The organism is Comamonas brasiliensis (assembly GCF_018292285.1).
Taxonomy (GTDB): domain Bacteria; phylum Pseudomonadota; class Gammaproteobacteria; order Burkholderiales; family Burkholderiaceae_C; genus Comamonas; species Comamonas brasiliensis.
The window spans coordinates 1-114,631 of the sequence record NZ_JAANES010000002.1; the positions used below are offsets into that span (position 1 = coordinate 1).

Annotated in this window: 94 protein-coding genes, 4 tRNA genes and 2 pseudogenes (1 of these 100 cut by a window edge); 49 read left to right on the forward strand and 51 right to left on the reverse strand. The window is 64.4% G+C overall.

Annotated features, from left to right (window positions below):
• The 12 genes and pseudogenes from DJFAAGMI_RS08285 to DJFAAGMI_RS08335 form a co-directional block, all read right to left on the reverse strand.
• The coding region (locus tag DJFAAGMI_RS08285) for an electron transfer flavoprotein subunit alpha/FixB family protein (RefSeq protein ID WP_211456791.1) at nt 1-890 on the reverse strand (890 nt) is incomplete at its 3' end.
• A gap of 160 nt (nt 891-1,050) precedes the next feature.
• The gene (locus DJFAAGMI_RS08290; RefSeq protein ID WP_283245765.1) at nt 1,051-1,767 is read right to left on the reverse strand and encodes an electron transfer flavoprotein subunit beta/FixA family protein; all 717 of its coding nucleotides are present in this window, start codon (nt 1,765-1,767) and stop codon (nt 1,051-1,053) included.
• Nucleotides 1,750-2,100 (reverse strand): annotated as a pseudogene (locus DJFAAGMI_RS25150) (electron transfer flavoprotein subunit beta/FixA family protein); the annotation flags it as partial. The pseudogene DJFAAGMI_RS25150 and the gene DJFAAGMI_RS08290, both read right to left, overlap by 18 nt.
• Nucleotides 2,101-2,136: 36 nt before the next feature.
• On the reverse strand, nt 2,137-3,111 hold the full coding sequence (locus DJFAAGMI_RS08295; RefSeq protein WP_211456793.1) for an NAD(P)H-dependent flavin oxidoreductase: 975 nt from the start codon (nt 3,109-3,111) through the stop codon (nt 2,137-2,139).
• A 7-nt stretch (nt 3,112-3,118) separates the two neighbouring features.
• Nucleotides 3,119-4,132, reverse strand: coding sequence for a Bug family tripartite tricarboxylate transporter substrate binding protein (locus tag DJFAAGMI_RS08300; protein WP_043009269.1), 1,014 nt, complete (start codon nt 4,130-4,132; stop codon nt 3,119-3,121).
• Between the two features lie 255 nt (nt 4,133-4,387).
• Nucleotides 4,388-5,404 (reverse strand): Bug family tripartite tricarboxylate transporter substrate binding protein, encoded by a 1,017-nt coding sequence (locus tag DJFAAGMI_RS08305; RefSeq protein WP_211456794.1) that lies wholly within the window; start codon nt 5,402-5,404, stop codon nt 4,388-4,390.
• Nucleotides 5,405-5,482: 78 nt separating this feature from the next.
• The gene (locus DJFAAGMI_RS08310) at nt 5,483-6,736 is read right to left on the reverse strand and encodes a CaiB/BaiF CoA transferase family protein (RefSeq protein ID WP_211456795.1); all 1,254 of its coding nucleotides are present in this window, start codon (nt 6,734-6,736) and stop codon (nt 5,483-5,485) included.
• A 39-nt stretch (nt 6,737-6,775) separates the two neighbouring features.
• On the reverse strand, nt 6,776-7,567 hold the full coding sequence (locus tag DJFAAGMI_RS08315; RefSeq protein ID WP_211456796.1) for an oxepin-CoA hydrolase, alternative type: 792 nt from the start codon (nt 7,565-7,567) through the stop codon (nt 6,776-6,778).
• 47 nt (nt 7,568-7,614) lie between these two features.
• On the reverse strand, nt 7,615-8,748 hold the full coding sequence (locus DJFAAGMI_RS08320) for an acyl-CoA dehydrogenase family protein (RefSeq protein WP_211456797.1): 1,134 nt from the start codon (nt 8,746-8,748) through the stop codon (nt 7,615-7,617).
• Between the two features lie 139 nt (nt 8,749-8,887).
• The gene (locus tag DJFAAGMI_RS08325) at nt 8,888-10,087 is read right to left on the reverse strand and encodes an acyl-CoA dehydrogenase family protein (protein WP_211456798.1); all 1,200 of its coding nucleotides are present in this window, start codon (nt 10,085-10,087) and stop codon (nt 8,888-8,890) included.
• A gap of 158 nt (nt 10,088-10,245) precedes the next feature.
• On the reverse strand, nt 10,246-11,442 hold the full coding sequence (locus tag DJFAAGMI_RS08330; RefSeq protein WP_211456799.1) for an acetyl-CoA C-acyltransferase: 1,197 nt from the start codon (nt 11,440-11,442) through the stop codon (nt 10,246-10,248).
• Between the two features lie 261 nt (nt 11,443-11,703).
• On the reverse strand, nt 11,704-13,821 hold the full coding sequence (locus DJFAAGMI_RS08335) for a 3-hydroxyacyl-CoA dehydrogenase NAD-binding domain-containing protein (protein WP_211456800.1): 2,118 nt from the start codon (nt 13,819-13,821) through the stop codon (nt 11,704-11,706).
• A 112-nt stretch (nt 13,822-13,933) separates the two neighbouring features.
• Here DJFAAGMI_RS08335 and DJFAAGMI_RS08340 point away from each other — a divergent pair, with 112 nt between their 5' ends.
• On the forward strand, nt 13,934-14,851 hold the full coding sequence (locus tag DJFAAGMI_RS08340; protein ID WP_167005125.1) for a LysR family transcriptional regulator: 918 nt from the start codon (nt 13,934-13,936) through the stop codon (nt 14,849-14,851).
• Between the two features lie 73 nt (nt 14,852-14,924).
• On the opposite strand, the gene DJFAAGMI_RS08345 is transcribed toward DJFAAGMI_RS08340, so the two are convergent.
• The gene (locus DJFAAGMI_RS08345; RefSeq protein ID WP_211456801.1) at nt 14,925-15,941 is read right to left on the reverse strand and encodes an AraC family transcriptional regulator; all 1,017 of its coding nucleotides are present in this window, start codon (nt 15,939-15,941) and stop codon (nt 14,925-14,927) included.
• 349 nt (nt 15,942-16,290) lie between these two features.
• Here DJFAAGMI_RS08345 and DJFAAGMI_RS08350 point away from each other — a divergent pair, with 349 nt between their 5' ends.
• Complete coding sequence (locus DJFAAGMI_RS08350; protein ID WP_003052153.1) at nt 16,291-17,133, forward strand: TauD/TfdA dioxygenase family protein; 843 nt, start codon at nt 16,291-16,293, stop codon at nt 17,131-17,133.
• 446 nt (nt 17,134-17,579) lie between these two features.
• Here DJFAAGMI_RS08350 and DJFAAGMI_RS08355 read toward each other — a convergent pair whose 3' ends face one another.
• Both DJFAAGMI_RS08355 and DJFAAGMI_RS08360 read right to left on the reverse strand, forming a co-directional pair.
• Entirely contained in the window at nt 17,580-18,638 is a 1,059-nt protein-coding gene (locus DJFAAGMI_RS08355; RefSeq protein ID WP_211456802.1) for a beta-keto acid cleavage family enzyme, read from the reverse strand.
• 291 nt (nt 18,639-18,929) lie between these two features.
• A complete protein-coding gene (locus tag DJFAAGMI_RS08360; RefSeq protein ID WP_148748131.1) occupies nt 18,930-19,409 on the reverse strand; it encodes a VOC family protein in 480 nt (159 codons plus the stop codon).
• 435 nt (nt 19,410-19,844) lie between these two features.
• Between DJFAAGMI_RS08360 and DJFAAGMI_RS08365 the strand changes: the two genes are divergently transcribed.
• The 4 genes from DJFAAGMI_RS08365 (at nt 19,845) to DJFAAGMI_RS08380 (ending at nt 25,311) form a co-directional block, all read left to right on the forward strand.
• Nucleotides 19,845-20,453, forward strand: coding sequence for a (2Fe-2S)-binding protein (locus DJFAAGMI_RS08365; protein ID WP_211456803.1), 609 nt, complete (start codon nt 19,845-19,847; stop codon nt 20,451-20,453).
• 2 nt (nt 20,454-20,455) lie between these two features.
• Nucleotides 20,456-22,750 (forward strand): xanthine dehydrogenase family protein molybdopterin-binding subunit, encoded by a 2,295-nt coding sequence (locus DJFAAGMI_RS08370; protein ID WP_211456804.1) that lies wholly within the window; start codon nt 20,456-20,458, stop codon nt 22,748-22,750.
• Between the two features lie 23 nt (nt 22,751-22,773).
• Entirely contained in the window at nt 22,774-24,069 is a 1,296-nt protein-coding gene (locus DJFAAGMI_RS08375) for a c-type cytochrome (protein ID WP_211456805.1), read from the forward strand.
• A gap of 168 nt (nt 24,070-24,237) precedes the next feature.
• Nucleotides 24,238-25,311: an XdhC family protein gene (locus tag DJFAAGMI_RS08380; protein WP_211456806.1), complete on the forward strand. Its 1,074-nt coding sequence runs from the start codon at nt 24,238-24,240 to the stop codon at nt 25,309-25,311.
• Between the two features lie 11 nt (nt 25,312-25,322).
• Here DJFAAGMI_RS08380 and DJFAAGMI_RS08385 read toward each other — a convergent pair whose 3' ends face one another.
• Nucleotides 25,323-26,051, reverse strand: a complete 729-nt coding sequence (locus DJFAAGMI_RS08385) for an aspartate/glutamate racemase family protein (RefSeq protein WP_211456807.1) — start codon at nt 26,049-26,051, stop codon at nt 25,323-25,325.
• 57 nt (nt 26,052-26,108) lie between these two features.
• On the opposite strand from DJFAAGMI_RS08385, the gene DJFAAGMI_RS08390 reads away from it, so the two are divergent.
• Together DJFAAGMI_RS08390 and DJFAAGMI_RS08395 are read left to right on the forward strand one after the other, a co-directional pair.
• Nucleotides 26,109-26,909, forward strand: a complete 801-nt coding sequence (locus DJFAAGMI_RS08390; RefSeq protein ID WP_211457392.1) for an AraC family transcriptional regulator — start codon at nt 26,109-26,111, stop codon at nt 26,907-26,909.
• 118 nt (nt 26,910-27,027) lie between these two features.
• On the forward strand, nt 27,028-28,065 hold the full coding sequence (locus tag DJFAAGMI_RS08395) for a DNA/RNA non-specific endonuclease (RefSeq protein ID WP_211456808.1): 1,038 nt from the start codon (nt 27,028-27,030) through the stop codon (nt 28,063-28,065).
• A gap of 125 nt (nt 28,066-28,190) precedes the next feature.
• On the opposite strand, the gene DJFAAGMI_RS08400 is transcribed toward DJFAAGMI_RS08395, so the two are convergent.
• The gene (locus tag DJFAAGMI_RS08400) at nt 28,191-28,490 is read right to left on the reverse strand and encodes a hypothetical protein (protein WP_211456809.1); all 300 of its coding nucleotides are present in this window, start codon (nt 28,488-28,490) and stop codon (nt 28,191-28,193) included.
• Between the two features lie 199 nt (nt 28,491-28,689).
• Nucleotides 28,690-30,921, reverse strand: coding sequence for a hypothetical protein (locus DJFAAGMI_RS08405; protein WP_211456810.1), 2,232 nt, complete (start codon nt 30,919-30,921; stop codon nt 28,690-28,692).
• 270 nt (nt 30,922-31,191) lie between these two features.
• Here DJFAAGMI_RS08405 and DJFAAGMI_RS08410 point away from each other — a divergent pair, with 270 nt between their 5' ends.
• From DJFAAGMI_RS08410 to DJFAAGMI_RS08430, 5 genes are all read left to right on the forward strand, one after another.
• Nucleotides 31,192-31,926 (forward strand): GntR family transcriptional regulator, encoded by a 735-nt coding sequence (locus DJFAAGMI_RS08410; RefSeq protein WP_211456811.1) that lies wholly within the window; start codon nt 31,192-31,194, stop codon nt 31,924-31,926.
• Complete coding sequence (locus tag DJFAAGMI_RS08415; protein WP_211456812.1) at nt 31,923-32,744, forward strand: 3-hydroxybutyrate dehydrogenase; 822 nt, start codon at nt 31,923-31,925, stop codon at nt 32,742-32,744. Before DJFAAGMI_RS08410 ends, DJFAAGMI_RS08415 begins: the two co-directional genes overlap by 4 nt.
• 108 nt (nt 32,745-32,852) lie before the next feature.
• Nucleotides 32,853-34,166, forward strand: coding sequence for a fumarylacetoacetase (gene fahA / locus DJFAAGMI_RS08420; RefSeq protein WP_211456813.1), 1,314 nt, complete (start codon nt 32,853-32,855; stop codon nt 34,164-34,166).
• A 97-nt stretch (nt 34,167-34,263) separates the two neighbouring features.
• Nucleotides 34,264-35,601, forward strand: a complete 1,338-nt coding sequence (locus tag DJFAAGMI_RS08425; RefSeq protein WP_211456814.1) for an SPOR domain-containing protein — start codon at nt 34,264-34,266, stop codon at nt 35,599-35,601.
• Nucleotides 35,602-35,763: 162 nt separating this feature from the next.
• A complete protein-coding gene (locus DJFAAGMI_RS08430; protein ID WP_249334097.1) occupies nt 35,764-36,111 on the forward strand; it encodes an I78 family peptidase inhibitor in 348 nt (115 codons plus the stop codon).
• Nucleotides 36,112-36,126: 15 nt separating this feature from the next.
• On the opposite strand, the gene hemW is transcribed toward DJFAAGMI_RS08430, so the two are convergent.
• The 4 genes from hemW to DJFAAGMI_RS08450 all read right to left on the reverse strand — a co-directional run bounded on the left by hemW (nt 36,127) and on the right by DJFAAGMI_RS08450 (nt 40,159).
• Entirely contained in the window at nt 36,127-37,356 is a 1,230-nt protein-coding gene (gene hemW, locus DJFAAGMI_RS08435) for a radical SAM family heme chaperone HemW (protein WP_211456815.1), read from the reverse strand.
• A 176-nt stretch (nt 37,357-37,532) separates the two neighbouring features.
• Nucleotides 37,533-38,135 (reverse strand): non-canonical purine NTP pyrophosphatase, encoded by a 603-nt coding sequence (locus DJFAAGMI_RS08440; protein ID WP_043009205.1) that lies wholly within the window; start codon nt 38,133-38,135, stop codon nt 37,533-37,535.
• 90 nt (nt 38,136-38,225) lie between these two features.
• Nucleotides 38,226-39,131 carry a PP2C family protein-serine/threonine phosphatase gene (locus DJFAAGMI_RS08445; protein ID WP_211456816.1) on the reverse strand — a complete coding sequence of 302 codons (906 nt, stop codon included), beginning with the start codon at nt 39,129-39,131 and terminating at the stop codon, nt 38,226-38,228.
• Nucleotides 39,128-40,159: a serine/threonine protein kinase gene (locus tag DJFAAGMI_RS08450; RefSeq protein WP_043009200.1), complete on the reverse strand. Its 1,032-nt coding sequence runs from the start codon at nt 40,157-40,159 to the stop codon at nt 39,128-39,130. The genes DJFAAGMI_RS08445 and DJFAAGMI_RS08450 overlap by 4 nt, the downstream gene beginning before the upstream one ends.
• A gap of 89 nt (nt 40,160-40,248) precedes the next feature.
• Between DJFAAGMI_RS08450 and DJFAAGMI_RS08455 the strand changes: the two genes are divergently transcribed.
• The 5 genes from DJFAAGMI_RS08455 to DJFAAGMI_RS08475 all read left to right on the forward strand — a co-directional run bounded on the left by DJFAAGMI_RS08455 (nt 40,249) and on the right by DJFAAGMI_RS08475 (nt 45,888).
• Nucleotides 40,249-41,142: a YicC/YloC family endoribonuclease gene (locus DJFAAGMI_RS08455; RefSeq protein WP_283245766.1), complete on the forward strand. Its 894-nt coding sequence runs from the start codon at nt 40,249-40,251 to the stop codon at nt 41,140-41,142.
• Between the two features lie 61 nt (nt 41,143-41,203).
• Nucleotides 41,204-41,833 (forward strand): guanylate kinase, encoded by a 630-nt coding sequence (gene gmk / locus DJFAAGMI_RS08460; protein WP_043009299.1) that lies wholly within the window; start codon nt 41,204-41,206, stop codon nt 41,831-41,833.
• An 18-nt stretch (nt 41,834-41,851) separates the two neighbouring features.
• Complete coding sequence (gene rpoZ / locus DJFAAGMI_RS08465) at nt 41,852-42,055, forward strand: DNA-directed RNA polymerase subunit omega (RefSeq protein WP_003052081.1); 204 nt, start codon at nt 41,852-41,854, stop codon at nt 42,053-42,055.
• Nucleotides 42,056-42,159: 104 nt separating this feature from the next.
• Nucleotides 42,160-44,415: a RelA/SpoT family protein gene (locus DJFAAGMI_RS08470; RefSeq protein ID WP_211456818.1), complete on the forward strand. Its 2,256-nt coding sequence runs from the start codon at nt 42,160-42,162 to the stop codon at nt 44,413-44,415.
• Between the two features lie 135 nt (nt 44,416-44,550).
• Nucleotides 44,551-45,888 carry a lytic murein transglycosylase gene (locus DJFAAGMI_RS08475; RefSeq protein ID WP_211457394.1) on the forward strand — a complete coding sequence of 446 codons (1,338 nt, stop codon included), beginning with the start codon at nt 44,551-44,553 and terminating at the stop codon, nt 45,886-45,888.
• Nucleotides 45,889-46,020: 132 nt separating this feature from the next.
• Here DJFAAGMI_RS08475 and greB read toward each other — a convergent pair whose 3' ends face one another.
• From greB to DJFAAGMI_RS08490, 3 genes are all read right to left on the reverse strand, one after another.
• Nucleotides 46,021-46,587, reverse strand: a complete 567-nt coding sequence (gene greB / locus DJFAAGMI_RS08480) for a transcription elongation factor GreB (protein ID WP_003052072.1) — start codon at nt 46,585-46,587, stop codon at nt 46,021-46,023.
• Nucleotides 46,588-46,688: 101 nt separating this feature from the next.
• A tRNA-Arg gene (locus tag DJFAAGMI_RS08485) sits at nt 46,689-46,765 on the reverse strand.
• Nucleotides 46,766-46,912: 147 nt separating this feature from the next.
• Nucleotides 46,913-46,989: transfer RNA gene (locus DJFAAGMI_RS08490), tRNA-Arg, on the reverse strand.
• Nucleotides 46,990-47,253: 264 nt separating this feature from the next.
• Here DJFAAGMI_RS08490 and pdxR point away from each other — a divergent pair.
• Nucleotides 47,254-48,777 (forward strand): MocR-like pyridoxine biosynthesis transcription factor PdxR, encoded by a 1,524-nt coding sequence (pdxR, locus tag DJFAAGMI_RS08495; RefSeq protein WP_211456819.1) that lies wholly within the window; start codon nt 47,254-47,256, stop codon nt 48,775-48,777.
• A 51-nt stretch (nt 48,778-48,828) separates the two neighbouring features.
• Here pdxR and DJFAAGMI_RS08500 read toward each other — a convergent pair whose 3' ends face one another.
• Both DJFAAGMI_RS08500 and DJFAAGMI_RS08505 read right to left on the reverse strand, forming a co-directional pair.
• Nucleotides 48,829-50,265: an amino acid permease gene (locus DJFAAGMI_RS08500; protein ID WP_211456820.1), complete on the reverse strand. Its 1,437-nt coding sequence runs from the start codon at nt 50,263-50,265 to the stop codon at nt 48,829-48,831.
• A 191-nt stretch (nt 50,266-50,456) separates the two neighbouring features.
• Entirely contained in the window at nt 50,457-50,855 is a 399-nt protein-coding gene (locus DJFAAGMI_RS08505) for a nuclear transport factor 2 family protein (RefSeq protein ID WP_043009186.1), read from the reverse strand.
• 621 nt (nt 50,856-51,476) lie between these two features.
• Here DJFAAGMI_RS08505 and DJFAAGMI_RS08510 point away from each other — a divergent pair.
• The 4 genes from DJFAAGMI_RS08510 to DJFAAGMI_RS08525 all read left to right on the forward strand — a co-directional run bounded on the left by DJFAAGMI_RS08510 (nt 51,477) and on the right by DJFAAGMI_RS08525 (nt 56,199).
• Nucleotides 51,477-52,898, forward strand: coding sequence for an NAD(P)/FAD-dependent oxidoreductase (locus DJFAAGMI_RS08510; protein WP_211456821.1), 1,422 nt, complete (start codon nt 51,477-51,479; stop codon nt 52,896-52,898).
• A 564-nt stretch (nt 52,899-53,462) separates the two neighbouring features.
• Nucleotides 53,463-54,470 carry a taurine ABC transporter substrate-binding protein gene (gene tauA, locus DJFAAGMI_RS08515; RefSeq protein ID WP_211456822.1) on the forward strand — a complete coding sequence of 336 codons (1,008 nt, stop codon included), beginning with the start codon at nt 53,463-53,465 and terminating at the stop codon, nt 54,468-54,470.
• Between the two features lie 66 nt (nt 54,471-54,536).
• Entirely contained in the window at nt 54,537-55,325 is a 789-nt protein-coding gene (locus DJFAAGMI_RS08520) for a taurine ABC transporter ATP-binding protein (RefSeq protein WP_167005052.1), read from the forward strand.
• Nucleotides 55,318-56,199 carry an ABC transporter permease subunit gene (locus DJFAAGMI_RS08525; RefSeq protein WP_211456823.1) on the forward strand — a complete coding sequence of 294 codons (882 nt, stop codon included), beginning with the start codon at nt 55,318-55,320 and terminating at the stop codon, nt 56,197-56,199. Before DJFAAGMI_RS08520 ends, DJFAAGMI_RS08525 begins: the two co-directional genes overlap by 8 nt.
• Before the next feature lie 148 nt (nt 56,200-56,347).
• On the opposite strand, the gene DJFAAGMI_RS08530 is transcribed toward DJFAAGMI_RS08525, so the two are convergent.
• From DJFAAGMI_RS08530 to DJFAAGMI_RS08540, 3 genes are read right to left on the reverse strand one after another with little or no spacing between them, the layout of a single operon-like run.
• Nucleotides 56,348-58,048, reverse strand: coding sequence for a cobaltochelatase CobT-related protein (locus DJFAAGMI_RS08530; RefSeq protein WP_211456824.1), 1,701 nt, complete (start codon nt 58,046-58,048; stop codon nt 56,348-56,350).
• On the reverse strand, nt 58,045-59,028 hold the full coding sequence (locus tag DJFAAGMI_RS08535; RefSeq protein WP_211456825.1) for an AAA family ATPase: 984 nt from the start codon (nt 59,026-59,028) through the stop codon (nt 58,045-58,047). The genes DJFAAGMI_RS08530 and DJFAAGMI_RS08535 overlap by 4 nt, the downstream gene beginning before the upstream one ends.
• Nucleotides 59,021-59,845 carry an IclR family transcriptional regulator gene (locus tag DJFAAGMI_RS08540; protein WP_043009178.1) on the reverse strand — a complete coding sequence of 275 codons (825 nt, stop codon included), beginning with the start codon at nt 59,843-59,845 and terminating at the stop codon, nt 59,021-59,023. Before DJFAAGMI_RS08540 ends, DJFAAGMI_RS08535 begins: the two co-directional genes overlap by 8 nt.
• Before the next feature lie 134 nt (nt 59,846-59,979).
• Here DJFAAGMI_RS08540 and xsc point away from each other — a divergent pair, with 134 nt between their 5' ends.
• Both xsc and DJFAAGMI_RS08550 read left to right on the forward strand, forming a co-directional pair.
• Entirely contained in the window at nt 59,980-61,791 is a 1,812-nt protein-coding gene (xsc, locus tag DJFAAGMI_RS08545; protein WP_003052049.1) for a sulfoacetaldehyde acetyltransferase, read from the forward strand.
• Nucleotides 61,792-62,029: 238 nt separating this feature from the next.
• Nucleotides 62,030-62,995, forward strand: coding sequence for a bifunctional enoyl-CoA hydratase/phosphate acetyltransferase (locus tag DJFAAGMI_RS08550; RefSeq protein WP_211456826.1), 966 nt, complete (start codon nt 62,030-62,032; stop codon nt 62,993-62,995).
• Nucleotides 62,996-63,119: 124 nt separating this feature from the next.
• Here DJFAAGMI_RS08550 and DJFAAGMI_RS08555 read toward each other — a convergent pair.
• From DJFAAGMI_RS08555 to DJFAAGMI_RS08575, 5 genes are all read right to left on the reverse strand, one after another.
• A tRNA-Arg gene (locus tag DJFAAGMI_RS08555) sits at nt 63,120-63,196 on the reverse strand.
• A gap of 2 nt (nt 63,197-63,198) precedes the next feature.
• Nucleotides 63,199-63,288 (reverse strand) — tRNA-Ser (locus DJFAAGMI_RS08560).
• 31 nt (nt 63,289-63,319) lie between these two features.
• Nucleotides 63,320-64,636 carry a serine--tRNA ligase gene (gene serS / locus DJFAAGMI_RS08565; RefSeq protein WP_211456827.1) on the reverse strand — a complete coding sequence of 439 codons (1,317 nt, stop codon included), beginning with the start codon at nt 64,634-64,636 and terminating at the stop codon, nt 63,320-63,322.
• A gap of 182 nt (nt 64,637-64,818) precedes the next feature.
• Nucleotides 64,819-65,808 (reverse strand): 4-hydroxy-3-methylbut-2-enyl diphosphate reductase, encoded by a 990-nt coding sequence (gene ispH, locus DJFAAGMI_RS08570; protein WP_043006119.1) that lies wholly within the window; start codon nt 65,806-65,808, stop codon nt 64,819-64,821.
• Nucleotide 65,809: 1 nt separating this feature from the next.
• Nucleotides 65,810-66,280: an FKBP-type peptidyl-prolyl cis-trans isomerase gene (locus DJFAAGMI_RS08575; protein WP_003052041.1), complete on the reverse strand. Its 471-nt coding sequence runs from the start codon at nt 66,278-66,280 to the stop codon at nt 65,810-65,812.
• Nucleotides 66,281-66,399: 119 nt separating this feature from the next.
• Here DJFAAGMI_RS08575 and radC point away from each other — a divergent pair, with 119 nt between their 5' ends.
• Entirely contained in the window at nt 66,400-67,092 is a 693-nt protein-coding gene (gene radC, locus DJFAAGMI_RS08580) for a RadC family protein (RefSeq protein ID WP_211456828.1), read from the forward strand.
• Entirely contained in the window at nt 67,089-67,745 is a 657-nt protein-coding gene (locus DJFAAGMI_RS08585; protein WP_003052037.1) for a Smr/MutS family protein, read from the forward strand. Before radC ends, DJFAAGMI_RS08585 begins: the two co-directional genes overlap by 4 nt.
• Nucleotides 67,746-67,809: 64 nt before the next feature.
• Here DJFAAGMI_RS08585 and DJFAAGMI_RS08590 read toward each other — a convergent pair whose 3' ends face one another.
• The 5 genes from DJFAAGMI_RS08590 to DJFAAGMI_RS08610 form a co-directional block, all read right to left on the reverse strand.
• Nucleotides 67,810-68,838, reverse strand: coding sequence for a M48 family metalloprotease (locus tag DJFAAGMI_RS08590; protein ID WP_211456829.1), 1,029 nt, complete (start codon nt 68,836-68,838; stop codon nt 67,810-67,812).
• Nucleotides 68,839-68,842: 4 nt separating this feature from the next.
• Nucleotides 68,843-69,430 (reverse strand): LemA family protein, encoded by a 588-nt coding sequence (locus tag DJFAAGMI_RS08595; RefSeq protein ID WP_003052034.1) that lies wholly within the window; start codon nt 69,428-69,430, stop codon nt 68,843-68,845.
• A gap of 104 nt (nt 69,431-69,534) precedes the next feature.
• Complete coding sequence (locus DJFAAGMI_RS08600) at nt 69,535-71,625, reverse strand: bifunctional 2',3'-cyclic-nucleotide 2'-phosphodiesterase/3'-nucleotidase (RefSeq protein ID WP_211456830.1); 2,091 nt, start codon at nt 71,623-71,625, stop codon at nt 69,535-69,537.
• A 94-nt stretch (nt 71,626-71,719) separates the two neighbouring features.
• Complete coding sequence (locus DJFAAGMI_RS08605; protein ID WP_003052030.1) at nt 71,720-72,124, reverse strand: group II truncated hemoglobin; 405 nt, start codon at nt 72,122-72,124, stop codon at nt 71,720-71,722.
• A complete protein-coding gene (locus DJFAAGMI_RS08610) occupies nt 72,114-73,598 on the reverse strand; it encodes an MFS transporter (RefSeq protein ID WP_249334194.1) in 1,485 nt (494 codons plus the stop codon). The genes DJFAAGMI_RS08605 and DJFAAGMI_RS08610 overlap by 11 nt, the downstream gene beginning before the upstream one ends.
• Before the next feature lie 216 nt (nt 73,599-73,814).
• Between DJFAAGMI_RS08610 and DJFAAGMI_RS08615 the strand changes: the two genes are divergently transcribed.
• Nucleotides 73,815-74,690, forward strand: coding sequence for a LysR family transcriptional regulator (locus DJFAAGMI_RS08615; RefSeq protein ID WP_211456831.1), 876 nt, complete (start codon nt 73,815-73,817; stop codon nt 74,688-74,690).
• A 13-nt stretch (nt 74,691-74,703) separates the two neighbouring features.
• On the opposite strand, the gene DJFAAGMI_RS08620 is transcribed toward DJFAAGMI_RS08615, so the two are convergent.
• Complete coding sequence (locus DJFAAGMI_RS08620; protein ID WP_211456832.1) at nt 74,704-77,274, reverse strand: ABC transporter permease; 2,571 nt, start codon at nt 77,272-77,274, stop codon at nt 74,704-74,706.
• 45 nt (nt 77,275-77,319) lie between these two features.
• Here DJFAAGMI_RS08620 and DJFAAGMI_RS08625 point away from each other — a divergent pair, with 45 nt between their 5' ends.
• From DJFAAGMI_RS08625 to DJFAAGMI_RS08650, 6 genes are all read left to right on the forward strand, one after another.
• Nucleotides 77,320-78,105, forward strand: a complete 786-nt coding sequence (locus DJFAAGMI_RS08625) for a sulfite exporter TauE/SafE family protein (RefSeq protein WP_211456833.1) — start codon at nt 77,320-77,322, stop codon at nt 78,103-78,105.
• Between the two features lie 50 nt (nt 78,106-78,155).
• On the forward strand, nt 78,156-79,226 hold the full coding sequence (locus DJFAAGMI_RS08630) for an adenosine deaminase family protein (protein WP_211456834.1): 1,071 nt from the start codon (nt 78,156-78,158) through the stop codon (nt 79,224-79,226).
• A gap of 101 nt (nt 79,227-79,327) precedes the next feature.
• Complete coding sequence (locus DJFAAGMI_RS08635; protein WP_211456835.1) at nt 79,328-79,696, forward strand: hypothetical protein; 369 nt, start codon at nt 79,328-79,330, stop codon at nt 79,694-79,696.
• Nucleotides 79,693-80,184, forward strand: coding sequence for a low molecular weight protein-tyrosine-phosphatase (locus DJFAAGMI_RS08640; protein ID WP_211456836.1), 492 nt, complete (start codon nt 79,693-79,695; stop codon nt 80,182-80,184). Before DJFAAGMI_RS08635 ends, DJFAAGMI_RS08640 begins: the two co-directional genes overlap by 4 nt.
• Before the next feature lie 12 nt (nt 80,185-80,196).
• Nucleotides 80,197-80,736 (forward strand): CbrC family protein, encoded by a 540-nt coding sequence (locus DJFAAGMI_RS08645; protein ID WP_211456837.1) that lies wholly within the window; start codon nt 80,197-80,199, stop codon nt 80,734-80,736.
• A 3-nt stretch (nt 80,737-80,739) separates the two neighbouring features.
• Nucleotides 80,740-81,063, forward strand: a complete 324-nt coding sequence (locus tag DJFAAGMI_RS08650; protein ID WP_211456838.1) for a hypothetical protein — start codon at nt 80,740-80,742, stop codon at nt 81,061-81,063.
• Nucleotides 81,064-81,080: 17 nt separating this feature from the next.
• Here DJFAAGMI_RS08650 and DJFAAGMI_RS08655 read toward each other — a convergent pair whose 3' ends face one another.
• The 4 genes from DJFAAGMI_RS08655 to DJFAAGMI_RS08670 form a co-directional block, all read right to left on the reverse strand.
• Nucleotides 81,081-81,980: a DMT family transporter gene (locus DJFAAGMI_RS08655; RefSeq protein ID WP_249334101.1), complete on the reverse strand. Its 900-nt coding sequence runs from the start codon at nt 81,978-81,980 to the stop codon at nt 81,081-81,083.
• 468 nt (nt 81,981-82,448) lie between these two features.
• Nucleotides 82,449-82,688 (reverse strand): formate dehydrogenase subunit delta, encoded by a 240-nt coding sequence (locus DJFAAGMI_RS08660; RefSeq protein WP_211456840.1) that lies wholly within the window; start codon nt 82,686-82,688, stop codon nt 82,449-82,451.
• Complete coding sequence (fdhF, locus tag DJFAAGMI_RS08665; RefSeq protein WP_211456841.1) at nt 82,688-85,603, reverse strand: formate dehydrogenase subunit alpha; 2,916 nt, start codon at nt 85,601-85,603, stop codon at nt 82,688-82,690. The genes DJFAAGMI_RS08660 and fdhF overlap by 1 nt, the downstream gene beginning before the upstream one ends.
• 10 nt (nt 85,604-85,613) lie before the next feature.
• Entirely contained in the window at nt 85,614-87,767 is a 2,154-nt protein-coding gene (locus DJFAAGMI_RS08670; protein ID WP_211456842.1) for a formate dehydrogenase subunit gamma, read from the reverse strand.
• A 310-nt stretch (nt 87,768-88,077) separates the two neighbouring features.
• Here DJFAAGMI_RS08670 and DJFAAGMI_RS08675 point away from each other — a divergent pair, with 310 nt between their 5' ends.
• Nucleotides 88,078-88,521: a MarR family winged helix-turn-helix transcriptional regulator gene (locus DJFAAGMI_RS08675; protein WP_043006241.1), complete on the forward strand. Its 444-nt coding sequence runs from the start codon at nt 88,078-88,080 to the stop codon at nt 88,519-88,521.
• Nucleotides 88,522-88,603: 82 nt separating this feature from the next.
• Here DJFAAGMI_RS08675 and DJFAAGMI_RS08680 read toward each other — a convergent pair whose 3' ends face one another.
• The 4 genes from DJFAAGMI_RS08680 to DJFAAGMI_RS08695 form a co-directional block, all read right to left on the reverse strand.
• Nucleotides 88,604-89,920 carry an MFS transporter gene (locus DJFAAGMI_RS08680; protein ID WP_054074930.1) on the reverse strand — a complete coding sequence of 439 codons (1,317 nt, stop codon included), beginning with the start codon at nt 89,918-89,920 and terminating at the stop codon, nt 88,604-88,606.
• Between the two features lie 340 nt (nt 89,921-90,260).
• A complete protein-coding gene (locus DJFAAGMI_RS08685) occupies nt 90,261-93,236 on the reverse strand; it encodes a c-type cytochrome (RefSeq protein WP_211456843.1) in 2,976 nt (991 codons plus the stop codon).
• The gene (locus tag DJFAAGMI_RS08690; RefSeq protein WP_249334103.1) at nt 93,233-93,790 is read right to left on the reverse strand and encodes a (2Fe-2S)-binding protein; all 558 of its coding nucleotides are present in this window, start codon (nt 93,788-93,790) and stop codon (nt 93,233-93,235) included. The genes DJFAAGMI_RS08685 and DJFAAGMI_RS08690 overlap by 4 nt, the downstream gene beginning before the upstream one ends.
• Nucleotides 93,791-93,885: 95 nt before the next feature.
• Complete coding sequence (locus DJFAAGMI_RS08695; protein WP_003051996.1) at nt 93,886-95,043, reverse strand: FAD-dependent monooxygenase; 1,158 nt, start codon at nt 95,041-95,043, stop codon at nt 93,886-93,888.
• 322 nt (nt 95,044-95,365) lie between these two features.
• Between DJFAAGMI_RS08695 and DJFAAGMI_RS08700 the strand changes: the two genes are divergently transcribed.
• The 5 genes from DJFAAGMI_RS08700 (at nt 95,366) to DJFAAGMI_RS08720 (ending at nt 101,291) form a co-directional block, all read left to right on the forward strand.
• Entirely contained in the window at nt 95,366-96,145 is a 780-nt protein-coding gene (locus tag DJFAAGMI_RS08700) for a maleate cis-trans isomerase family protein (RefSeq protein WP_283245739.1), read from the forward strand.
• Nucleotides 96,146-96,156: 11 nt separating this feature from the next.
• Entirely contained in the window at nt 96,157-96,984 is an 828-nt protein-coding gene (locus DJFAAGMI_RS08705) for an alpha/beta fold hydrolase (protein WP_211456844.1), read from the forward strand.
• Nucleotides 96,985-97,034: 50 nt separating this feature from the next.
• On the forward strand, nt 97,035-98,120 hold the full coding sequence (locus tag DJFAAGMI_RS08710) for a 2,5-dihydroxypyridine 5,6-dioxygenase NicX family protein (RefSeq protein WP_211456845.1): 1,086 nt from the start codon (nt 97,035-97,037) through the stop codon (nt 98,118-98,120).
• Entirely contained in the window at nt 98,117-98,803 is a 687-nt protein-coding gene (locus DJFAAGMI_RS08715) for an N-carbamoylsarcosine amidohydrolase (RefSeq protein WP_211456846.1), read from the forward strand. Before DJFAAGMI_RS08710 ends, DJFAAGMI_RS08715 begins: the two co-directional genes overlap by 4 nt.
• A gap of 205 nt (nt 98,804-99,008) precedes the next feature.
• Complete coding sequence (locus DJFAAGMI_RS08720) at nt 99,009-101,291, forward strand: xanthine dehydrogenase family protein molybdopterin-binding subunit (protein ID WP_211456847.1); 2,283 nt, start codon at nt 99,009-99,011, stop codon at nt 101,289-101,291.
• 30 nt (nt 101,292-101,321) lie between these two features.
• Here the strand turns inward: DJFAAGMI_RS08720 and DJFAAGMI_RS08725 are convergent, their stop codons facing one another.
• Both DJFAAGMI_RS08725 and apbC read right to left on the reverse strand, forming a co-directional pair.
• A complete protein-coding gene (locus tag DJFAAGMI_RS08725; protein WP_211456848.1) occupies nt 101,322-102,284 on the reverse strand; it encodes a LysR family transcriptional regulator in 963 nt (320 codons plus the stop codon).
• Nucleotides 102,284-103,375 carry an iron-sulfur cluster carrier protein ApbC gene (gene apbC / locus DJFAAGMI_RS08730; RefSeq protein WP_211456849.1) on the reverse strand — a complete coding sequence of 364 codons (1,092 nt, stop codon included), beginning with the start codon at nt 103,373-103,375 and terminating at the stop codon, nt 102,284-102,286. The genes DJFAAGMI_RS08725 and apbC overlap by 1 nt, the downstream gene beginning before the upstream one ends.
• Nucleotides 103,376-103,498: 123 nt before the next feature.
• Here apbC and DJFAAGMI_RS08735 point away from each other — a divergent pair, with 123 nt between their 5' ends.
• The 9 genes and pseudogenes from DJFAAGMI_RS08735 to DJFAAGMI_RS08775 form a co-directional block, all read left to right on the forward strand.
• Nucleotides 103,499-104,068 (forward strand): restriction endonuclease, encoded by a 570-nt coding sequence (locus tag DJFAAGMI_RS08735; RefSeq protein WP_211456850.1) that lies wholly within the window; start codon nt 103,499-103,501, stop codon nt 104,066-104,068.
• An 80-nt stretch (nt 104,069-104,148) separates the two neighbouring features.
• Entirely contained in the window at nt 104,149-105,420 is a 1,272-nt protein-coding gene (locus tag DJFAAGMI_RS08740; protein WP_043006143.1) for a patatin-like phospholipase family protein, read from the forward strand.
• Between the two features lie 549 nt (nt 105,421-105,969).
• Nucleotides 105,970-107,255, forward strand: a pseudogene (locus DJFAAGMI_RS08745) (diguanylate cyclase domain-containing protein).
• A gap of 230 nt (nt 107,256-107,485) precedes the next feature.
• Entirely contained in the window at nt 107,486-109,633 is a 2,148-nt protein-coding gene (metG, locus tag DJFAAGMI_RS08750; protein WP_211456851.1) for a methionine--tRNA ligase, read from the forward strand.
• A 184-nt stretch (nt 109,634-109,817) separates the two neighbouring features.
• Complete coding sequence (locus DJFAAGMI_RS08755) at nt 109,818-110,087, forward strand: hypothetical protein (RefSeq protein WP_349305228.1); 270 nt, start codon at nt 109,818-109,820, stop codon at nt 110,085-110,087.
• A 324-nt stretch (nt 110,088-110,411) separates the two neighbouring features.
• Nucleotides 110,412-110,756 (forward strand): c-type cytochrome, encoded by a 345-nt coding sequence (locus DJFAAGMI_RS08760; RefSeq protein WP_249334105.1) that lies wholly within the window; start codon nt 110,412-110,414, stop codon nt 110,754-110,756.
• A complete protein-coding gene (locus tag DJFAAGMI_RS08765; RefSeq protein ID WP_211456852.1) occupies nt 110,757-112,034 on the forward strand; it encodes an NAD(P)/FAD-dependent oxidoreductase in 1,278 nt (425 codons plus the stop codon).
• A 188-nt stretch (nt 112,035-112,222) separates the two neighbouring features.
• Nucleotides 112,223-113,245 (forward strand): YeeE/YedE family protein, encoded by a 1,023-nt coding sequence (locus tag DJFAAGMI_RS08770; protein ID WP_211456853.1) that lies wholly within the window; start codon nt 112,223-112,225, stop codon nt 113,243-113,245.
• Nucleotides 113,246-113,432: 187 nt separating this feature from the next.
• Nucleotides 113,433-114,631 carry the 5' portion of an FAD-dependent oxidoreductase gene (locus tag DJFAAGMI_RS08775; RefSeq protein WP_211456854.1) on the forward strand. Its footprint extends 133 nt past the window's final position, so 1,199 of the gene's 1,332 nt are visible here — the first part of the coding sequence; it begins with the start codon at nt 113,433-113,435; its stop codon lies off the right edge, out of view.

The following is a 114,631-nucleotide window of genomic DNA, read 5'->3' on the forward strand; positions in this document are numbered from 1 at the left end:
GCTTCCAGACCGTAATCAGCCACCGAGAAGATCGGTGCCTCGGGGTCCTTGTTGATCGCCACGATCACCTTGGAGTCCTTCATGCCCGCCAGATGCTGGATCGCTCCCGAGATGCCGCAGGCAATGTACAGCTGCGGCGCCACGATCTTGCCGGTCTGGCCCACTTGCAGGTCGTTGGGGGCGTAGCCCGCGTCGACAGCAGCGCGGCTGGCACCGATGGCGGCACCCAGCTTGTCGGCCAGCGGCGACATGACTTCCTGGAACTTCTCGGCCGAGCCCAGCGCGCGACCGCCGGAGACGATGATCTTGGCGGCCGTCAGCTCGGGACGCTCGCTCTTGGTCACTTCGCGGCCCACAAAGCTGCTCTTGCCGCCGTCGGCCACGGCCGCTGCGCTTTCCACGGCAGCAGAGCCGCCAGTGGCAGCTGCTGCGTCAAAGCCCGTGGTACGCACGGTGATGACCTTGACGGCATCGGCGGACTGCACGGTGGCAATGGCATTGCCCGCGTAGATGGGGCGCTCGAAGGTGTCGGCGGAGTCGACCTTGGTGATGTCGCTGATCTGGGCCACGTCCAGCTTGGCGGCCACGCGGGGTGCCACGTTCTTGCCCGAGGCGGTCGAGGGGAACAGGATGTGGCTGTAGTTGCCGGCAATCGCCAGCACCTGCGCGGCGACGTTCTCGGCCAGACCGTCCTTGAGGCTGGCGCCTTCGGCGTGGATGACCTTGGAGACACCGGCGATCTGGGCGGCAGCGGCTGCTGCAGCGGCTGCACCTTCGCCGGCCACCAGCACATGCACATCACCGCCGCAGGCCTTGGCAGCCGTCACGGTGTTCAGGGTCGCGGTCTTGATCGAAGCGTTGTCGTGTTCTGCAATAACGAGAGAAGTCATATTCAACCTCTAAATTTCTTTACGTTCTGGCGAAGTCCTAGAGAGGACATCAGCCCTTGGCAGCAGCGCAGCCTGGCGAGGGACGGCCAGCAAGGGCCGCCCCGCAGCCAAGGCCGTCGTCCCCCTTTGGGGGAAGGCGCCGCAGGCGACTCAGGGGGAGTCAGATGACCTTCGCTTCGTTTTTCAGCTTGTCGACCAGAGCGGCCACATCGGCCACCTTGACGCCAGCGCCGCGCTTGGCAGGCTCGGAGACCTTCACGGTCTTCAGGCGAGGCGTCACGTCCACGCCCAGATCTTCGGGCTTGAAGGTGTCCAGCTGCTTTTTCTTGGCCTTCATGATGTTGGGCAAGGTGACGTAGCGGGGCTCGTTCAGGCGCAGGTCGGTGGTGATGACGGCAGGCGTGGACAGGGCCACGGTTTCCAGGCCGCCGTCGACTTCACGGGTCACATTCACTTTGTCGCCAGCGACTTCAACCTTGGAAGCGAAGGTGGCCTGGGGCAGGTCGGCCAGGGCCGCCAGCATCTGGCCGGTCTGGTTGGCATCGTCGTCGATGGCCTGCTTGCCGCAGATGACCAGACCGGGTTGTTCCTTGTCCACCAGTGCCTTGAGCAGCTTGGCCACGGCCAGGGGCTGCAGCTCGACATCGGTCTCGACCAGAATGCCGCGATCGGCACCGATGGCCATGGCCGTGCGCAGGGTTTCCTGGCACTGGGCCACGCCGCAGGAGACGGCGATGACTTCGGTGACCACGCCTTTTTCCTTCAGGCGCACGGCTTCTTCGACGGCGATTTCGTCAAAGGGGTTCATGCTCATCTTGACGTTGGCGATGTCCACACCCGTGCCGTCCGACTTCACNTGCTTGCCGCAGATGACCAGACCGGGTTGTTCCTTGTCCACCAGTGCCTTGAGCAGCTTGGCCACGGCCAGGGGCTGCAGCTCGACATCGGTCTCGACCAGAATGCCGCGATCGGCACCGATGGCCATGGCCGTGCGCAGGGTTTCCTGGCACTGGGCCACGCCGCAGGAGACGGCGATGACTTCGGTGACCACGCCTTTTTCCTTCAGGCGCACGGCTTCTTCGACGGCGATTTCGTCAAAGGGGTTCATGCTCATCTTGACGTTGGCGATGTCCACACCCGTGCCGTCCGACTTCACACGGACCTTGACGTTGTAGTCCACGACACGTTTGACGGGTACAAGGATTTTCATGAGAAAGCTCTTTCCTGGTTTTGAAGAGTGAAAGGCTCAGCGGGCCAGGCCCGCGAGCCGCTCGTTGATCAGTGCATGGGCCTGGTCCATGATGCCGGTGATCAGCTGCGCCACCGTCGGCACATCGTGGATCAGGCCTGCAACCATGCCGCAGGACCAGACGCCTGCGTCCATGTCGCCGTCGTGCATGATGCGCGGATAGACGCCGGCCACTTCGGGCGCGATGTCGGCAAAGGTGATGGCCGCGCCCAGCTCGCGCTCCTTTTGCAGCAGGCGTTCGGTGGCGGAGTTGGTCAGCACGCGCTCGGTGTTGCGCAACGGGCGCATGACCAGACGGGTGTCGAGCTCGCTAGCCGCCACGATGGCCTGCTTGACCTTGGCGTGCACGGGCGCCTCCTGCGTGGCAATGAAGCGCGTGCCCATATTGATGCCTTCGGCGCCCAGCGCCAGCGCGGCCACCAGCGACCGGCCGTCGGCCATGCCGCCCGAGGCGACAAAGGGAATCTTCAGTTCTTCGGCAGCGCGCGGCAGCAGAATGAAGTTGGGGATGTCGTCCTCGCCCGGATGGCCGCCGCATTCGAAGCCGTCCACGCTGATGGCATCGCAGCCGATAGCCTCGGCCTTGAGTGCGTGACGCACCGAGGTGCACTTGTGGATCACCTTGATGCCAGCCTCCTTGAGCGCGGGCAGCCATTTCTGCGGGTTGTTGCCGGCCGTCTCGACCACCTTGACGCCGCCTTCGATGATGGCCTTGACATAGCCCGGGTAGTCGGGCGGGTTGACCGAGGGGAGAAACGTCAGGTTGACGCCAAAGGGCTTGTCCGTCATCTCGCGGCAGCGCGCGATCTCGCGTGCCAGCAGCTCGGGTGTGCGCTGGGTCAGGCCCGTGATGATGCCCAGCCCCCCGGCGTTGGAGACGGCGGCGGCCAGCTCGGCCAGGCCCACATGGTGCATGCCACCCTGGATGATGGGATGCTCTATGCCAAAGAGTTCGGTAATGCGTGTCTTCATGTCGTTGTCACTCCACTGCAATGCCCTTGTCGCGGATCAACTGGCCCCAGCGCGTGTAGTCCTGCTGGATGCGCTGACCCAGCTGGGCGGGATTCTGGAAGGTGGCGATGGCGCCCGCGTGGAGCAGCTTGCTCTGGACATCCTTGTCAGCCAGTATCTGCTGGACTTCAGAGGCGATGCGCTCGACCACAGCCTTGGGAGTGCCCTTGGGCGCGAGCAGACCGCCCCAGGAAACGGCGTCATAACCCTTGATGCCCTGCTCGGCAATGGTCTTGATGTCGGGCAGCATGCTCACGCGCTGGGGCGAGCCCACGGCGATGGCACGCAGCTTGCCGGCCTGGATATGAGGCAGCGCAGCCACAAGGTCGGCATACATGATGGGCACCTGTCCGCCGATGGTGTCGGTGATGGCGGGCACGCCGCCCTTGTAGGGCACATGCTGCATGTCGAAGCCGGCCATCTGCTTGAGCAGCTCCATGCTCAGATGACCGAAGCTGCCGGCCCCCGAACTGGTGTAGTTGAGTGCTGATTTCTGGGCCTTGGCGTGGGCGATCAGGCTCTTGAGGTCGGTGACATCAGGCAGCAGCGCAGGGTTGACCACGATGACGATGGGCAGGTCATAGACCGTGGCCACGGGCGCGAAATCCTTGACGGTGTCGTAGCCGGCCTTCTTGTACAGATGGGGCGCCAGCAGCGTGGGCGTAGCCAGCATCATCAGCGTGTAGCCGTCGGCCGGGCTCTTGGCGACCTGCACGGCCGCGATGGAGCCCGAGGCACCGGGACGGTTTTCCACGACCACGGTCTGCTTGAGGCGCTCGCCCAGCTTCTGGCCCACGATGCGCGATGCCGTATCGGTGGGACCGCCCGCTGGGAACGGCACGACCAGGCGCAGCATCTTGGTGGGCCAGTCGGTCTCGGCCAGAGCACCTCCGGCCAGGCCGGCCAGCAACGGCGCGGCGGCCAGGGCCAGAACGCTGCGCCGGCTGGTGCAGGCCTGGAGTGCGGGATTGCGCTTGTGCATGAAGTCTCCTGTCAAAGCTGTCTCAGCAGTCGTCGGTGGTGGCCCACTGCCGCAGGCCGTAAAAATCAGTCACTCAGTGATCCATGGCGCTGCGCGCCACCCACAACCTATGAAACTGTCGCGGCGCAAGCGCGGGACACCGAGCAAGAGCCTGGGCCGGCCGCGCCGCCTCGCTGCGAGGGTGTCGCCGGCCGCCCGTATGCCCCCTTCAAGAAGGAAGGCGCGGGGCCGCCCAGGCAAAGCGTCTCAGGGGGTTCAATCCAGTTTCGCGCCGGCTTGCTCCACCAGCGCCTTCCAGATCGGCATATCGCGCTGGTAGTTGTCGCGGAAGGCCTGGGGGCTGTTCATCATGGGGATGAAGCCGGCGCCCGTGATGCGCTCCAGCACCTTGGGGTCCTTGATGATCTCGCGCAGGTGGCCATAGAGCTGGTCCACGACCTCCTTGGGCGTTCCCGCCGGCGCGCCCATGGCCACCCAGCCGTAGATCGAATAGGCATCGTCGGTCACTCCCTGCTCGAAGATGGTCGGCAGCTTGGGCAGGATTTCCATGCGTTCCTTGCCGGTCACGCCGATGGCCTTGAGACGGCCGGAATCGATGAAAGGCTTGGTGTTGAGTGCGCTGGAAAAGCACAGCTGCAGCTGGCCGCCGATCAGCTCCTGGATCATGGGCGCCTCGCCCTTGTAGGCGGCGTGGTTCATGTCGGCATCCATGGTCTTGCTCATATAGGCACCGGCCAGATGGGCGTACGAGCCCACGCCCCAGGAGCCATAGGACAGCTTGCCCTTGTGTGCTTTCACATAGGCCAGCAGCTCCTTCATATTGTTGGCAGGCACCGAAGGATGGACCACCAGCGTGACGGGCGCCGCTGCGACCTGGGTGATCAGCGCGATGTCCTTTTGCGGGTTGTAGGGCAGCTTGGTATAGAGGAACTGGTTGATCAGCATGGAGGTGCTGAGCGACAGCAGCAGCGTATGGCCGTCGGGCGCTGCCTTGGCCACGGCATCGGTGCCGAGGATGCCGGCCGCACCGGCCTTGTTGTCCACCACCACGGGCTGGCCCAGGCGCTTGGCCAGCACCTCGCCGATGGTGCGCGCCATGATGTCGGTGGCGCCCCCTGCGTTGAAGGGTACGACCACGCGGATGGGCTTGCTGGGCCATGCCGGCTTGCCGGCCTGTGCGAAGGCGCTGCTGGCGCCCGTGGCCAGCAGACTGCCGCCGCCGATGGCGGCCAGTCCTTGCAGAAGATCGCGGCGTGTGACTGGGATGCTCATGGTTTGTCTCCTATGAAGTCGCTGTCTTTGTTTGCCGTCTTGTGCGGCTTGATGTGGTCCGGTGCCCGGCCTAAAAAATCAACTCGATGCAGGCTCCTGGGGCAGCGTGAGAACGCCCTTGGCCTGCAGGTCCTGCAATTGCGCATCATCGAGCGTCAGCAGGCGCTGCAGCACTTCGCGCGTGCCCTCGCCCAGCGTTGGAGGCGCATGGCGGATGGGCAGACGCTGGCCGTCCAGACGGTAGGGCGGCGCGAACACGGGCGTGGTGCCGGCCACGGGATGGGGCATGTCGCGCAGCAGGCCGCTGCGGCGCGTGCGCTCGCTGGTCAGGGCTTCGTGCAGGCCGGCCACGCGGCCGCAGGGAATGCCGGCGGCCGTCAGGCGCTCCAGCAGCAGATCGCGTGGGAAGCTGCCAATCAGCTCCTTGAGCATGGGCAGCAGCTCCAGACGGTTTCTGGCACGGTTGACGTTGGTGGAAAAGCGCTGATCCTCGACGATGTCGGGACGCAGCACGACCTGGCGGCAGAATTTGTCGAACTGGCTGTTATTGCCCACGGCGATGATCAACGGCCCGTCGGCGGCCTCGTACATGCCGTAGGGCACGATGGAGGGGTGGGCATTGCCGTAGCGCTCGGGATCGTGGCCCAGCTGCAGGGCATCCAGGCCGTAGTAGCCGGTGACCGTGATGCCGCTGTCGTACAGCGCCATCTCGATGAGCCGGCCCTTGCCCGTGCGGTCGCGGCGGAACAAGGCTGCCAGCACGGCCTGGGCTGCATACATGCCGGTGACGAGATCCACCACGGCCACGCCGAACTTGAGCGGCGGCATGTTGGCATCGCCGTTGAGCGCCATCAGGCCCGCCTCGCCCTGGATCACCAGGTCGTAGCCGGGACGCTTGGCCTCGGGGCCGCTGCTGTCGTAGCCGGCCACGGCGCAATAGATCAGATCGGGCTTGATCGCCTTGAGCTGTTCATAGCCCAGGCCCAACTTCTCGGCGCCGCCGGTCTTGAAGTTGTGGATCACCACGTCGAACTGGGGCAGCAGCTCGTGGACGATCTTCACGCCCTCGGGTGTCTGCAGATCCAGCGTGATGGACCGCTTGTTGCGGTTCATGCTGTTGTAGTAGGTGGTCTCGGTCTTGCCGATGCGCATGCCCCAGTCGCGCGTATCGTCGCCACGGCCCGGGTGCTCGACCTTGACCACCTCGGCGCCGAAGTCGGCCAGCACCATGCCGCACAGCGGCCCGGCGAAGACGCGCGACAGATCGAGTACCTTCACTCCTTCCAGCGGGAAGTCGATGTCCTGGTTCTGTTCGGTATTGCTGTCGGCCATGAGCCTTGTCTCCTTGAAAATCTTGGTTTTGTCGAGCACTCAAGCACGCAATCTGTTGAAATCGGCGCTGCGCTTTTCGAGAAAGGCGGCAATGCCTTCACGGGATTCCTCGCTGCCCTGGGAGCGCACCATGTGCTGCGCCTCCAGCTCCAGCTGCTGCTCCAGCGTGTTGCGCGGTGCCTGGCGGCACAGATCCTTGATCAGGGCCATGGCCTGGTCCGGTCCGGTCGCGATCTGCGCGGCCAGCGCGACGGCATCGGCCAGAGCCTGGCCGGGCTCGGCCAGCCGGTTGACGGGGCCCAGGGCGTGCAGGCGTTCACCGCTGATGCGCTCTCCGGTCAGGCACAGCTCGGTCAGCACCTGGCGCGAGATGAACTCGGCCAGAAAGGCCGTGGCGCCGCCGTCGGGCGTCAACCCCACCTTCACATAGGCCACGGAGAACAGGCTGTTGCGGGCGGCCACCAGCATATCGCAGGCCAGGGCCAGCGACAGGCCAGCGCCCGCCGCCGCGCCTTCGACGGCAGCGATGACAGGCTTGGGACAGTCGCGCACGGCGCGAATCAGGTCATGCAGGCCTTCAAGCTTTTCTCTGCGCTGCTCCACGGGCAGATCCCGGCGTCCGGCCAATTGACGCAGATCGCCACCGGCGCAGAAATGCCCGCCCTCGCCCGTGAGCACGACCGCGCCCACACTGGCGTCAGCCGCAGCATCCGCCAGCGCGGTCGTGACGGCCGCGTAGAACGCGGGCGACAACGCATTGCGCGCAGCCGGGTTGTTATTGCTCAGCACCAGCACGGCACCTTCGCGGCGAATCAGCAAAGCGTCACTCATTGATGTTCTCCATGTCTAGCGAAACCGCAGCAACTTAGCCCCGAAGCTCAGGCCTGCGCCAAGGCCATGAAACGCGCCAGGTGATGGTCCTCGTCGCCAAACTGGTGGTCGATCATGATCAGTCGCTTGGCGTAATGCGCCAGCGGCAGCTCCCAGGTCATGCCGATGCCGCCATGCATCTGTATGCTTTCCTCGGCCACCAGGGTCCCCACGGAGCCCACGGTGTACTTGGCCGCAGACAGCATCTTCTCGCGCTGCGTGCCCTGGGCGTTGTCGATGGCATCGGCCGCATTGATGACGGTGGAACGCACCTGCTCCACCTCCAGCAGCAGATCGGCCATGCGGTGCTGCAGCGCCTGGAAGCTGCCGATGGCCACGCCGAACTGCTTGCGCGTCTGCAGATACTCCAGTGTGTTCTGCTTGGCCACATCCATGGCGCCCAGCGCCTCGGCAGCCAGCGCCAGCAAGGCAAAGCCCTGAACATGCTCGAGCACGCCATGGCCCTGCCCCTCGGCACCCAGCAGCGCATCCTCGGCCAGCTGCACATTCTCGAAAGTCAGCTCGGCGGCGCGGCCGCCTTCCATGCGGCTATAGCCGCGCTTGGCGATACCTGCGGCCTTGCCGTCGACCAGGAACAGGCTGATGCCGGCAGTATCGAACATGCCGCCTGCGGTGCGCGCGGACACCAGCAGCAGATCGGCTTTTTCGCCAAAGGCAACCACGCTCTTGGCGCCGTTGAGCACCCAGCCCGTGGCGGTCCTGGCCGCCGTGGCCGTGACCTTGTTGAGCTCGTAGTGGCTGCCTGGTTCGTCGTGCGCCAGAGCGGCGATCGCGCTGCCCGCGATGATGTCATCCAGCTGGCGCTTCTGCGCTTCGGTGCCGGCCGCAATCAACGCCTGGCCCACGACCAGCGCGCCCAGCAACGGCTCGGCCACCAGGCCGCGGCCCAGTGCCTCGAACACCACGCTGATGTCAAAGCCCGAGCCGCCAAAGCCGCCCACCGCTTCGGGAAACAGCGCGCCGATCGCACCCAGCTCGGCAAATTGCGCATACAGCGCGGGGCTGTGACCTTCTGCGCCATAGGCCAGATGGTTGCGCTGCTCGATACCGTACTGCTCAGAAACAAAGCGGTTCAGGCTGTCCGCCAGCATGCGGCGGTCTTCGGTGTGTGTGAAGTTCATGACAAATTCTCTCTACCCAATCGAACGAATCGGTGTCGCATGCCACCGCCCGGTTCGCCAGGGACGCCCAGCAAGGGCCGCCCCTCAGCGAGGGCGTCGTCCCCCCGGGGGGAAGGCGCGCAGCGACTCAGGGGGGATTTCACAAGCCCAGAATCATCTTGGAGATGATGTTCTTCTGGATTTCGTTGGAGCCACCGAAGATCGACAGCTTGCGGTAGTTGAAGTAGTTGGCCGAGGCCGTGGCGGCTTCGTCGATACCGCCCAGGGGCGCCTCGTCATAGCCTTCGTACTGGGCCTCGTCGATATAGGGCACGGCATACACGCCCATGGCGCGGCGGATCAGCGACAGGATCTCCTGGCGGATCTCGGTGCCACGGATTTTCAGCATGGAGCTTTCCGCACCGGGCACGCCACCACCGGCAACGGCAGCGATCACGCGCAGATTGGTGGTCTTCATGTTCTCCAGGTCGATCTCGACACGCGCCATGCGGGCGGCGAACAGCGGGTCCCGGTTCAGCGGCTGGCCGTTCTTGTGCACCTTGGCGGCGATGACCTTGAGCTTGGCCAGGGCCGAGATGCAAAAGCCCACGCCCGCAATGCCGGTGCGCTCGTAGGTCAGCAGATACTTGGCATAGGTCCAGCCCCGGTTTTCCTCGCCCACCAGATTCTCGACCGGCACCTTCACATCGGTGAAGAAGACTTCGTTGACTTCCTTGTCATCGTCCAGCGTGCGGATGGGACGCAGCTCCACACCGGGGCTGTTCATGTCCACCAGCAAAAAGCTGATGCCGGCCTGGGCCTTGGCCTCGCGGTTGGTGCGCACCAGGCAGAAGATCATGTTGGCGTGCTGGCCCTGGGTGGTCCAGGTCTTCTGGCCGTTGACGATGTAGAAGTCTCCATCGCGCACGGCCGTGGTCTTCACCGAAGCCAGATCGGAGCCCGCGCCGGGCTCGGAATAGCCCTGGCACCACCAGTCCTGCCCGCTCAGAATGCGCGGCAGCCAGTGCTTCTTTTGCTGCTCGTTGCCGTACTTGATCAGCACCGGCCCCAGCATGTTCACGCCGAAGGGCACGATGCGCGGACCGCCGGCCAGCGCGCATTCGGTGTCGAAGATGAACTTCTCGACCGCTCCCCAGCCCGGGCCGCCATGCTCCTGGGGCCAGTGATTCGCATACCAGCCGCGCTCGTTGAGGATGGCATGCCACTCGTCCTGATCGGCCTTGCTCAGACGCTGGCCGGCCTTGATCTTGAGCGAAATATGCTTGGGCAGCTTCTCCTTGAGAAAAGCCTGCACCTCGGCGCGAAACGCCTCTTCCTGGGGGGTGAATTGCAAATCCATTGCTATTTCCTGGTAATCCATGGCGCAGCGCGCCTTTGCAGCCTCTGACACCGGCACGCTCTGAACCAGAGGCGCCGAGCAAGAGCCGTCTCGCAGCAAAGGCGTCGTCCCCCTCCCGAAGAGAGAGGGGGAAACGGCGCCAGCCGCTCAGGGGGTGTTTAGAAAATCTCGAACAGGCCCGCAGCACCCATGCCGCCGGCAATGCACATGGTCACCACGCCGTACTTGACCTTGGGGTTGCGGGCCTTGCGGCGCTGGCCTTCGAGCAGGATGTGGCCGGTCAGGCGTGCACCCGTCATGCCGAAGGGGTGGCCGATGGAAATCGCGCCGCCGTTGACATTCAGGCGCTCGTTGGGAATGCCCAGCTGACGCTGGCAATACAGGGCCTGCGAGGCAAAGGCTTCGTTCAGCTCCCAGAGGTCGATGTCATCCACCGTGAGGCCGTGGCGCTTGAGCAGCTTGGGCACGGCAAACACGGGGCCAATGCCCATCTCGTCAGGCTCGCAGCCGGCCACGGCAAAGCCGCGGAAAGCGCCCAGGGGCTTGAGGCCCAGCCGCTCTGCCAGCCTGGCTTCCATCACCACGCAGGCGCTGGAGCCGTCAGACAGCTGCGAGGCATTGCCGGCCGTGATGAAGTTGCCAGGGCCCTTCACAGGCTCCAGCTTGGCCAGCCCCTCCAGCGTGGTGCTGGCGCGGTTGCAGTTGTCCTGCGTGGCGACCACGTCGCGGTAGGTGACTTCGCCGGTTTCCTTGTTCTTCTCCATCATGCGTGTGGAGCAGGCAATGATCTCGTCCTTGAACAGATCGGCGGCCTGGGCCGCTGCCGTGCGCTGCTGACTTTGCAGCGAGAACGCATCCTGGTCTTCACGCGTGATGCCGTAGCGCTTGGCGACCACATCGGCGGTGTCGATCATGGCCATGTACAGCTCGGGCTTGTGCTCCACCAGCCAGGGGTCCATGTCGGTGGGCAGGTTGTTGCCGGCCCGGATGCCGGAGATGGTTTCGATACCGCCGGCCAGCATCACGTCCACACCCTCGGCCACGACGCGACCCGCCGCGATGGCGATGGATTGCAGACCCGAGGCGCAAAAACGCGTGATGGTGGTGCCGGCGATCGACAGCGGCAGCCCGGCGCGCAACACGGTCTGGCGACCCAGATTGCGGCCCTGGAAACCGTCGGGGTTGCCGCAGCCCAGAATCAGATCCTCGATCATTTCGGGATCGACACCCGAGCGCTCCACCGCCGCCTTGACGGAGAAAGCAGCCAGCTGGGCGGCGGGAGTGACGTTGAACTCGCCGCGATGCGACTTGGTCAGCGGTGTGCGGGCGGTGGAAACGATAACGGCTTCACGCATGGTGCTTGTCTCTGTGAATGTTGAAAACTATTTTTGATAGCTGTCTTCGCTTTTCATTCATAGCTTTCAGATACTTTTCATACTGAAATCAATACAAATAAAGCGATAGCAGCTACTTTTTTTTAATTAACTGGGCGATAAAAACTGGCGCACTCCAAGCGCGAGACGCCGAGCAAGAGCCGCCTCGCGGCGGGGCCGCCCAGGCGATGGCGTCGTCCCCTCCCGAAGAGAGAGGGGAAGCCGCGCAGCGGCTCAGGGGTGTTACTTGTTCAAGCTTTCGAAGTCCTTGCCCTCGGCCACCAGCTTCTGCAGCAGCGGCGCAGGCTTCCAGAACAGCGCGTCTTCCTTGGCAAAGGCCTCGATATCGGCCAGCACCTTGGGAAGGCCCTGCATATCGGCCCATTTCATGGGGCCGCCGCGGTGGCGCGGAAAGCCGTAGCCGGAGATAAAGGTCACGTCCACATCCAGCGGGCGCAGCGCAATGCCCTCGCCCACCACCTTGGCACCTTCGTTGACCATGGCGGCCATGTAGCGGCGCATGATTTCCTCGGCCGTGAACGGGCGTGGTGTCACGCCCTTCCTGGCGCGCTCGGCATCCACAATCGCCAGCACTTCGGGGTCGGGCTGACCGATGCGCGCGCCTTGCGGGTAGAGATAAAAGCCGCGTCCCGTCTTCTGGCCGAACCAGCCGTTTTCACAGATGCGGTCGGCAATCTCCACATAACGGGCCTTGGGGTCGCGCGTGGCGGCGCGGCGCTTGCGCGTGGCCCAGCCGATATCGCCACCGGCCAGGTCGGTGACCTGGAAGGGCCCCATGGCGAAGCCGAAGCCGCGCACGGCTTCGTCGATCTCGTAGGGGCTGGCACCGTCTTCCATCAGATAGTCGGCGGCCTGCTTGTAGGTGGCCAGAATGCGGTTGCCGATAAAGCCGTCGCAGACGCCGGCGCGCACCGGCACCTTCTTCATCTTCTTGGCCAGCTCGAAAGCCGTGGTCACCACATCGGGCGCCACCTTCGCGGGCACGACGATCTCCAGCAGCTTCATGATGTTGGCCGGGCTGAAGAAGTGCAGACCGATCACATCCTGCGGGCGGCTGGTGACGGCGGCAATCGCATCGATGTCCAGATACGAGGTGTTGGTGGCCAGCACGGCGCCGCTCTTGCAGACGCGGTCCAGTTCCTTGAACACGGCCTTCTTGACCTCCAGGTCTTCGAAGACCGCCTCGATCACCAGATCCACGTCGGCAATGTCGTCATAGCGGGTCGAGGGCGTATAGCGCGCCATGATGGCGGCCTTGGCCTCCTCGCTCATGCGGCCCTTGGCGATCAGGCCGTTGTAGACCTTCTCCACATTGGCCTGGCCGCGTGCGATGGATTCGGCGTCGCGCTCGATCATGGTCACGACCAGGCCGGCATCCAGCGCAGAGACGGTGATGCCCGCGCCCATGGTGCCGCCGCCGATGATGGCAATCTTGCTGAAGGCGCGCGGCTGGGCGGCACGGGCTTCGGGAATCTTGGCCGTCTCGCGCTCGGCAAAGAAGGCATGGATCAGGCCAGCGCGCTGCGGGCTGTCGATACAGGCCAGAAACTGGGCCCGCTCGAACTTCAGGCCTTCGGCAAAAGGCAGATCCAGAGCGGCTTGCACGCAATCAATGATCTTCAGCGGCGAGAACAGGCCGCGCGACTTCTTGGCGGTGTCGGCACGCAGCGCATCGAGTTCCGCCTGGGCTGCGGCCTTGTCGGCCAGACGACCCGGCGTGGCGCTGACGGGACGCAGCGGCGCGCCCTGGGCCAGCAACTCACGCGCATAGGCCAGGCCCGCGGCGACGGGATCCGCGCCATCGTCCAGCTTGTCCACCAGGCCGGCTGCCAGTCCGGCCTTGGCGCCGATCTGCTGGCCGCTGAGCATCAGCTCGGTCGCGGCCTTCACGCCCATCAGGCGCGGTGCACGCTGGGTGCCGCCGGCGCCGGGAACCAGACCCAGAGAGACTTCGGGCAGACCCAGCTTCGCGCCAGGCAGCGCCAGGCGGTAATGCGCCGACATGGCGATCTCCAGACCGCCACCCAGTGCCGCGCCATGAATCACGGCCACCACGGGCTTGCTGCAGGCCTCGATACGGTTGCAGACGTCGGGCAGGAAAGGCTGGACCGGTGGCTTGCCGAATTCGCGGATATCGGCACCGGCGATGAACGCCTTGCCCTGACCCACGATCACCACGGCCTTGACCGCGGCACTGGCATCGGCCTGCTCCATGGCCGCCATCAGACCCTGGCGCACGGCAGCGCCCAGCGCATTGACGGGCGGATTGTTGACGCTGACGAGCAGGACGTCACCGTCTTGCTTGTGTTCAACGACAGAAGTGCTGGCTTCGGCGGTCATGCGAGTCTCCTGAATCTCTTTATGGAATGGGCTTTATTTTTACGACGACAATGTTTTCTAACAATCCCATGAATCATTGACAGACTGTCAAAGAAAATTAGACAAACACGCCATGGACTCGCAATCGCTGACCCTGCTGGTCGAAATCATTGATAGCGGCAATCTCAGCCAGGCCGCGCGCAAGCTCAAGATGACGCGTGCCAATGTGAGCTATCACCTGACCCAGCTGGAAAAGGCAGCGGGCGTGCAACTGGTCAAGCGCACCACGCGCCGCGTGGAGCCCACGGAGATCGGCATGCGCTTGTACGAGCACGGGCGCAACATCCACAACGAAATGCTGGCCGCACGCGAGGCCATCACGGCGCTGGGCCAGAGCCTGCAGGGTCGCGTGGGTATCAGCGTGCCCAGCGGCTACGGCCAGATCGTGATGAGCGAATGGTTGATCGAGTTCAAGCGCCTGTACCCGGGCATCGTGCTCGACGTGCTGTTCGAGAACCGGGCCGACAATCTGCGCGACGATGTGGACATCATCGTGCGCGTGATCCAGGAGCCGCCCCTGTCCCTGGTGGCGCGCAGCATGGGCACGGTGCGCTACCTGGCCTGTGCCTCGCGCGAATACGCCCAGACCCACGGCCTGCCCAGAACCCTGCATGCGCTGCGCGCCAGCCCGCTGATCACCGCCGGTGTCACGGGGCGGCAATTGCGGCTGGCCGCCTACCTGGGTGCCGAGCGCCACGAGGTGATGCTGGAGCCCACCATGATCTCCGAGCATTTCCCTTTTCTGCGCGACGGCATCCTGGCCGGTCTGGGCGTGGGCCTGGTGCCCGACTATGTGGTGCAGGACAAGCTGGCCACGGGCGAGGTGCTGAGCACGCTGGACGAGTACCGGCTCAGCATCTTCGGCACCCATATGTATCTGCTCTACCTGCCCAACCGGCACCAGACCAAGGCCGTGCGCACCTGTATCGATTTTCTGCTGGCCAAGGCCCAGCCCGAAGCCAGCCGGCTGGCCGTGACGCCCCAGCCCTGAGCCGCAACGCAAAACGCCAGCGCGCAGGCTGGCGTCTTCATCCGGAAAGAAGTCTTGGAACTGGCTTGCGTTCTCAGGACAGCCTGCGGCTCAGATTCTGCTGGCGCCAGCTGCTGGGGCTTTGCTGAAAATGCTTGCTGAACCAGCGCGTGAACGAGCTGTTCTCGGCAAAGCCGGTCTGGGCTGCCGCTTCGCTCACCGACAGCTGCGGATTCTGCAGCGCACGCAGCGCGGCCTGACTGCGCACGGCGTCCAGAGTTTCCTGAAAGCTGGTGTTCTGGGTTTCGAGGTGCCGCTGCAGCGAGCGGGCCGTGTAGCCAAGCGCACCAGCCACATGGGCGATGCTGTGGCGCCCGTGGGGCAGCAGCGACTGCAAGGTGCTGCGCACCTGCTGCTCCAGCGACCGGGCCATCGGCCGCGGTGCATGGTTCTCCATCAGGCTGCGGGCGTGGCTCTCCATGAGGCTGTCGTGATCGGCATCGACGGCCTCCAGATCCTCGTTGCTCACCACGATGCCATCGAAGTCCGAGCCGAACACGATCTCGCTGCCCAGCACGCGGCGATGGTTCAGGGTGCTGCCCGGTGCGCTGTGCGAGAAGTGGATGCTGGCCGGACTCCAGTGCTTGCCCAGCTGATAGCGACACAGGCTCATCAGCGCCGTGATGCCCAGCTCCACCGGGTGGCGTCCCGGGTTCTCGCGCTCGGTATCCAGGTTCAGCTGAATGATGGAATAACGCCCCTGGGTCACCACCTCGGTGCCCACGGTGGTGCTGATCATGTGGTCATAGTCCTTGAAGGTCTTGAGCATGCTGGAGAGGCTGGCCTGGTGCTGCAGCAGCAGGCTGATCGGCCCGAAGTCGGACAGACGCCAATGCGAGCCCATGAGCAGACCCAGCGACGCCTGGCCGGCCTGGGCGGACGACGCCTCGAGCAACTGCGCAAACGCAGCTTCGGGAACCATGAGATCGGGAGAGCTCAGACAGCTGTGATCCAGCCCCACCTGGCGGAACATGCGCAGCGGGTCGATGCCGAGCTCGTTCGCCACCTTGGCGTATTTGCACAGGCTGACACTTCGGATACGGGGCTTCATCGTGACCTGGAAAACGGTTGACCCGGGTCCTGCGCGACAGTCCCGGATTTCATGGAGGGAAACAGGACCTGGGGCAACCTGCAATTTCGAACATTGATGTTTATCAATATCGGAATGACTGGTCAATCGATGGATACCAGTAGATCGCGACCGCTGGAAGCGCCCGGCATGCCGATGCCCCCAACTCATGACGCTCTCTGTCGCTGCCTAGGGTTTTCCTTTGACCCACCCAAGAGGGCAACAAGCTGACGCGATCGGTCAAGCCCCGGTGCTGTGGCTGCGCCGAGAATTTTTCCATCAGACGGCGGCGCCCTGCATCAAGGCCTTGCCGGGAACTTAGGAGAAGACCATGAAAGTCGAACAACTGACCTGCAGCATCGGTGCTGAGGTTTCCGACATCCACCTCGGCGACGCGTCCCGCGACAAGGGCCTGGCCGAGGAGATTCGCGCCCTGCTGCTGCAGCACAAGGTGCTGTTCTTCCGCGATCAGGACATCACGCGGGCCGAGCATGTGGGCTTTGCCCGCCACTTCGGCGATCTGGAAGACCACCCCGTGGCCGGCAGCGACCCCGAGCACCCCGGCCTGGTGCAGATCTACCGCAGCGAAAAGCGCGAAAACTACGAGAACACCTATCACAGCGACGGCCAGTGGCGCGAGAACCCGACCATGGGCTGCGTGCTGCGCTGCATCGAAGGCCCGGCCGTCGGCGGCGACACCATCTGGGTCAATATGGCCGAGGCTTACCGCAACCTGCCCGAAGACATCAAGCAGAAGATCGACGGCCTCAAGGCCAAGTCCAGCATCGAGCATGGTTTCGGTGCCGTCATGCCCGAAGACAAGCGCCTGGAGCTGGGCCGCCAGCATCCTCCGGTCGAGCATCCCGTGGTGCGTACCCACCCCGAAACCGGCGAGAAGGTTCTCTACGTCTGCAGCTTCACCACCCACTTTGCCAACTACCACACGCCCGAGAACGTGCGCTATGGCCAGGACAAGACGCCCGGCGCCAGCATGCTGCTGAACTATCTGATCAGCCAGGCGGCCATCCCCGAGTACCAGGTGCGCTTTCGCTGGAAGCCCGGCAGCGTCGCCATGTGGGACAACCGCTGCACCCAGCATTACGCCGTGCAGGACTACTGGCCCGCGGCGCGCAAGATGGAGCGTGCAGCCATCATCGGCGACAAGCCTTTCTGAGCGCGCTATCCGAGCCGCTTTGCTGACCTGCCATGCCAGCCATAGGCGCCGTCGCACAGCGGTGCTGCACAAAAACAATAGCTGGCATCGCTTGCTTACCCTCGAAAGCAACTCCATAGCTGCCTGAAACGCTTTGAAAAAAAAGCGCAGGCAGCTATTATTTTTTCTTCATCTCCGACAGCCTGAATGCCCGGCTCGCCAGACCCTGAGCGGCGCTGTCTTGCGTCGACCGCACCGTGGCGCCTGGCGCGCATGCCGCGCCCCTTTCCGATTGACAGGGCCTGACCCGGCCCAGGCGCTTTCGGGCTGCGGCATCAGGCCCTGCCCCGACCTTGCCGCAGTCATTCTTGCGGGCCTGCCCACCATCATCCGGACATGAAAAAGGCCTCCGGATGGAGGCCTCTTGCGCATGTCGGTTCAGATTCGGCAAAGCCGGCTCCGGAGGATCAGGAGGTCTTCCTGAGGAACCCCTGGTTGGCGCCGGGCCGGTTGGGTGCAAAGCCGTTGGCGGCCAGGCTTTCCTCCACGCTGTCGTAGAACACGCCGATCTTGCTGATCTCGCGCGCCTCCTTGGCGGTGGCGACAGGACGACCGAATTCGCGCGAGATGCGCACCAGCTGCTCGATCTGCGAGACCGTGCTGGCCTTCTCGGTGCGGGCCTGGTTCCACAGGCAGTCCTCGGTGCCGCAGCGCACATGCAGACCGGCGGCAATGCCCCACATGTTCACGGGCAGCACATTGCGCACATTGCTTTCCACGGTCAGCACGGCGCCATCGGGCACGGCACGCACAAAGTTGGCCAGGCTGTACAGGCTGGGCGTGTCCATGCCGCCGGCAATCGCCACCCAGTTCATGACCAGCGGGCCCATGTAGAAGCCGCGGCGCATCAGGCGCTCTACCGACTCGAAGCTGTTCAGGTTGTAGCACTGGAAGGCGCTCTGGATGCCGGCCTTGGTCAGGCGGCGCACATGCTCCTCCACCCAGCCCGGCTGGGCGGGCACGGTCATTTCCTTGTAGGCATTGAACAGCGTGGGATTGGCGCGCGAGGTGCCCGCAAAGTCAGCGTCTTCGGCCTGATCGGTCACGTTCATCTGCGAGGTGTTCACCGTCACGGTCACCTGATCGGGCACCGGGTCCAGATCGGCCAACATGTGGCGGGTGTCGTCGGAGAGCCATTTGGCCGCCTGACCTTCGTCCTCGGGTGCAAAGCTGATGGAGCCGCCGACCTGGATGATCATCTCGGGCACGGCCTTGCGCACGCCGGAGATCAGCTCATTGAACTTGGACAGGCGCTTGCTGCCCTTGCCGTCCAGCTCGCGCACATGCAGGTGCAGCACCGTGGCGCCCGCGTTATAGCAGTCCACGGCTTTCTGGATCTGCGCCTCCATGCTGACGGGAATGTCTTCAGGGAAGTCCGAAGGCAGCCAGCCCGGGGCATAGGGCGCCGCCGTGATGATCAGGGGCTGCTGGTTTTCAGGGAATAGATGGCCGTCGAGAAAGTTCATGACATGTCTCCAAGTGAATGCAGGCTTCGACGCACAGCCACGGGCACGGCTTGCCCGCCCTGTGCAATGCCGCCAGGCATTCAAAAGACATGGGCAATACCGGCCGGCAGGTGCCGGATCGTCGAAATTGAAAGCAATTTCACTGTAGGAGAGCTGTTTGCAAAGCGTTTGCCCTAAGACGTTCAAGGCTTGGCAAAGTGCGCCAGCGCATGCAGGCGCCCCGATGCACCCTTGCACCGGGTCGGCGCGACTCAGCTGGGCACGACCCGCCCTGCTATTTCAACCTACCGCCTAGCCGCGCCAGGCAGCCTCGATGGCGGCGATATCGATCTTCCTCATCTCCATCATGGCTTCAAAAGCCCGTCTGGCGGCGGCGCGGTCCGGGTCGGCAATGGCCGTGGTCAGCACGCGCGGCGTGATCTGCCAGGACAGCCCCCAGCGGTCCTTGCACCACCCACACTGGCTTTCCTGGCCGCCGTTGCCGACGATGGCATTCCACAGCCGGTCCGTTTCTTCCTGGCTGTCCGTCGCGACCTGAAACGAAAACGCCTCGTTGTGCTTGAAGACAGGGCCGCCATTCAGACCCAGGCAGGGAATGCCCATGACCGTGAATTCGACCGTCAACACATCGCCCTGCTTGCCGGACGGATAGTCGCCCGGTGCATGGTGAACCGCGCCCACGGCGCTGTCGGGAAAGGTCTGGGCGTAGAACCTGGCGGCTTCCAGGGCCTCGCCTTCGTACCAGAGACAAATCGTGTTTTTGCTGACCATCTTGGCTCTCCTGAACAGGAACTGATGAATGTCTGCAAACCCGCAGACCGCGGACCCCTCTCTAGCGAGGCGCCGATGCACAGGCGGCTTTCGGCGTCTGTGCATTGAAGCCGCATTTCCCCAGCGCTTCAATCCCCATATCAGGAGCTCAGGGTCATCCCCTGCTAAACATCCTGGCAGTCCGGCTCTCGCCATGGCTGCGGCCCGGACCGTTTCCGGTGCGCTTGGGGCCGCACGCGGAACCACGTGCGCCCTGCCTGGCCCCGGGGACGCACACCGGAACACTGAAGCCGCCGCTCGGCACCGGTCTGCTCACCCCTCGCTAGCGCACACCAGAGCAATCGAATCTGCTTTATATCAAGCGAGGCACCTTTATTTTTGTCTAGTCATATAATTGACTACACATATATAAGACTGACACTTGAAACCTACGTCATGAAATTCACTCTGAACGGCCAGGAAGTGGACGCGCAAAGCGCCGCTGCCGACACACCTCTTTTGTATGTGCTGCGCAATGACATGCAGCTCAACGGCCCCAAGTTCGGCTGCGGCCTGGGCGAGTGCGGTGCCTGCGCCGTACTGATCGACGGCAAGGTGGCGCGCTCCTGCTCCGTGCCTCTGAAGGCGGTCGACGGCAAGAAAGTCACCACGCTGGAAGGCCTGTCGCCTGACGCCAGCAAGGCCGCCAACGCGCAGGCCCTGCAGGACCGCGCCGTGCTGGATGTCAGCGCCGCCGAGACAAAGGCGCCAGCCACCCCGCGTACCTACACCCTGCACGTGGTGCAGCAAGCCTTTGTCGATGCACAGGCTGCGCAGTGCGGCTACTGCACCAACGGAATGATCATGGCGCTGGTCGCCCTGTTCAACCAGCAGCCCAAGGCCAGCGACGAAGAAATCAGGCACGCCCTGTCCGGCCATTTGTGCCGCTGCGGCACCCATGTGGAAATCATGCAGGCCGCCGCCCGCGCCCGCGAGCTGATTGCCAAGGGCCACAGCCCGGCCCTCCCCGCCGCCGGCGCATCCACCACCGCAAAGGCTGCCTGATCATGAAATTCTTCACCAAAGACAATCACGCTCAACTCACCCGTCGCCAGTTGCTCAAGGCCGGCGGCATGCTGATGGTCGGCTCCGTGGCAGGCGGCCATCTGCTGATGGCCCAGACCGCACCCGAAGCGGCTGCCAAGGGCGCTTTCCCCATTCCTTCTGCCAAGCTGGTGGACAGCTTCATCGCGATTGGCGCCGACGGCTCCGTCACGGCCTACAACGGCCACGTGGACCTCGGCACGGGCGTGCGCACGGCTCTGGGCCAACTGGTGGCCGACGAGCTGTATGTGGACTTTGCCGCCGTGACCATGGTGCTGGGCCACACCGCCCGCACCCCGGATCTGGGCCCCACCATTGCCAGCAACACCATCCAGGTGTCGTCCCTGCCCATGCGCCATGCCGCAGCGCAGGTGCGCCAGCTGCTGATCAAGCTGGCCAGCGAGAAATCCGGTGTTCCCGCTGACCGCATCACCACCCAGAAAGGCTTTGTCATCGCCGGCGGCAAGCGCTACGGCTATGGCGAACTGGTTCAGGGCCAGGATCTGCAGATCGAGGTTGACGACAAGATCGAGCTGCGCAAGTCCGGCTTCGAGTACATCGGCAAATCGGTGCAGCGCGTGGACATCCCCAACAAGGTGCTGGGCGCGCTGACCTATATCCACGACCTGCGCGTGCCCGGCATGCTGCACGGTCGCGTGATCCGTCCTCCCTACACCGGTGCCGATGCCACGGCGCCCCTGGGCTCCAGCCTGGTGTCGGTGGACGAGAAGTCCATCGCCCATCTGCCCGGCATCGTCAAGGTTGTGGTCAAGGGCGACTTCGTGGGCGTGGTGGCCGAGCGTGAAGAGCAGGCCATCGCTGCCATGCGCCAGCTCAAGGTCACCTGGAAGGAATGGAACGGCCTGCCCGATATGTCGCTGAGCGGCCTGCACCAGACCCTGGTGGACCACGCCAAGACCGACCGCGTGCTGCAGGAAGACGAAGGCGCGCTGCAGGCCGTCGAGCAGGTCAAGACTGCGCTGACCCGCGACTATGTCTGGCCCTATCACGCTCACGGCTCCATCGGCCCGTCCTGCGCGATTGCCGAAGTGGGCAACGGCCAGATCCAGGTCTGGACCGGCTCGCAAAACCCTCACGACGTGTGCAAGGACATTGCCAAGCTCATGGACGTGAATGCCGACAACATCAACGTCACCCGCCTCGAGGCCTCCGGCTGCTACGGCCGCAACTGCGCGGACGACGTCTGCTCGGATGCGGTGCTGATGTCGGCTGCCGTGGGCAAGCCCGTGCGCGTGCAGCTGATGCGCGAGCAGGAAGCCGGCTGGGAGCCCAAGGGCACGGGCCAGCTGATTCGCGTGCGCGGCGGCCTGGATGAGCAAAACAATGTGGCCGCCTACGAGCTGCGCACCTGCTACCCCTCGAACAACGCCTCGGCGCTGGCCCTGATCCTGACAGGCAAGGTGTCCGCCAAGATCGAGGCCCAGCAAATGGGCGACCGCACGGCCATCCCGCAGTACGAGTACCCCAAGATGCGCGTGATCTCCCAGGACGCCGTGCCCATCGTGCGCGCCTCGTGGATGCGCGGCGTCTCCGCCTTGCCCAATGTGTTCGCCCATGAGTCCTGGATCGACGAATGCGCCTACCTGGCCAAGGCCGACCCCATCGAATACCGTCTGCGCTATCTCAAGGACCCACGTGCCGTGGCGCTGATTGCCGAAGCCAAGAAGCAGTGCAACTGGCAGGAAGGCCCGGCGCGACGCAATGCGGCACCGGACGATCAGCGTCTGGTCAAGGGTCGCGGCTTTGCCTATGCCCGCTACTTCCACAGCAAGTTCCCCGGCTACGGTGCGGCCTGGGCGACCTGGGTGGTCGACGTGACCGTGGATCGCGAAACCGGCGAAGTCAAGGTCGACAAGGTCTTTGTCGCCCAGGACACCGGTACCATGGTCAACCCCGCAGGCGTGCGTCATCAGGTGCACGGCAACGTGGTGCAGTCCACCAGCCGCGTGCTCAAGGAGTTCGTCACCTTCGACAAGAGCGGCGTCACCTCCGTGGAATGGGGCGGCTACCCCATCCTGCGCTTTGACGAGCTGCCCGAGATCGACTCGCTGCTGGTCGAGCGCCCCAACGAGGCGCCCATGGGCGCCGGCGAATCGGCGTCCGTGCCCAGCGCCGCCGCCGTGGCCAACGCCATCTTTGACGCCACCGGCGTGCGCCTGCTGGAAGTGCCGTTCACGCCCAGCCGCGTGCTGGCCGCGCTCAAGGCAGCCAAGAGCGGCGCCGCCTCGTCCAAGTGACTCCACCGATAAAGAACATAGATATGCGAACGTTCCAAAAGATTCTGGCGGGCGGTGCGGCTGTAGTGGTCGTGCTGGCTGCCGCCGGCCTGGCTCTCACCCATCAGGGCGAGATTGCGCCCCAGTCAGCCATTCCTGCTGCCGACTTCACGCCCCAGCAGATTGCCAAGGGCAAGCTGCTGGCCGCCATGGGCGACTGCGCCGTCTGCCACACGGCAGCCAACGGCAAGACCAACGCAGGCGGTCTGGCCATGCCCAGCCCCTTCGGCACCATCTACACCAGCAACATCACGCCCGATCTGCAGACCGGCATCGGCAGCTGGAGCTATGAAGCCTTCGAGCGCGCCATGCGCCACGGTGTGGACCGCGAAGGCCAGTACCTCTATCCCGCCTTCCCCTACACGGCCTTCAGCCGCGTGACGGATGAGGACATGAAGGCCTTGTACGCCTTTCTGATGAGCGAGCCCGCCGTGGAGAACCAGCCGCCCAAGACGGAGCTGAACTTCCCCTACAACGTGCGCCGCGGCATTGCGGCCTGGAACTGGCTCTACCTCAAGCCCGGCGTCGTCAAGGACGATGAAAAGCAGGCTCCCGAGTGGAATCGCGGTGCCTACCTGGTCGAAGGCCTGGGTCACTGCAGCGCCTGCCACACACCGCGCAACGGCCTGGCCGCCGAGAAAACGGGTGAGTTCCACCTGACCGGCGGCAGCGCCGAAGGTTGGGATGCCCCCGCTCTGACGGACAAGACGGCCTCGCCCCTGCCCTGGACCAAGCAGGATCTGGTCGACTACATGAAGACCGGCTTCTCGGCCCGTCACAGTGTGGCAGCCGGCCCCATGGCTCCCGTGGCCCACGGCCTGTCGCAGCAAAGCGATGCCGATCTCGACGCCATTGCCACCTATCTGATGAGCTACCGCAAGGCCGACGCCGCCCCTGGCGATGCCAAGGCACTCATCGAAGAGAAGACCGCCAAGCCCAAGTTGGCACTCGATGCCGAAGGCTATCGCCTGTACCAGGGCGCCTGCATGGCCTGCCACAAGGCAGACCCCTCGGGCAGCAGCTTCGGCGTGCGACCCCAGCTGGCCCTGAGCACCAGCCTGCACTCCGCATCGCCCGACAACGCCATCATGGCCGTGCTCGAAGGCGTGCAGCATCCGGCCCATGCCGACCTGGGCACCATGCCGGCCTTCCGCCATGCGCTCAGCGATGCACAGATCGCCACCCTGCTCAACACCATGCGTGCCCAGTACGGCGTGGACGAGTGGAAGGACCTGCCTGCCAAGGTAGGCCAGCTGCGCAAGCAGACCCAGGCGCATTGACAGCAGGCGCTGCCAAAGCGCTGCACCGCTCTGCACAAGCCGGCCTTCCCTGTCCTTCAGGCCTCGGAAGGCCTTTTTGCGGGTGATCATTTACGGGTAGCGCCGCTACCCGGTGCCCGCCTGATGCTTCAAAATTGCGGCGAGCGAGAGAAACAGAGAAAGCAAGCAATGGACAATATCGACGTCTTGGTACTCAAGGCACTGCGTGACTGGCGCTCGGCCGGCCAGCATGCCTTGCTGGCCACCGTGGTGCGCACCTGGGGCTCGTCCCCGCGCCCCGTGGGCTCCATGATGGCCTTGCGCGAGGACGGACGTGCCATTGGCTCGGTATCCGGCGGCTGCATCGAGGACGACCTTATCGCCCGCCACACCAAGGCCCTGAACCAGAACCTGGGCATTCCGGACGGCCCGCCGCAGCTGGTGCGCTATGGCGTGAGTGCCGACGAGGCTCACCGCTTCGGCCTACCCTGCGGCGGCACGCTGGAGCTGCTGCTGGAATTCAACCCCGATGCGGCCAGCCTGCAGCAACTGGTGGCCGAGCTGGAAGCCGGATCACTGGTGAAACGCAGCGTCGATTGCAGCAGCGGCGAAGTCCGCCTGCAGACGGCAGAGCACCCCGACGCGCTGGAGTTTGACGGCCAACAACTCGTCAACCACCTCGGCCCCGGCTACCGCATGCTGCTGATCGGTGCGGGGGCCCTGGCCGAATACCTGGCCACCATGGCCTTGTTCAACGGCTTCACGGTCACCATCTGCGACCCGCGCGAGGAATACATGGGCAGTTGGTCGGTGCCCCAGGTCAACACCGTCACCGACATGCCGGACGATGCGGTCACGGCCTTCAAGCCCGATGCGCGCAGTTGCATCGTCGCCCTCACCCACGACCCCAAGCTCGACGACCTGGCCCTGCTCGAAGCCCTGCACAGCCCCGCCTTCTATGTGGGCGCCATCGGCTCGCGCCGCAACAACCACGCAAGGCGCGAGCGCATGATGGAGCACTTCGGCGAGACCGAAGCCTCGCTGGCCAGGCTGCGCGGCCCCATCGGCCTCTATATCGGCAGCAAGACTCCGGCAGAGATCGCCGTGAGCGTGATGGCCGAGATTCTGGCCGTGAAGAACGCCGTGCCGCTGCCGCAGGCCATGTCGGTGGAAGTGGCCAAGCACGAGCATGACATCGCCATGAACGAAGCCAGCACGCATTGCGCCATTCCGGAAATTCTCCAGCCGGGCTCGGCGCACTGAGATCCGTCAGCTCAGTCCTGCAGCGCAAAATCCACGGCCGCTGCAGCATGCAAAGCCGTGGTGTCCAGCACCGGCAGCACGCTGTCTGCGGGCTTGATGAGCAAGCCGATTTCCGTGCATCCCAGCACCACGGCCTGGGCTCCGCGGGCCGCCAATGACTCGATGGCACGCTGATAGAGCTTGCGCGACACATCGCTGATCTGCCCCGCGCAAAGCTCCTCATAGATGATGCGATGCACCTGCGTGCGCTCGGCTTCGTCGGGCACCAGCACCTTCAGGCCGAACTGCTGCTCCAGCCTCTCGCGCATGAACGGCTGCTCCATCGTGAAGCGCGTGCCCAGCAGCCCCAGCACCTGCACATCGGCTGCACGCGCAGCCGCCCCGACCGGGTCGGCTATGTGCACAAACGGAATCGACACCGCTGCCGCCACCTGATCCGCCACCTTGTGCATGGTGTTGGTGCAAAGCAGCACACAGTCGGCGCCCCCGGCTTGCAGGCGCCGGGCAGCATCGGCCAGCAGCGCCGCCGCATCGTCCCAGCGGCCTTCATGCTGGGCCTGCTCGACAGGGCCGAAGTCCACGCTATACATCAGCAGTCTGGCCGAGCGCAACGCACCCAGACGCTCCCGGACACCCTGGTTGATCAGGCGGTAGTACTCGGCGCTGGACTCCCAGCTCATGCCGCCGATCAGGCCTATGACGCGTTGCGGCCCGGTGCTTGTTTGCAGGTCTTGATTCATGAGCAGCAGTGTGAGGCCGGCCGGCCGCCATCGTCTATCATGAAATTTCAGCCCGCCATGAAGACCCATCTGATTCAGCCTTCGGCAACCGATACGCCATCCGTGCAGATCCATTTGCTCGGGCGCGCCGCCTACAGCAGCCGCGACCCGGTGCGCATGCATGCGCTGGGCATTGCGCTGCAAAGACAGCAAGGCGTGCACGCCATTGCCTCCGACAGGCGCGAAGACTTCGACACCTGGCCCGGCACCCTGAGCTATACGCCGCCAGGCGTCGAGGTGTTTTCCGAATCGGCCACCGGTGGCGAATATCTGGTGCTGCGCTATGCCGCCCATGAGGCTGACGCGCCCAGGCCGTCGCAGCGCATCTCGCAACATGGCCAGCGCTCCGCATTGCAGATGGCACTGCATCTGCGCCTGCTGCTGCTCAGCCCCCGGCCGGAGGCTCTGGCCATCGAGCAGACTGCGCTGCAGTTCATGGCCTGCCAGGAGGGCAGCGCCAGCAAGGCCGACGCCCGCCCCGGCACCGGCTATGGACGCGTGCTGGACCGCATTGCCGCCGAGTTCGAGCGGCCGCTGAGCATTGCCGATCTGTCCGCCATGGTGGACACCAGCCCCTTGCGCTTTCTGCGCGAATTCACACGGCTTACGGGCATGACGCCGCATGCCTGGATCACGGAGACCCGGCTGCAGGCTGCGCGCGCCATGATGCGAAGTGCCGAACTGCCCCTCACGCAAATCGCGCTGGACTGCGGCTTCAACCACCAGTCGCATATGGGCCAGCTGTTTCGCAAGCACCTGGGACTGACGCCGGGACAATATCGGCAGCATCATGGCCTGAAGCACCCAGGCTGCCCCTGAATCACAGGCCTCTTGACCGACAGTTCACATACGGTTTCATTGCCGGACACACAAAGTGCGGCCGGCGGCCCGCATCACGCCTCAGGCAGCATTCAGGCGGCGTACCATTGCCGCCTGAATGACGACCGCCAAGAAAAAGAAAACGCCTGCGCGCAAGCGCGGCACCGCTTCCAGGACTGCCGGCTACAGCTTCTCACGCATCAGGCGCTTTGCCCTGTCTGCGGGCGCTGCGGCACTGGCCAGCTTCCAGATTGCCAGTTGCAGCTTCAACCCCAGCGTCTCCGCCGAGAAACTGCTGGGCCGGGCGCTGGCAGCCCTGCATATCCCCGAACTCGATGCGCTCGGCCAGACCCTGCAGGCCTTTCGCAAGAACGGCTGGCCGGATCTGGATGGTCTGCGTTCCGGCTCCGGTTCCAGCTCCGGCACCCACACGCCCAGCGTGGGCGGCAAGGTGGACAAGGCCGATGTCACGGCCACGGCCCTGCCCACGCACTTCGCCCGCTGCCCGCAGTTCTTTCCCGGCGGCAAGGCTCCGGCCCTGCAGCTTCACCCCCGCGAGCGCGAGCTGTGCTTTTCAGGTTTTGCCGTGCTGCACAACGGCAGCACCAAGACCCCGGTATTCGTCGCCGAGCGCCTGAATCGCCAGGTGCTGCAGCAGGCCCAGGGCTTGCAGCGCAGCGACAAGTTCTATGCCGACGCCCGCCTGCCGCGCGCCGAGCGCTCCGAACTCGACGACTACAAGCGCTCCGGCTTCTCGCGCGGCCATATGGCCCCGGCAGCCGACATGAGCACGCCCGAGGCCATGGCCCAGAGCTTCAGCCTCGCGAACATGGTGCCGCAGAACCAGGTGCACAACGCGGGCGCCTGGAGCCAGGTGGAACAGGCCACGCGCAAATATGCGCTGCGTGCCCGGGGCGATGTCTTTGTCTTCACCGGCCCTGTCTTCAACAAGAACGCCGCCACCATCGGTGAGAGCAAGGTGGCGGTGCCCGATCACCTCTTCAAGCTGGTCTATGACGCCAGCACCGGCAAGAGCTGGGTGTACTGGCAGGCCAATAGCGCCGACACCCGCATGGGCCCGCCCATCAGCTACGAGGAGTTCACGCGCCGCACCGGCATGCCACTGCTGTCGGCCGTGCATCTGCCTCAAGCATAAAAAATGAGCTAACTACGCAAGTCATTCAACGACTTCAACGGCATTTGATATTGAAATCATTGATTGACGAGCGCAATAAGCTCACTTTTCAATAGCTAAAAAGCTCCGCAGAGATTGCGGGGAACTCAGGCCAGCTCGCCCGCCAGCCGGCGCACCACCTCGGACAGCACCTGGGCCTTCTGGCGGGTGCGCTCATTGGCCATGCCCGTGAAGCCACGCTTGGTGGCCGTGTGGTGCAGCGTGTGGCCGACCTGACGGCGGTACAGCGCACGCGCCCGATCGCGCATGGCGCGGGCGCGCTGCAACTGCAGACGGCGCTGGGCCGGGCTCAGCCTGACCAGGGCCGTATCGGACCGGGAAAGATCGTAGAGCTCACGCTCATTGGTGGCGAGAAGTTCATGCGCGGAATGGATGGGACGTCCCATGGCTTGCTCCTGTCATCAAATGCAATGAAAAAGCACCTTGAATGCATGCACATCCAAGATGCTTCGGTGAGTACAGAACAGCACTCTAGGACAGATTCCGGCTCCAGCCCCCAATACCGCACCCATGCAAGCGGTATTGGGTGGTGCAGCGAAGCGATGGGCCTTCCGCCAGCCTCTGCAGACGGCGCACGCCTATGGCTTACCTGACAGCGGACTCTGCTGCGGCCGCTGCCGGTGCGGTGACCGCTGGCGCGCTGGCCGCCGCCGGGACATGCTGCCAGCTGGCGGGCAGCACGGCGTCCAGCCAGTGCATGCGCCAGGACAGCAGCACGGCAAGGGCCAGCAGCGCCAGCAGGCACAGGCTGTTGCGCAGGCCGTGGCTGTCGGCATAGGGGTCGGCAAAGTTGCGCTTGGCATTGACCGGCACCCTGGCCGTCTGCGACAGGCTGCGACCCAGACCCAGATTGATGTTCATGCGGCCATTGATGGCCCAGCCGCTGGCATCCAGAATCGGTCCCAGGCTGCGCTGGCGCAGCTTGAGCCAGGCAATCAGCATGCTGGGGCCGGAGATGGCCAGGATCAGGCCCAGAATGGCCACCGGAATCCAGGGCCCCAGTTCGATGAACTTGCCGAAGATGCCGACGATCACGGCGCTCAGCGAACCCAGCGCCACGCCGATGGCGGCCACCGTGCCCACATCGGTCTTGCGCGTGGCGGCGGCGGCCGGCGCTGCGGCAGCCGACGCTGCGGTCAGTTCCTTGGGCGCCGTCACCAGCTTGGTCGCGTTGTCGCCGAGGCTGGTGTTCACCACATCGTTCTTGGCCGCTGCATGCTTGGCGACCTGCTCCTCGATCATGCGCAGGAACTTCTTGTAGGGCGAGAAGAAGGCCTGGCCGATGCTGGTCGGGTTGTCGATGAGCTTGACGATGGTCGCATCCCAGTCCTGGCCCGCACGGTCGTAGAACACGCCGTTGCGCCCCACGAACAGAAAATCCACATCGCCTGCCGTGAAGGCCGCAACGATGATTTTCTTCTGCCCCTCGCGCTTGCACTCGCAATAGGCCAGATAGGTTTTCGCCATGGCGGCCAGTACCGAGTGGGCGGCAGCATCGGCCACCTCCACGGTCAGATCGCAGCTGCGGCCGTCCAGGAACAAGGTTCCGGCCTGGAAGGCAGCGCCTTCGCGGCGATAGAAGCTGGAGAAGGAGACAAAGTTGTTGAGCAGAGGCAGCAGATCGCGCTGCAGCCGGATCAGCTTTTCCAGGGCCATGGCCTGCACGGCATGCTCCTTCTCGGCATCGTCCTGGTCCAGCAGCTGCATCAGCGCGTCCTTCAGGCCGCTGGCCAGCAGCTGCTGCACCTCGGCCTCGGCGATCGAGCCCAGCGGCGTGGCCGGGCACTCGGCCAGCCATTGCTGGCAATGGGCCAGCATGGTCTTGAGCTGCTCCCACTGGTCTTCGGTCAGCGCGCTCAGGGCCTCGCCGAACACGGGCTGCACGGCCTGCTCGCGCAGGGTCTGCAGGGCCGCTGCCCAGGCGGGGTTGACGCCATGCACCAGCGGCAGGCTGCGCTCGCCGGTGACGGCGGCCAGCGGCAGCGCCGCCAGAGACTCCGAGGCATTGCTGAGCACCTGCGCTCCCAGAGCCGCATAGCCTTCTTCCGTGGGGTTGAGCGGCGCCCGTGCATTGGCATCGAATTCCACCAGTCGTGTGCGCGCAAAAAAGTCATCGACCTTGGCCTGCACGGCGTTCACGGCCTCGGCCGCCGCCAGTGCCAGCGCACGCGGCTGCAAATGGCAGCCCAGCTCGGCCGCCTGGGCAAACCAGGTCTGCAGGGCTTGCACGTCCTCCCAGAAGGCCTCTGCCTTGCTGCGATCGATGCCGGGCACGCCATCGCTGCCGTCCACGGCACCGTACAGCTCCTGAATGCGCGCAATCAGAGCGGCCAGAGCCTCGTCGCCTTCGGCCGTGGCCGCACTGACGATGCCGTCGCCATTGAAGCGCAGGGCCTGCAGCGAGGCCATGCGCTCCTGCACCTGGGCCAGCGTGATGACTGAGGCATCGGACAGGCCCGCGAGCTCCAGCACGCGCCTGGCTTCGGCCAGCAGCAGCGCGCCTTCTGGCGTCGCATCGTTGATGCTACGCAGCTGCAGCACATCGCCGCCATCGGCCAGCACCTGCGGGTCACGCACTCTGGCCACGGCCCATTCACAGGCGGCCACCAGCTCGGGGGGACGGATGCGGCCGTCCTTGCTCTCGTCGATCAGATCCAGCGTCGCGCTGTCGAACTCGATGCCGCGTGTGGGACAGGCCAGGGCCACCCACAGCTTCTGATCCAGCTCACCAATATGGGCAATGTCCTGGCCCGTGCGAATGACCACCTGGTCCACCTCGCCGGCGCGGAAAAACTGCCACTCGTACTGCTTGTGCATGAAACTACCAACTCCCTGGCGGGGGATCTCCCCCTATCAAAGCGCATTGCAACCAATGGCTGCTTGCACTGTCCGCTATCAAAAGCTTGGAGTTTAAAAGTCATTTGCACCAACAGAATGGTGACATTTGTGAACTCTTGCGCTGCACACGGCCAGGTGCGCTGCAGGTCTCTTTCTCATTGATCCATTCCGGGCGTCTGCGTAATCCTCTTAATAAAGTATTTATTTAGATACTTTATTTGCTACACTGGCCCCGTCCAATCCGCGCCCATGACTGCTGTGTCCACCGCTTCCCAATCCCGCGACAAGCTGCACCTGCAGCTGGCCCGACTCTTCCGCAACAAGATCGCGACCGGCGAATGGGCGCTCGGACACAGCATTCCCACGGTCGAAGAGCTGGAGGCGCTGCACAGCGTCTCGCGCACCACGGTGCGCATGGCCGTGCATGCGCTGGTCGACGAAGGCCTGCTGGAGACCCGCAAGCGCGGCGGCACCAGGGTGGTGAGCCAGCCCTGCAAGCCGCCGTCCTTTCTGCTGCCCACCAGTTGGCGGGAGCTCGTGGCTTTTGGCGAGCAGATTCAGCAGACCACGCTGCAGCAGGCCAATGACTGCGTGCCGCCGATTCCGGCCGGCTTTCCCAGCCCTGGCGAACTGGCCCCGGCCTATACCTATTTTCTGCGCGTGCACAGGCATGGCGAGGCCCGCTTTTGCCTGTCCGAGCTGTACCTGGAGCAGAACCTCTATCCCAAGCTGCAGGAGCAGCTGGAGCGCGCCACGCTGGCGCAGGCGCTGGGCAACGACCCCGCGCAGATCGCTGCAGCGCGCCAGTACCTGAGCGTGGCCCCGGCCGACGAGCTGATTGCCGAGCACCTGGGCGTGCCGCTGGGCACGCCGCTGATGCAGGCGCTGCGCTGGGCCCGCAACCCCCAGGGCCTGGTCGTCTACTGGGCCAAGGTGCGCTTCATCAGCGAATACGTGCACATGGAAATGGACTTGCTCAAATGACCGCCGTCCTGCCGCTGAACCCGCCCCTGTCCAAACCCCATGCCGGTCGTGTGGCCTGGATCACCGGCTCCACCAGCGGCATAGGCTGGGCCGTTGCCAGGCAGCTGGCCGGCGAAGGCGCCGCCATTGCCCTGCATGGCAGCGCCCAGGCGTCTGCCGACACCGATGCCCAGCTGGCCGAGCTGCACGCACTGGGCGTGGCCGCCCGCTATTACCCGCTGGATCTGAGCGACGGCCAGGCCATTGCGCCCCTGGCCCGGCGCATCGCCGCCGAGCTGGGCGCGGTGGACATTCTGGTCAACAACGCCGGCATCCAGCATGTGGAATCCGTGCTCAGCTTTCCGCCAGATCGTTGGAACACCATGCTGGCCGTCAACCTGAGCGCACCGTTTCACACCATACAGGCCTGCACGCCGGCCATGCTGGAGCGCGGCTGGGGGCGCATCATCAATATGGCCTCCGTCAGCGGCCTGGTCGGCGTGGCCCACAAGCCAGCCTACGTGGCCAGCAAGCACGGCCTGCTGGGCCTGACCAAATCCGTGGCACTGGAGCTGGCCACCACGCCCGTGACCTGCAACGCCATCTGCCCCGGCTGGGTGCTGACGCCGCTGGTTCAGGCCCAGATTGATGCCCTGGCGCAGCGCGAGCAGCTGGACGAGGCGGCAGCCCGTGCCAGGCTGCTGGGCGCCAAGCAGCCTTCGCAGGCCTTTGTGACGGTGGAGCAGGTGGCGGCCCTGGTCGGCTTTCTGGCCAGCGACAACGCCGCCCAGGTACGCGGCGCGCAGTGGAATATGGACGGGGGCTTCACCGCCGCTTGAGTGCGGCACCGGCAAGACTCTATCTATCGGTTACCCATTCACGGCTGATGGCGCTCGGCAGATAAGCGCTACAGCCTGTTTTATTCAAATCGTTCCAAGGAGATGAACATGGCATTGAACGAAACCCACGACGCCGGCCTGCAAAGCTGGGTCGCCAGCGCCAACACCGGCAGCAGCGACTTTCCCATCCAGAACCTGCCGTTTGCCGTCTTTCGCCGCAAGAGCAGCAGCGAAGCCTTCCGCGGCGGCGTGGCGATTGGCGATCAGGTGCTGGATATGGCGGCTGTTCGCGATGCCAAGGCACTGAGCGCCGATGTGCAAGCCCAGGTCGAAGCAGCGGCGCAGGGCCAGCTCAACAGCTTGATGGCCATGGGCCCTGAGGCTTGGTCGGCCCTGCGCCTGGCCCTGTCGCGCGCACTGCGTGCCGGCGCTGCCCAGGAAGCCGCACTCAAGGCCTGCCTCGTGCCCCAGGCCGATGTGGAGTACAGCGTACCCGCCCAGGTCGGCGACTACACGGACTTCTACACCTCCGTGCATCACGCCACCAATGTGGGCAAGCTGTTTCGCCCCACCAACCCGCTGATGGAAAACTACAAGTGGGTGCCCATCGGCTACCACGGTCGCGCGTCCAGCATCCGCATCTCGGGCGTGGACTTCAAGCGCCCCAACGGCCAGCTCAAGGCCCCCGATGCCGACCCCGTGCTCAAGCCCTGCAACCGTCTCGACTATGAGCTGGAGATGGGCATTTACGCAGGCTCGGCCAATGCCTGGGGCGAGGCGGTCGACATCGAGGATGCCGACCGGCATATCTTCGGCCTGTGCCTGCTCAACGACTGGTCGGCCCGCGACGTGCAGGCCTGGGAATACCAGCCGCTGGGCCCGTTTCTCTCCAAGAACTTCGCCACCAGCATCTCGCCCTGGATCGTGACGCTGGAAGCACTGGAGCCCTATCGCACGGCATTCGTGCGCCCGTCCGAGGACCCGCAACCCCTGCCCTACCTCAGCTCCGAAGCCAACTCGCAGCGCGGAGCGCTCGATGTGCAGCTCACGGTCGCCATCCAGACCGAGAAGATGCGCGCAGAAGGCAAGGCCGCCGAGCAGATCACCCGGACCAGCTACCGCCACGCCTACTGGACCATGGCCCAGCTGATTGCCCACCACACCGTCAACGGCTGCGATCTGCAACCCGGCGACCTGCTGGGCACGGGCACGCTGTCCGGCCCCACCATGGCCGAAGCCGGCGCCCTGCTGGAAATCACCGAAGGCGGTAAAAAGCCCCTGAGCCTGAGCAACGGCGAAACCCGCACCTTCCTGCTCGACGGCGACGCCGTGGTCTTTACCGGCTGGTGCGAAAAGCCCGGTGCCGCGCGCATCGGCTTTGGCGAATGCCGCGCCACCGTACTGCCCGCGCACCAGGCCTGAGCGCCTTGACCATCCCGCAAAGAACCGGCCTGGCGCCGGTTTTTTTGTTGGGAATCTGCCCTCGGCCTGTTCGTAACGCCATGACACAATTGCAGCCATGCCTTCCGCTTCGGACACCCCCACCCCTGCGCTCGCCCCCACTGGCCGGAACACGCGCCAGGAACCTGTGCTGGACCAGCCTCTGCGCTCGGACGCCAGCCCCCTGCCTGCCTCCATCGCCGGAGCCTTTGCAGCAGCGGCCTATTCCATGCAGCACAGCCTGCAGCACGAGGCCGGGCAGACCGCTGCGCCCGAAGAGGAGGATAGCGGTCTGCTGCCCCAGCTCTATGCCAGCCGCCTGAACCCGCGCTCGCGCGACTTCTACCTGGCCCAGTTCAAGCGCTTTGACGCCCTGGACCGCAGCCTGCCCAGCTGGAATATGGCGGCCGCCTTGCTGACCCTGGCATGGTGCAGCCTGCACGGCCTTTGGCGCGAGGCTGCCAAATACCTCGCAGCCGTGACGGCAGCCGCGCTGATCTGGTGGTTCGGCCTGCGTCCTGCCCTGCCCGAGGCCATGGCTCTGGGCCTGGGCATTGCCCTGTGGCTGGTCGCCGTGGCCGTGCCCGGCCTGCTGGGCAATGGCTGGTACTGGCGCAAGATCAAGGCCCAGACGCTGCAGGCGATCACGGACGCGCCCAATATGGCCGCAGCCCATGCCAACCTGCAGGAGCAGGCTGCAGCGCCGCGCAACAGGACTGCCGCCATGCTGGTTCTGGCCCTGCCTGTAGCCGCAGCCGCAGGCGCAGGCATGGCACTGCTGCCCCCCGAAAATCCGGCACCGCTGCCAAGCGCGGAACCTGCAGCCATCACCAGGCCCGCAGCCGACAGCGCCACCAGCGCCGCCGCCCCTCGCACCATGGCAAACCCGGTCCCGGCAGCTCCTGCCGCCGCTGCCACCCAACCCGAGACCCGCCCACCAGAGCCGGCGCCCACCGCAGCAGCCGAAACGGGCGCCAGCGCCGGCAAAGCGGCGCCCCAAGCCCCTGCCCTGGTGCCAGACAAGACAGCGGCCCAAGTCGAGCCCAGCAAAAATCCGCCGGCGACACCGGCTGACAAGCCCGCCGCCAAGCCTGCGGCAGAGCCCAAAGAGCAGCCCGTAAAAGCCGCGTCAAACACGGCGCCGCAAGCCGGAACGGATCTGGTTGCAGGCAAGTTCTATCTGAATCTGGGCGTCTACTCGGAGACCCGCAATGCCGAGAAGATCGTGGCCCAACTGAACCAGTCCAAGCTGCCCGCACTGACGCAGAAGATGGCCAGCAACAAGGGCGAAGTCATCCGGGTACGCAGCGGTCCCTTCGAAAGCCGCAAGCGCGCCGAAAAGGCCGCGCGCAAGCTGCAGGCTGCGAATATCGAAGCCGGCATCTTTCAGAGTGCGGACGGAACCCACAAGCCATAGACCAGACGCAAGCACGCCAGGAATTAGTGAAAAAACACCATCAATCCCTTGATGGCATTGCGCTTATAGCTATCAATTCCGATGACCACCTTGTTGCACCCGCTTGCATATCGGGGTCTGGTCTGGCAGGCGCGGCTACCTGGGGGCGCTATGGTGTGGGGCATGAAGCATAGAACCACTACTTTGCCAATTTCCGCCCGCGCCTTGCTGGGCCTGACCGGTGCCACTGCGGCCTTGCTGATGGCCGGCTGCGCCAGCAATGGCACAGCCACCGACGGCACGCGCGCGCCGCCTGCACGCCAGCTGCAGGTATGCCATGCCGAGCCGGTACAGATCTATCTGGGCCACAACACCGTGGCGTCGACGCTGGAGACCATCCGCCAGAAGTCCGGCTCTTACCTGCTGCGCGTGCTGCGCGAAGGTCAGCCCGCCACCATGGATTACAACCAGGAGCGCCTGAACGTCATCACCAATGACGCGGGCAAGATCACGGCGCTGCGCTGCGGCTGAATCTCCTTGCCAGGCCTATAGGAACATTTCCTGCAGGTCACTGAGGAAGTCGAAGCCACGCTCGGTCGGCACCACGCGACCCAGGTCGCGGGTGATCAGGCCCTTGGCCTGCGCCTGATCCAGTCCCTTGGCGATGGCTGACATGGGCAGGCCTGTGCGCTCCATGAACTCCTGCAGCGCGAAACCGCCGCGCAGGCGCAACGCGTTGAGCATGTACTCGAACGGTAGCTCTGCGCGCTTGACCTCGTTGTCCTGTGCCAGCGGCGTGCCGGCCAGCGCCATGTCCATATAGCGAGCCGGATCGCGGAAACGCACCTGGCGCACGATGCGATGGGCAAAGCTCAGCTTGCTGTGCGCACCCGCGCCAATGCCCAGATAGTCGCCGAACTGCCAGTAGTTGCTATTGTGAAAGCACTGGTGGCCTTCCTTGGCATAGGCCGAGACTTCGTAGCGCTGCATGCCGGCTCCCTGGGTGCTGGCCGTGATCAGGTCCAGCATCTCATAGGCCGTATCGTCCTCGGGCACCACGGGCGGGTATTTGGCGAAATAGGTGTTGGGCTCGATGGTCAGGTGATAGATCGACAGATGCGGCGGTGCAAACGACAGCGCCGTGTCCACATCGCGCTGCAGATCGGCAAGACTCTGGCCGGGCAGCGCATACATCAGGTCGATATTGAAGGTCTCGAAATTGTCAGCCGCCTCGCGCACCGCAGCCTGGGCCTGCGCCGCATCATGCACGCGCCCCACGGCCTGCAGATAGCGGTCGTCAAAGCTCTGCACCCCTATGGACAAGCGGTTCACGCCGGCCGCACGGAAGGCCTTGAAGCGGTCCTTCTCGAAGGTGCCGGGGTTGGCTTCCATGGTGATCTCGCAATCGGGCTCCATGCGCAGACGCGCACGCAGACCGGCAATCAGCTTGTCTATGGACTCGGGCGAGAACAGGCTGGGCGTGCCCCCGCCCATGAAGACGCTGTGCACCGTGCGCCCCCAGATCAACGGCAGTGCGCTCTCCAGATCGGCCATCAGGGCATCGATATAGCGGTCCTCGGGGAGTGCATCCCCCTTGGCCCAGGCATGCGAGTTGAAATCGCAGTACGGGCATTTCTTGAGACACCAGGGCAGATGCACATACAGCGACAGCGGCGGAAGGCTGCCCAGCTGCAGCGTGCCGGGACGCATGTAATGCTGAATATCGCGCTGCACCGCCGCTTCGGCGGTCTCTGCTTGAGGCTGAATGGGGATCATGGGAAATATGCTTTTCTAGCGCAAACAAAACCGACGCCGCTAAAACTAGCACACCCCAGCCAGGGGACAGCAAGCAAGGGCCTAGGCGGCCCCGCCGCCCCGCAGCGAGGCCGTCGTCCCCATCCCGCGAAGCGAGAGAGGGGGAAGGCGCAAAGCGCCTCAGGGGGAACCGCTGGTTATAACCAGCGCTCCTTCACCATCTCGATCATGGTGCGCGAAGAACGACCGCGATGGCTGTGGGCATGCTTGAGCTCGGGCGTCATCTCGGCAAAGGTCAGGCCCAGCTCGGGGATCAGCAGTACCGGGTCAAAGCCGAAGCCATTGCTGCCACGGCGCTCGGTCGTGAGCAGGGCCTGTACACGGCCCACGGCAATCAGTGGCTCGGGGTCCTTGGGCGAGCGCACCCCCACCAGGGTGCTGACCATGGCGGCACGGCGATTGGCCACGCCCTGCATCTGCTCGAGCAGCGCGCGCACATTGTTGTCGTCGCTCTTCTCGTAGCCGAACTGGGTGCAATAGTAGGCCGTATCTACGCCGGGCAGACCGCCGAAATGATCCACGCACATGCCGGCGTCATCGGCAATGGCAGGCAAGCCGGTCTTCTCGGCCGCGAAGCGCGCCTTGGACAACGCATTCTCGACAAACGTGCCATAGGGCTCGGGAGCTTCGCCTTCGAACAGATCGCCCTGGCGAATCAGCTCCACGCCCAGCGGGGCAAACATGGCCTGCAACTCGACGAGCTTGCCGCGGTTGTTGGATGCCAGCACAATTTTCTTCATAAAAATCCATGCAAACGCTTGTGGCGATTGCGCAATCAGCTATTGATTCAGTAGTTTCAAGCCCAGGCCTGCTGCAGCCTGCAACCCGATTCAGGTCTTGGCTTTCTGGCGCTGTGCCGAGCGACGTATGGCCTCGTTGATTTCGGCGATCGATCGCTCGATGGCCGCGTCGTCGAGCTCATCCTCGCAGTCTTCGAGCGGCCCCACCTGTATCGTGGACTCAAAGCCCTGATCCTCGATCTCCTGGGTGGAGATGGAGGACGGTTCGAAATTATTCGGTGTTTCCCATACCAGTGCCAGCACGGTGACATTGTCGCTGCTGTCCCCGGCGCGCTTGAGTGCGGTGTCGACCAGCATGGGCACAAAGTGGGCCACGGCCTTGCCGTTCATGATCTGGAGAATTTCCGGCGTCGGCATCGCACCCCAGAGGCCGTCCGAGCACAGCATCAGCTGATCGCCTTCCTCCAGCCGCCTGGTCTCGCTCACATCGAAGATGGGCTTGGAGGGCGAGCCCAGGCAGGTGAACAGCACATTGCGGTTGGCCTGGGCGAGCACGGCCGAGACCTTGCGCATCTCGGTGTACGAGTGGTCGCGCGTGCGCTCCACGAGCTGCCCCTCGCGCACCCAGTACAGGCGCGAGTCGCCGCAATGAATCCAGGTCACCTTGCCTTCCTGCAGCACCGCCGCCACCAGCGTGGTGCGCGGCGTGTCCATCATGCCCTTGGTGCTGGCATAGCGCAGGATCTGGCGATGGGCCAGCAGCAGCGCCTCTTCCAGGAACCCGGCCGGATCTTCCACCAGTGGCTTGGCCTTCTGCTGAAACAGCGTGGAGACCACCTGCAGTGCAATCTGCGCGGCCACCTCGCCGTCCGGATGCCCGCCCATCCCGTCCGCCAACACGAACAGCGCCGCCTCTCGCGTATAGCAGTAGCCCATACGGTCTTCGTTGAGGGCACGGCCTCCGCGGCGGCTGAGCTGGAAGACGGAAAATTTCATGGTTTGCGATTGCTGTCGGTCACCGCTCCACGTTCGGAGCCGCCGAGTTTCTGAAGATTCTTCCTGGCGTCATGCACCATATTGTCAAACTGCATGCGCATGCGTTCCTGCATGCTGAGCTTTGTATAGCGACGCTCGCCCTCGCGGCTCAGCTCTTTTTGCAGGGCAAACACCGACTGCGGGCGCGAGAGCGGGTCCATGGCCATGCACCATTCCACGACCTCGATCAGATTGTCCGAATACACGCCGCGCAGCTTGTTCAGGGCCAGGGCCAGTCGGTCCTTGTCCTGACGCTGCGGTGCTTCGTTGGGCGGTATGCCCTGCATGCAGGCATAGATGCAGGCACCAATGGCGTAGATATCGGTCCAGGGACCCAGCTGGGAGTCGCGCCGGTACATCTCCGGGGCAGCAAAGCCCGGGGTGTACATGGGACGGATGAAGTTGCCCTCTTTCGACAGCACTTCGCGCGCCGCGCCGAAATCGATCAGCACGGCCTTGTCGTCATTGGTGATGAAGATATTGGCGGGCTTGATGTCCAGGTGCAGCATCTTGTGCTGATGCACGATGCGCAGGCCGCGCAGCACCTCGTCGAACAGGGAACGGATGGTCGACTCTCTGAAGACCTTCTCGGCCTTGAGCTCGCGCGCCGTGACGATGAACTCCTGCAGGGTCGCCCCTTCCAGGTAGTTCATCACCATGTAGACGGTTTCGTTTTCACGAAAGAAATTCAGCACGCTCACCACGGAGGCGTGCGAGATCTGCGCCAGCGAGCGCCCTTCCTCGAAAAAGCTCTTGAGCCCGAGGCGGTAAAGGGACAACTTCTCTGGCGCCACGACGGGCTGCAGTTCGGCGGGCGCCCGAGTGGCAAGCGAAGCAGGCAGATACTCCTTGATCGCTACCTGCTGGCCATCGCCATCCAGAGCCAGGTAGACAATCCCGAACCCCCCCGAGGAAATCCTGCGCACCACCCGGTATCCGCCTATTGTGCTGCCCGGCGGTAGGGGCGCTGGCTTGTTTTTAGTAGACATTTTTTACCGGTAAACCTCAAGGATGATTCGAAACCCGGATAATCGGGAAATTGCAAGCATCCATCAAAAGTCCAATGCCAGTTTACAGCATGACCGGATACGCCAGTGCCCAGCACAGCGCATCCGCTGAGGGTGGTCAAGAGTCCCAGTCCAACAGCCGTCTGGGCCTTGAGATCCGCGCGGTCAATAGCCGCTTTCTGGATTTGTCCTTCCGCCTTCCCGACGAACTGCGCGCCCTTGAGCCGGCCCTTCGCTCCTTGCTCACCGCTCGCCTGAAGCGCGGCAAGGTCGAAGTGCGTGCCGCCATCGACGTCTCCAGCAACCAATCCCTTCCCCTTCCTGCCGCCTCTCAGCTGCAACGTCTGCTGAGCCTGCAGGACGCCGTCCAGGCCTGGCTGCCCAAGGCACGCGACCTGTCCGTGGCCGACGCGCTGCGTCTGTGCAGCGGCACCGGTGCAGCCACCACGGACTGGAGCGAAATCGCTCCAGCCCTGGCCGAACAGGCCATCACCGACCTGCTCGCAGCTCGTGCCCGCGAGGGCGAACGCCTGGCCGAGATGCTGCTCGACCGCATCAAGCAGCTGCGCGCACTGGCCAAGACCGCCGTGCCTCTGGTGCCGCAGCTGGTGGAGCAACAGCGCCAGAAATTTCTGGAGCGCTGGAAGGAAGCCATGGCACTGGGCGAAGGCTCGGTGGCCCCCGAGGCCGCCCAGGATCGCGCCCTGGCCGAAGCCACGGCCTTTGCCATCCGCATCGATGTGGCCGAAGAAGTCACGCGCCTGGGCTCTCACCTCGACGAAATCGAGCGTCTGCTCAAAAAGGGCGGCGACATCGGCAAGCGTCTGGACTTCCTGATTCAGGAACTGCACCGTGAAGCCAACACGCTTGGCTCCAAATCAGCCACGCTGGAGCTGACCCGCATCAGCGTCGACATGAAGGTGCTGATCGAGCAAATGCGCGAACAAGTGCAGAACATCGAGTAAGCAAGCCCTGGGCGTACTCACACCGTACGCTCGATTCATGCCCAAAGTCATGCCCAAAGTCATGGACCATCCCGGAAATCTATTTGTCGTGTCGGCACCCAGCGGTGCCGGCAAATCCTCCCTGGTACGCGCCCTGCGTGAATTCGACGCACGCGTCTACCCCTCCGTCTCTCACACCACGCGCGCGCCGCGCGGCCAGGAAAAGCATGGCCGTGAGTACTACTTCGTCTCGGACGCCGAATTCGACGCCATGGTCGCCAACAACGGCTTTGTCGAATGGGCCAATGTGCACAGCCGCCGCTACGGCACGGCCAAGAGGTCTCTGGAAGAGCGCATCCAGAGCGGCACCGATGTGCTGCTCGAGATCGACTACCAGGGTGCCCTGCAGGTCAAGCAGGCCTTTCCCAATGCCGTGCTGATCTTCATCCTGCCGCCCAGCTGGGACGAGTTGCGCGCGCGCCTGGAAAATCGCGGCGAGGATGCACCCGAAGTCATCGAGATGCGCCTGAAGAACGCCGAAGAGGAAATGGCGCAGGTCGCAAAATTCGACTTCGTTATAATCAACGAACTGTTTGAGAGTGCGCTCTTTGATCTCAAGGCGATCATTCACGCGCAACGCCTCAAATATGCGGCCCAGCGGCGCCTTCGCGCCGACACCTTCGAGTCGCTCAATATCCCTGAATCCAACTGACCGTTCCCGGAGTTCCTGATGGCACGCATTACTGTTGAAGATAGCCTGGAGCAGATCCCCAACCGCTTCCAGCTCGTTTTGGCCGCGACTTACCGCGCCCGCATGCTCAATCAAGGCCACACCCCCAAGATTGAAACCAAGAACAAGGCCAGCGTTACCGCCCTGCGTGAAATCGCAGACGGCAAGGTAGGCCTGGAAATGCTGAAGAAGGTGCCGGGTTAAGCTGTTGCATCGCAGCACCAAAACAGACAATTAAGCACCGCTCGTCGGTGCTTTTTTGTACCTATCACCTTGCACTCGGTACTTGCAGGCTACATTTAAGGAATATGACAGCGGCCCAGAACTCGACGATTGCACCTTCTTCTACGGCACCGGCCAAGCCTCAGCGCATGCCCGCTGAACAGGCTGCACGTGTGTCGGCTGCTGCTTTTGACGGGTTGATGGAGCATCTGGGCTATCTGGATGCCGACAGCGCCGAGCGCGTGCGCCAGGCCTATGTCTACGCAGATCAAGCACATACCGATCAGTGGCGCAGCAGTGGAGATCCCTATATCACCCACCCCATCGCGGTCACGGGAATCTGCGCCAACTGGAAGCTCGACGCCCCTGCCCTGATGGCAGCCCTGCTGCATGACTCCATGGAGGATTGCGGCATCACCAAGCTGGATCTGAAGGAGCGCTTCGGCGAGGACGTGGCTGAGCTGGTGGACGGGCTGACCAAGCTGGACAAGCTGCAGTTCAATACCCGCGAGGAAAACCAGGCCGAATCCTTTCGCAAGATGCTGCTGGCCATGGCGCGCGATGTGCGCGTCATCCTGATCAAGCTGGCCGACCGCACCCACAACATGCGCACCATGAGCGACATGCCGCGCAGCAAGTGGGGCCGCATCTCGTCCGAAACGCTGGAGATCTATGCGCCCATCGCGCACCGCCTGGGTCTGAACCAGACCTATCGCGAGTTGCAGGACCTGTCGTTCAAGCATCTGCATCCCTGGCGCTATGCCACGTTGGAAAAAGCCATAGGCCGCTCGCGCACGCGCCGCCGCGATCTGGTGCAGCGCGTGCAGGACGAAGTCAGCACCGCCTTTGCCACGCACAGCCTGGCGGTGCGGCTGCTGGGCCGCGAGAGCACGCTGTATTCGCTGTACCAGCGCATGCAGAAGAACCAGCTGAGCTTTGCCAAGGTCACCGACATCTACGGCTTTCGCATCATCGTCCCCAAGACGCTGGACTGCTACACGGCCCTCGGTGTGCTGCACCAGAAGTACAAGCCCATGCCGGGCCGCTTCAAGGACTACATCGCCATTGCCAAGAGCAATGGCTACCAGTCGCTGCACACCACGCTGGTCGGCCCCTCCAGCGTCAGCATCGAATTCCAGATTCGAACGGAAGAGATGAACATCGTGGCCGAGGCCGGCGTCGCGGCCCACTGGCTGTACAAGGCGCAGCAAGGTCATGACTCCGAGCATCTGTCCACCCAGTGGCTGCAGTCCCTGCTCGATATCCAGAACGAGACCCGCGACGCGGCGGAGTTCTGGGATCACGTCAAGGTCGATCTCTTTCCCGATGCCGTGTACGTGTTCACGCCCAAGAGCGAGATCATGGCCATGCCGCGCGGCGCCACGGTGGTGGACTTTGCCTACGCCATCCACAGCAAGATCGGGCACCGCACCACGGCCGCCAAGATCAATGACGAGGAAGTGCCGCTGCGCACCGAGCTCAAGAGCGGCGATGTGGTGCAGATCATTACCTCCGAAACCTCCACGCCCAATCCAGCCTGGCTGAGCTTTGTGAAAACCGGGCGCGCGCGTTCCAAGATTCGCTCCTACCTCAAGAATGCGGCCCAGACCGAAGCCGGCCAGCTCGGAGAAACGCTGCTGGCCCAGGCTTTGCGCGCCGAAGGCATTGACAGCGTGCCGTCGCAGGACGATGCCAACAAGGGCGTCTGGGACGAGATTTTGCGCATCACGGGCAACCGCACACCGGCAGACCTCATGGTCGATATCGGCATGGGTCGCCGCATCGCCTCCCTGGTAGCCGCGCGCATGACCAGCTTCATGACCAAGCAAGGCGTGCGCCCCGATGCGCTGCTCATCACACAGGAGCGCTTCAACACGCACAACCGCCCCTTCCAGGGCGCGGTCACGCTCAACGGCGACGAGAGCAGCTCGGTCTACTACTCGCACTGCTGCCGCCCTGTGCCGGGCGATCCGATTCTGGGCTACCTTGGCGGCCAGGGCCTGGTCGTGCACCACGCCCATTGCAACAATGCCATCAAGCTGCGCGAAAAGGATGCCGACCGTTTCATCACGGTGGACTGGTCCGACGACATCACACGCCTGTTCGAGGCCGGCATCGTGGTCACGGTGCAGAACAACAAGGGCGTGCTGGCCCGCGTGGCGGCCGAGCTATCGAATGCCGAAGCCGATATCGTGCGCGTCGAGATGACCGACGAAGCAGCGATCGGCACCACGGATCTGCGCTTTGTCATCTCCGTGCAGAACAGCGTGCAGCTGGAGAATGCGCTGCGCAATCTGCGTCGCCTGCATTCGGTGATCCGCGCCAGCCGCGTCATGGCCTGATACGCTGCCCGCCCGCCCGCTCGCTCAAGGCCGCCGCTGGCGGCCTTTTGCTTTGTGCCGGGCGAAAGATTTTGTTGCATTCTGCAAGCACTATCGCGCCCTGCAAGCACTCCCCGGCTGCGGCTGCAAGCGACAATCACAGCCATGCCCCAAACCGCCAATTCGCTCCTGAATGCCCGTCAGCACCTGCTGGCCACCGCCATCGCGGCAGCCCTGCTCGCAGGCTGCGCCACCCGGCCCGAACCGCCTGCGGCGGCCGCGCCCGAGCCGGCGAGTGCCGCCAAGGCAGAGCAAGCCACGGGCGAGCCGGCAGCAGCGGAAAACCCCATACAGGCCCGCAACTTCGCGCACTGGAAGCAGGAATTCGCCCCGCGTGCACGCGCTGCGGGCATTTCGGAACGCACGCTTGGCAGTGCCCTGGCCGGCGCCAAGCTGCAGCCCAGCATCGTCAGGCTCGACCGCTCCCAGCCCGAGTTCACACGCACGCCCTGGCAATACCTGGATAGCGCCGTCTCCGCACAGCGCATCAAGACCGGCAAGCTCAAGATGCAGGAACACGGCGCCAGCCTGCAGGCGGCCAGCCAGCGCTATGGCGTGCCGGCGCCGGTGATTGCAGCCATCTGGGGCATGGAAAGCAATTACGGCAGCAACTTCGGCAGCTTCTCGGCCGTGGATGCGCTGGCCACTCTGGCCTTCGACGGCCGCCGTGCCGAATGGGCACAAAAAGAGCTGATTGCCGCACTGCGCATCATCGACAACGGCGATATCGACGCCGCTCACATGATCAGCTCCTGGGCGGGCGCCATGGGCAACACCCAGTTCCTGCCCTCGGTATTCCTGCAATATGCCGTGGATGCCGACGGAGACGGCCGCCGCGACATCTGGGGCTCCATGGCCGACGTGGCCGCATCCACGGCCAACTATCTGGCCAGCGCGGGCTGGAACGCCAGCGAGCCCTGGGGGATCGAGGTGCGCCTGCCGGCCAATTTCGACTACGCGCGCGCCGAACTCGCCACGCGCCAGAACAGCCCGGCCTGGGCCGCAGAAGGCGTGCAGGCCGTGAACGGCCAGGCCTTGCCCGCCATGGCCGGCGCCAGCATCATCGCGCCGGCCGGCGCTCGCGGCCCTGCCTTCATGGTGGGCAGCAACTTCCGCGCCATCCTGCGCTACAACAACTCCACCAACTATGCGCTGGCCGTGAGCCTGCTCGCCTCACAGCTGGCAGGCAATGGCGGCGTCAGCGCCGAGTGGCCGCGCGAACTCGGCGCCCTGACGCGCGAGCAGACCAAGGCAATGCAGACCGCGCTCAGCCAGCGCGGCTTTGCCACCGGCGCCGCCGACGGCGTGATGGGTCCGGCCACCCGGGCCGGGCTGCGCCAATACCAGCAAAGCGAGGGCCTGGTGGCAGACGGCTACCCCACGCTGGAGCTGCTGCAACGCCTGCAGGCTGGCAACCCATCTCAAAAACAATAGCTTTTAGCGTTTGATGATCAACGAATTCAATACAAAAACTATCTGAAATCGTTGAATATCAAGCGAGTGCAGCTCACAAAATAAAAGCGCGGCTTCCGATGTGGAAGCCGCGCTTTTTTGCAGCTCGTGCACTCAGGAACGTGCTGCAGGCTGCGGATAGCTGACGTCCAGAATCTCCAGCATGCGCACACCGGCCGGCGTAGGCAAGGCCACCTCGTCGCCCACGCGCGCCTTGAGCAGCGCGCGCGAAACCGGGGCAATCCAGCTGACCTGGTTCTGCGCGCTGTCCGCCTCGTCAATGCCCATGATGGTGATGGTGCGCTCCACGCCCTCGTCATCGACATAGCTGACCGTGGCGCCGAAAAAGACCTGATCGCTGCCCGCATGAACGGCAGGGTCGACAACCTCGGCAATCTCCAGTCTCTTGGTGAGAAAGCGGATGCGGCGGTCTATCTCGCGCAGCCGCTTTTTGCCGTAGAGATAATCGCCGTTCTCGGAACGGTCGCCATTGCTGGCTGCCCAGTGCACGATCTCCACGATCTTGGGGCGCTCGTTGTCGATCAGGTCCAGCAGCTCGTCCTTGATGCGCTGGTAGCCCTGGGGCGTGATGTAGTTCTTGCCGCCGGCGGGCAATGGCGGCAGAGCGCCGACGTCGTCATCGTCGTCGCCGTCCGATTCTTTGGTGAAAGCCTTGCTCATGAGGCCGATCTTCACACAGATCCGTGCCTGCCTTGGCCAGCCTCTGTCAAAGTCCGGAAACGAAAAAGCCTCAGAACCTTGCAGTTCTGAGGCTTGTCGTTTGGTGCGGCTGGCAGGAATCGAACCCACGACCCCTTGGTTCGTAGCCAAGTACTCTATCCAGCTGAGCTACAGCCGCTAAGCCTCGGATTATATACAGATTTTGGAGTCGCTCGGTGAAAACCCGGATTTTTCTTCAAAGACATCCAGCACCGGCAATCCTGCCGCCAAAGGCAAGGCAGAAACGAAAAAGCCTCAGAACCTTTCAGTTCTGAGGCTTGTCGTTTGGTGCGGCTGGCAGGAATCGAACCCACGACCCCTTGGTTCGTAGCCAAGTACTCTATCCAGCTGAGCTACAGCCGCTAAGCCTCGAATTGTATACTTATTTTCAGGCCCGCAGAAAAGTCTTCCAGAAATTTCAGATCCCGCGCCCTGCCTCTGGGCTGCAACCACATGAAAAGCCTGATTCCAAGCACATGCATATGCGCTAATCTTGAGCGCTGAAGCCGGGTGCCAGCAAGCTGCTGGCGGCCCCTGCGATGCCGCGTTCATGGGCCCGAAGAACCAGACCCCGCGCATCAGGGCAACCGGTCGCCGCGCGCTGCGGCAGTGCATTCAGAGCCATCAATGACGACAGACAGACAACCGGCCTCGCCTTCCATTCCTCCATCCGTGGCCATGTGGGAGCAGCTGTTTCGCCGCAGTGCCAGGCCCTCTCTGAGCCTTCAGGGTCAGATTCGCGAAATGCTGGTCGATGCCATCCTGAGCGGCATCCTCGCGCCTGGCGACGCCGTTCCATCGAGTCGCGAGCTGGCCAAGCTGCTGGGCGTGGGTCGCATCACCGTGGTCATGGCCTACCAGCAGCTGACCGAGGAGGCCTTCCTGCTGAGCCGCGAGAGAAAAGGCCATTTCATCCATCCCGACGTGCTGCAGGGCCGCACGGCCGAACGCACACCGGGCAGCGGCAGGAGCACGGACGCCGAGGCGCATACCGACTGGTCGCGCCGCCTGTGGCTGCGCCCCAGCCTGCAGCGCAGCATCGTCAAGGAAGACGACTGGCAGCGGTTCCCCTATCCGTTTCTCTACGGCCAGTTCGACAAGGACTTGTTTCCCACGGCCGCCTGGCGCGAGTGCTGCCTCAAGTCCCTGGGCGTGCTGGACATCCGCATGTGGGCGCCCGATCACATCACGCGCGACGACGACAGCCTCATCCAGCAGGTACAGACCAAGATCCTGCCGCGCCGCGGCGTCTGGGCCTCGCCCGACGAGATCATCATCACCGTCGGCGCCCAGCATGCGCTGTACATGGTGGCCGATCTGCTGATGCGCGAAGGCACCTGCGTCGGCATCGAGGACCCCTGCTACCCCGATGCGCGCAATATCTTCAGCAGCCGCACCTCGCAGGTCATTCCGATCGGCGTGGATGGCGATGGACTGCCCATCGTCCCGGCCATGCGCAAGCTAGAGTACCTCTACGTCACGCCCAGCCACCAGTGCCCCACCGGTGTGACCATGCCGCTGGAGCGGCGCGAAGCCTTGCTGGAAGCCGCACAAAAGCACGATCTCATCATCATCGAGGACGACTACGAAAGCGAAAGCAGCTTCGATGAACAGCCCATCCCGGCGCTCAAGAGCCTGGACCGCAACAACCGCGTGATCTATATCGGCAGCCTCTCCAAATGCCTGGCACCGGGCCTGCGTGTGGGCTATATCGTGGCTCCGCCCGAGCTGATCAAGGAACTGCGCGCGCTGCGCCGTCTCATGATCCGCCACCCCTCCACTTTCATTCAGCGCACATTGGCCATGTTCATCTCGCTGGGTCATTACGAGGCCCAGCTGCGCCGCCTCGGCCAGGCCCAGAAGGAGCGTCATGCCGAGCTGACGGCGGCCATGGCCCGTCACCTGCCGCAGTGCCGCATCACCCCCGTGCGCGGCGGCGGCTCATGCTGGGTGCAGCTGCCGGACCACATACCCGCCCAGGCACTGGCGCGCCAGGCTGCCGAGCAAGGGGTGCTGATCGAGCCCGGCGATGTGTTCTTCACTTCCCCCCGCAACACGGGCAACTTCATCCGCCTGGGCTACCAGTCCATTCCTGCGGCACAGATCGCCCAGGGCATCCAGGCCCTGGCGCAAGCCATGCAGCGCATGTAGGAATGCAAAAAGCCCCGGCCTTGCGGTCCGGGGCTTTGCTTGATGAAAGTCTCAGTTCTTGCGCAGCTTGGGCGGCGCCAGCTCGTCGAGCAGGTTCTCGGGATTCATCCCGCGCCGCAGCACCTGGCGCACGCCATAGGCAATCAGCAGGATGCACAGACTGGCCACTCCCAGTGCCAGCGGCGTGCGCTGCTCGGGAATAAAGCCCATGGCCACCACGATGGACAGCATGCCCGCAATCGCCAGCCAGGTCAGGTAAGGAAAGCACCACATGCGCACCTTGAGCAGATGCGGCGCTTCGCGCTCCAGACGCGAGCGCAGGCGCAGCTGGGAGATCGCAATCAGGATGTAGACAAAGATGGCCACCGTGCCGTAGGAGTTCACGAGAAAGGCGAACACCTTGTCGGGAGACAGGTAGGACATGACGATGGCGCCGTAGCCAAACAAGGTGGCCACCAGGATGGCGTACACGGGCACGCCGTTGCGGCTGACCTGGGCCAGCACCTTGGGCGCATCGCCGCGTCGCGTCAGCGCAAACAGCATGCGCGAAGAGGCATAAAGCCCGGAGTTGAGTGCCGACAGCACGGCCGTAAGCACCACGGCATTCATGATCTGGGCCGCCGCCGGCACGCCCATGGCATCGAGAGCGCTGACATAGGGCGTGGACATGCCGATGGAGTTCCATGGCACCAGGCAGGCCACCAGCAGCACCGATCCCACATAGAACACCAGCACGCGCAGAATGACCGAATTCGTGGCCTTGGCCACGGCCTTCTGGGGCTCGGCGGTCTCGGCGGCCGCAATCGTCACGATCTCCGCACCGAAATAGAAGCCGGTCGCGGCCACGGCCCCCGTGAGCACCGGAACAATGCCGTTGGGCATGAAGCCGCCGTTCTGGCTCAGATTGGCGACATGCATTCCGCCGCCTCCCGGTGTCAGGCCCAGCACATAGACGCCGGCGATGAACAGAAACACCACGATGGCGGCCACCTTCACGGAGGCCAGCCAGAACTCGCACTCGCCAAAGGATTTGACCGAAACCAGATTGGTCAGCGTCATCATGACCAGCAGGACCAGACTGATGCTCCAGGCCGGCACGTCGGGCAGCCAGTAGCGCACCAGCTCGGCGCCCGCCACCGCTTCGATGGCCACGACGATGACCCAGAAATACCAGTACATCCAGCCCGTCAGAAACCCCGCCAGCTGCCCCACGGCAGGCCGGTCGCGCCAGGCTTCGCGGGCGTACTCGTAAAACGAGCCGCCTGTCATGGAGCAGGCCATCTCGCCCAGCATGCGCATCACCAGCACCACCAGCAGGCCGGTGATCAGAAAAGAGATGACGGCTGCCGGTCCGGCCGACTTGATGACCACGCCGCTGCCGACGAACAGCCCGGCACCGATGACGCCGCCCAGGGCAATCATGGTCATGTGCCGCTGTTTGAGGCTGTGCGACAGCCCGTCCGGCGACGAATGCGGATTTCCAATCATTTTTGTCTCCTGTCTTGCCGGCATGGGAATACCGGTCGCCACGGCTTTATGTATCGGGTCGTGCCTTGCTGCTCATGCAGGCCGTTGCCGTGGTCGTTCAGTTATCTGCTTGAAAATTGTCGTGTGAAGCCCTGCGTGCAGCGCTCCTCCTGCCGTAAAGCAAGAATGCGCGCACGCCGGCCTCGCGCGTGTCAGGAAAGCGCTACCGGTGGACGGTCCTTGCGGTAGGCGTTCTTGACGGCGATCTTGCCGTCGCGGAAGGTGAAGACATCGACCATGCGAGCTTCCACACGCAGGCCGTCGGCCTTGGTGCCCTTGAAGGTGCTTTCCGAAACGCCGCGCGCTCCCTGGACAAAATGCTCTCCATCCACCCAGGCGGCATCGGGGAAGGCCTGCCAGGCCAGCTGAAAGCCTTCGCGCACGGCTTCACGGCCCACAAAGCTGCGGCCCATCAGATCGGGGCCGGCTACGGCATGGAACTCGCATTCATCGGCCATGAAGTCCATCAGTGCATCGATGTCATGGCGATTCCACGCCTCGGAAAAACGCGCCAGGAACTGGACATCGGGTTGGGATTCTTGCTTGCTCATAGGTTCTCCAGATTGCTGTCATTTCTTGGGTTCCGGCCCTTGCAGAAGCGGCCGCCCGGGATCGAAAAATGCCTGAAATTCCGATGGCTCATCGTAGGTAGCACCGGCTCCGGCTCGTAGAACCAGTTACCGGCAATCGTTAAGTCCAAGGACTTGGCGCCTCACGGCGCTGGGTCATCGAGAAACGACGGCAGCGCGTGCGGCAGCTGCCCCGAAAGAGCCCGTTTCTCCTCTGGGCGCGGCGCTCTGCTGCTGCGCTTGCGGATGCAGGCCCAAGCCATGCGCAAGTGCTTCCGCTCCCGCTTCAGTTAGGTGAAAACGATAGGAGAACACCGGCGGGCACTGCAGGGGTATCTCGGTCGGCTGCGCGAAAGCGGGCAGCCCGAAGATCCGCCTGCCGTCCTGCCAAGGCGCCCGGGCCTCGGGGCCGCCTGAGCCGTCGGTGCGCTGGCTCCATCAAAACCTGCGCCGTGGCCCTAACCAGCCGCGCAAGGGGCTGGCTATGCTGCTCTGGACACCGCAAGCAGTGGCCTGCAACGGCATCTGCATTGACTTTGCGTCCATCCATTCCATAGCCATAGAACGCCGCTTCAAACGCAGCCACACCAGGAGACGATTGCCATGAAAGCCGAGGACATCCGCCCCAGCCACCTGAATCCGTACGACCCGCAATACGACCCTCTGGTTGCGAGAAATCCCGGACATGGCGCTGGCTACGCTCCGACCTACTGGGTGGGGACGGCAGGCCGGCCGCCCGACGACGACGGTCCGGTTTGCGGCGACATGGAAGCCGATGTGGTCATCGTCGGCTCGGGCTTCACGGGTCTGTCCACCGCCCTGTTTCTTGCCCGCGAGCACGGCATCCGCGCGGTGGTTCTCGAAGCCAACCAGAGCGCCTGGGGCTGCACCAGCCGCAATGGCGGCCAGGGCCAGAATGCCAGTGGCCGCCTCTATCGCTCGCAATGGATAGAGCGCTGGGGCAAGGACGTGGCCCTGAAGCTGGATGCGGAAATCCGTGAAGGCTTCGACACCTTCAAGAACCTGGTTGCCGAGTTTCCCGAATGCGAACCACAGCCGGGAGGGCATCTGTACATCGCCCACCGAGACAGAAAAATGGATTTTCTGCGCAACGAGACCCGCGTCATGCGCGAAGTCTTCGGCTATGACGCCCGCATACTCAGCGTCGACGCCGTGCGCCGCGATTATGTCGACGACGCCGACTGCCGTGGCGCGATGCACGAGCCCGACGGCATTGGCGTGCATCCGCTCAAGCTGGCGTTCGGCTATCTGCGCAAGGCCCGCGAGCTGGGAGTGAAGGTGCACCCGGCCAGCCCCGTGCTGGGCATGGAGACACGCAACGGCGTGCACTACCTGCGGACACCGGGCGGCACGGTCAAGGCACGCGCCGTCGGCTTTGCCACTGGCGGCTACACCAGCAACGGCCTGCATCCCAGCCTGCGCTCGAAGATCATGCCGATTCTCTCGAACTCCCTGGTCACCCGGCCCCTGACGGAAGAAGAGCTGGAAGCCACCAACTTCAAGACCACGCAGGTCATCACCGACACCCGCACCCTGCGCTTTTACTACCGCAAGCTGCCCGACAACCGCGTGCAGATCGGCAGCCGCAGCTCGATCACCGGCGCCGATGCGCCCAATCCTGTCCATATGGCCAAGCTGGTCGAGGGACTGCACCACAAGTTCCCGGCCCTCAGAGGAATCCAGGTGGACTACTCCTGGTGGGGCTGGGTCGATGTGAGCCACGACATGATGCCGCGCATCACCCAGCCCGATCCCGGAGAAAGCGTCTTCTATGCGGTCGGCTATGGCGGCAACGGCGTGTCGTTTTCCGCGCACGCGGGCCGGCGCATGGCGCAGCGCATCGCAGGCCAGAAGATCAAGGCTTTCGAGTTGCCAATCTACAACTCATCGCTCGAATATCCGAATGTGTTCAATATGGTGCGCTCGGAGGCCTTTGCACCATTTCGCCGCATGGGCCAGCGCTTTCTCTACCACTGGTATCACATGAACGACGAGAAGAACTGACCCTTCCAACCACCGTCCGGCCGCACACAACGAAGAGCACCTTCCACCAGAAGGTGCTTTTTTCATGCTGTCCACGGATGCGGTGCAGTGCCCCCTCGTGTGCCCCCCGCCACAGGAAAAATCCGCCTCTCTGGCATGCATATTGCGCAAGCCTTCATGCCTTCCGGACAGCCCGATTCTCGCGCGTCTGTCTGCGATCAGTGAATACACCTAAGCCCATGCAGACGCCGAAAAAACGCCTTCCACCAGGACCGAGATATCCCGCGCAAGCCGCGCCCTGCAAGGCTTTGCAATGCACGGTCGCGGTGCACGCCGGCCCATGCTGCGCGCACCATCCGGGACCGTGTGCGACTGGACCTAACGATTCACATCAACTGGCCCTACTGGCTGCGCAAGGTTGCTCACTACGATCCGCTCAGAAAGCTCTTTGAGCCTCGCGATGCGGCTTTCAACCGGTTCAGCCAGAAGCGGGAATGGGAAAGCAAGTCAGCAAGAGTGAGCACAGCAAGGGTTCTCTGGTCGAAGTCTTCAACCGATATCGCTCTAACCATGGAGAAATTGGCAATGAAAATGCAAAAACGATGGGTGCTGAAAGCGGGTGTCGCAGCAGCCGCACTGGCGATGACCGGCTTCGCGCTGGCGCAGCAGAAAACCGTGACCTTCGCCAACCAGGACATGCTGGTGCCTCTGCGCCTGGTGATGGAATCGGGCGAGTTGGAAAAGGAGACGGGCTACAAGATCAACTGGCGCATGTTCTCGGGCGGCGGCGACGTGATACGGGCGATGGCCTCGGGCGACGTGCAGATGGGAGAGGTGGGCTCCAGCCCGCTGACCGCTGCCGCTAGCCAGGGGCAGGACATCAAGCTGCTCTGGATCTCTGCGGATATCGCCGGTGCCGAGGCCCTGGTGGCACGCGACGGCGGCGGCATCAGCAATTTCAAGAGCATGGAGGGCAAGCGCATAGGCGTGCCGTTCGTCTCCACCGCGCACTACCAGCTGGTCGCGGCCCTGGGCAAGGAGGGCGTTGACGCGCGCAAGGTCAACATCATGAACATGCGCCCGCCAGAAATTGCCGCGGCCTGGGAACGCGGCGATATCGATGCAACCTTTGTCTGGGATCCGGTGCTGGCCAAGGTCAAGCAAAAGGGCAAGGTGATTGCGACCTCCGGCTCCATTGCGCAGATGGGCTATCCGACCTTCGAGGGCATTGCCGTGAGCAGCAAGTTCGCCCAGGAAAATCCCCAGTTCATGGTGGCGTTCATCAAGGCCCTGAATCGGGCCAGTACCCAGGTGCGCGACAACCTGGCCAGGTGGACTCCGGACTCGCCCGAGATCAAGGCGATTGCCAAATGGAGCAAGGCCGACCCCAAGGACGTGCCCGCAGCCATGGCGCTTTACCGCTTTCCCAGCGCCGAGGAGCAGCTTGGCGCGCAATGGCTGGAAGGCGGCGCGGCCAAGGCAATGACCAATACCGCAACGTTTCTGAAGTCGCAGGGACGAATCCAGGAGGTCAAGCCCGACTACGCCGCGTACGTGACCAGCAGCTATGTCAAGCAGGCGCTCGGCCGCTGACTGCCCGCCCACGACGGCCAGCCCCGTCGTGGCTCCCCGCTTTGTTTCACCTAGGAGGGCAATGTCATGCCGACTCTGGATATACGCGACCTGACCGTCAATTACGAGGTCAAGGGCGGACACTTGCAGGCCCTGGCGCCCGTCAACCTGACCATGCATGAAGGCGACTTCGTCGTCGCTCTGGGGGCATCCGGCTGCGGCAAGACCACGCTGCTCAACTGCATGGCAGGTTTTCTGGCACCTTCCAGCGGCCAGATCCTGCTGGACGGCAAGCCCATTCAGGGCCCCGGCGCCAATCAAGGTGTGGTGTTTCAAAAGCATGCGCTGATGCCATGGCTCAATGTGGTCGACAACGTCGCACTGGGATTGCGCATGCGCGGCATGGACCTGAAGCAGCGCACGCAAATCGCCGAAGAGAAACTGGGCCTCGTCGGCTTGCAGAACTACGCCAGGCGTGCCGTCTATGAACTTTCTGGCGGCATGCAGCAACGTGTCGGCATTGCCCGTGCGCTGGCCAACGACCCCGCACTGCTGCTGATGGACGAACCCATGGGCGCGCTGGATGCCTTCACGCGCGAGCAGGTTCAGGAAATCCTGCTGCGTGTCTGGCATGCCACCCACAAGATGGTGTTCTTCATCACCCATTCGGTCGAGGAGGCGCTGTTTCTGGCCAGCCGGCTGATCGTCATGAGCCCCAGCCCGGGCCGCATCTCCCATGTCTATGACGACATGCCGTTCTGCCATGAGTTTCTGCGCACCGGCGATGCGCGCGCCGTCAAGTCGCGCCCCGACTTCATCAGGATGCGCGAAGAAGTTCTGAGTCTGATTCACCACCGGGAGCCTGCCAATGTCTGAAGCAGTCCAAATCAACCATCTGCCCGCCACCACCGCGCGCGTGCAGCCCAAGCCTCCTGCGCCGCAGGCGTCGGGACCGGTGAAGACCAGTCGCTTCAAGACCCCTGGCGAAGGCTCCAGCCTCGGCATCAGCATCGTCACCGTGGCCCTGCTGCTGGCACTGTGGTTCGCCGCCACCAATCTCGGCTGGATCAAGCCCTTGTTCCTGCCCAGCCCGCAGGCGGTGTTCCAGCAGTTCTATGAATACCTGACCGGGCAGGCCAACGACAAGCCGCTGTGGCAGCATTTCTCGGCAAGTCTGCTGCGCGTGACCGTGGCGTTCTGGCTGGCCTTCATGATTGCGGTTCCGCTGGGCATTGCGATGGGTATGTCACGCATCGCACGCGGCATCTTCGACCCCCCCATCGAGTTCTACCGCCCCCTGCCGCCACTGGCCTATCTGCCGCTGATCATCATCTGGTTCGGCATCGATGAAACGCCGAAGATTCTGCTGATCTTCCTGAGCTGCTTTGCCCCCTTGGCCCTGGCGGCCCGCTCGGGCATGCGCAGCGCAGCACAGGAGCAGATCAATGCCGCCTATTCGATGGGAGCAAGCTACTTCCAGGTGATCCGCCATGTGATCTTGCCGGCGGCCCTGCCCGACATTCTGGTGGGCATGCGCATTGCCATCGGCTTTGGCTGGACGACTCTGGTTGCCGCCGAAATGGTGGCGGCGAACGTGGGTCTGGGCCAGATGGTGCTCAACGCCTCGAACTTCCTGCGCACCGACATCGTGATCATGGGCATCATCGTCATCGGCTTGATCGCCTATGTGTTCGACCTGTTCATGCGCTGGGTCGAAAAGCGCCTGGTTCCATGGAAGGGACGCATGTAAGTCCGGCCGATTCCCCGGCGGCGATGACTCCGGAAAACAGAAAAGCGGGCTGGCATTGCGCCTTCCCGCTTTTCTGTTTTCCGTTGTTTCGGCTGCTCGCCTGAGCTTGCCCGGCCTTGCGCGATACCTCTCGCACGCGCCACCTCGGTCATCGCCGGCACAGCATCTCGGCCACCGAAAACAGCAAGGCCTCGTCGATGTCGTGCTGCAGATCGACGGCAAGCCTTTGACGGTAGAAGACTCCCAGATCCAGCCCGACGCCCAGGGCGCAGACCTTCACGCCACCCATGCGTTCCTGGGCGGCAAGCACCTGCCGCAGGTGCTGATCCAGATAATGCTCGTCATTGGCTTGATGGGTCGCCGTGTCCATGGGACAGCCATCGGAGACCACAAGCAGGATGCGACGCTGCGCGGTCTTGGCACGCAGCCTCTGGCACGCCCATTCCACGGCCTCGCCGTCGATGCCTTCACGAAAGATGTCGGGCTTGCGCAGCGCCGCAATGCCGTGCCGGGCATGACGCCAGGGCTTGGCCCCGTCCTTGAAGACAATGTGCAGGCGCTCGTTGAGACGCCCCGGAAACTGGGGCTGGCCGGCGCGCTGCCAGCGGCGGCGCGTTCTGCCGCCATTCCAGGCCTGCGTGGAAAACCCCAGTATCTCCACGCTCGCTCCGGCCATCTCCAGCGACCGCCCCAGCACATCGAGCAATAGCGACAGGGGCCTGGCAAAGGTTTTCATGGAGCCCGAGCAGTCCATGAGAATGGTGACAGCGGTCTCGTTGACGGGACGCTGCATCTCGTCCTTGAAAATCGCGCGCTGCTGCGGGTCCGTCACCAACTGGGACAGGCGGCTGCCGTCCAGATGCCCCTCTTCCAGCCCGAAGTTCCAGCCATTGCGCTGCGTGCTGGCCAGGCGCTGTTGCAGATAGCGCGCCAGCCGCCCGGCCTGCTGCAATCCCGAACGCGCCAGCTCCTCGTCCATCTGCTCCCGGAACTGGGCCAGTTGCAGCGCACGGATCAGCTCAGCGGCCTGCACATCCCTATCGAACTCGCGCGTGAAGACCCGGTAGCTTTGCGCGGTTCCGGCCCAGGCCCGGCTGTCGCCGCTTTGCGCCACGGGCATGCCGTCCTGACTCTGGGATTCAAAGTGCAGAGGCAGGGCAAAACTGCTGCGCCGCCTGGGGCCGCCGGCACCGCGCGGTGCATCCTCCTGCGCCGCACGCACCGCCATGCCGACCCAGCGGCTGACGGCCAGGGCAGGCTCGACAAACTGCTGCTGCCGGTCTCTGAAGCGCCGCAGCCGATTCCAGTGCCGGCCCAGCGGGGAAGCCATGGACATCCGCGTGGACTCCACCAGATCGGCCATGCGCTCCGGTATCTCGTGTCCGGTCAACCGGCTCCAGGCCGTGACGGCCACCGCGAACAGCAAGATGCCCAGACTGCTTTCCGTGAGGCCGGAATCCACGAATGCCTGGCACCAGTTCACAAAGCGCTGGCGCATGTTCTCGCGCGCTCCGGGCCAGGCCTCGGGCACCAGACTCTCCACGCGCAACTGCTCCAGCAGCTCGAACACCATGCGCTCCACCGGGTCCTGTGGCAGATGCGCCTGAAACAGGGCCTGGTCGCTCCACTGCAGACGCAGCCCCAGGCTGTCGAGCAGGCCGCGCTGATCCGTCTGCTGCACCGGCACCTGACTATGGTGGGCCGCCGCCTGTGGTATGGGCGTGGTGCCGCGGTACAGCGTCTGCCCGCTCCATTGCAGGCTGGCGTCGCCGGTGACCGCGCGCAGCATGGCGCCGCCCCAGGCCTCCATGCAAGACAACGAGGCAGGGCCGGAGGTCTCGGTGCTCATGCCAGCAACGCCAGTGCTGGTTCTTCAGGCTGCGCCAGCTCCTGGGCGAAGCAGCGCTGGAAATACTCGCGCACGATGGCGCGCTCGGCAGGCTCGCATTTGTTGAGGAACGACAGCTCGAAGGCCAGCTTCAGGTCGTGGAAGATGACGATGTTCTCGGCCCAGCTAATCACCGTACGCGGAGACATCAGCAAGGACAGATCGCCCACCGCAAAGCCCTTGCGCGTCAGCCCGGCCAGCGCCACCATGGCGTCCACCTTGCGGCACCCGTCGGCCGTGGCCAGCTCCGGCACGCGCGCCAGCACGATGGCCGCTTCCTCAGCCGGGGGCAGATAGTTCAGGCTGGTGACCAGATTCCAGCGATCGAGCTGGGCATGGTTGAGCTGCTGGGTGCCGTGATAGAGCCCGTTGAGATTGCCCTGGCCCAGGGTGTTCATGGTGGCAAACAGCCGAAAGCAGGGATGCGGCTCAATCACCCGCTTCTGATCGAGCAGGGTAAAGCTGCCCTCACGCTCCAGAACCCGCTGGATGACGAACATCACGTCGGGGCGTCCGGCGTCGTACTCGTCAAACACCATGGCCACGGGCCGCTGCAGCGCCCAGGGCAGGATGCCTTCCTGGAACTGGGTCACCTGCTTGCCATCCTGCAGCACGATGCTGTCCTTGCCCACCAGATCCAGGCGGCTGATATGACCGTCCAGATTCACGCGCACGCAGGGCCAGTTCAGCCTCGCCGCCACCTGCTCTATATGTGTGGATTTTCCCGTGCCGTGCAGGCCCTGAATGACGACGCGCCGGTTGTGCGAGAAGCCCGCCATAATGGCTTGCGTCACCTGCGGATTCAGGCGGTAGGCCTTGTCAATGGCGGGAACATGCTCGCTGCGCTCGGCAAAAGCCGGCACGGTCATGTCCGTGTCGATGCCAAATACATCGCGCACGCTGACGGTACGGGTAGGCTGCAGCAGGCTCAGGTCAGTCATCATCGGCTTCCGGTGGAACGTCATCGTTAATGCGGGCGATCGCCGCAACGGCCGCCTGCAGCTTTGGGAGAAAGGACAAGGCCTTCTCCTTGGAAAAACGCATGATGGGAGCCTGCACGGCAAGCCCCATATTGGAGTTGCCCTGGGGTGCGGGCACCAGCACGCCAAGGCACAGCAGCCCGGGCAGGAACTCCTCGTTGTCGAAGGCATAGCCCTGCGCCCGCACCTGATCGAGCTCCTGGTCCAGCGCCTCGAAGGTCGTCAGCGTGTTGCCGGTGAACGTTTCCAGCGGCACATTGGCCAGCAGCCGGCGGCGCTGGGCGGGCGACATCTGGCTCAGGAACAGCTTGCCCGTGGCCGAACAGTGCGCGGGAACGCGCGAGCCCGGGTGCAGATAAAAGCGCAGCGGTGCCGGCGTCTCCACGCGGTCCAGATACAGGACCTCGCTGCCCGAGAAAGCCGTGATGTTGCAGCTCTCGCCGAGCTCGCGTACCAGCTGGGTCAGCACCGCATGGCGCGCGCCATGCGTGGTGTTGTTGAGCAACACGTTCTCTGCCAGCCGCATCAGCCGCTGGCCCGTGCCGTAGTGGCGACCGTTGCCATCTCTTTGCAGGATTCCGGCGCCCTCCAGCTGCGCAAGCATGCGGTGCATGGTGGGCTTGGGCAACCCTGTCTCTTCCACCATGGTTTGCAAGGTGAAGGGCTGGCTCTTCTGCGCCACGGCTTCTAGCAGCGCGAACAAACGCAGATTGGGCGTGTCTCCGTCCAGGCGAGCCGAGGGGGTTTCTTCGCTGTGCTTCATATCGTTGTCGATCATATTAATTTCCATTTTTCGAGTCAATTTATTCCATAAAAAGAAATTTATTTGCACGAAAACAAAAAAATGCCATAGACTGACATCGTTATTTCTTTTTTCGGAACCATAGGTTTCAAATTTTCAAGGAGACAGACATGGCTGCAACGGACAATCGTAAAGTGGTTGAAGGCGTTCACAAGATGACCCCTTCGGAAGCATTCGTGGAAACCTGCGTCGCCAATGGCGTCAGCGAGATGTTCGGCATCATGGGTTCCGCCTTCATGGATGCCATGGACATCTTCGCCCCCGCAGGCATTCGCCTGATCCCGGTGGTGCATGAGCAAGGTGCGGCCCATATGGCCGACGGCTATGCCCGCGTCTCGGGTCGCCACGGCGTGGTCATCGGCCAGAACGGCCCCGGCATCAGCAACTGCGTGACCGGGATTGCCGCAGCCTACTGGGCGCACAGCCCGGTGGTGATCGTGACCCCCGAGACAGGCACCATGGGCATGGGCCTGGGCGGCTTCCAGGAAGCCAATCAGCTGCCCATGTTCCAGGAGTTCACCAAGTACCAGGGCCATGTCTGCAACCCCAAGCGCATGGCCGAGTTCACGGGCCGCGTCTTCGACCGCGCCATGTCCGAGATGGGCCCGACCCAGCTCAATATTCCGCGTGACTACTTCTACGGCGAGATCGAGTGCGAAATCCCCAAGCCCATGCGCGTGGACCGCGGCCATGGCGGCGAGGCCAGCCTGCAGGCCGCCGTGGAGCTGCTCAAGACTGCCAAGTTCCCGGTGATCCTGGCCGGCGGCGGCGTGGTCATGGGCGATGCCGTGGAGGAAGCCAGGCAGCTGGCCGAGCGCCTGGGCGCTCCCGTGGCCACGGGCTATCTGCGCAACGACGCCTTCCCCGCCAAGCACCCGCTGTGGGCCGGCCCTCTGGGCTACCAGGGCTCCAAGGCCGCCATGAAGCTGATCGCCCAGGCCGACGTGGTGATTGCGCTGGGCTCGCGCATGGGTCCCTTCGGCACCCTGCCCCAGCATGGCATGGACTACTGGCCCAAGACGGCCAAGATCATCCAGATCGAGGCCGATCACACCAACCTGGGCCTGGTCAAGAAGATCGCCGTGGGCATCAACGGCGATGCCAAGGCCGTGGCGGCCGAGCTGAGCAGGCGCCTGGCCGATGTGACGCTGGGCTGTGACGCCACCAAGGCAGCGCGCGCCGACACCATCGCCACGGAAAAGGCCGCCTGGGAGAAGGAGCTCGACGGCTGGACCCACGAGCGCGACCCCTACAGCCTGGACATGATCGAAGAGGCCAAGGGCGAACGCACGCCGACCGGCGGCAGCTATCTGCATCCCCGCCAGGTGCTGCGGGAGCTCGAAAAAGCCATGCCGGCGCGCGTCATGGTGTCCACCGACATCGGCAACATCAATTCGGTGGCCAACAGCTATCTGCGCTTCGACGAGCCGCGCAGCTTCTTCGCTCCCATGAGCTTCGGCAACTGCGGCTATGCCCTGCCCACCATCATCGGAGCCAAGTGCGCAGCACCCGATCGCCCGGCCATCGCCTATGCAGGTGACGGTGCCTGGGGCATGAGCATGATGGAAATCATGACTGCCGTGCGCCACGACATCCCCGTGACCGCCGTGGTGTTCCACAACCGCCAGTGGGGGGCGGAAAAGAAGAACCAGGTGGACTTCTACAACCGCCGCTTCGTGGCGGGCGAGCTGGAGAGCGAAAGCTTCTCCGACATCGCCAAGGCCATGGGTGCCGAAGGCATCGTGGTGGACCACATCGAGGACGTGGGCCCGGCACTGCAAAAAGCCATCGACATGCAGATGAAGGAAGGCAAGACCTGCGTGATCGAGATCATGTGCACCCGCGAACTTGGCGATCCCTTCCGCCGCGACGCCTTGTCCAAGCCCGTGCGCATGCTGGACAAGTACAAAGACTTTGTCTGACGCCGTCTGACACCCCCTGAGGCGCTGCGCGCCTTCCCCCTCTCTACCCGCTGCGCGGGGGAGGGGGACGACACCCTCGGCGCGGGGCGGCGCGGCCGGCATAGGCCCTTCCTCGGTGTCCCTTGGTCGGGCCGCGCCGGTTTCATGCGCCCCGGGTAAAGCGCAAGACCCTCGAAAGCCGACTCCCAGACCCCTGCGTTGCTCGCGCCGGGCCTTGTACTTCCCCGCAGGAGCTTTCATGACTCCCCTACTCTCCCTTGCCGTGGCCGCCGACGATGCGCCCGCCACGCCGCGTCCCCATCTCCAGCAATTGATCGACCAAGCCCGGGCCTGCGGCCCGATTCCCGTGGCCGTGGCCTACCCCTGCGACGCCAGCTCTTTGCAGGCGGCCATGCAGGCGGCGGAAGCCGGCCTGATCAAGCCCCTGCTGGTGGGCCCGCGCCAGCGCATCGAGGCTGCGGCTCGCTCTGCCGGTCTGGATCTGTCTGCCGCCGAGATCCACGCCACGGCGGACGACTCCCGCATCGCTGCCGCCCAGGCCGCAGCCCTGTGCCGCGATGGCCAGGCCCGGGCTCTGATGAAGGGCAGCCTGCACAGCGACGATCTGCTCGGAGCGGCCGTGGCGCGCGAAGCCGACCTGCGCGGCAGCCGCCGGGCCAGCCATGTATTCATCATGGACATCCCCGGCTATGACCGCCCGCTGCTGATGACCGACTGCGTGGTCAACATCTTTCCCAGCCTGATGGAAAAGCGCGACATCGCCCAGAACGCTGTCGATCTGGCGCAGGCCATCGGCATAGTCCAGCCGCGCGTGGCCCTGCTGTCGGCAGTGGAAACCGTCAACCCTGCCATTCCCGGCACCATCGATGCGGCAGCCCTGTGCAAGATGGCCGACCGCGGCCAGATCACGGGCGGCATCTTTGACGGCCCGCTGGCTTACGACAACGCCATCTCACTACATTCGGCGCACAACAAGGGCATAGTCTCCGATGTCGCAGGCCGTCCCGATGTGCTGCTGGCACCCAACCTCGAAGCTGGAAACATGATCTACAAGCAGCTGGTCTACATGGCCAACGCTGAATGCGCGGGCCTGGTGCTGGGCATGCGCGTGCCCATCGTGCTGACCAGCCGCTCCGATTCGGTGGCCAGCCGCATCGCCTCCTGCGCCCTGGCCGTGCTGGCCAGTGCAGGGATGCAGGCATAGAGCAAGACCTGATAAAGGTCCGGCCGGACACTGCGGTGGCCGGGCCTTTCTGTCAAACGCCTGTCTCCCACAGACGCCAGAAACGAAAAAGCCTCAGAGTATTTCTACTCTGAGGCTTAACGTTTGGTGCGGCTGGCAGGAATCGAACCCACGACCCCTTGGTTCGTAGCCAAGTACTCTATCCAGCTGAGCTACAGCCGCATTGGCGGAGAGGGTGGGATTCGAACCCACGGTACGTTTGCACGTACGCCTGATTTCGAGTCAGGTACATTCGACCACTCTGCCACCTCTCCTGTGTCGAAGCATCTATTGTAGCCTAAAAAATCAGGCCTTCAGCAAAGTTTTGCCACCCATGTACGAAACCAGTGCTTCGGGCACGGTGATCGAGCCGTCGGCGTTCTGATAGTTCTCCAGCACGGCGACCAGCGTACGGCCCACGGCCAGGCCGGAACCGTTGAGCGTGTGCACCAGCTCGTTCTTGCCCTGGGCATTCTTGAAGCGGGCCTGCATGCGGCGCGCCTGGAAGGCTTCGCAGTTGGAGACCGAGCTGATTTCGCGGTAGGTGCCCTGTGCCGGCACCCAGACTTCCAGGTCATAGGTCTTGGCAGCGCCAAAGCCCATGTCGCCCGTGCACAGGCTCATCACGCGGTACGGCAGGCCCAGCTTCTGCAGCACGGCTTCGGCGTGACCGGTCATCTCTTCCAGCGCTTCATAGCTCTTTTCGGGATGCACGATCTGCACCATCTCGACCTTGTCGAACTGGTGCTGGCGGATCAGACCGCGCGTGTCGCGGCCGCCGGAGCCGGCTTCGGAACGGAAGCAGGGGCTGTGTGCGGTCAGCTTGATGGGCAGGCGGTCTTCAGCCAGCACTTCGTCGCGCACCAGATTCGTCAGCGGCACTTCGGCCGTGGGAATCAGGTACAGAGCCGCAGTGTCGGGCAAGGGCTCGGCATCCTGGCCGCCCTTCTGGGCCGCAAACAGATCGCCTTCGAACTTGGGCAGCTGGCCCGTGCCCTTGAGCGAATCGCTGTTGACGATGTAAGGCACATAGCATTCGGTGTAGCCATGCTCTTCGGTCTGCAGGTCCAGCATGAACTGGGCCAGCGCACGGTGCAGGCGCGCGATCTGGCCCTGCATCACGGTAAAGCGTGCACCGGAGAGCTTGACGCCGGCTTCGAAGTCCAGGCCGATGGGCGCGCCCAGATCGACGTGATCCTTGATCTCGAAGTCGAAATTCCTCGGCGTGCCGAAGCGGCGCACTTCCACATTGCCTTCTTCGTCGGCGCCCACGGGCACGGACTCATGAGGCAGATTGGGCACGGCCACCAGCATGGCCTGCAGCTCGGTCTGGATCTGGTCCAGGCGCGTGGCCGATTGTTCCAGCTCGGTCTTCATGGCGGCCACTTCGGCCTTGGCGGCTTCGGCGGCGTCCTTTTCGCCCTTGCCCATCAACATGCCGATCTGCTTGGACAGCTGGTTGCGCTTGGACTGCAGCTCCTCCGTGCGCGTCTGGATGGACTTGCGTTCGGATTCCAGCGCCTTGAAGGCTTCCACGTTCAGGAAGGCTTGGGGGTTCTTGCGGGTTTGCAGTCGGGCGACGACTGAATCCAGGTCTTTGCGGAGAAGTTGAATGTCGAGCATAGAGGGGGATTTTAGAGCGACTGGCCGCACCCGGCCGATACACGGGGGATGGCAGCAGTCAGCTATCAAAAGCAAAGCGCCTTGCGCAGGCTATTCATAGAATTTCAGCATAAAACTATCTGAAATTACCGAATAACATACGCAAGGCGCTATGAAGTTTCAAGCAATCAGCTTGTCAGAACTCAATGTCCGGTCTCGGGCGCCTTGCGCACTGCGATCTCCAGGCCCGTGGCCGCATCGATCTTCAGACCCTTGGGCAGCGGGAACTTGATGGTTTCCTCGATGCCGTCCATCTTGCGCACGGCGACTGCGCCCAGTTGCCGGATGCGTGCGATGACCTCGTCGACCAGCACTTCGGGCGCCGAGGCACCGGCCGTCAGCCCCACGCGGGCCGCATCGGCAAACCACTCCTGTTTGAGCTCGAGCGCGTTGTCCACCATATAGGCAGGCGTGCCCAGGCGATCGGCCAGCTCGCGCAGGCGATTGCTGTTGGAGCTGGTCGGGCTGCCGACGACGATGACCAGATCCACCTGGGGCGCCAGCACCTTCACGGCATCCTGGCGATTCTGCGTCGCATAGCAGATGTCCTGCTGCTTGGGCTCGCGCACCTGCGGAAAGCGGGCCTTGATGGCGGCCTTGATGCCTGCGGCGTCATCGACCGACAGTGTGGTCTGTGTCACCACGGCCAGCTTTTCGGTCTGGCGCGGCGCCACCTTGGCCACATCGCCCTCGTCCTCGACCAGGTGAATGCCTTCGGAGAGCTGGCCCATGGTGCCTTCGACCTCGGGATGGCCCTTGTGGCCGATCATGAGGAATTCGTAGCCTTCCTTGGCCAGCTTGGCGACTTCCACATGCACCTTGGTGACCAGCGGGCAGGTCGCATCGAAGATGGCAAAGCCGCGGCGCTCGGCCTCCTGCTGCACGGCCTTGGAGACACCGTGGGCCGAGAAGATCAGCGTGGCGCCGGGCGGCACCTCGTCGAGCTCCTCGATGAAGATGGCGCCCTTGGCCTTGAGATCGTTGACCACAAAGGTGTTGTGCACGATCTCGTGGCGCACGTAGATGGGCGCGCCGAACTTGGCCAGCGCCCGCTCCACGATCTCGATGGCGCGATCCACCCCGGCGCAAAAGCCGCGCGGCTCGGCCAGCAGGACTTCCTTGGCTCCCACCACCTCAAAGCACCCCGATCAGCTTCACTTCAAACGTCACGGGCTGGCCGGCCAGCGGGTGGTTGAAGTCGAACAGCACGGCGCCGTCCTCGCGCACCTGCACCACGGCGCCGGCGTAGCTGCCGCTGCCGTCGGGTGTGGGGAACTGCACCACATCGCCCGCGGTGTATTGCTCATGTGGGTCGCCAAGCTCGTTCATGAGCTTGCGGGCCACCCACTGCATCATGTCGGGGTTGCGCTCGCCAAAAGCCTCGCCTGCGGGCAGCTCGAAAGTCGTGTGTGTGCCCTCGGCCAGGCCGATCAGCTTGTCTTCCATGGCCGGCGACAGCTCGCCCGCCCCCAGCGACAGCGTCGCCGGCTTTTCGTTGAAGGTATTGATCACATCGCCCGCAGGGCCCGCCAGGCGGTAATGCAGCGTGAGAAAAGAGCCTGCCTGCACGACGGGCAGATCCGAAGGGGTTGCGCTTGTGGTCATGAAAGTCCCGATAAACTGGGCTGCATTGTAAGAGCGAGCCTATAACCTCTCCGAGCCTGCGTTGAGATGGCCGGCCCGCCCTGGACTTTCCCGCCTTGCGTGAGCAAGCACTGACACCCATGCCCATCAAAGACCTGCCCCTCAATGCCCAGCCGCGCGAAAAGCTCGCGCAGCGGGGTGCGGCTGCGCTCTCTGATGCGGAGCTGCTGGCCGTCATTCTGCGCACTGGCATGGCCGGCAAGACGGTGCTGCAGATGGCACAGGAGCTGCTGGAGCTGCCCGGTGATCGCCAGGGAACAGGCGGTCTGGCCGGACTGCTGGCCGCCGACTACAAGGCTTTGGCAACCGTCAAGGGCCTGGGCCCGGCCAAGCGCGCCGAGCTGATGGCCGTGCTGGAGCTGGCCCGCCGTGCCACGGCGCAGCAGCTGCGCGAGCGGGAAGTCTTTTCCTCCCCCGAAGCCGTCAAGCACTATCTGCAGCTGCATCTGGCAGCCAGGCCGCACGAGGTGTTTGCCGTGCTGTTTCTGGACAGTCAGAACCGCTTGCTGGCTCTTGAAGAAATGTTTCGCGGTACCTTGACGCAAACCTCCGTCTACCCTCGTGAAGTCGTGCTGCGCGCCCTGCACCATCAGGCCGGCGCGGTGATCCTCGCGCACAACCACCCCAGCGGCAGCGTGCAGCCCAGCAGTGCCGACTGCGCGCTGACCGCCACGCTCAAGGCCGCCCTGGCCTTGATCGATGTGCGCGTGCTCGACCACATCATCGTCGGACCGGGCGCTGCCTGTTCCATGGCCGAGGAGGGTCTGCTATGAGCCATGGACACCGCTCGCTGCAGGATCTGGCCGGCATCTCCCGCCATCTCAAGCAGCTGCGCGAACAGGCCGAGGCCCTGGCCCTCGCCCAGGCCGAAGCGCGTGCAGCGCGCGAACGCGAACGCAATCTGTTTGCGCTCAGCGTCGGCAAGGTCACGCCGCTGCGCTCGCGCAACGAAGTCAGCTTTCTGGAGCCGGCCCCCTCGCCGCTGCCGCTGCAGATGGTGCTGGACGAACAGAATGTGCTGCGCGAAGCCATGAGCGATGAGTTCGATGTCAGCACCCTGCTGGACGTGGACGATCAGCTGAGCTTTCGCCGCCCCGGTATCGGTCTCGACGTGACGCGCAAGCTGCGTGGCGGCCACTGGAGCATTCAGCGCCAGCTGGACCTGCACGGCCTGCGCTCCGACGAAGCCCGCGAAGCGCTGGGCCAGTTCATCCGCCTCTCACACCGCACGGGCGTGCGCTGCGTGCGCATCGTGCACGGCAAGGGCCTGGGCTCGCCGGGCCGCACCCCCGTGCTCAAGGGCAAGGTGCAGCGCTGGCTGGTCCAGAAGAAAGAGGTTCTGGCCTTTGTCCAGGCCCGCCCGGCCGAAGGAGGCGCAGGCGCGCTGGTGGTGCTGTTGCAGCCGGGCAAGCGCAAGCTGTTCTGAGCCCATTTGCCTCCAATTTGATAGCTACTCGCGCTTATTTACATCGGGACTGAGCCCAAAAGGCTTATCTTGCCTGCGGCACGGTGTTGAGCGGCAAGGGCAGCGGCCGCATATCGCGGCCGTAAATGCGGCGTATGCGCTCGGGCACCGTGGGGTGGGATTCCAGCCAGTCTTCGAGGCGGCTGGCATGGGGTGTCTCGGCCAGCAGCATGTGCTGCACGATGCGCTTGTCCAGCCCCTGGTGGCTGCGCGTGTCCTGCTGCCAGCTGCCATACTGCTCCTCGGCCAGCTCACGCTGCGTGAGCACCTTGCGCAGCACGCCGCCCAGGCCGTCCTTGCTGCGCGTCCACTGCACGGCGCGCGCATCGGCCAGATACTCGCGCTGGCGCGATACGGCGGCCTTGAGCAACTGGCCGCCGAGCCAGCCGACAAAGCCCGCGGCCTGGATGAAGAGGCCGAACCATTGCGTAAGAATGCTGTCGCGCTCGCGCAGACTCTGGCCGAAGTTGTGAATCAGCTCCAGCCCGTAGACCATGCCGGCCAGCTGCATGTTCAGTCGCGTATCGCCCTCGCGCAGATGGGACAGCTCATGCGCCACCAGACCCTGCATTTCCTCACGGCTGAGCTGGTCCAGCGCCCCCTGGGTCACGGCAATGACGGCGTCCTGCGCATCCCAGCCCGCCGCAAAGGCATTGATGGCCTCGGTCCGCGCCAGCACCGCGACCTGGGGCGCAGGCCAGTGCGCCGCGATGCACATTTCATGGACGATATTGCACAACTGCTGCTCGGCCAGCGAGCTGCCGGGTCTGGCCTCGCGCGCTCCAACGCGCTGGGCCAGCTTGCGCCCGCCGTGGCGCAGCTGGTCCAGCTCTATCCAGCAGCCGCCCAACACCAGCAGCAAGGTCACGCCGATATTCACCGTCGCAAAACCCGTGGGATAGTCCCAACCGCCGAATGCCAGAGTGCCCAGCCACCAGGCCAGCATCAGGCCCAGATGCACCGATGCCACCACGGCCAGCACGCACAGGCCGAATATCAGCAGCAACCAGCGCGTGCTGCGCCTGGCTTCGCGCTGTCGCTCCCAGAAACGCATGCGCTCAGAACCTGACCTGAGGGACGGCGCGCTCCTGCTCGCTCTGGGTCGAAGCCAGCATGTCCAGATGCACAAAACCCACCAGCCGCGCCACGATCAGGTCCGGGAACTGCCCAGCCTGGTTGTTGAAGTCCAGCACCTCGTCGTTGTAGGACTGACGTGCAAAGCCGATGCGGTTCTCGGTGCTGGTGATCTCTTCGCTGAGCTGCTGCATGCGGGCATCGGCCTTGAGCGTGGGATAGGCCTCGGCCAGCGCCATCAGACGGCCCATCTGGCCGCCCAGCACCTGCTCCGCCGCCATGAGCGCCCCCATGACTTGCGCTTTGCCCGGCGACTGGCGCGCCTTGTCGGCAGCGCTGACGGCCTCGCCGCGCGCGCGGATCACTGCCTCCAGCGTCTGGGCCTCGTGCTGCATATAGCCGCGGGCAACTTCCACCAAGTTCGGAATCAGGTCATGGCGGCGCTTGAGCTGCACATCGATCTGCGCAAACGCGTTCTCCACCTGGTTTTTGTGCGTGCGCAAGCGGTTGTAGAGGGCAATTGCCCAGATCACGATCACCACCACCACTGCCAGCGCGATATATGCCGTCATACCCTCTCCCCTATCCCTGAAAAATTTCTCGCATCATAGCCAGTCCCAGAAAAAAGCCGCCGTGGCTTTTGCAGCCACGGCGGCAGTTGTTGCGGTATCGCAGCCTACTTGGACAGATCGAGCTGATATTTGCTCATGCCCTTGCCCAGGCCGTCATCCGCGGCCAGTACGGACACTCCCGTCAGGCCCGCAGCCTGGGCCACGCTCAAGGCATTGCTGCCGGAGCTGAACACCACCGGGCCGGCCGTCGTCACCTTGGTAAAGCGCCAGCTCTTGGCAGCGCCATTGGCGGCTCTGGTGATCTGCGGATTCTGGCGCACATACCCAATCACCACATCGCGGTTCGCGTCGGGCGATGCCCAGATGGCCGACGAGCCGTCGAGCTTGGGGATGAAGCTGGCACCGCTGGTGGCACGGTAGTTGTTGGTGGCGATCACGAACTCCTGCGCCGTATCCATGGGCTTGCCCAGATAGCTCAGGTTCTTGATGCGGCTGCCCAAAGGCTGGGTGACATCGATCTCGTACTGCACATCGGCCGTGGTGAACATGTCGAAGTTGTAGCCCGGGAAGCTGCTGATCAAGGGCTGCTCGGTCGTCTTGTTCACATCGATCTGGTTGAAGCGCTTGGCGGCAGCCTCCAGCCAGCTCTTGATGTCGGCGCCGTTGACCTTCACTGCGTACACGGTGTTGGGGTAGAGATACAGGTCAGCCGCGTTGTAGATGGCCAGCGAGCCGGCAGCCACATCGGTGAAGTCCTTGCCGCCCTGGAAGCCGGACTTGAACGGCGCACTCACCGACAGCACGGGCAGGCTGGCGTACTGGGGCAGATTGGCCTTGATGTAGCCGGCCACATAGGCCTGCTGGGCCTGGTTGACGATCTGGATCGCACCGGGATCGCCCACATCGGCAAACAGCGTGCTCATGCGGAAGTCCGTGCTGCCGATGGGCGTCTTCACATAGCTGATGGCCGCCTGATGCTGTGCCTCGATCAGCGGTGCAACGGCCGGATCGGCATCCACAAACACCGTGGCACCTGCGGCATCCTTGTTCTGGATGTTGCGCAGCTCGCTCTTGCTGCCGGTCTTGGCCACGCTCCACTTCTTGCCGTCCCATTGCAGCGGCAGCTGGATCACGCCCAGCGCCTTGCCCCAGGAGCTGGCCATGACCGCAGGCACGCCGTTGATGGTGCCGGCCTGGTTGTCCACGCCGCTCTGGCTGTAGGCGGGCTTGGCCGACAGATCGGGGAACACGCTGTGCTGATGGCCCATGACCATGGCATCAATGCCCGCCACCTTGGACAGATACAGGCCGGGGTTCTCCATGGTGGCCGAGTAGGCCGAGCCGTCCAGACCGCCATGCAGCAGCGCCACCACCACATCGGCGCCCTTGGCACGCAACTCCGGCACGTACTTGCTCGCCGCCTCGACCGCGCCCTCGGTGTAGACCTTGCCTTCGAGATAGCGCTTGTCCCAGTTCATGATGCCCGGCGTGGTGAAGCCGATCACGCCGATCTTGATGGGCAGCTTGACTTCCTTGCCGTCGCTGCCCTTGGCCACCATGGTGCGCTCCAGCACGGCATAGGGCTGGACCAGAGGCTTCCTGGTCTTGCTACTGTAGACATTGGCCAGTACGGCCGGATAGCCGTTGCCCGCGCATTTCTGGCTGGCGTCCACGCCGTCCACATCCAGACCGCCACCCAGCACCTGGTTGAGAAAGGGCAGACCGTAATTGAATTCGTGATTGCCCAGCGTGCCGGCGTCAAAGCTCAGCGCGCCCATGGCCTTGTACATGGACAGCTGCTGCGTGCAGGCGATGGGCTTGATCTCGGCCTCGTAATCGGCCAGAGCCGTACCCTGGATGGTGTCGCCGTTGTCCACCAGCAGCGTGTTGGCAAATTCCTTGCGGGCCGCACGGATCAGCGTGGCCGTGCGCTCGAAGCCATAGGTCTTGTCTTCGGCCAGCTTGAAATAGTCATAGCTGCGCACATTGAAGTGCAGGTCCGTGGTCTCCAGAACGGCCAGCGTCGCCGTGGCAGGCTGTGCAGTGACAGGCGTTGTGCTGCTGTCGTCGCTGCCGCCGCATGCGGCCAGCAAGGCGGCACAGCCCACGGCCGTCAGCACATGGCGGCGTTGCTGCAATGCCGAGAAGAAACCGCCCGAGCGCAGCTTTGCGCCAGGCAAATCGAAATCCTGCATGGTTGACCCTGCTTGTTGAAAAACAGGCAGTGTCGGCAGGGGTTTTTACAGCGTCATGAAGGAAATTTGACGCTTTGCCACCGGGCCCAGGGACTCAGGCGCCGCGATTGCGCATCCAGTCCGCCGTGTTCATGAAACTGGCCTTGAGACGCGTGCGCAAGGCCTCGGGCACCTCGGTCTCGCCCATGGCCTGATCCATGCAGGCCACCCACTGGTCGCGCTCCTGGATGCCGATGGAAAACGGCATATGGCGCATGCGCAGACGCGGATGACCGAAACGATCCTGGTAATAGTCGGGGCCGCCCAGCCAGCCGCAGAGAAACCAGAACAGCTTCTGGCGCGCGTCGTCGAGCGTGCTGCCATGGGCGGCGCGCAGCTCCTTGTAGCCGGGCTCCAGATCCATGAGGTCATAGAAACGGGCAACCAGTTGCTGGACTTTGTCTTCGCCACCTATCCATTCGTAGGGGGTATCAAACGGGGGCTTTTCTTCAATCTGCATGTGTAGCGGCTTTGCGAGTCAGTCCCGATTGTCGGACATGCGGCATGTCCGTACCCGAGCGCAGGAATGCGAAAACCCCAACGGCCGTCAGCACCGTCACGCCGGCCAGCACATCGAGCAAGGTGGAAAAAGCCAGGCCATAGGCCTTGAGCAGCTCGGCGGCCGACGCATCCTGCATCAGCGCCTGCGCTCCCTGCATATTGCCGGTGACCAGCATCTGGGCCACGGCCGGGCCCTGCGTCATGGAGGGCGAGAGAGCCGCCAGCTCCCGCGCCAGCAGCGCGGCCAGCGCTGCCCCGACCACGGCCAGGGCAATGCCCTCGCCCGCCACACGCACGGTGCTGAAGATGCCCGTGGCCATGCCGGCACGCTCGCGCGGCACCACGGTCACGGCGAGCCCGTCCATCAGCCCCCAGGGCAGGCCTATGCCCAGACCGATCAGCAGCAGCGGCGCGGCCATCTGCGCCAGGTCCGAGCCGGGGATGCAGCGGCCCAGCCACAGCAAGCCCACGGCACAGACCAGCAGTCCCGCCCCGCACAGCAGGGCGGCCGACAGCCAGCGCGCAAGCCAGCCCGCCAGCAGCGGCACGCACAGCATGGGCAGCGACAGCACGAACATGCGCTCCCCGGCCGCGAGCGGCGCCAGGCCTTCCACGCCGATGAAGCGCAGCGGCAACAGCACCAGCAGCACCACAAAGGCATAGGCCGGTGCTGCGGCCAGCAACTGCACACCGACAAAGCGCGGATAGCGGAACAGCGACAGGTCCAGCATGGGGTGGGCGCTGCGGCGCTCGATCTGTACAAAGGCCGCTGCCGCCAGCAGGGCAGCCGCCAGTGGCAGCCATGTGCGGCCATGCGACCAGCCCGTTTCCGGGACTTGCAGCATGCCCCAGGTCAACAGAGCCAGCGCCAGCGTGAACGACAGCGCGCCCGGCAGGTCCAGCCGCTGCGCCTGCGGATTGCGCGTTTCCGGCATATGGCGCAGGCCCAGCAGCAGCGCCGCGAATGCTGCTGCGGCGGCGCTGAGCATCACGCTGCGCCAGCCCCAGCTCTGCAGCAACCAACCCGACAGCAAGGGCCCGAAGGCCAGTCCCACACCAAAGGAGGTGCCCACGACACTGAAGGCACGGGTACGCCGGACACCATCGTAAGCCTGGGCCAGGCCGGCCGTGCCTGCCGCCAGTGCAGCGGCCGCGCCCAGTCCCTGCAGCGCCCGCAACAGATCGAAGCCGATGATGGCCCCCTTGCCTTGCAGGCAGACCTGCAGCAGAACGCTGCCCACCACGACGGCCAGCCCCGCAAGAAACACGCGCCGCCGCCCGTAGACATCGGCCAGTGCTCCTGCCGCCATCAGCGTGGCGCCGAAGCTCAGCATGAAGGCATTGGTGACCCAGTTCAGTGCCAGAGGGCCGCCGCCCAGTGCCTCGCGCAGCGCCGGCAGTGCCACGGCCGGCCCGGTAAAGCTCAGCGGCATGGCCAGAGCAGCCAGGCAGACTGATAGCAGCACCCAGGCAGGCGATGCGCGGCGGGCGCAAACCGGAAGATCCGCCTGTGGGCAGGATGGAGAAGTGGAGCAGGACATGGAGGAGTGGCTTCGTGAATCAATCAGGCATGAACGATAAAAGCGCTCCAATCAAACGAAAATAGCGGTAAAACTCCCAACAATCCCAACCTAAGGTTGCCAATCACCATGGACAGCTTCAGCGGACTTGAGTCCTTTGTACGTGCCGCCGATCTTCTGAGCTTTGCCGAGGCCGGCCGCGCGCTTGGCATCTCGGCCTCGGCCGTGGGCAAGAACGTGGCGCGGCTGGAGCAGCAACTGGGCCTGCGCCTGTTCCATCGCACCACACGCCAGGTACGTCTGACGCAGGAAGGCACTCTGTTTCACGAACGCTGCCGGCGCATCCTCGACGAGCTGCACGATGCACGCGCGGCCATGCAGGCCGCCGCCGAAGCGCCGCGCGGACGGCTGCGCGTGAGCCTGCCCACCATCGGCTACCGTTTTCTGCTGCCCGTGCTGCCCGAATTCCAGGCCCTCTATCCCGAGGTGGAGCTGGATCTGGACTTCAATGACCATCTGGTCGATGTCGTCGAAGCCGGGCTCGATGTGGTCATCCGTAGCGGCGAGCTGGCCGATTCGCGGCTGGTGGCGCGCCGACTCGGGCCGTTTCGCTTCATTCTCGCGGCCTCGCCGGCCTATCTGGCCGAGCGCGGCCTGCCGCTGACGCCGGCCGACCTTGCCGGACACAGCAGCCTGCGCTATCGCTTTCTGAACAGCGGCAAGCTTGAGGAGTGGACGCTGCCCGGGCTGCCGGCCATGCCCATCTACCTGGTCTGCAACAACATGGAAGCCATGCTGGGCGCAGCCGTCTCAGGCCTGGGTCTGGCCTATATGCCCGACTTCCTGGCCCGCGACGCACTGGCGCGTGGCGAGCTCCAGCAGGTCCTGGCGCAGCAGCTCACGCATAGCGGGCAGTTCTCGGCACTCTGGCCCTCCAGCCGTCAGCTCTCGCCAAAAGTCCGGGCTTTTGTGGACTTTGCGAGCGAGCGGCTGTTCAAGGGCTAGCCTTAGAACGTTCTTATTCCGCCGCCTGGCGCAGCGTGATCATCACGGGACGGCTGACCACCTCGCGCAATGCCCACCAGCCGGCCAGCCAGGCCAGCAATGCGCCCGCCAGCGCGCCCACCAGCGGCACCCACCAGAGCACATTCCACTCGAAATCAAACACCCAGCGCGCCAGCGCCCAGCCCACGGCCAAAGCAACGCAGCTGGCCAGAAAGCCGGCCATCAGGCCCACTCCGGCCAGCTCGGCACTCTGCACCTGCTGCAGCAGGCCCGACCGTGCTCCCACGGCGCGCATGATGGCGTATTCGCGCGCTCTTTCCTCACGCGTGCCGGTGACGGAGGCAAACAGCACGACCAAACCCGCCACCAGCGTGAAGCCGAACAGGAACTCCACGGCGCGTATGACCTGGTCCATCACCTGCTGCACCTGGGCCAGCGTGCTGCTCAGATCGACATTGGTGATGTTCGGAAATTCATTGACCAGTGCATTGTCAAAGCCCTTGATGTCGGGCGCACGATAGGCCGCCAGATAGGTCACGGCCACGTTCTCCAGATGCTGCACGGGGTAGATCACAAAGAAGTTGGCGCGCATGGAACTCCAGTCCACCTTGCGCAGGCTGGTGATGCGGGCCTCGCTCTCCTCACCGCCGATATCGAAGCGCAGCGTATCGCCCAGCTTCAGACCCAGGGTCTTGGCGATGCCTTCCTCCATGCTGATCGCGCCCTGCTCGCCGGCCTGCCAGCGGCCGCCCACGATCTGGTTGTGATCGGGCATGGCTTCGGCGGTGGAGATATTGAACTCCCGGTCCACCAGACGCTTGGCACGATCCTCCTCATAGTCTTCGGGGCTGACGGCCTTGCCATTGACGGCAATCAGCCGGCCGCGAATCATGGGATACCAGTCATAGCTGTGCACGCCGGCCTTCTTCAGCGCGGCCTGAAAGTCCTGCGCCTGATCGGGCTGGACATTGATGACAAAGCGATCGGGCGCATTGGCCGGCGTGGCCTTGCGCCAGCTGGCTATCAGATCGGTGCGCAGCAGCACCAGCAGCACCAGGGCCAGCAGCCCTACCGCCAGCGAGCTGACCTGTACCACGGCATACACGGGCTTGGCCGAGACCTGGCGCGTGGCCATGACCAGCCAGCGCGGCGCCGTGCTCTCGTTGACCACCTGGCGCAGCAGCTTGACGGCCAGCCAGGCCAGGCCCGCAAACAGCAGCACGGCGACGGCAAAGCCGCCTACGGCAATCAGGCCCAGCTTGATGTCGCGGCTGGCCACCATCAGCAAGGCCGCAAAACCCGTAACGCCCACACCCAGCACCAGCCACGATGCGGGCTTGAGCGCCCCCAGGTCGCGCCGCATCACGCGCAGCGGCGGCACCTGCGCCAGCTGCAGCACGGGCGGCAAGCCAAAGGCCAGCAACAGGGTCAGCCCCATGCCCATGCCGAACAATGCGGGCCACAGGCTCGCCGCAGGCAGGGCAGACTCGACCAGTCCGGCCAGCAGCCAGACAAACACATGGTGAACGGCCCAGCCCAGCAGCACGCCGGCCGCGCTGGCAGCCAGGGCAATGCTCACGAACTCCACCACATAGGCCAGGGCAATGCGGCGCTGGCTCTGGCCGAGCACGCGCAGCATGGCCGACGCATCGAGATGGCTGTTGGCAAAGGCGCGCGCGGCCAGTGCCACGGCCACGGCCGACAGCAGCGCCGAGAGCAGCGCCACCAGACTCAGGAATTTCTCGGCCCTGTCCAGGGTCTGGCGCATTTCGGGGCGGCCGCTTTCCAGCGACTCCACACGCACGCCATGCAGGCTCTTGGCCAACTCCTGCGCCCAGCCCAGATAGTCCTGTGCAGCCCGCTGCGCGCCGCGCCCGGCATCTGCCTGCGCCGCCACGGCCAGCCGATAGGTGATGCGGCTGGCGGGCTGCACCAGGCGCGTTGCGGGCAGGTCGGCGCTGTTGATCATCACGCGCGGGGCAAAGCTCATGAAGCCCGCGCCACGATCGGGCTCGATGGCAATGATGTGCGAGATACGAAAGCTCGCATCGCCCAGCAGCAGTTGGTCGCCGAGCTTCAGGCCCAGCGCCTCCAGCAGCGGTGCATCCACCCAGGCATGGTCGCGTTCAGGAATCGCCCTGACTTCCAGGTCTGGCTGACCGGGTCCCTGATTCAGGTGCAGCACGCCGCGCAATGGGTAGCCGGGGTCCACGCTTTTGAGCGCCACCAGGCGGCTGGCTCCGCCCTGCTCCTGGGCGGCCCGCGCCATGGTCGGAAAGCTGGCCGTGGCCACGGTCTGCAGTCCCTGCTGCTGTGCCTGCTGCACGAAAACCGCGGGGGCGGGGTTGTCGCTGACCACTACCACATCTCCGCCCAGCAGCTGACGGGCGTCGCGCTGCAGGCCGGCCTGCAGGCGGTCGGCAAAAAAGCCCACGGAGCTCAGTGCCGCCACTGCCAGCAGCACGGCCACGATGATCAGGCGCAGCTCGCCAGCGCGCAGATCGCGCCAGAGATTGCGCAGTCCCAGAATCCAGACAGATGATGCTTGCATGGTCTGCACGATAGCGCAGCGGCCTGCAGCCATGCCAAAACTGCATGGCAATTCCCTGCCGACCGAAGACGATAATCGATGCCATCGGACGGAGACCAGAACGTGGAAGCAATGTTGATCGTGGCCCTGGGGGCCGCTGTGGCGGGGTTTGTGCAGGGGCTTTCGGGCTTTGCCTTCGGCATGGTGGCCATGTCCTTCTGGGCCTGGGTGCTGGAGCCGCAACTGGCGGCCGTGCTTTCGGTGTTCGGCTCCCTCACGGGCCAGATCATCGCGGCGTTCACCGTGCGGCGCGATTTCCACTGGAAGTCGCTGCTGCCGTTCATCGCGGGCGGCCTGGTCGGCATTCCCATGGGCGTGGCCGTGATGCCGCATCTCAATATGGACTGGTTCAAGCTTGGCCTGGGCTGCCTGCTGGTGCTGTGGTGCCCCACCATGCTGCTGAGCGCCCACCTGCCCCGGCTGACGCTGGGCGGCGGCCTGCTGGCCCGCCTGAGCGATGCGGTTGCGGGCCTGATCGGTGGCGCCATGGGCGGACTGGGCGGCTTCAGCGGCACCGTGCCCACGCTGTGGTGCACGCTGCGCGGCTTTGAGCGCCATGTGCAGCGCACGGTGATCCAGAACTTCAACCTCTCGGTGCTGGCCGTGACCATGGCCAGCTATCTGGCCACCGGCCTGGTCAAGCCCGCCATGTGGCCCTCGTTCGCCATCGTGCTGCCGGCCGTGCTGGTGCCCGTGATCTTCGGCACCCGCGTCTACAAGGGCGTGAGCGATGCGCGCTTTCGCCAGATCGTGCTGAGCCTGCTGACCTGCTCGGGCATCGCCATGCTGGCGGCCTCCGTGCCGCGGCTGTTCCTGGCGCCCTAATGTAAAACTGCCTACGGCAAGGCTGATCGCAAGCCACTACCATCTGCGGCATGAATGCCGCGCCTACTGCCCCCACACCTGAACTGACCGCCTTTGCCCATGCCATCCCCAAGATGGAGTTGCACTGCCACCTGCTGGGCACGGTCAGAAAAAACACCTTCATCGAGCTGGTGCAGCGCGCCAAGGCGCCGCTGACTCCCGAAGAGATCGAGGCCTTCTACACGCGCGGCGAAAAGCCCGTAGGCGTGCTGCGCGTGCTGCGCGCACTCGACGAGTGGCTGCTGCAGACGCCGGCCGATCTGGAGCGTATTACCTATGAATACCTGCAGGATGCTGCCGCCCACCATGTGCGCTATGCCGAATTCTTCTGGAACCCCACGGGCACGGTGCAATGCTCGGGCATGAGCTATGCCGTTGCCCAGCAAGCCATTCTGTCCGGCGCCGCAGCCGCACAAAAGGATTGCGGCATACGTGGCCGCCTGGTGCCGTCCATCGACCGCGAAGCCCCGGCCGAGGCCGCCGTGCAGATGGTGCAATGGATGCTGGACAACCGCCATGACGATGTGCCCGGCATCGGCATCGACTACCGCGAAAACGAGCGCCCGCCCGAGCTGTTTGTCGAAGCCTATGCGCTGGCGCGTCGCAACGGCCTCAAGACCACGGCCCATGCCAGCGAGTTCGGCCTGCCCTGGAACAATCTGCAGACCGCCATCGAGACTCTCAAGGTGGATCGCGTCGATCATGGCTACACCGTCATCGACAACCCGGAACTGGCCCGGCGCTGCGCCGATCTGGGCATTGTGTTCACCGTGGTGCCGACCAACTCCTACTATCTGCGCACACTGGCTCCCGAACGCTGGGCGCTGGATCACCCGATACGCCAGATGCCCGGCCTGGGCCTTCGCGTACACCCCAACACCGACGACCCCACGCTGCACCATGTGAACCCCACGGGAGCCTGGACCAAGATGGTCAGCGACTTCGGCTTTTCAGTGGCCGACCTCAGGGACTTCATGCTCAACGGCATCGATGCGGCCTGGATAGACGAGAGCGAAAAGCGCAGCCTGCGACAGCAGTGGGGCGCCGAGTTCGATGCATTGAGCCGCACACACCACTTCTAAACAAATATTGCCAAAGCGCTTGCCCTTCAAGCGCTTTCAGCTATCAAAATCGTTTCAGGCCGGTATAGCACCTGCCTCCTCTCTTAACGATCATCTGCCCTATGCCGTCAGACAAGCCCGCCAGCCTTGAAGAGATTCAGGCGTCCATTGCCAAGCTCAGAGTCACCGAACAGCAGCTCGAAGCCACCGCGCAGAAGTACGAGAGCAAGATGCAAAGCTCGAGGAAATGGAACTATCTTGCCGTGGCCATGGCTGTGGTGGTCTGCGCCGTGGCCTGGATCAACCAGGCCTCGCCCTGGCTGCGCTGGGGCGTGCTGCCCGTGGTCCTCTTCATGGTGCTGTTCTTCGAAGGCATGCGCCGCCTGCTGGGAGTAACCATGCAAAGCAGCATGCGCCAGCTCAAAACCCAGATCCGCACACTGGAAACCAAAATGGCCGAGGTACAAGCCACAGCGAAAGATCAGCCATGACTGCTGCCCAACCCGTTCGCGTTCTGATGGTCTGCACCGGAAACATCTGCCGCAGCCCCACTGCCCACGGCGTGCTGGAAAAAATGGTCGCGGATGCAGGTCTGCAGCATCTGGTGCAAGTGGACTCCGCCGGCACGCATGGCTATCACGTGGGCGAAGCTCCCGATGCCCGCAGCCAGCAGCATGCTCGCCGCCGGGGCTATGACCTCAGCGGGCAGCGTGCGCGGCAGCTGACGACGCAGGATTTCGACGCTTTCGATCTGGTACTGGTGATGGACAGCGCCAATGAAACCGCCGCCCGCCACCTTGCCAGTCCTGCACAGCAAGAGCGCCTGCATCGACTGACCGATTACTGCCAGCGCTTCGGCGACCAGGAAGTGCCCGACCCCTATTACGGTGGCGAGCGCGGCTTCGAGCATGTGCTCGATCTGATCGAGGATGCTTGCCAGAATCTGCTGCAAACCATCGCCCTGAATCGCCAGACCTGAATGGAGATCTCCATGGATTTGCCAGAATTTCGTCTCAGCCCCAATGCCTATGCGCTGGATCTGTTTGTGGCCGAAAGCGGTATCTGCTCCTGCTGCGGCCAAGCGCGTGAGCTCAAGTACAACAGCTCGTTTTACAGCCGCGAAGAGCCGGACTATCTCTGCCCCTGGTGCATTGCCGACGGCAGCGCAGCCCAGCGCTACGAGGGTGAATTCAACGACTACCTGGGCATTGAAGGCGTGAGCGCCGATCCCGACGAACCTGACAGCATCGTCATGGATCGCGTGCAACTGCTGGAAGTCTGCGAACGCACGCCCAGCTATCACAGCTGGCAGCAGGTGCAATGGCTGGTGCATTGCGATCAGCCCTGCGCCTTTGTGGGTTACACCGACCATACCGAAATCAAGCAGCTGGAGCAGGAGTTGCAAGCCGATATTGCCAACATGCCAGAGCGCTATCTGCAGGCCATCAGCAAGACCGGTGATCCGGTGGGCGGTTACCTGTTTCGCTGCGTGAAGTGCGGCACGCACCGGCTGCACACCGATTGCAGCTAAAGCATGAACACAGATGGCCTGCAGGTGGAGTGCAGCCACCATATCGACGCCAGTGAGCCCGATGCCGAGGGCTTTTACGAGTACTACTACGAATACGACATCTACCGCTTCACGCTGGGCAATCTGAGCCTGGTGGTGCGCAGCTACAGCGACACCAGCGCGCAGGCCAATGTGCTTCGCCTGGAGGCAGCGGATAAATCACGCGCCTTGCAGTTCAAGGACTTGCAGCGGCCGCTGCTGCTCCAGGCCAAGGCTCATCTGCACAGCCTGGGTAAACAGGATCTGCGCTGGTTCAACCCAAAATATGCGCGATATGATCCGCTTTGAGCAGGTCGCAAGCAGCTTCAGGCACCCGTGCGGCGCCCCCAGTTCATCACTGCCGTGCCCAGCACGGCCATGGCGCCACCCAACAGCATGGAGCCGTCAACGCTTTCTCCCAGCAGCAGGGCCGAAAGCAGCACGCCGATCACCGGCACCAGGGTGATATAGCCCGAGGCGGCGCCCGCGCCCAGCGATTTGACGCCCGCGAAGTACCAGGCATAAGCCAGGGCCGTGGAGCCATAGGCCATGAAGACCATGGCGGTCCAGGCCGTGCCACTGGCCTGAAATGCCGAAACCAGCCCCTGCGGGCTTTCCAGAACCAGGCTGGCGGCCGAAAGCAGCATGGCGCCGAAAATGGAAGTCACGGTGGTGGCAGCCAGTGCATCCACACCTGCCAGCATGGCGCGGCCGATCAGCGTGTAGCAAACCCAGCAGGCCACGCAGCCCAGAATCAGTATCTCGCCCGCCCCAACCGTTCCGTTGAGCAATTGCATGGGGTCGCCATGCGAGATAACCACCACGGCGCCGCAGGCCGCCAACAACATGCCCAGGGCAATGGTGATGTTGATGCGTTCCTTGAACAGCCACACGGCAAAAGCCAGCGTGACCACCGGATTGAGCGTGATGAGCAACGCCGCCTTGCCCGCAGGCAGATGCTGCAGACCGGTGAGGAAAAAGCTGGCGTAGCCGAACACCCCGGTCGCGCCTGCTGCAAACATGCCCAGCCAGGTCTTGACAGACCAGTGCCTGAGAGCACCCAGCCCGCCGGAGAAATACAGCCAGGGCAGCAACAGGGTCGCGGCCAGTAAAAAGCGCAGCGCCGATGCCGCCAGCGGCGGCATGTTGAGCGCCAGAATGCGGCCTGCCGGCCAGGAAGCACCCCACATCAGGGCCATGCCCAGAAGACGCAGATGTGCACTCATCAAAGAGCTTTTGACGGATTCGGAAGTCATGAAGATGGCCAACAAAAAAAGCCGCGGCCATTCGATCGCGGGCAGCGGCTCAGATCAGGGATCCAAGAGCGTGTTTACGATCTCTACGCAGCCGCGTTGGAGCGCAATCGGGGCGAGTTCGAAGCGATGGATCGCCGCTTGCACCGGGGTGCAAGCAAGAGACAGCGCACAGAAATCGCCCGATTTCGCTCCAACCCTCCGGGACAGTGTCTTTGCGGGCGCCCCGTCAGGGGCGATCTGCGGCGTTGCCTCACCGGCCGCGCGAATCCTCGCAATAGCACGGCTATTGCTGCGGTATCGCGCGCGGGGGGCCGCCCCCTTGCATTCCATCCCGCAAAGCCCTCTGTCGCGGCGCGAGGAGATCGTAAACACGCTCTAAAGAATATACCCGCAACACATTCCGGATGGATGCATGGCGCTGCTGTCTGGCGCACTGCGCTATGCCTGCACAGGCTCCAGCAGCGCGGCGTGCTTGTGCAACGCATCGCGCACCAGAGGCCGCAGCTGAGCGGCCTCGGAAGGCTCGTTCAAGGCCGCCAGAATGCGAAGCCGCATGCGTGGCTCCCAGAACTTATGAATATGCTGGGCCACATCATCCAGCGCCTCGTCATGCTCGGGCATGGCCTCGAAGAACTCGGCTATGCGATTGGCCATGCGGATCAAGTTGTTCACGTCCATCATTGACCTCCCATTTCCAACTGCGCCGCGGCCAGATGACCGAGCTGCTGGTCGTTGAAACGCCTGTAGCCTTGCTGCCAGCTTGAGGGCTGAGCCACAGGCAATACCTGCACGGCCGTCACCTTGTACTCGGGGCAGTTGGTGGCCCAGTCCGAGCTGTCGGTGGTGATCACATTCGCACCCGACTCGGGGAAATGGAAGGTGGTGTAGACCACACCGGGCTGTATGCGCTCGGTCACCGTGGCACGCAACACCGTCTGGCCGGAGCGGCTTTCAATGCCCACCCAGTCGCCATCGCGGATGCCACGGTCCTGTGCGTCATGCGGATGAATCTCCAGCCTGTCCTCGCCATGCCACTGGCTGTTGGCCGTACGCCGAGTCTGCGCGCCCACGTTGTACTGCGAGAGAATGCGCCCCGTGGTCAGCAGCAGCGGAAAGCGCTGCGTGACCTTTTCATCGCTGGCCACATACTGCGTGATGATGAAGCGGCCCTTGCCACGTACGAACTTGTCCTTGTGCATGATGGCCGTGCCCGCCTCTTCGGTGCCTTCATTGCAGGGCCACTGCACGCTGCCCAGACGCTCGATCCTCTCGTAGCTCACGCCCGCAAAAGTGGGTGTCAGGGCCGCGATCTCGGCCATGATTTCGCGCGGATGACCGTAGTTCATGGGATAGCCCAGCGCATTGGACAAAAGCTGCGTCACCTCCCAGTCGGCATAACCGGCCAGCGGCTGCATGAGCTGGGTCACGCGCGAGATGCGGCGCTCGGCATTGGTGAAGGTACCGTCTTTCTCCATGAAGGAAGATCCGGGCAGGAACACATGAGCGTACTTGGCCGTTTCGTTGAGGAAGATGTCCTGCACCACCACGCATTCCATGGCAGAAAGCGCTGCCGTCACATGCTGGGTGTTCGGGTCGGACTGCACGATGTCCTCGCCCTCGCAGTACAGACCCATGAAGCTGCCTTCCAGCGCGGCCTCGAACATATTGGGAATGCGCAAACCCGGCTCGGGACTGAGCCTCACGCCCCAGGCGCCTTCAAATGCGGCTCTGGTAATGCTGTCCGAGATATGGCGATAGCCCGGCAGCTCATGCGGAAAGCTGCCCATGTCGCAGGAGCCCTGGACATTGTTCTGGCCGCGCAAGGGGTTCACGCCCACGCCTTCGCGACCCACATTGCCCGTGGCCATGGCCAGATTGGCAATGCCCATGACCATGGTCGATCCCTGCGCATGCTCGGTCACGCCCAGGCCGTAATAGATGGCGGAGTTGACCTGCCTTCCCTGCGGATGATCCGCACGGCCCAATGCATACAGCCGCGCCGCACCGCGCACCAGCTCGGGAGCCACGCCGGTGATGTCGGCCGTGGCCTCGGGCGAGTTCTCCGGCCTGGCAACGAACTCCTTCCATTGCGCAAAGGACTTGGCGTCGCAGCGCTCGTCGATATAGGCATCGGCCAGCCAGCCCTCGGTGACGATCACATGGGCCAGCGCCGTAATCATGGCCACATTGGTGCCGGGCCTCAGCTGCAGGTGGTAGTCGGCCTTGACATGGGGCGAGCTGACGAGTTCGATCTCGCGCGGATCGATCACGATCAAACCGGCGCCGGCACGCCGAGCATCGCCACGCAGCCGCTTTTTCATGCGCGAGCCGAACACCGGATGCGCCGCAGTGGGATTGGCGCCGATCACCATGATCACATCGGAGTGCTCGACCGACTTGAAGGTCTGCGTCCCTGCTGACGTGCCATAGGTCTGGCCCAGGCCATAGCCCGTGGGCGAGTGACAGACGCGCGCACAGGTATCGACATTGTTGTTGCCGAAGGCGGCGCGGATCAGCTTCTGCACCAGATAGGTTTCCTCGTTGGTGCAGCGCGACGAGGTGATGCCGCCAATCGAGTCCCGGCCATGCGTGGCCTGGATGCGGCGGAATTCGCTGGCCGCATGGCCTATCGCCTCCTCCCAGCTCACTTCGCGCCAGGGGTCGGTGATCTTCGCGCGGATCATGGGTTGGGTGATGCGGTCCTTGTGCGTGGCATAGCCCCAGGCAAAACGCCCCTTGACGCAGGCATGACCTTCGTTGGCCTTGCCGTCCTTCCAGGGCACCATGCGCACCACCTGCTCGCCCTTCATCTCGGCCTTGAAGCCGCAGCCCACGCCGCAGTAGGCGCAGGTGGTGATTTCGCTGTGCTCACTCTGGCCCAGCTCGACCACGGTCTTCTCCTGCAAGGTGGCCGTGGGGCAGGCCTGCACGCAGGCGCCGCAGCTCACGCAGTCGCTGGCCATGAAGCCGTCGCCCTGGCCTGCCGTGATGCGAGACTCGAAACCGCGTCCGCTGATCGTCAGTGCAAACGTGCCCTGCGTTTCCTCGCAGGCGCGCACGCAGCGATTGCAGACAATGCACTTGCTGGGGTCGTAGTTGAAATAGGGATTGGAGGTATCGACCTCGGCCCTGGCTTCGCCCTTGAAGTGGTTGGCTCCATCCATGCCATAGCGCACCTCGCGCAGACCGACCACTCCGGCCATGTCCTGCAGCTCGCAGTCCCCGTTGGACGAGCAGGTCAGGCAGTCGAGCGGATGGTCGGAGATATAGAGCTCCATCACGCCCTTGCGCAGCTCCTGCAGCTGCGGGCTCTGGGTGCGCACCTTCATGCCAGCTTCGGCAGGCGTGGTGCAGGACGCAGGAAAGCCCTTGCGCCCCTCGATCTGCACCAGACACAGCCGACAGGAACCAAAGGGCTCCAGCGAATCCGTGGCGCAGAGCTTGGGCACCTTGATGCCGCCATCGACGGCGGCGCGCATCAGCGATGTGCCCTTGGGCACGGTGACCTCGCGGCCGTCGATATGCAGCGTGACCCGTTCCTCGGACAGGCTGGCAGGCGTTCCGCAATCGATGTTCTTCAGATGTTCCAGCATGGCTCTCTCCTCAGGCGGGGTTCACGGTCTGCACGGGCTCGATACCGAAGTCCTGCGGATAGTGCTGCAGCGCAGAGCGCACCGGATAGGGGGTCATGCCGCCCATGGCGCACAGGCTGCCGTGCTGCATGGTGTCGCACAGGCTCTCGAGCAGCGCCACATTGGCCGCATGCTCGGCGCCGCCTAGACGCGTGATGCGGTCTATCACCTCCACCCCTCGCGTGGAGCCGATGCGGCAGGGCGTGCATTTGCCGCAGGACTCGATGGCGCAGAACTCCATGGCATAGCGCGCCAGCTGTGCCATATCGGCGCCGTCGTCATGCACGACAAGACCGCCATGGCCGACCACATTGCTCTTGGCGGCATAGGCTTCGTAGTCCAGCGGATCATCCCAGTCCTCGGGCGCCACATAGCTGCCCAGCGGGCCGCCCACCTGAATGGCCTTGATGGGCCGGCCGCTGGCCGTGCCGCCGCCAAAGTCCTGCACCAGCTCGCGCAACGTCAGGCCGAAGGCTTTTTCCACCAAGCCGCCTTGCGCAATATTGCCGGCCAGCTGGAACGGCAGCGTGCCGCGCGAGCGACCCATGCCATAGCCCTGATAGAAGGCCGCGCCTCTGGCCAGGATGATCGGCACGGTCGCCAGCGTGATCACGTTGTTGATGACCGTGGGCTTGCCGAACAGGCCTTCGATCGCGGGCAACGGAGGCTTGGCACGCACAATGCCGCGCCTGCCTTCGATGCTCTCCAGCATGGCGGTCTCCTCGCCGCAGACATAGCTGCCCGCACCCTTGCGCACCTGCAGCTGGAACGCCTTGCCGCTGCCGGCCACATTGCCGCCCAGCCAGCCCGCGGCACTGGCACGTGCAATCGCCTCGTTCAGCACCGCAATCGCATGCGGATATTCGCTGCGCACATAGATATAGCCCTGCGTCGCACCGACGGCCAGCGCAGCGATCGCCATGCCCTCGATCAGGCAGAACGGGTCGCCTTCCATCAGCAGACGGTCGGCGAACGTGCCCGAATCGCCTTCGTCGGCATTGCAGGCAATGTATTTCTGCGACCCTGCTGCAGCCACCACGGTCTTCCATTTGATCCCCGCCGGAAATGCCGCACCGCCGCGACCGCGCAGGCCGGACTCCAGCACCTGCCGGACGATGGCTTCGGGCGCCATGGCCGCAGCGGCCCTGAGGCCTTGCCAGCCGCCATGGGCCTCGTAGTCCCGCAGGCTCAGCGGATCGACGATGCCCACGCGCGCAAAAGTCAGGCGCTCCTGCCTGGCCAGATAAGGCATCTGCTCGGTCAGCCCATGGCATAGCGCATGGGGGCCGCCCTGCAGCATGCCGGCATCCAGCAGACCCGGCACGTCAGCTGCCTGAACCGGGCCGTAGGCCACACGGCCCTGCGCAGTCTCGACCTCGACCAGGGTCTCCAGCCACAGCAGGCCGCGCGAGCCGTTGCGTACCAGCTCCACCGCCAGGCCTCGCGCCGCGCACTCGCGCTGCAGCGCCTCGGCCACCGCATCCGCGCCCACGGCCAGGGCCGCGGCATCGCGCGGCACATAGATACGCGCGGCAGCGATAGCTTCATTTTCGATAGCTGTCAGCGTTTTATCCGCCTTGGTTTCAAGCTGTTCCTGCTGTATCTCTGCCAGCAAGGCGTCGAGCCGGCCCTCGGTCATTCGTGCATGGACCTCGCTCTCGTCGACCATCACAGCCGGCGACTGGGCGCACAGCCCCAGGCAGTAGACAGGCTCCAGCGTCACGCTGCCATCGGCGCTCGTGCCATGGGCCAGGCAGCCCAGTGTCGCTTGCGCATGGGCGAACAGTGCATCGGCACCGCGCGACTTGCAGGCTTCGGCCCGACAGATCTGGATCAGCGTCCTGCCATGCGGCTGCTCGCGCAAATGCGGGTAATAGCTGACAACACCATGGACCTCGGCACGCGAAAGATTCAGGGCCTCGGCAATGGCCGGCACGGCAGCGCGCGGGATAAAGCCCAGCGCATTTTGCAGGGAGTGCAGCAACTCGATCAGAGAGCCCGGGCGCGATGCATGGTCGGCAATGGCGTGCTCGAGGGCTTGGCGTTCATGACCACCGAGTGCGGAACCGGCACTGGCGGCTCCGTCGAAGGTGATGGGAATGATCTTCCCTTGAATGGCTGGCATGGGTGACCCTACTGGCTTTCATTGGGGAAGCGGCGCGGTATGTTCCGCAGGCGCTTTGTCTCTCCTCCCATTTCAAGCCCTGAGCGGTAAGCCGTCAAATTCATATTCCTGATTGCACCATTCAATGCGCAAATGAGCTGACAGCCTGCGCCGATGTACCTGCACGCCCTGATGCCCCCTTTGCTGTACATGCTGCTTTGACGCGGTTTTGCAGCGTCTTGCCCATGCACATGGCTTGTCGCAAATCACGGTAATTGGCGTGATTTTTGGTAAGCTCACGCGAACCATGATTCAGCAGCCGCCATCAGCCATGACGCCACAAGATGGCTATCACTTTTCGGACCAGATCGGGCACCTGCTGCGACGCGTCTATCAAAGGCATGCCGCGCTTTTCCAGCAGTACATTCCCGACTCTCAGCTTACGGCGGCGCAATTCGTGGTGCTGTGCTCCGTGCGTGACAACAAAGGCAGCTCGCTCGCCGATATCGTCAAGGCCACGGTGATCGATCAGGCCACCATACGCGGCGTGGTGGACCGGCTCAAGCAGCGCGAGCTGGTGCATGTGGAGCATGACCGCACGGACCGGCGCAAGGTCGTCATCAACCTTACCGAAGCCGGTCAGGATCTGGTGCACGACATGGAGCCCTTTGCCAAGCAGATCACCGAAAGCACCTACGGCAAGCTCAATCCCGCGGAGCGTCTGGCGCTGGATTTCCTGCTCAGAAAAATGCTGGAAGGCAGCGACTCCGAATGAGTTGCTGCAGCCCCAAAAAAAGCAAAGGCCAGAAGGATTAATCCTTCTGGCCTTTTTGCTGAACCGACCGCTCAGACCGTCATCAATCCAGCGCCCGGTTGCGCGACTCCACGTCCACCGCCCAGATCGACAGCGCACCACCGACCAGCATCGCCGACAGCACGGCCAGAGCCATGGTGAAATGGGTGGCCATGAGGGGCGCAATGATCGCCGGGGCGAACAGGCCGCCGAAACGCGCCACAGCACCTGCCATGCCCATGCCGCTGGCACGCAGGTCGGTCGGGTAGACCTCGGGCGTGAAGGCATACAACGCGCCCCAGGTACCCAGTAGTGAGAAGCTCATCAGCAGCGTCGATCCGATCACCACGAAGGGCGAGGAGCCCAGGCTGTACAGCATGCAGCCTACGGCACTGAGCAGCAGAAAGCCGATAAGCGTAGGTTTGCGGCCCCAGCGCTCGACGCCGTAGGCCGACAGCGCAAATCCTGGCAGCTGCACCAGCGCCAGCACCACCAGGAAGACCTGACCACGCATGAAGGCGAAGCCTTCGCTGCTGAGCTTGACGGGCAGGTAGACAAAGACGCCGTAGTAGGCGATGGAGATCAGCGCCCATGCCAGGAACAGCGAGAAGCTGCGGCGCCGCAGATCCTGCGAGAACAGGGCGAAGAGAGACTTGCGCTCCTGCTTTTCAGGCTGCAGAGCCGGAATGTCGACCGCGTTTCCGTTGACCTTGGCCACCCGTTGCAGCACCTTGCGCGCCTCTTCGGACTTGCCGTTACGGTTCAGGTACATGGGCGATTCAGGGATGTAGAAGCGCAGCACCACGCCGATCAGCGCCGGCAGTCCGGTCACGAAAAAGATCACGCGCCAGGCATCCTCGCCCCAATAAACAGCTACCAGCGCCAGGATGGCCAGGAAGATGGTGCCTACAGCCCAGAACGACTCCAACAGCACCAGCCAGCGGCCACGGCGGTCGCTGGGCAGGAACTCGGCCATCATGGTGTAGTCCACGGGCAGCGTTCCGCCCACGCCTATGCCAGTGATGAAGCGAAGCACCAGCAGCCAGGCGAACTCGGGTGCAAAGGCCGAAGCCACTCCCGCAAAGGCGTCGATCACCACGGCCATCATCAGTACCGGACGGCGGCCTATGCGGTCTGCCAGTCTGCCGAAGACGAAGGCTCCGATCAGCATGCCGATGAAGAAGAAGGTGCCGGTCTGCAGCGCCTCCGGCACGGTCTTGCCGAAAGTCTTGGCAATGGACGGCGCACTGAAACCGATGGACAGCACCTGCATGGCGTCCGCCAGCCAGACCAGGCCGAAGATCACGAACAGCCGGTACTGAAACTTGCCCACACCCGCAGTCTGGATGCCTTTTTCCACTGAAATATATGTAGATGACATGCAGGGACTCCTTTTTTAGTCATCGCAATTGTTGAATCTGTCTTCTCGCAAGCACCGCCATTCGGCCTCGGCCTATTCGTGCAGTGCTTTCCACCCATCACACATCCAGAGCGAACCACTCCCTCGGCGCCATTTCCATGGACCGATGAAAAAGATTCCAGATGTCGGTATCTGCATCCAGGCGATGGGCACATTCCGTACGGTCGGCATAGCGATAGCCCGTCCGTGGCTGTCCATCCCCTGTCCCCAGCATCAGATGTCCGGACCCGGCCCCTGGAGCGATTCCAGGGCAAGAGATCCATATCCGCGGCACCGCCCATGCCGCCGCCCGCCGCAGCCCCTAGGGCGCATGCGCCTGCACCTGCGCTCGCAGCCGCTTAATCGTCTTCGTATCGTCTGGCCAAGCTTTTTCCTCCGGTGCAAATCGTTGACGCAAATATCCGATCAGGTCCGCAATCTGCCTGTCGTCCAGGCTGTCCCTGAAGCCGGGCATATAGCCCAGCGCATCGTCGGCGGGTGTCTGGATGCCGTTCAGGATGACCTGGAGCAGGTTGTCCGGGCTTGCGGCATGCAGGTTGGTGTTCAGGGCCAGCAGAGGCTTGACGCCGAACAGCGTGGGCCCGCTGCCCGCCTCATGGCAGACCGCGCAGGCGTTCTGGTAGATGCGCTCGCCGTTGACCTGGCGCACCATCTCCGGGGCCGGCGTGGCCACGGGGGCGGCCACCGTTGTAATCAGAGGAGCGACGGGCGCGGCCTGAGCCGGTGCGGACTGCGCATCCTGTGCCGCCTGGCCCGGCAGTTCCGTCAGATAGGTGGCCATGGCGCGCACATCGGCTTCCGGCAACTGGGCCAAGCCGTGAATGACGGGCGCCATGGGCCCCGCCGCCACGCCATGGCGGGCCGAGAAGCCCGTGCGCAGGTACTGGTACAGCTCTTCGCGGCTCCAGGGCAGCTTGCCGCCGGCCAGCTGGTTGAGCGCAGGGGCGCTCCAGCCTTCGGCCTCGCCGCCGCCCAGATAGCGGATGCCGCTCTTTTCGGCCCCCAGCGCATTGCGCGGCGAGTGACAGGCCGCACAGTGGCCCGCGCCTTCGACCAGATAGGCACCCCGGTTCCATTCGGCGCTGCGCGCGGGGTCGGCCTTGAAGGGCGTGGCGTCGTGGAACAGCAGATTCCAGCCGGCCATGGCCGGGCGCAGGTTGTAGGGAAAGGCCAGTTGCGTCTCGGGTGCCTTGGCCTTCACGGCGGGCTGGGACATCAGGTAGCCATACAGGGCCTGCAGGTCTCCATCGCTGAGCTTGGCAAAGGCCGTGTACGGGAATGCCGGATACAGCTGACGTCCATCCTGGTGGATGCCGTGGCGCATGGCGCGCTCGAAGGCCGCATAGGACCAGCGGCCGATGCCTGTTTCGTTGTCGGGCGTGATGTTGGTGGAGTAGATGGTGCCGAACGGCGTCTCCAGCCCCAAGCCTCCCGCATTGGAGGCACCGCCCGGCGCCGTATGACAGACCACACAGTCGCCCGCGGCAGCCACCAGGCGGCCGCGCTCCAGGGCCTGGGGCGAATAAAGGGAGATATCTGGCCCGTCGGTCAGCGGCAGGGCCGGCTTCAGCGGCCAGGCCATGGCAGCCATGCCGGCAAGGCCCGCGGCGCCTGCAGCCAGCCAGCCCCAGCCACGGCCGGACTTGGCAACGGATGATTTGCCCGCGCCCTCGCCGGCCAGCGCCAGGCGCAGTTGTTCGGGCCGAAAGGGCACTTCGCGCAGGCGCACGCCCGTTGCTTGGTGAATGGCGTTGGCAATGGCGGCGGCGGCGGGCAGCGTGGCCACCCCGTCCAGCGCCAGACCCCCCTGGCGGATGGGTCCGACATCGCCGCGCGCATGCTGCGCCAGATCGTTACCAGGCTTGGCCATCACATCGAAACCAGTAGCGGGAGCGACGGAACCAGTCCAGTCGTCGAAGGCAGGAGCCGTGCCCAGCAACCTGCGTGCATCGGCCAGCAACTGCGGGTCCTGCTGCACGATTTCGGGCCGCGTACTGGCCGCCTGGGCCGCATGCAGACTGCGACTGTCATGGCCGGCCACCACACGGGTCACCTCAATCTCGCCGGTGAGCGGATGCACGGCCACCTCGGCCACCCATGCGCTCCAGGCATGCAGGTCGGCGCCCTGAGCATCCAGAGTCTGCAGCTGGGCAGTGGCAAAGCCTCGACCCAGCAGGCGGCCATCGGTGTCTTGCGGAATGTCGTCCTGCGGTGATACCTGCGCACGCTCGGCCACCTGCTGCGCGAGATCGCGCACCGGGCCTTCGGGCAAGTGCTGCAGGCGCCACTGCAGTGGGTCATGCCCCAGACCCAGGGCCTGCTCATGCCAATGGCTTTCACGGGCAAAGACTTGGGCGGCATTCAGATCGTCGACACCGGCATGCCGCAGGCTGGCCACCACCTTGCGCTCGCGCACTTCGCCGGCATCGAGCACGGTGGCCAGAGCGGCGGCTCGCGTCAAACCGGGCTGGCTCAGCAGGCGCGCCATGCTGGGGCGCACGGCCCAGGGGGAGTCGGACAGCAGCAGTTGGGGCTGCGGCGATGCAATGCCTTCATGGGCCTGCACCATCGTGCCGGCTTCAAGCGCCTGCGAATCCTGCGCATCCACACGCAGCACAAGCTCGCGGCTACTGCCGGCACCCGCAGCCCCGACCTCGCAGGCCACGCTGACGGGCCGGCCCACGGCATGGGACAGCAGGGCCGCATCGGCAGCCGCATCCATGAGGTCCAGCGGATGCACGCCGCCAGAGCCCAGGGCCGGCACGCTGAACAGCCGCAGCGCTGATTCCTGGCACTGCAGCAGCGCGACCAGTTCACGGCCGATCATCTGGCGTACGTCGGCTTCGCACTGCGGCAGCCAGAGGCTGACATGACCGTCCAGGCACCACGCAGCCACGCGTGCCGTGCCGGAACCTGCGCTCGCACCGGCCATGCGCCAGACATAGCGGCCGGTATCGATCGACTCGTGCGATTCCTGCAGTCCGGGAGCGTGAGAGACAGGGCGAGCCGACAAGGCCGCCTGCCCGTCCTTCCATACAGGTACCAGGCTGGCAAGCGCCTGCCGCGCATGGACGGGCGCCACGGCCACCACGCCCAGAAAATGCTCGCGCTGCACGGCGGCCACCACGCCGGCCATGGTCTGCGCCTGGTCCAGCCGCGCATGGGTGGGCACGCTGCCTTGGTAGCGCAGCCCGTCCCAGGCCGCGACAGGTGGGCGCAGCGCCAGGCCATGCAGCAGGTCGGAAGGCAGGACGGGGGTGTTGTCGACCGTGTTCATGGCTGGTCCCCGCCCGCGCTGGAAGATGGAACGCCGCAGGGCGCCTGCAGCGCGGCCCGTTCCGCACGCAGCTGCACGGCGCGCAGGGCCGCCTGCATGATTTCCACATGCGTGCCGCAGCGGCACAGGTTGTGGTGCAGCTCGTTGCGCAGCTCCTGCTCGGTGGGGTTCGGGTTGCGACGCAGCAAGGCCTCCACCGTCATGATCATGCCGTTGAGACAGTAGCCGCACTGAGCGGCCTGGCAGTCAATGAAGGCCTGCTGCGTGGGGCCCGGACACTGGCGCGATCCCAGGCCTTCCAGCGTGGTCACTTCTCGGCCCACAGCCGCCTTCACGGGAATCACGCAGGAACGCGCGGCCACACCGTCGATCAGCACCGTGCAGGCGCCGCACTCCCCCAGGCCGCAGCCGTATTTGGGCCCGTTCAGCTCCAGGTCATTGCGCAGCACATGCAGCAGCGCCGTCCCTGGCGCGGCCGGCACTTCGCATGCGCGTGCATTGACCTGCAGGAGGACGAGGTGAGAGGGACTGCTTGAATGAACTGGGATTCCCATGGGACGAGGCTCTTGCAACTGCGGTTCAGGATGTCGGTGTTCTGCTGCCAGACGGGAGAGGGATATCCATCCCCTGTCCGGCAGGGCAGCGAGTATCAGGCAGCGGCCTTGACCCTGGGTTCAACCAGGGGCACGTTGAACACGTCGTAGCCGAAGCACCAGGACGGATCTTCGTTGGTACGCAGCCAGGTGTTGTCGTGCGAGATGCGCTGTACCTTGCTGGCGCGCTCGGCACGGTTGGCCTCATACAGCGCGAAGGCCAGCTCATGGTTGTGCGCACCGACTTCCTTGAGGCAGCGCGCCAGCATGGCGCCGTCCTCGATGGCCATGGCCGCGCCCTGGGCCATGTGGGGCTTCATGGGATGGCAGGCATCACCCAGCAGCACCAGGCGACCACGGCTCCACAGCGGCAGCGGATCGCGCTCCAGCAGCGACCATTTGGTCACTTCCACGGTGGCGTCGATCAGCGCCTGCACCGTAGGGTGCCAGCCCGAGAAGGCCTCGCGCATTTCTTCCTTGCTGCTGGGCAGCCAGCGGTCGTCGAGGTCCCACTTCTCGACCGGAACGCCGGTCACGTAGTACAGCTCGTCAGCCTTGCCGGTGACGAAGTAGGTCATCATGTGACGGTCATCGCTCCACCACTTCACGCAGGCGTCGAAGGGCAGCATGCCGGCCTTGACTTCGGGCGTGGGGAATACGGCGCGGTGGGCCAGGTAGCCGGCGTACTTGGGCAGCTCTGGGCCCAGCAGCTCTTCGCGGATGCGGGAGTTCACGCCATCGGCACCGATGACGATGTCGGCCTCTTCGGTCGTGCCATCGGCGAAGTGCATGAGCACCACATTGCCCCGGTCCTCCACCTTGGTCAGGAACTTGCCATAGGCCATCACGCTGTCGGGCAGGGCCTCGATCAGCAGCGCATGAAAGTCGCCGCGGTGCACGGTGAGGTAGCTGGCACCGTATTCCTTGACGGCGTAGTCGCCCAGCGGGATCTGGGCCAGCACGTCGCCCGTCTGCCAGTGGCGGCTGTACCAGTAGTCTGGGTGGGAGCCCTGCTCGTTGAGCGCGTCCTCAATGCCGATGCGGCGCAGGATCTTCATCACATTGGGACCGACGTGGATGCCGGCTCCCAGACGAGAGAAGCTGGGCGCCTGCTCATAGACGCGGACATTGAAGCCTTCCTGGAGCAGCAGCTTGGCAGCAGCGGCCCCGCCGAGACCGGCACCGACAACGGCGATTCGAGGGGATTGAGACACAGTTTTTCTCCTTGCAGGAATGTTGAAAGCCAGACGGGGCAACCGTTGCTTCGGCGCGTCCATAAATGCTTGAGAGCAGGAAGCGTGCCAGGCAACAAAACACTTAATTCAGGTGTATGCACTTAAATTTCCAAAATCACGCATGCACCATGGAGCGGCAGAATAAATTGAAATTCAACATTTTTGGTGCAAATTTCGCACCAAATAAGTACAAACACCGAGAAAACTCTCAATTGCAAGTCGGCATATCTTTTGCAAGAATAAAGCGTACACACTCAGTTGATTCTGATCAGAAACCCTCAAAACTCTGCAAAGGCAAGTCATGACCAAAACGTTCCGCATCGGCCAGATCGTCCCCAGCTCCAACACCACCATGGAGACCGAAGTGCCAGCCATGCTGCAGGCCCATTCCACGCTGCGCCCCCAGGACCGCTTCACCTTCCACTCCAGCCGCATGCGCATGAAGAAAGTGGTGAAGGAAGAGCTGGCCGCCATGGATGCCGAGAGCGACCGCTGCGCGCTGGAACTCAGCGATGCGCGCGTGGATGTGCTGGGTTATGCCTGCCTCGTGGCCATCATGGCCATGGGCCACGGCTACCACCGCGTCTCGCAGGCCCGACTGACCGAGCGCACGGCCAGCAACGGCGCCACCGCGCCCGTGATCACCAGCGCGGGTGCGCTGGTGGAGGCGCTGAAGGTCATGGGTGCCAAGAAGATCGCCCTGGTCGCCCCCTACATGCTTCCCCTGACCGAGCTGGTCAAGAACTACATCGCCGCCGAAGGCTTCGAGGTGGTGGACTGGCGTGCGCTGGAAATCCCCGACAACCTCGACGTGGGCCGCCACGACCCATCCAAACTGCCCGGCATCGTGGCGGGCATGAACTACGCCGACGCCGACGTGATCGTGCTGTCGGCCTGCGTGCAGATGCCCTCGCTGCCCGCCGTGGCCCAGGTCGAAGCCGAAACCGGCAAGCCCGTGCTGACCGCCTCCATCGCCACCACCTACGCCATCCTCAAGGAGCTGGGCCTCGACCCCGTGGTGCCGGGCGCAGGTGCGCTGCTATCGGGCGCCTACCCCTACGACACAGCGGCCAAGGCCTGAGGAGAAACCGCATGACCAGCACATTTCTCTACGGCGGCAACGTCCACTCCAACGGCATACGCCAGCACTATCTGCGCTACGGCGGCGCCGATGGAGAGCGCGCGCAGCGCGACGCCGTCATCCTGATCCCCGGCATCACCAGCCCGGCCGTGACATGGGGCTTCGTGGCCGAGCACCTGGGTCGTCAGTTCGACACCTATGTGCTGGACGTGCGCGGCCGTGGTTTGTCCTCGTCCGGCCCGGGCCTGGACTATGGACTCGATGCCCAGGCCGCCGACGTGACCGCCTTCGCCCAGGCACTGGGACTGCAGCGCTGGGCGTTGGTCGGCCACTCCATGGGCGGACGCATTGCCGTGCGTGCCGCGCGCAGCCAGCCGTCCGGACTCACGCGCCTGGTAATCGTCGACCCGCCGGTGTCCGGCCCGGGCCGCCGCGCCTACCCGGCCGCCCTGCCCTGGTATGTGGACTCCATCCGCCAGGCCACACTGGGCATGGATGCCGAAGCCATGCGCGCCTTCTGCCCCACCTGGACAGAAGAGCAGCGCCAGTTGCGTGCCCAATGGCTGCACACCTGCCATGAGCCCGCCATAGTGCAGAGCTTCGAGGACTTCGGCCGCGACGATATCCATGCCGACCTGCCCCGCATCAAGCACCCGCTGCTGCTGGTCACGGCCGAGCGCGGCGACGTGGTACGCGGCGAGGACGTGGCTGAGTGGCAGGGCCTGGCACCCCAGACCGAGCACGTGCGCGTGCCCGGTGCCGGCCACATGATTCCCTGGGACAACGAGGCTGGGTTCTATGAGGCCCTGGGCGATTTCCTGGGTGCACGGGTGAACTGAATGCCCGCTCGCCGCCTCTCCCCTCTCATCGCGACACCAAGGAGCCGACCATGTCCGTCAGCGATATCGATCTGATTCACGCCTGGAAGCAGGTGCTTACGCTGTCCCGCCTCGAAGCCGGCCAGACCGTCACCGTGCTCACAGGCGCCGACACGCACCCGCAGACGCTGCGCTGCGCCATCGCCGCCTCCAGTGAGATGGGCGCGCGCGTCAATCGCCTGGACCTGCCGCCCGTCAACGCCGAAAAATCCCTGAGCCGCGACTCTCTGGCCTACCTGGGCACAACGCCGCTGACCGGCAACCCGGCCGCCATCGCCGCGCTCAAGGCCAGCGACCTGGTGCTGGACCTGATGACCCTGCTGTTCTCACCCGAGCAGCACGAGATCCTGCAGACCGGCACCAAAATTCTGCTGGCCGTGGAGCCGCCCGAGGTGCTGTGCCGCCTGGTGCCCACCGAGGCCGACCGCGCGCGCGTGCAGGCCGCATCCAGGCGCATCGAGGCCGCCGGGCAGATGCACATCACCTCGGCTGCCGGCACCGATCTGCGCTGCCGGCTCGGCGACTTCCCGGCCATCTGCGAATACGGCTTCGTGGACCAGCCGGGCCGCTGGGACCATTGGCCCAGCGGCTTCGTGCTGACCTGGCCCGACGAGGGCCAAAGCAACGGCCGCGTGGTGCTGGACCGGGGCGACATCCTTCTGCCCATGAAGGACTACGTGACAGAGCCCATCGAACTGGTCATCGAAAAAGGCTATGTCACGCGCATCAGCGGCGGCCTGCAGGCAGACATCCTCAAGGAATACATGGCCTCCTACGAGGACCCCGAGGCCTATGCCGTCTCGCACATCGGATGGGGCCTGCAGCCACGCGCCCACTGGTCCATGCTGGCCCACTACAACAAGGAAACCCACATCGGCATGGACGCACGTGCCTTCGAGGGCAACTTCCTGTGGTCCATGGGTCCCAACAACGAAGCGGGCGGCAGCCGCACCACAGCCTGCCACATCGACATTCCCATGCGCCACTGCACGGTGACCCTGGACGGCAAGCCCACGGTCATTCACGGCGTGGTGCAGGACGAGGAAGGACTGGCGCGCGCCGCCAGAAGGGCAAGCCAAGGAAAGGACATCGCATGACAAACACCACCACCAGCCAGGCCACCGGCACGCAAAGCGTGCCTATCGAAGGCGTGCAGGGCGACATCTCCGCCTACGCCCGCCAGGGTTTCGGCACGCCGCTGCCGCTCAAGGCACCCTTCGGCCTGCTCATCATCGACTTCGTCAACGGCTTTGCCGACCCGGCCGTATTCGGCGGCGGCAACATCCCCGAAGCCATCGCCCAGACGCAGCAGCTGCTGGCCCATGCCCGCGCGCGCGGCTGGCCCGTGGCGCACAGCCGCATCGTGTTCTCGGACGACGATGCCGACCACAACATCTTCTGCCTGAAGGTGCCCGGCATGCTGACCCTGAAGGAAGACAGCCCCGAAAGCGCCATCGTGCCCGAGCTGGCGCCCGCTGCCGGCGAGTACGTGGTGCGCAAGAGCACGCCCTCGGCCTTCTTCGGCACCATGCTCGCGCCCTGGCTGGCCCAGCGCGGCGTGCAGACCCTGGTGGTGGCCGGCTGCGTGACCAGCGGCTGCGTGCGCGCCAGCGTGGTCGATGCCATGCAGTCGGGCTTTCGCCCGCTGGTGGTGGCCGACTGCTGCGGCGACCGCGCCCTGGGCCCGCACGATGCCAACCTGTTCGACATGGCCCAGAAGTACGCGGCCGTGATGCCGCTGAGCCAAGCCATCGCTGATACGGATGGATTGACCCCCTGAGCGGCTTCGCCGCTTCCCGTTGCACGGTGCCCCAAGGAGGTCGGCTCCCTCGGTACGGGCGGCGCGGCCGGCGTACGCCCTTCCTCAGCGCCTCTCGCTTTGGCACTGCCAGATCGTGCGCGGTCATCCCCGCTGACACCATGGAATGGCAAGCCGATCTACAACGTTGCTGCCGGCTCGCCAAACCTGTCCTACATTCGCTCTCATGAACCTGCCCCAGCCCCAAGCCCTGCACGCACAGCTGCTCGCGCGCGCCGACACCCTGCTCGTGGTGCGCCAGCCGGTGGCGCCGCCACGGCCCGCGCCCGGCCAGCCCGGCACGGCCACCGACTACGTGCAGTCCACGCCAGAAATCTTCGTCGCCGTGCTGGCCGACGAAGCCGCGCCGCAGGGCTGGCGCACCCTGGCCTTCAACGGCCATGTGGACCTGGGCACGGGCATACGCACGGCGCTGGCGCAGATCGTGGCCGAAGAACTGGAAGCACCACTGGACCGCCTGGAAATGGTGCTGGGCCACACGGCCGCCGCCCCCAACCAGGGGCCGACCATTGCCAGCGCCAGCATCCAGATCTCGGCCATTCCGCTGCGACGCGCCGCCGCCCAGGCGCGCGAGCAGTTGCTGGCGCTGGCCGCGCAGCAATGGAACGCGAGGGCGGACCGACTCCGGGCAAGCGACGGCATTGTGCGCTTTGCCGACGGCAGCGATGCCCGCCAGATCGGCTATGGCGAGCTGCTGCGAGGCCAGCAACTGCAGCTGCAACTGGCGCCACCCGAGCAGGAGGTGAAGCTCAAGCCTGCCAGCGACTACCGACTGGTGGGACGGGGAGCGGCCCGCGTGGACATTCCCGCCAAGGCCACGGGCGAGCTCAGCTTTGTCCACGATGTGCGCGTGCCGGGCATGCGCCATGGCCGCGTGATCCGCCCGCCGCATCCGGGCCGCGACGGCGGCGACTTCATCGGCCGCTGCCTGATGGCTGTAGAACGCGACTCCGTGGCCCACCTGCCCGGCAATGTGCAGGTCGTCATCGAAGGGGATTTCGTCGGCGTGGTCGCAGACCGCGAGGAGCAGGCCATTGCCGCCATGCGCGCGCTGCGTGTGCAGTGGAAGGCCGCGCCGGCCGCGCCTGATCTGTCCGACCTGTCAGCGGCCATCCGCGCCAATCCCGCCCAGCACCGTGCCCTGGTCGATCAAGGCCTCGTGGATGACGCCTTCGCCGGCGCAGCCACCGTGCTGCGCCGCAGCTATGTCTGGCCCTACCAGATGCATGCCTCCATTGGCCCGTCCTGTGCAGTGGCGGATTTCAGCGAGGGCCGGCTCAAGCTCTGGGCCGGCACGCAGAACCCCCATATGCTGCGCACCGACCTGGACCGCCTGCTGCAACTGGGCGAAGAGCACATCGAGATCGTGCGTCTGGAAGCCGCAGGCTGCTATGGCCGGAACTGCGCCGACGATGTCTGCGCCGACGCCGCACTGATGTCCATGGCCGTGGGCGCCCCCGTGCGCGTGCAGCTCACGCGCGAGCAGGAACACCAGTGGGAGCCCAAGGGCACTGCCCAGCTCATGGACGTGAGCGCGGCCATCGACACCCTGGGAGAGCTGCTGGCCTACGACTTTGCCGTGCGCTACCCCTCCAACGACGCGCCACTGCTGGCCCTGCTGCTCACGGGCCGCATACCGGGGCAGCCGCGCACGCTGGAGATGGGCGACCGCACGGCCGTACCCCCCTACCGCTATGGCAGCCAGCGCATCGCCTGTCATGACATGGCACCCATCGTACGTTCGTCATGGCTGCGTGGGGTCTCTGCCCTGCCCAACTCCTTTGCCCACGACTGCATGATCGACGAGCTGGCCCTTGCGGCCGATGCCGACCCTGTGGACTACCGCGTTCGCCATCTGGACGACCCGCGCGCCGTCGAGCTGATCGAAGCCACGGCACGCCATGCGCAATGGCAGCCAGGCCATCGCGGAAGCCGGGGACAGCCGAGCGCCGACGGCCTGCTGCACGGGCGCGGCGTAGCCTATGCGCGCTACATACACAGCCGCTTTCCCGGCTTTGGCGCAGCCTGGGCCACCTGGATCATCGACATCACCGTGGACCCAGCCAGCGGACGCATCGCCGTGCAACGCCTGGTCGTGGGCCAGGACACGGGAATGATGGTCAACCCCGATGGCGTGCGCCACCAGATCCACGGCAACGTCATACAAACGCTGAGCCGCAGCCTGATGGAAAAGGTGGCTTTCAACGACCATGGCGTGGCCAGCCGCGAATGGGGCGGCTACCCCATCATCGGCTTCCGCGATCTGCCGCCCATCGAAGTCGTGCTGATGCCCCGCCAGGAGGAGCCGCCCATGGGCGCGGGCGAATCGGCCTCGGTACCAGGGCCCGCCGCCCTGGCCAATGCCCTGTTCGATGCCACGGGCCGGCGGTTCTATGCAGCCCCGTTCACACCGGATGCGGTGCGTGCCGCGCTGCATGCCACGCCCTAACGCGGGCAGGACCGGCCAGCCTGACCACGCTCACTCCTTCAGCGCACCCGCATGCCGCAGGCACTGCACGCGCCACTCGTCATCGTCCTGCAGCTCCAGCGCGGCCAACAGAGCCCGCGTGGGCGCCATGCCCTGCTGAGTCATGAAGCCTATAGGCGTGACCAGCTCGGGCGATCGCAGCGGTCGTGCAATCAGGCCCGGCATATGCCGCACCGTGGCCACCATGGCACCTGGCAGCACCGTGACCATGGCAACCCCGTCCCCGGGGATGCTTTCGGCCACGGCCATGACCAGGCTCAGCACCGAATTCGTTTCCATGGCGGGCTGGACTTCGCTCTGCACGGCGGCGAAGGCCTCGTCGATCACCTTGCGGTTGTGCATGTCGGGCGTGAGCAGGCACAGCGGCAGGGCTGCCACCTCGCTCCAGGCGATGTCGGCCCCAAAAGCAAAGGGGCGGCTGTCGCACTGCGTATCCCGACACAGCAGATAGTAGTGCTCCTGGTACTGCAGCCAGGACTGCAGGCGCGGGCCACGCTGCGGCAGTCTGGCGCTGTAGCCCAGAGCCAGGTCCAGGGACAGATCCTCGAGCCCGGTTTCTATCTCGGCCGAACTCATGGACAGCACCACGGGCATGATGCCGGGATGCCGCTGGCGCAGCATGGCTGCGAAGCGCGTGAGCATGGGCATAGCCGTGGGCACGGCAGCCATGCGCAGCTGGCCGCGCAGCGCTCCTGCTGAAACACTCAGCTCCTGGCGCAAACCTTCTTCCGCGCGCAGCATGGCCAGAGCCGTCGCCAGCACCTGCCCGCCCTCAGGCGTGAAACCGGCAAACGACCGCCCCCTGCGCACGATGACGGCACCGAACTCGTCCTCCAGCGCCTTGAGCGCATTGGACAGTGCAGGCTGCGTGATATGGCAGGCCTGCGCCGCCCTTGCGAAATGGCGATGCTCGTTGAGCGCCACCAGATAACGCATGGAGGTCAGAAGGTTCATCAGGTATTGCTGCTCACCGTGATCGTGGGGAACTTGCTGGAGAAGTCCTTGGCCTTGAGAGCCACCTTCACGGCCAGATCGCGCGCCACCTTCTTGTAGACCTGGGCGGCTTCGCTCTCGGGCTCGGCCACCACCGTGGGCTTGCCGCTGTCGGCCTGCAGGCGGATCTGCAGCGACAGGGGCAGCGCGCCCAGATAGTCGATGTTCTGCTCGCCGGCCATCTTCTTGCCGCCGTCGGCGCCAAAGATATGTTCGACATGGCCGCAGTTGGTGCAGACATGGGCCGCCATGTTTTCGACCAGGCCGAGAATCGGCACGCCGACCTTCCCGAACATCTGAATGCCCTTCTTGGCATCGATCAGGGCGATGTCCTGGGGCGTGGTCACCACCACCGCACCCGTCATGGGCACGCGCTGGGACAGCGTCAGCTGGATGTCACCGGTTCCGGGCGGCATGTCGACCAGAAGATAGTCCAGATCCTTCCAGTTGGTCTGGCGCAGCATCTGCTCCAGCGCCTGGGTGGCCATGGGGCCGCGCCAGATCATGGCCTGGTCGTTGTTGACCAGCAGACCGATGGACATGACCTGCACGCCATGGTTTTCCAGCGGCTCCATGGTCTTGCCGTCATGGCTTTCGGGCTTGCCAGAAACGCCCATCATCATGGGCTGGCTGGGGCCATAGATGTCGGCGTCCAGAATGCCCACGCGGGCACCCTCGGCGGCCAGTGCCAGTGCCAGATTGGCCGTGGTCGTGCTCTTGCCCACGCCGCCCTTGCCGGACGAGATGGCGATGATGTTCTTCACGCCGGGCAGCAGCTGCACGCCACGCTGCACGGCATGCGAGGCCACCTTGGTGAAGATGTTGACCGAGACATTGCCCACGCCGGCCACCGTCCTGGCCGCAGCGATGAACTGGCTGCGCAGCGCAGGATGCAGGCTGCTGGCGGGATAGCCCATCTCCACATCGAACGAGACGTCATCACCGGCAATCTGCAGATTGCGCAGGGCGCGCGTGCTCACAAAGTCCTTGCCAGTGTGCGGATCAAGCACCGTGGCCAGCGCGCTCAGAAGCGCTTGTTCTGTAACAGCCATTGGATTTAGTTTTCCAGAGGTTTCTTCAATGGCAGATAGTCTAGCGAAGCTGTCCAACCCCTGTGCACAGGAGACAATGCAGCCCTTTGCCCAAGATTTGAGAGACAAGCCGTGAAACTGAAGATGGCCGAAAATTCCCTGTTCGCAGTCCTGATGCGCTCGCGCTGGTGGATCAGCTTTGCGATCTGCGCTGCGGTGGTGCTGGTGTCGCTGGCGGTGTTCCCCAAGGACATCTCGCCCTTTGCAGCGCTGGGCGCCTTCCCGTTCTTCATCGTAGGCTGTATCGCCTGCTACAGGCAGCTGCGAGCTCCCAGCCCGGCCAGGCTGGAACAGATCCAGCAGGTGATTGCCGAGCAATCCTGGGCCGACTTCAGTGCCCAGCTGCAGACGGCCTGGCAAGCCGAAGGCTATGAGATTCAGCGCCTGAACCAGGCCGGGGCCGACCTGCTGCTGACGCGCAACGGCCAGACCAGCGTGGTCGGCGCGCGCCGCTGGAAAGCCGCAGCCCACGGCGTGGAGCCGCTGCGCGAGCTGCAGGCCGCGCAAGCCCGGCTGAAAGCCGACCTCGGCGTTTACGTGGCTCTGCAGCCACTGGGCGAGAATGCCGCCAGTTGGGCCACGCAGCATCAGTTGGTGGTGCTGGATGCCAAGTCCATCGCCACGCTGATCGCCAAGAACCAGAAAAAGAGCTGAGACCCACCGCAGGCCCTCACCAGGGCCGCGCAGCCCCCCCGCACCTACCGCCTGCGGCCCAATCCGGGCACACTGCAGCCATGGCGGCAGAGCAGTTCTCACCCACCCTCCCTCCCAGTCTTGCCGAGACAGACCGGCAAAACTCCACGGGCCCGAGCTCCAGCATCGGGCAGACCGGTCTGTTGCTCAGCGGCGGCGGCGCCCGGGCTGCCTACCAGGTCGGCGTGCTGGCCGCCATTGCCGAACTGCGCCGTGCGCGGGGTCTGCAGCACGGGCCCAATCCCTTTCCGGTACTGGCGGGCACCTCGGCGGGCGCCATCAATGTCGCCGCCCTGGCTTGCCATGCCGATGCCTTTGACAGCGCCGTGCGACGCATGCTCCATGTCTGGGGCCATATGCATACCGAGCAGATCTACAAGGCCGACTCGCTCAGCGTGCTGCGCAGCGGTGCGCGCTGGCTGACGCTGTTGTCGCTGGGCTGGGCAGTGGCCCGCTGGAGCCGCATGCGGCCGCGCTCTCTGCTGGACAACACGCCGCTCAAAAGCCTGATGAACAGCGACCTCATGCCGTTCGAGCGCATTCCGCAGCTGATTGCCAGCGGACATCTGCACGCACTAGCCATCACGGCATCGAGCTACAGCAGCGGCCAGCACATCACCTTCTTCCAGACCCGTGAAGCCCTGAGTCCCTGGATACGCGACCAGCGCAAGGCCGTGCAGACCCTGCTCACCGCGGATCACCTGCTGGCATCGTCGGCCCTGCCTTTCATCTTTCCGGCCATGCCGCTGCCCATCGACGGCCATCTGGAGCATTTCGGCGACGGCTCCATGCGCCAGACTGCGCCCCTGGCCCCGGCCATCCATCTGGGTGCCAGCAAGCTGCTGGTGGTCGGCGCCGGCAGACGCCATGAGCCCCTGAGCAGCCTGCCCCAGGCCGATGCCAGCTATCCCACGCTGGCCCAGGTCGCCGGGCATGCGCTGTCCAGCATCTTCCTGGACACGCTGGCCGTGGACATAGAGCGCGCCGAGCGCATCAATCACACGCTGAGCCTGGTCTCGCCGGCCGAGCGCATCCACAGCCGGCTGCGCCCCATCGAGGTACTGGCCATCACCCCCAGCGAGCGCATAGACGATATCGCCACGCGCCATATCGACAAGCTGCCGCTGCCGGTACGCACCCTGCTGGCCACGCTGGGCGTGCGCGCCGGCACGGGCAACCCCGTGCGTGATGGCGCGCTGGCCAGCTACCTGCTATTTGAGCAGGGCTACACCCGCGAACTGATAGCACTGGGCCGCAAAGACACGCTGGCTCGAAGAGAGGAACTTTGCCACTTCATGGGCTGGCCGCTTTGATGTAACAAATGTTAATGATGCGAAAGGAGCCGGACAAATGATGCGTGAGACACTTTGCTTGACCTTCATCATCTTTAACACCACAGCCTAGTGACTCCACTTCCACAGCCCGTCCGCGCCTCCAAATCGCTCAAGCTCTCGCTGATCCTGCCTTTTGTCGCCCTGATTGCGCTGTTGACCTCGGCCCTGGGCATGCTCTGGTACTGGACCGGCAGCAACGCGGTGTCCGCCTTGTCCGAGCAGGTGATGGAAGAAAAGGCCGAGCGTATTGCACTGATCGTGGACCGGCATCTGTACCCGTCCAGCGCCGTGCTGGAGGCCGCGTTTCCTAGCGGCGAGCCCGTGCCCGCCGATATCCGCGACCATATCCCGGCACTGATCTCGCGGCTGTGGGTGGCCAGCTCGCTGCACACCCAGCCCAACGACTATGTCTACTACGCCAATGTCGCGGGACAGGGGATTGCCCTCAAGCGCCTGGCACCGGAGCTGGGCCAGCTGCGCCTGAAGACCCAGGCCAGCGAGCATCGCAGCTACTTCAAGGTCGCCGGCATGCATGCCGAGCCGGCCTACGAGTCCACCGAAATCAATCTGTTCGAGCCACGCCAGCGCCCCTGGTTCAAGCTCGCGGCGGAGTCGCCCGACGTGATCTGGACGCCTGCCTATATCGACTTCAGCGCCAAGGATCTGGTGCTGACGCGTGCGCGCCGCATTCTGTCCAGCCAGGGCCGTCTCGAAGGCGTGGTGGCCACCGATATCTCCTTGCGCGCGCTCAATGAATTCGTCAACCAGCTGCACCTGAGCGAGCATGGCCGGGCCTTCATCATCGAGGCCGACGGCTCCCTGATCGCCGCCACCGGCATGCCCAATATCCACCGCCGCGAGGACGGCAAGCTGGAGCGCATGAGCGCCGCCAACAGCCAGGACCCGCTGATTCAGGCTGTGTACGACAAGATCCAGGGCGCCTTCAATGCCCCGAAGTCCGGCACAGCGCCCGGTACCGCCCTGCTGGAGGATGCCAGGCACAGCAATATTCGCATCGCCTACCGGCGCCTGAATCTGGGCTCGGGCCAGGACTGGATGGCCGTGGTGGCCGTGCCGCACAAGGACATGCTGACCGGCGTCTACCGCCATATGGTGCTGGTGGGCAGCCTGGGCCTGCTGGCCCTGGTGATGGCGGTGCTGATCGGCACGCGCATCTTCGGTGCCGTGGCCAACGACATGCGCTCGCTGACCCGCGCCGTGCGCCGCGTGGGCCAGGGCGAGATCGACACGCCCATCGAAGTGCAGCGCCGCGATGAAATTGGCGAGCTGGCGCACAACTTCCACCGCATGCGCCACAGCCTGTTTACCGATCCACTGACCGGCGCCAGCAACCGCAGTGCGCTGCAGCATATTCTGGCCACGCTCACCCGGCCCCTGCCCGGCCAGAGCATGGCCGCCCCGTTTGCCCTGCTGTTTGTGGACCTGGACCGCTTCAAGCCGCTCAATGACGCTGGGGCCATGACAACGGAGATCTGGCCCTGGCCGAGATCAGCCTGCGCCTGCGCAACCTGCTGCGCCCCGACGATGTCGTGGCCCGCCTGGGCGGCGACGAGTTCATCCTCATCCTGCGCGGAGTCAGCGACGAGGAGCAGGTACAGGCCGTGCGCCTGAAGATCGAGCATGCGCTGCAACAGCCGCTGACCACGCTGCTGGGCATTCCCGAGGGCGAGGCCGTGACCGTTAGCGCATCGGTGGGGCAGGCCCTGTATCCCCGCGATGCCCAGGACGCGCAAAGCCTGCTCAAGGTGGCCGACCAGGACATGTACCGCAACAAAGGGCCTTCGGTGCGTTGAGCCCGTTGTCCGGATTTCGCTATCAATGTGGAAGCTTCAAGCGCTTTATTTGTATCAAATTTATATATATTTCATATTGAAATACATATAAACAATACGGTAGAAGCTATAAAAAGCAAAGCAAGTACCGATAGACAGCGCCCCTGGCGGGCGCCGCCGCAAAACCCGCGCCCACAGCCTGGAGCCAAGCCCTTCTAGAATGACAGGTTCTCTGTGAAAGCTGTTTCCTCATGACCGCACGCAAACTATTCGTCACCACCGCCCTGCCGTACGCCAACGGCAACTTCCACATCGGCCACATCATGGAATACATCCAGGCCGACACCTGGGTGCGTGCGCAGCGAATGCAGGGCAATGCGGTCAACTTCGTGGGCGCCGACGACGCCCACGGCGCGCCCATCATGATTGCCGCCGAAAAGGCCGGCAAGACGCCCCAGCAGTTCGTGGCCGACATCGCTGCCGGCCGCAAACAGTACCTCGACGGCTTCCACATCGCCTTCGACAACTGGAGCAATACCGACAGCGCCGAAAACCACGAGCTGTCCAAGCAGATCTATCTGGACCTGAAGGCCGCCGGCTTCATCGAAACCCGCACCATCGAGCAGTTCTTCGACCCCGAGAAGAACATGTTCCTGCCCGACCGCTTCATCAAGGGCGAATGCCCGCGCTGCCACGCCAAGGACCAGTACGGCGACAACTGCGAAGTCTGCAGCTCGGTCTACGCGCCCACCGATCTCATCAACCCGTTCTCGGCCCTGTCGGGAGCCACGCCGGTGATGAAGTCGTCCGAGCATTTCTTCTTCAAGCTCTCCGATCCGCGCGCCGTGGAGTTCCTGACCGAGTGGACGCAGAACGGCAAGCATGTGCAGCCCGAAGTCGCGGCCAAGATCAAGGAATGGTTCGGCGTGCGCACCAACCCCGACGGCTCGACCAGCGAAGGCCTGGACGACTGGGACATCAGCCGCGACGCGCCCTATTTCGGCATCGAGATTCCCGATGCGCCCGGCAAGTACTTCTATGTCTGGCTGGATGCGCCCGTGGGCTATCTGGCATCGCTCAAGGAGCTGCTCAACAAGCGCGGCGAGGACTACGACGCCTACATGGCCGACCCCGACCTGGAGCAGTACCACTTCATCGGCAAGGACATCATCACCTTCCACACGCTGTTCTGGCCTGCGATGCTCAAGTTCAGCGGCCGCAAGACGCCGACCAGGATCTGCGTGCATGGCTTCATGACCGTGAACAACGGCGAGAAGATGAGCAAGAGCCGCGGCACCGGCCTCGACCCGCTCAAGTACCTGTCGCTCAAGATGAACCCCGAGTGGCTGCGCTACTACCTGGGCGCCAAGCTCAACGGCAAGAACGAAGACATCGACTTCAATCCCGAAGACTTCATGCTGCGCGTCAACTCCGACCTGATCGGCAAGTACGTCAACATCGCTTCGCGCGCCGCAGGCTTCATCAGCAAGCGCTTTGACGGCAGGCTGGGTCAGGTAAGCGAAGACGGCCAGGCACTGCTGGCCGCTCTGCGCGAGCAGCAAACCGCCATCGTCGCCGCCTACGAGTCCCGCGACAGCGCCCGTGCCGCGCGCGAGATCATGCTGCTGTGCGACAAGGTCAACAGCTATGTGGACGCCAACAAGCCCTGGGAACTGGCCAAGAAGGAAGGCATGGATGCCCGCCTGCACGATGTGTGCACGACCTGCATCGAAGCCTTCCGCATCCTGACCATCTACCTGAGCCCCATCCTGCCCGGCGTGGCCGCCGAAGTGGCCCGTTTCCTCATCGTGCCGCCCGAGAGCTTTGCCGACGTGGTCAAGCCCCTGGGCGCAGGCCACCAGATCGGCATCTACCAGCATCTGATGCAACGCGTCGATCCCAAGCAGCTCGAAGCCCTGTTTGAAGCGCCCGCCGGCCAGGCAGCCCCCGCCGCCGAACCCGCCAAGGCCGAGAAAAAGGCCGCCAAGAAGTCCGAGCCCGTGATCGACCCCAATGCCCCCGGCGGCGAGCCGCTGGCCGAGACCATCAGCATCGACGACTTTGCCAAGGTCGATCTGCGCATCGCCAGGATTCTGGAATGCAGGGCGGTGGAAGGCTCGACCAAGCTGCTGCAGCTGACGCTGGACGTGGGCGAGAAGGACGAGAACGGCCAGCCCAGGACCCGCAATGTGTTCAGCGGCATCAGCAGCATGTACCAGCCCGAGCAGCTGCAGGGCAAGCTGACGGTGATGGTCGCCAATCTGGCACCGCGCAAGATGAAGTTCGGCCTGTCCGAAGGCATGGTGCTGGCCGCCAGCCACGCTGACGAGAAGGCCCATCCCGGCATCTATGTGCTGGAACCCTTCCCCGGCGCTCAACCCGGCATGCGGATTCATTGATCTCATGATCCCCCCTGAGTCGCCTTCGGCGCCTTCCCCCCGGGGGGACGACACCTTCGCCGCGAGGCGGCAGGGCCGCCTTAGGCGCTTGCCCGGTGTCTCCTCCCGGGGGCGTGCCTCATCAGGCTCCTGCGGCTTCTGGCTGGCTGGAGCTTTTTTATGCCTGGCGCTTTCGGGCTGCACCGTGATCGCCGTCACCGGTACCGCCATCAGCGTGACGGCCGGGGCCGTGGGTCTGGCCGCCGATGCCGCCATCGGCACAGCCAAGATCGTGGGCAAGGGTGTGGGCAAGGCCGCTGACGCCTTGATGGATGACGACCCGCCCGATGCCAGCGGTGTGAATATTCGCTACCGCGATCCGTCTGCCACCGCTCCCGCAGCGGCAGAAATGCCGGCAACAGCTGCCAACACCGCACCTGTCGCGCCCTCTGACGGACTGCCGCCGCAATACTGAGAAGTCTCCTGCATCCGTTTACAGAAAACCGCATCGCGCTACACATCAGATAGCAAAATGCTTTTTTTTCATGCCCTGACGCACACCCGCAAGCACAAGCGCAGCGCATAACTAAATAACCAATAACTTCCTGTTACACCACCGGGGTATTGAGCTTGTCAGGACGGGGCCGCTTCCTAGAATCCGACTGCATCAGCCCTGCCTGCTCCGCCCCTGCCCAGAAGAATGCTCGACATTCGCCACACATAACAAAGGCCGCGCACATTCAGGCATCGAGGTCATAAATCCCCCACGTGGCCTTGCGTGGGGACAACGGGAGGCCCCATGCGATCGAAACCCTTGCTCACTTCAGCGCGCTCTGCGCTATGGCTGGCTTTTGCCCTGGCAGCGCCGCTGCCCGGCCTGGCCAACTCTGCCGCCACCTCCTTGCGTGTGCAGGATGTGGCCGTGCTGGCTGCCAGCTGCGCCAACTGCCACGGCCCGGACGGCCGCTCCACGGGCGTCATTCCCCAGCTGCGCGGCCTGCCTGAGGCCCATCTGCTGCAGCGCCTGCAGGCCTTCAAGGCCGGCACTGCCAAGGACGCCACCGTCATGACCCGTCTGGCCAAGGGCTACGACGATGAGCAACTCAAAGCGCTGGCCCAGTGGTTCAGCAAGAAGGGCCAGTAAATGCAGATCAATCGTCGTCAAATTCTCGGCGGTGCCGCCGCCGGCGCAGCCAGCTTCGCCATGCCCGCCATCGTGCAGGCCAAGGCAGCCTCGGCCCATGTGGTCGTGATCGGCGGCGGCTTTGGCGGAGCCACGGCCGCGCGCTATCTACGCCAGTTTGCGCCGCATATCCAGGTCACGCTGGTGGAGCCGGCCGAGCGCTTCTATACCTGCCCCTTCTCCAATCTGTACCTGGCCGGCCTGCGCAGCTGGGACAGCATAGGTCACGGCTACGGCGGTCTGCGCAAGGCCGGCGTGAACGTGGTGCACGCGCGGGCCGACCAAGTACTGACCGACTCCAGGCGCGTGCTGCTGTCCAACGGCCAGGCGCTGAGCTATGACAAGCTGGTGCTCTCGCCCGGCATCGACATGCGCTGGAATGCACTGGAAGGCTATGACGAGGCAGCCGCCCAGCTTGCCCCCCATGCCTGGAAGGCCGGAGCGCAGACCCAGTTGCTCAAGAAGCAGCTCGAAGCCATGCCCGATGGCGGCAAGTTCGTGATGGTCATCCCTGCCAACCCTTTCCGCTGCCCGCCCGGCCCCTACGAGCGCGCGGCCATGGTGGCCCACTACCTCAAGCAGCACAAACCCAGGTCCAAGATTCTGCTGCTGGACGACAAGGACGCCTTCTCCAAGCAAGGTCTGTTCATTCAGGGCTGGAAGGCGCTTTACGGCGACATGATCGAATGGGTCAAGCAGGCCGATGACGGCAAGGTCGCACGCGTGGATGCCAAGAACCTGGAAGTGGAAACCGCGTTCGGCACCAGGCACAAGGCCGATGTGCTCAACGTCATCCCGCCCCAGAAGGCCGGCTTTATCGCCGACCGCGCCGGCGTGACCAATGCCAGCGGCTGGGTGCCGGTCAAGCCCGAGTCCTTTGAATCCACCCAGGTCCAGCATGTCTATGTGCTGGGCGACGCCACGATTGCCGCGCCCATGCCCAAGTCCGGCTTTGCCGCCAATACGCAAGGCAAGGTGGCCGCTGCCGCGATTGCCGCCGAACTGAGCGGCCAGCCCCTGCCTGCAGCGGCCTTTGCCAACACTTGCTACAGCCTGATCGGCACCGACTACGGCATCTCCGTGGCCGGCGTCTACCGCTCGGCCGCGGGCAAGCTGATCGAGGTGCCCGACTCCGGCGGCGTGAGCCCCTTGAACGGCGATGCCGCCTTCCGCAAGGCCGAGGCCGACTACGGCGCAGCCTGGTACAAGGCGATCAGCGCGGATATCTGGGGTGGTTGAATAGAGGCATCCCCCTGAGGCGCTAACGCGCCTTCCCCCTTCTCTCGCGACGCTTCGCTTGCGGGAAGGGGGACGCTGGCTTTGCTGCGGGACGGCCCTTGCTCGCCAGCCCTGGCGAAGCTTCACGCTTCATGCGCCTGGTGTGAATCTTTGCCTCCCGCCCTCCTTTGCTTTATTGAACGACTGATATGTTGTTGTGGTCTGTTTTCTTGCTGGGCATGGCCTTCGGCGTCGCCGCGAGGCTGGGGCGTTTCTGTCTGCTGCGCGGGCTGCGCCAGCAAATGGGGCGAGATACCGAAGTCGCTGCGGGCCAGGCACCTGCATTGCAGGCCTTTGCCCTGGCATTGGCCGTGGCCTTGCTGGCCTCGCAGGGGCTACAGGCTCTGGGAATGCTCGATCTGAGCCAGGCCGCCATTGCGCGGCCCAGCTTTTCCATCGCTGGCGTGCTGATTGGCGGTTTGCTGTTCGGCGTCGGCATGGTGCTGGCACGCGCCTGCGGCGCACGCTCTCTGGTGCTGCTGGCAGGAGGCAATCTGCGCTCTCTGGTCACCCTGGTGTTTCTGGCGCTGGGCGCGCAACTGGCCATGACCGGTGTGCTGACGCCTCTGCGGCTGTGGCTGCAGGCCCTCACCCCCCTCTCTCTGGCTCACGCCACCTTGCCCGCCTATCTGTCTTCCTTGAATACATGGCTGCTGACGCTTGGTCTGGCCCTGCTGCTACTGGCCTATGCCTTGCTGCGTCCCGGCCTGCGCCAAAGCCGCCTGCAGTGGTGCAGCGCGCTGCTCATAGGCCTGCTGGTGGCTGCCGGCTGGTGGATCACCGCGCATATCGGTGTCGATGAGTTCGAGCCGGCCCGCCTCACCTCGCTGAGCTTTATCGGCCCGATTGCCGAGGCCCTGCTCTATCTGCAACTGTCCGTGGGACGCGATCCCGGCATAGGCCTGGCGCTGACGGCAGGCGTGCTCGCCGGTGCCTTTCTCGCAGCCCTTGGCAGCCGCACGGCGCGCTGGGAAGGATTTGACAGCACCAGCCGCCTGGCTGCCAGCGCCGGTGGCGGCCTGCTGATGGGCGTTGGCGGCGTGCTGGCCGCAGGATGCTCCATCGGCCAGGGGCTGAGCGGGCTGTCCACGCTGTCGCTGGCCAGCTTTGTGGCTGTTGCCGGCATCCTGCTCGGAACGCTTGTCAGCCTGCGCCTGCTGCGCCAGCAATAGCGCTGGCTTCGCTTGGGTATTCACCGATTCCGGATCAGGGCCTGCTCCTAGAATCTCCAGCCACCAGCTCTGCTTGTGCCGCGTGTCGGCTGAGAGGCAATCCCATCGCGCTGCGCCCAAGCTTGCTTCCCTCCATCGAATCCGAGGCCTTGATCAGGCCCTCATTCCCATTACAGGAGCAATGCTCATGCAACGTCGCCATTTCCTCTGGACTCCGCCCGCACTCGCCCTGGGCGCCGCTGCCGGCCCGGCAATGGCTGCACCCGCCATCATCAGCAGCCAGTCGCCCATCCTGCCGCGCCAGGGCAAGGGTCCGCGCATCGTGATCTGCGGCGGCGGCTGGGGCGGCATGACAGCTGCGCGCTATCTGCGCGAGTTGATCCCGAACTCAGACGTCGTGCTGCTGGAGCGCAATCCGACCTTCTGGTCCGGCCCCATGAGCAACAAGTGGCTGGTGGACATCGTTGGCACGGACTTCGTGAACCGCGACATGCTGCACCCGGCCAACAAATACGGCTACACGCTGCTGCAGACCGAAGTCACGGGCTTCGAGCGCGACAAAAAGCTGGTGCGCACGGCCCATGGCCTGATTGAGTACGACTTCCTGATTCTCTCGGGCGGCATTCGCAACGATTACGAGGCCTGGTTCGGCAACGACCAGCGCGCCATCGAGTACACGCGCACCCACTTTCCCAACGCCTACATCCCCAACCAGGAAATGCTCTCGCTCAAGAGCAAGGTCAAGAACTTCAAGGGCGGCACGCTGGTGATGACGCTGCCGCCACCGCCGCATCGCTGCCCGCCCTCGCCCTATGAGCGCGCCTGCCTGATCGCCTGGCATATCAAGAAGAACAAGATTCCCGGCAAGATCCTGATTCTCGACCCCAAGCCCAAGATCGCACCTATCGGCGTGGGCTACAAGCAGGCTTTCGAGGAGCTGTACGCAGACATCATCACCCATGTGCCCAATGCCGGCGTCAAGGAAGTGGACCCCTTCAACAAGCAGATCAAGACCGCTGCAGGCGACTTCAAGTTTGACGATGCCATCCTCATGCCGCCCCACCAGGCCGCAGACATGGTCTGGAAGGCCGATCTGATCGGCAAGGATGCGGCCACCGGCAAGCCCACGGGCTGGGCCGATATGCACAACCGCCTGTTCCATGCCAGGAGCGACGACCGCGTGTATTTTGTCGGCGATCTGATGGGCGCGATCTCGCCCCAGTTCGGCCACTACCCCAAGAGCGGCCATGTGGCCAACTACATCGGCAAGATCGTTGCCCGCAACATTGCCGAGCGCGTGGCCGGCAAGGAGGTCGTGGCCCGGCTGCCCGACAACCTCTGCTACATGATGGTCAACGGCGACCCTCAGGAGGAAATTTCGGTGAA

Bases quoted from the DNA above. Each gene is read 5' to 3' on its own strand.
- DJFAAGMI_RS08295 (WP_211456793.1), bottom strand. From the start codon at position 3,111: ATGAAGACACGCATTACCGAACTCTTTGGCATAGAGCATCCCATCATC.
- DJFAAGMI_RS08300 (WP_043009269.1), bottom strand. From the start codon at position 4,132: ATGCACAAGCGCAATCCCGCACTCCAGGCCTGCACCAGCCGGCGCAGC.
- DJFAAGMI_RS08305 (WP_211456794.1), bottom strand. From the start codon at position 5,404: ATGAGCATCCCAGTCACACGCCGCGATCTTCTGCAAGGACTGGCCGCC.
- DJFAAGMI_RS08310 (WP_211456795.1), bottom strand. From the start codon at position 6,736: ATGGCCGACAGCAATACCGAACAGAACCAGGACATCGACTTCCCGCTG.
- DJFAAGMI_RS08315 (WP_211456796.1), bottom strand. From the start codon at position 7,567: ATGAGTGACGCTTTGCTGATTCGCCGCGAAGGTGCCGTGCTGGTGCTG.
- DJFAAGMI_RS08320 (WP_211456797.1), bottom strand. From the start codon at position 8,748: ATGAACTTCACACACACCGAAGACCGCCGCATGCTGGCGGACAGCCTG.
- DJFAAGMI_RS08325 (WP_211456798.1), bottom strand. From the start codon at position 10,087: ATGGATTTGCAATTCACCCCCCAGGAAGAGGCGTTTCGCGCCGAGGTG.
- DJFAAGMI_RS08330 (WP_211456799.1), bottom strand. From the start codon at position 11,442: ATGCGTGAAGCCGTTATCGTTTCCACCGCCCGCACACCGCTGACCAAG.
- DJFAAGMI_RS08335 (WP_211456800.1), bottom strand. From the start codon at position 13,821: ATGACCGCCGAAGCCAGCACTTCTGTCGTTGAACACAAGCAAGACGGT.
- DJFAAGMI_RS08340 (WP_167005125.1), top strand. From the start codon at position 13,934: ATGGACTCGCAATCGCTGACCCTGCTGGTCGAAATCATTGATAGCGGC.
- DJFAAGMI_RS08345 (WP_211456801.1), bottom strand. From the start codon at position 15,941: ATGAAGCCCCGTATCCGAAGTGTCAGCCTGTGCAAATACGCCAAGGTG.
- DJFAAGMI_RS08350 (WP_003052153.1), top strand. From the start codon at position 16,291: ATGAAAGTCGAACAACTGACCTGCAGCATCGGTGCTGAGGTTTCCGAC.
- DJFAAGMI_RS08355 (WP_211456802.1), bottom strand. From the start codon at position 18,638: ATGAACTTTCTCGACGGCCATCTATTCCCTGAAAACCAGCAGCCCCTG.
- DJFAAGMI_RS08360 (WP_148748131.1), bottom strand. From the start codon at position 19,409: ATGGTCAGCAAAAACACGATTTGTCTCTGGTACGAAGGCGAGGCCCTG.
- DJFAAGMI_RS08365 (WP_211456803.1), top strand. From the start codon at position 19,845: ATGAAATTCACTCTGAACGGCCAGGAAGTGGACGCGCAAAGCGCCGCT.
- DJFAAGMI_RS08370 (WP_211456804.1), top strand. From the start codon at position 20,456: ATGAAATTCTTCACCAAAGACAATCACGCTCAACTCACCCGTCGCCAG.
- DJFAAGMI_RS08375 (WP_211456805.1), top strand. From the start codon at position 22,774: ATGCGAACGTTCCAAAAGATTCTGGCGGGCGGTGCGGCTGTAGTGGTC.
- DJFAAGMI_RS08380 (WP_211456806.1), top strand. From the start codon at position 24,238: ATGGACAATATCGACGTCTTGGTACTCAAGGCACTGCGTGACTGGCGC.
- DJFAAGMI_RS08385 (WP_211456807.1), bottom strand. From the start codon at position 26,051: ATGAATCAAGACCTGCAAACAAGCACCGGGCCGCAACGCGTCATAGGC.
- DJFAAGMI_RS08390 (WP_211457392.1), top strand. From the start codon at position 26,109: ATGAAGACCCATCTGATTCAGCCTTCGGCAACCGATACGCCATCCGTG.
- DJFAAGMI_RS08395 (WP_211456808.1), top strand. From the start codon at position 27,028: ATGACGACCGCCAAGAAAAAGAAAACGCCTGCGCGCAAGCGCGGCACC.
- DJFAAGMI_RS08400 (WP_211456809.1), bottom strand. From the start codon at position 28,490: ATGGGACGTCCCATCCATTCCGCGCATGAACTTCTCGCCACCAATGAG.
- DJFAAGMI_RS08405 (WP_211456810.1), bottom strand. From the start codon at position 30,921: ATGCACAAGCAGTACGAGTGGCAGTTTTTCCGCGCCGGCGAGGTGGAC.
- DJFAAGMI_RS08410 (WP_211456811.1), top strand. From the start codon at position 31,192: ATGACTGCTGTGTCCACCGCTTCCCAATCCCGCGACAAGCTGCACCTG.
- DJFAAGMI_RS08415 (WP_211456812.1), top strand. From the start codon at position 31,923: ATGACCGCCGTCCTGCCGCTGAACCCGCCCCTGTCCAAACCCCATGCC.
- fahA (WP_211456813.1), top strand. From the start codon at position 32,853: ATGGCATTGAACGAAACCCACGACGCCGGCCTGCAAAGCTGGGTCGCC.
- DJFAAGMI_RS08425 (WP_211456814.1), top strand. From the start codon at position 34,264: ATGCCTTCCGCTTCGGACACCCCCACCCCTGCGCTCGCCCCCACTGGC.
- DJFAAGMI_RS08430 (WP_249334097.1), top strand. From the start codon at position 35,764: ATGAAGCATAGAACCACTACTTTGCCAATTTCCGCCCGCGCCTTGCTG.
- hemW (WP_211456815.1), bottom strand. From the start codon at position 37,356: ATGATCCCCATTCAGCCTCAAGCAGAGACCGCCGAAGCGGCGGTGCAG.
- DJFAAGMI_RS08440 (WP_043009205.1), bottom strand. From the start codon at position 38,135: ATGAAGAAAATTGTGCTGGCATCCAACAACCGCGGCAAGCTCGTCGAG.
- DJFAAGMI_RS08445 (WP_211456816.1), bottom strand. From the start codon at position 39,131: ATGAAATTTTCCGTCTTCCAGCTCAGCCGCCGCGGAGGCCGTGCCCTC.
- DJFAAGMI_RS08450 (WP_043009200.1), bottom strand. From the start codon at position 40,159: ATGTCTACTAAAAACAAGCCAGCGCCCCTACCGCCGGGCAGCACAATA.
- DJFAAGMI_RS08455 (WP_283245766.1), top strand. From the start codon at position 40,249: ATGACCGGATACGCCAGTGCCCAGCACAGCGCATCCGCTGAGGGTGGT.
- gmk (WP_043009299.1), top strand. From the start codon at position 41,204: ATGGACCATCCCGGAAATCTATTTGTCGTGTCGGCACCCAGCGGTGCC.
- rpoZ (WP_003052081.1), top strand. From the start codon at position 41,852: ATGGCACGCATTACTGTTGAAGATAGCCTGGAGCAGATCCCCAACCGC.
- DJFAAGMI_RS08470 (WP_211456818.1), top strand. From the start codon at position 42,160: ATGACAGCGGCCCAGAACTCGACGATTGCACCTTCTTCTACGGCACCG.
- greB (WP_003052072.1), bottom strand. From the start codon at position 46,587: ATGAGCAAGGCTTTCACCAAAGAATCGGACGGCGACGACGATGACGAC.
- pdxR (WP_211456819.1), top strand. From the start codon at position 47,254: ATGACGACAGACAGACAACCGGCCTCGCCTTCCATTCCTCCATCCGTG.
- DJFAAGMI_RS08500 (WP_211456820.1), bottom strand. From the start codon at position 50,265: ATGATTGGAAATCCGCATTCGTCGCCGGACGGGCTGTCGCACAGCCTC.
- DJFAAGMI_RS08505 (WP_043009186.1), bottom strand. From the start codon at position 50,855: ATGAGCAAGCAAGAATCCCAACCCGATGTCCAGTTCCTGGCGCGTTTT.
- DJFAAGMI_RS08510 (WP_211456821.1), top strand. From the start codon at position 51,477: ATGAAAGCCGAGGACATCCGCCCCAGCCACCTGAATCCGTACGACCCG.
- tauA (WP_211456822.1), top strand. From the start codon at position 53,463: ATGAAAATGCAAAAACGATGGGTGCTGAAAGCGGGTGTCGCAGCAGCC.
- DJFAAGMI_RS08520 (WP_167005052.1), top strand. From the start codon at position 54,537: ATGCCGACTCTGGATATACGCGACCTGACCGTCAATTACGAGGTCAAG.
- DJFAAGMI_RS08525 (WP_211456823.1), top strand. From the start codon at position 55,318: ATGTCTGAAGCAGTCCAAATCAACCATCTGCCCGCCACCACCGCGCGC.
- DJFAAGMI_RS08530 (WP_211456824.1), bottom strand. From the start codon at position 58,048: ATGAGCACCGAGACCTCCGGCCCTGCCTCGTTGTCTTGCATGGAGGCC.
- DJFAAGMI_RS08535 (WP_211456825.1), bottom strand. From the start codon at position 59,028: ATGACTGACCTGAGCCTGCTGCAGCCTACCCGTACCGTCAGCGTGCGC.
- DJFAAGMI_RS08540 (WP_043009178.1), bottom strand. From the start codon at position 59,845: ATGATCGACAACGATATGAAGCACAGCGAAGAAACCCCCTCGGCTCGC.
- xsc (WP_003052049.1), top strand. From the start codon at position 59,980: ATGGCTGCAACGGACAATCGTAAAGTGGTTGAAGGCGTTCACAAGATG.
- DJFAAGMI_RS08550 (WP_211456826.1), top strand. From the start codon at position 62,030: ATGACTCCCCTACTCTCCCTTGCCGTGGCCGCCGACGATGCGCCCGCC.
- serS (WP_211456827.1), bottom strand. From the start codon at position 64,636: ATGCTCGACATTCAACTTCTCCGCAAAGACCTGGATTCAGTCGTCGCC.
- DJFAAGMI_RS08575 (WP_003052041.1), bottom strand. From the start codon at position 66,280: ATGACCACAAGCGCAACCCCTTCGGATCTGCCCGTCGTGCAGGCAGGC.
- radC (WP_211456828.1), top strand. From the start codon at position 66,400: ATGCCCATCAAAGACCTGCCCCTCAATGCCCAGCCGCGCGAAAAGCTC.
- DJFAAGMI_RS08585 (WP_003052037.1), top strand. From the start codon at position 67,089: ATGAGCCATGGACACCGCTCGCTGCAGGATCTGGCCGGCATCTCCCGC.
- DJFAAGMI_RS08590 (WP_211456829.1), bottom strand. From the start codon at position 68,838: ATGCGTTTCTGGGAGCGACAGCGCGAAGCCAGGCGCAGCACGCGCTGG.
- DJFAAGMI_RS08595 (WP_003052034.1), bottom strand. From the start codon at position 69,430: ATGACGGCATATATCGCGCTGGCAGTGGTGGTGGTGATCGTGATCTGG.
- DJFAAGMI_RS08600 (WP_211456830.1), bottom strand. From the start codon at position 71,625: ATGCAGGATTTCGATTTGCCTGGCGCAAAGCTGCGCTCGGGCGGTTTC.
- DJFAAGMI_RS08605 (WP_003052030.1), bottom strand. From the start codon at position 72,124: ATGCAGATTGAAGAAAAGCCCCCGTTTGATACCCCCTACGAATGGATA.
- DJFAAGMI_RS08610 (WP_249334194.1), bottom strand. From the start codon at position 73,598: ATGCCGCTGAGCTTTACCGGGCCGGCCGTGGCACTGCCGGCGCTGCGC.
- DJFAAGMI_RS08615 (WP_211456831.1), top strand. From the start codon at position 73,815: ATGGACAGCTTCAGCGGACTTGAGTCCTTTGTACGTGCCGCCGATCTT.
- DJFAAGMI_RS08620 (WP_211456832.1), bottom strand. From the start codon at position 77,274: ATGGCTGCAGGCCGCTGCGCTATCGTGCAGACCATGCAAGCATCATCT.
- DJFAAGMI_RS08625 (WP_211456833.1), top strand. From the start codon at position 77,320: ATGCCATCGGACGGAGACCAGAACGTGGAAGCAATGTTGATCGTGGCC.
- DJFAAGMI_RS08630 (WP_211456834.1), top strand. From the start codon at position 78,156: ATGAATGCCGCGCCTACTGCCCCCACACCTGAACTGACCGCCTTTGCC.
- DJFAAGMI_RS08635 (WP_211456835.1), top strand. From the start codon at position 79,328: ATGCCGTCAGACAAGCCCGCCAGCCTTGAAGAGATTCAGGCGTCCATT.
- DJFAAGMI_RS08640 (WP_211456836.1), top strand. From the start codon at position 79,693: ATGACTGCTGCCCAACCCGTTCGCGTTCTGATGGTCTGCACCGGAAAC.
- DJFAAGMI_RS08645 (WP_211456837.1), top strand. From the start codon at position 80,197: ATGGATTTGCCAGAATTTCGTCTCAGCCCCAATGCCTATGCGCTGGAT.
- DJFAAGMI_RS08650 (WP_211456838.1), top strand. From the start codon at position 80,740: ATGAACACAGATGGCCTGCAGGTGGAGTGCAGCCACCATATCGACGCC.
- DJFAAGMI_RS08655 (WP_249334101.1), bottom strand. From the start codon at position 81,980: ATGAGTGCACATCTGCGTCTTCTGGGCATGGCCCTGATGTGGGGTGCT.
- DJFAAGMI_RS08660 (WP_211456840.1), bottom strand. From the start codon at position 82,688: ATGGACGTGAACAACTTGATCCGCATGGCCAATCGCATAGCCGAGTTC.
- fdhF (WP_211456841.1), bottom strand. From the start codon at position 85,603: ATGCTGGAACATCTGAAGAACATCGATTGCGGAACGCCTGCCAGCCTG.
- DJFAAGMI_RS08670 (WP_211456842.1), bottom strand. From the start codon at position 87,767: ATGCCAGCCATTCAAGGGAAGATCATTCCCATCACCTTCGACGGAGCC.
- DJFAAGMI_RS08675 (WP_043006241.1), top strand. From the start codon at position 88,078: ATGACGCCACAAGATGGCTATCACTTTTCGGACCAGATCGGGCACCTG.
- DJFAAGMI_RS08680 (WP_054074930.1), bottom strand. From the start codon at position 89,920: ATGTCATCTACATATATTTCAGTGGAAAAAGGCATCCAGACTGCGGGT.
- DJFAAGMI_RS08685 (WP_211456843.1), bottom strand. From the start codon at position 93,236: ATGAACACGGTCGACAACACCCCCGTCCTGCCTTCCGACCTGCTGCAT.
- DJFAAGMI_RS08690 (WP_249334103.1), bottom strand. From the start codon at position 93,790: ATGGGAATCCCAGTTCATTCAAGCAGTCCCTCTCACCTCGTCCTCCTG.
- DJFAAGMI_RS08700 (WP_283245739.1), top strand. From the start codon at position 95,366: ATGACCAAAACGTTCCGCATCGGCCAGATCGTCCCCAGCTCCAACACC.
- DJFAAGMI_RS08705 (WP_211456844.1), top strand. From the start codon at position 96,157: ATGACCAGCACATTTCTCTACGGCGGCAACGTCCACTCCAACGGCATA.
- DJFAAGMI_RS08710 (WP_211456845.1), top strand. From the start codon at position 97,035: ATGTCCGTCAGCGATATCGATCTGATTCACGCCTGGAAGCAGGTGCTT.
- DJFAAGMI_RS08715 (WP_211456846.1), top strand. From the start codon at position 98,117: ATGACAAACACCACCACCAGCCAGGCCACCGGCACGCAAAGCGTGCCT.
- DJFAAGMI_RS08720 (WP_211456847.1), top strand. From the start codon at position 99,009: ATGAACCTGCCCCAGCCCCAAGCCCTGCACGCACAGCTGCTCGCGCGC.
- DJFAAGMI_RS08725 (WP_211456848.1), bottom strand. From the start codon at position 102,284: ATGAACCTTCTGACCTCCATGCGTTATCTGGTGGCGCTCAACGAGCAT.
- apbC (WP_211456849.1), bottom strand. From the start codon at position 103,375: ATGGCTGTTACAGAACAAGCGCTTCTGAGCGCGCTGGCCACGGTGCTT.
- DJFAAGMI_RS08735 (WP_211456850.1), top strand. From the start codon at position 103,499: ATGGCCGAAAATTCCCTGTTCGCAGTCCTGATGCGCTCGCGCTGGTGG.
- DJFAAGMI_RS08740 (WP_043006143.1), top strand. From the start codon at position 104,149: ATGGCGGCAGAGCAGTTCTCACCCACCCTCCCTCCCAGTCTTGCCGAG.
- metG (WP_211456851.1), top strand. From the start codon at position 107,486: ATGACCGCACGCAAACTATTCGTCACCACCGCCCTGCCGTACGCCAAC.
- DJFAAGMI_RS08760 (WP_249334105.1), top strand. From the start codon at position 110,412: ATGCGATCGAAACCCTTGCTCACTTCAGCGCGCTCTGCGCTATGGCTG.
- DJFAAGMI_RS08765 (WP_211456852.1), top strand. From the start codon at position 110,757: ATGCAGATCAATCGTCGTCAAATTCTCGGCGGTGCCGCCGCCGGCGCA.
- DJFAAGMI_RS08770 (WP_211456853.1), top strand. From the start codon at position 112,223: ATGTTGTTGTGGTCTGTTTTCTTGCTGGGCATGGCCTTCGGCGTCGCC.